The following is a 113570-nucleotide window of genomic DNA, read 5'->3' as shown; positions in this document are numbered from 1 at the left end:
GCGCGAGGTGCCGGCGCTCAGACTGGTGCTGGTCGGCGCGACCGAGGGCTGGACCGTGGCGCGGCAGATCGCCGCGGCGAAGGTGCCGGTGCTCGCATCGGCGCTGGCGGACCTGCCGGCCTCGTTCGAGCAGCTCGCCGCGACGCAATCGAACATCGGGCGGCTGCAGGCGGCAGGCGTGACCGTCGGCATCGGCATGATCAACGATGACGAGACGCGGCAGGCACGGCTGGTCAAGCAATATGCCGGCAATCTGGTGGCGCTGGGCAAGCTGCCGGGGGCGGCCGGGCTGGACTGGGGGCAGGCATTCGCCTCGATCAGCTCGAAGCCGGCCGAGGCGATGGGGATGGGCGGCGAGTTCGGCTCGCTGCGCCCCGGCCGTCGCGGCGACGTGGTGGTGTGGGACGGCGATCCGCTGGAGATCGGCACCGCCGCGGTGCGGGTATGGATCGATGGGGTCGAGCAGCCGCTGACGACGCGGCAGGACAGGCTCAAGCAGCGCTACTTCGATCCGAAGGAAGGCGCCCTGCCCAAGGCGTACGAGCGCTGAGCGCGGTCGAAAAAGCCGGCAGCTTCGCGGTCGAGCCGCGCCGCGCCGGCCGTCCGCGCGACCCGGCCAAATACGGCGCGATCATCGAGGCGGCGCGCGCGGCGTTCTTCGCACGTGGCTTCCAGGCCGCGACGATCGAGGACATCGCGCAGGCGGCAGGTGTGTCGAAGGTCACCGTCTATAGCCGCTTCGGCGACAAGGAGACCTTGTTCGAAGAGGTGATCCGCGCCGAGAGCGGGCGGATGGCGGCGACCTTCGAGGATACGCTGGCGCGCGGGCACACGCTGGAGGAACAGCTCAACGCGTTCGGCATCGCGCTTGCCGGGTTTAAATATAGCGAGGAGCATCAGGCGGTCGACCGCGTGCTGATGCATGAGATCGCACAGATCCCGGAACTCGCCCGGCGCTTCTACGCGGCGGGGCCGCAGCTTTGCTTCGACCGGCTGTCGCAGGTGCTGGGCGAGGCGGCGGCGCATGGCGAGATCGAGATCGACGATCCGCTGCTCGCGGCGGAGGATATTTGCGGGCTGTGGCTGGGGGCCGGGGACATGGGGATCAAGCTCGGGCTCGAACCGCTCCCGTCGCCGCAAGCGATCCGTGCCAAGGTAATGCGCGCGACGCGGCTGTTTCTCAAGATGGTCGGATCGAAGCCGTGACGATCGGCGTTATCGCCGCGAAGGAGATGCGAGACATGCTGAAAATGGGTATGGCGATGACTGCGGCGCTGCTGTTGAGCGCATGCGGTGGCGCCGAGAAGGCCGCCAATGACACCGCCGCCAATGCGGCCACAGCCAACACGGCGGACGCGACCAACTATCAGGAAGAGGTGCTGAAGCTGGTGCCGGCGCAGCGCGACGGCGTGTTCCTGCGCGCGGTGCGTGACGCCGGGTTGAACTGCCAGGAAGTGACCGAGACCGAGCGCATCGACCCGATGAACGGCAATCCCAGCTGGCGCGTCTATTGCGGCAAAACGCCGCACCTCATCTCGATCACGCGCGACGGGACCGCGAAGATCGTCAGCCGGACCGATGCAAGCTGACCCAAAAAAGGAGGGGAGGCGAGGCGAAGCCCGCCTCCCCGTCCAGTTCGGGGGTAAGTTCAGAGGCCGACCACGCCGCCGTCATTCTTGGTGATGACGACTGTGGCGGAGCGCGGGCGGACGGTCGCGCCGGCGGTGCCGGTGGCCTGGCTGTCCGGCCAGTGGCTGGTGGGCGCGGTGGAGGTGCCGCCTTCGCCGGGATGCTGGATGTTGACGAACAGCGCGCGGCCGTCGGGCGTCGAATCCACGCCGGTGATCTCGCACTCGACCGGGCCGACGAGGAAGCGGCGGAGCGTGGTTCCGGGCGCCTTGCCGACGATGGTCGCCTGCGTGGCGGTCGCGCCGCCTGCGCCCGTGTTGGTGATCGTGCGCGCGCCGCCGTCGCCGACGGTCCCCGGCATGGCCGCCAGCATCTGGTTGTTGGTCACATCGGTGAAGGCGCCGTCGTCGGTCTGCAGCCAGGCGATAGGCGTCACCAGGCCCGAAGCGTTAGTCGAGCGACCGAACCACAGGCCGTCGGGGCTGGAGAAGTCGTTGGTCGCATCGAGCCCGGAGATGTTGATGTTCGCGGCATTGAGGTCCGCGCCGGCGCCGAACAGCCAGATGTCCCAGGTGAAGGTCAGCGATTCGGTGTTGTCGCCGGCCTCGCGGATGCGGACGATATGGCCGTTGGGGTTGCCGAACTGGTTCGTCGTGCCCTTGGGGTCGTTATAGTGGCGCGGGTTGGCGGCGTTGGTGCCATTGAGCGGACGTAGGGCAGCGCTGTTGTTGGTGAGCGTCAGGTAGATCTCGCCCGTCACCGGATTGGCCGCGGTCCATTCGGGACGGTCCATCGGCGTCGCGCCGAGCGCGTCGGCGGCGAGGCGGGCGTTGACGAGGACGTCCGCCTGATCCGTGAACGGGTAGGTCGCGTTCGACGCGGTGAGCGGGCCGGTGCCGAACACCAGCGGCAGCCACGCGCCGGTACCGTTCGCATCGAAGCGCGCGACATAGAGCGTGCCGGCGTCGAGATATTTGTCACCGATCGCGAGGCGGTCGGTCACGTTCTCTGCGCCGTCGGCGGCGCTCCACGCGGTCGCCGAGACGAACTTGTACATATATTCGCCGCGCGAATCGTCGCCCATATACCAGGCGGGCTTGCGGCCGGCGGCGAATTTGCCGGGCCATGCGCCTTCGTGGCCGAGCCGGCCGAGCGCGGTGCGCTTGCGGGGTGCCTTGGTGCGGTCATAGGGATCGATCTCGACCACCCAGCCATATTGGTTCGGCTCGTTGCGATAGTCACCGAGCGGCCCGGCGGCGGTGGCGCGTGCGTCCCACTTGCGGAACAGCGTGTTGGAAGCGTCGGCCGGAACGACGGTGGACCAGCCATAATTGCCGCTGCTGCTGGTGACGCCATAGCGGCCCAGCGCAGTCAGCTCCTTGGCGGTGCGCAGCGCATTGTCGCCGCTGCGGCGGAAATAGCCCGCCCAATTCTCTTCGCAGGTGAGGTTGGTCGCCCAGGGGGTGGTGCCGTTGGCGCAGTTGTTGATCGTGCCGCGGCCCTGCGTGCCGTCGTTCGAGAAGGCGGTCTTGACCAGATCGTTGCCGCGCACCGGGCCGTTGATCTGCATCGGCGTGTTGGGCGTGATGCGGCGGTTGAAGCTGCTGTTCTGGACATAGGTCCAGGCGCGGTTCGCGCCCTCGACAACCTCGACTACGGCGACGCCGTGCGATTCGATCTCCTTGAGCGCTTCGGCCTCGGGACGGGCCCCGCCGACGGTGGTCGAGCCGTTGGGGTGGAGATACTGGGGATCGATATTCTCGTGGTTCATCACGAGCAGGCCGCGCGTGCTGCTGGCATCGGCGCGCGCACCCGCGGCGCTGAGGCCATACCAATGGAGGGCATCGTGATGATCACCGCCACGGTTCGCGAAGTCGCCGTCGGTGCCGTCATTCTTGTACGCGGCGACACCCGCGGCGAGCGGATCGCCCTTCCGGTAGAGGATCGTGACGGTGTAGCCTGCGGGGACGGTGACGATGTCATTCTTGTTCTTCGCGACGGCGGTGAAGCCGAGCGAGGCGGGCGATACGGTGACCGTCGTCGTGCCCTGTGCCGTCTGGCCCGCGCTGTCGGTCGCGCTGTACTGGAAGGTCAGCGTGGTGGCGGCGGAGACGCTGGGGGCGATGAAGCTGGCGTTTGCGGCGCTCGCGCCGATCAGCGTGACCGCCGGGCCGCCGGTCTGCACCCAGGCCGAGGTGACGGGGCCGTTGTCGGTCGCGGTAGCGGTCAGCGTGACGACCTGACCCGAGTTGGCGGAGCCCGAGGATCCGACCGAGGCGAGATTGGGATAGGGGTCGGCATCGGCATTGGCGCTGTCGCACGCGGCCAGCACGCCGCCGCCGAACACCGCGACCGCAGCCGCCGACGCGCCCGATCGCAGCGCCTGACGGCGCGAATAGCGCTGATCGATCAGCGTGCTCAACGAAGGCGCAGTGCTGGCGTTGGTGTCGACATCGCCGTCGCTGTAGCCAAAGGCCAGATCGGTGCTCTCGGTCATGTTCTGGGACCCCCTTTTGTGATCCGAATCCGGGACGGATGCGGTTGCCGGGGCTGTGGCTGGGCCGCTTTACGGCGTGATGGACGAGCGTTGACGAAGCCGTGTCGGTTTGGCGACTCTTCGATGACAGGCTGTTCGCGGCGGTGCGGGAGCGGTAGGGGGCAACGATGGACACGCCCGACAGGGAGATCGGCGACAGCCTTGCCGGCCGCATGGTGCAACGCCTTGCCGCGCGTCCGCCACAGGCCGCGCGCGCCGCAGGGCCGGTGGACTGGCGGCTTGCTGCGGGGCTGGCGGCGGTGATCGCGCTGGGCCCGCTGGCCACGATTGTCGGGGCCGGGATGCTGGAACGCTCCGCCGGGGCGGAGTCGGTGAGACTGGCCGCTGCGGCGGCGCCCCGGCTGAAAACGGAGGCGCGCGCCAGCGACGCGCGCAGGGCGCTGCGGCAGGCGGCGCGCGATCCCGGGGTTGCGGTGTGGCTCGACCGGCTGGCGGCGGCGATGCCGGCGGATGCCCGGATCGCGCGGATGAGCCGGGCGGGGGACGGCGCGATGGAGATCGAGATCGCCGCGCCCGATCCCGATCTTCTGCGCGCGGCATTGCGGCGCGATCCGGCGCTGGCGGGATTTCGCGAGACCGGGCAGCGGCGGGCGGGCGCGATGATCGCTGTGACGCTGAGGCGCGCGGCATGAACCGGGCCACGCTGATCGCCGGGATCGGGGGCGGGTTGGCCGTGGTGGCGCTGCTCGCGCCCGCGACAGGGACCGCGTTGGGCAAGCTGGCGCGGGCGCGGGAGGCTGTGGCGGCAATGCGGGCGGCGGCGAGCGCGCCCGCCCGCGCGCCGGTGCCGCTGACCGCGGCGGCGCTGCGCGCGCCGGGCGGGAGCGAGGCGGCGGCGGCCGGACTCCTTGCCGCGCGCGTGCGAAAGCTGGCGGCGGAGGGCGGCGTGCTCGTCGAGCAGGCGGCGGGCGTTCCGGGCGGCGCGGGGCTGGTACGGTTGCAGCTCCGTATGTCGGGGCCGGACAAGGCCGTGGTGGCGCTGACCGACCGGATCGAGCGCGAGGCGCCGCTGCTGCGCTTCGCGGCATGGCGCGCGAGCGCGCTGCCGGACGGAGGCTTGCGGGTCGAGGGGGAGGCGGTGGCGGCATGGCACTGACGCGGGAGAGCCGGATCGCGCTGGGCGCCGCTGCGGCATTTGCGGTGGCGATGCCGGTGGCGTTGCTATGGCCCGGAAGCGAAGCTGCGCCCCCGGCGCGAGCCGAAGCGGAGCGGGCGGTGATCCCGCCGCCCGTACCGGAGATTGCCGCGGTCTATGAGCGCCCGCTGTTCGCGGTGGCCGAGGGCGGCGAGGCACTGCCTGCCGATGCGCCTGCGCTGGTCGGCATCGCCGGGCGGCTCAACAAGGATGCGGTGGCGCTGGTCCGGCTCGCCGATGGCAGCGCACGCAGCCTCGCCGTCGGCGAGAGCGTCGACGGCTGGCGGCTGGAGAGCCTGGCGATCGACGCGGCGTTCTTCACTCGCGGGCGCGAGCGGGTGCGGGTGGCGATGACGACGCTCGAAGCCGAGCCTGACCCCGCTCCGGAGGCTCCCGCGGATCAGTAGATCCCGTCGATCTCCAGCGTCAGGCGCGGGCGCAGCGGCTTGAGCAGCAGGTTGCTGGGCGTGTTGAGGTCGAGTTCCTCGCTGCGCAGCCGGGCATATTTCGCCTTGGCCATCGCCGCGGCATCCTCGCCGTTGCGCAGGATGGTGGGCTTCAGGAAAATGAACAAGGTGCGCTTGTTGCGGCTCTCGCGCCGGCTCTTGAACAGCTCGCCCAGGATCGGGATGTCGCCGAGGATCGGCACCTGGCTCTTCACCTGGCCGTAATCGTCGGAGGTGAGGCCGCCGAGCACGATCGTCTGGCCGTTGTCGACGAGCACCGTGGTGTTGATCGCGCGGCGATTGGTGATGAGGTCGGCCGCCTGGGTGAGCTGGCTCGCGGCGATCGACGAGGCTTCCTGCACCACCTCGAGGCGGATCGTGTCGCCCGCGTTGATGCGCGGGAGCACCTTGAGCGTGATGCCGACGTCCTTTCGCTCGATCGACGTATAGGGATTCACGTCGCCGCCGCTGCTGGGCAGGATCGAGCCGGTGATGAACGGCACCTCCTGCGCCACGATGAACTCGCCGACCTTGTTGTCGAGCGTGGTGATCTGCGGCGTAGAGAGCAGGTTCGACTTGGACGAGGTGCCGAGCGCCTGCACCAGGATCGAGAATTCGTTGCCGATCGCGATATTGGCGGTGAGGCCCGGGCCGAGCGCAGCGGCCATCGGCACGTCGAGCGCATCGAGGATGGTGCCGAGCGACGGCTGCAACGGGCTGGTGCTGAACGAGGTGGCCGCGCCCTCGATCTGGTTGAGCACCGCACCGCTGGTGCCGAGCTGGACCGCGAGCGATTCCGCTTCCTCGCCGGTGATCTCGGCGATCGCGGCCTCGATCAGCACCTGCGGGCGGCGGACGTCGAGATCGGTGATCAGCGGCTCGATCGCGGCGATTGCGCTGGGCGTGCCACGGACCACCACGGCGTTGATGTCGGGCGAGGGCTGGACGGTGAGGTCCGGGGTGGAGAAGCCCTGCGGCGTCTCGCTGCCCTGCTGGCCGAGCTGGGTCTGCTGCGCCTGAAGCGCGGCGGTGGCGGCTGCGGTCGCAGTGTCGGTGGGATTGCTGCCGCCCGAACGGATCATGCCGCCGAGCACATTGGTTGGGCTGCGCGAGCGGTCGCGCTGGTTTGAGAGGCTGCGTGCGACCGGATTGCTGGTGACCGCCTCTTGCCCCAGCACCCCGCGCAGCACCTCGGTCACCGCCTCGGCATCGGCGTAGCTCAGGCGGAAGACGCGGGTGATCGGCGTGGCGCCGCCCGGCGTGTCGAGCGAGGCGAGCATGCGGCGCGCGTCGGCGACGGCCGTCGGCGTGCCGCGGACGATGATGGTGTTGCTGCGCGCATCCCCGGCGACGCGGGCGCCGCCCGCGCCGGGATCGCCGAGCACGGCCTGAAGCGCCTGCGCCACCTCGGGCGCGCTGCCGTGGCGCAGCGCGACAGTGGCGAAGGTGAGGCCCGACCCGTTGCCGTCGAGCGAGCGCAGGATGCCCTCGATCCGGCGGACATTGTCGGCATAGTCGGTGACGACCACGGCATTGGGCTGGGCGAGCGGCTCGACGCTGCCGAAGCTCGCCACCAGCGGGCGGGCGACGCGCGCCGCCTCGGCCGCGGGCACGTTGGACAGCCGGATCATGCGTGTGACCAGTTCCTGCCCCGAGGCGCCGCGCGAGGGAACGCCGCCGTCGCGCACCGCATTCCCTTGCGGCACGATCCGCCAGGCGCGGCCCGAGCGGACGGCCGCGAAGCCGTTGGCGCGCAGGACCGACTGGAACAGCTCCCACACCCCGCTGGGCGAGAGCGGCTGGGCCGAGGTGACGGTGACGGTGCCCTTGACCGCCGGGTCGAGGATCAGCGTGCGGCCGGTGAGGCGCGAGATCTGATCGGCGACGTCGGCGATCTCGACCCCGCGCATGTTGACGACGATGTCCGCCGCCTCGCTCTGCTGGGCGAGCACGGGCTGCGCGGTCATGGCAGCGAGCGCGAGGGCCATGACGAGCTTTGAGGCGGTGTTGCGGATCGGGTGCGGCACGGATGGAATACCTAGCGGGTCGGGACGGTAAGCGTAACGGGCTTTCCGTCGCGGATGATTTGAATCTGAACGGAGCCGAGCGACTGCGCGGTGGCGATGGCGTTAGCGGCCTGAGCCTGGGTGTTGATCGCCCGGCCGTTGACGGAGGTGACGATGTCGCCCTGCTGAAGCCCGGGGGGAGCGTCGGCGCCAACCTGCACGCCTCCGGGAACGGGGCTCAGGCCGGACACCAGCGCGGACGAGAGCGCCACTGCGTTGGGCGAACGCTGCGGAGGTGGCGCCGCGGGCTGAATCGCCTGTGCCTGCTGCGGCGCGGGCCGCGTGGCAGCGTCCGCCTGCTGATCGGCGGTAAGCGTGGGATCGGGGAAGGCGAGATATTCGATCCGGCCATTGACGCGCAGCAGCACGCGATCGCGCAGGATGCCCTCGACCGTGCCGCCGCCCGGCGCCTCGCCGATGCGGAACGGCTTGGCGGGCTCGCCGCCGACCTCGATATAGGCGACCGACAGATCCGCGGGGGAGGCGGCGAACACGCCGCGGAGCTTGAGCGGCAGCGCGGTCGATTGCGATGCATCGGTGATCGCGCCCTTGCCGAACGGCGCGAAGGCGAGCGCTGCGGTGACATCGGCGGGCGCCGCGGCGGGGCGGGCGCCCGATGGCACGGTGACGGCGCCGGTGCCGGCATGACCCGCGATCCGCCAGGTCAGGCCGGCGAGTGCGATCGCGACCGACACCACGACCGCCGCGGTCGCGATGTCGAGCGCGGTGCGCGCCTGGCGCGGCGAGAGATCGGGCAGGCGGATCATGCGCGCCTGCCCTCCACGAAGCCGTCCAGCGATGCAAGCGGAGACCGCTCGCCGGCGGCGAATACCTGGATGCGGACCTTGTCGATCCCTGAATCCTGGGTGCGGGTGCGCGCGATCTCGACCTTCCATTGCTGGTCCAGCAGGTCCGCCTCGGGCGCGTTGGCGGCGGGGTCGGCAAGCTGAAGCTCGGCGAGGCGATTCTCCGCCACCCACATCGCGGCGGCGCGGCGCTCCATCGCGCGGGTCGAATCGATATGGCTCTCGACCGCGCGGACGAGGCCGACGGTGGCGATGGCGAGCACCGCGAGGGCGACCAGCGCCTCGATCAGAGAGAAGCCTTCGTCCTTCACGACGCCGCTTCCGCCTTGGTCGCGGTGGCGGTCATGCCGTCGTAGCGGACGGTCCATTTCTGGCTTCCGTTCTCGATCGTGGCGGTCAGCGGCTTGCCGCCGCCATCGACGCCGAGCACCACCGGTGGGCGCGTGTCGAGCGTGACGACGATGCCGCCCGGAAGCTGGTGGAATGCGAGCGCGTCGCCGAGCGGGGCGAGCTTGCCGTCGCGGCCGATCGCCGCGAAGCCGTAGCCGTGCTGCTCGGCGGTGAAGACGATGATGCGATCGCCGATCATCGCATCGTCCGCTGCAGCCTGAAGCCGCAGCGCGAGGCGGCGTGCCTCGGTCTCGACCGAGGGCGCGCGAGTTGCTGCGCCCACGCCCAGCGCGACTCCGCCTGCGGCGATGCCGATGATGACGAGCACGATCAGCATCTCGATGAGCGTCATGCCGCACTCAGCTGCTGCTACCTCACGGGAATCCGCCATTCCCGCGAAGGCGGGAATCCATTGACGCTTCGGCTGCGGCTCCATCCGGCAGGCGAGTCGGAATGGCTCCCCGCCTGCGCGGGGAGGACGGAGCGGGAGAAAGGCAGGATCCCCCGGCACGAAGCTTATCCGCCCTTCGCGTCGAGATCGGCGTCGAGCCCTTCGCCGCCCGGCTTGCCATCCTTGCCGAGCGACCTGAGCTGGAAGCTGCTGCCCGTCGAGGAGTAGACATAGGGGTTGCCCCACGCATCCACCGGGGTCTCCGAGACATAGCCGCCATCGGGCCAGGTGGCCGGGACGGGCGGGGTGACCGGCTTCTCGGCCAGCGCCTTGAGGCCCTGTTCGGTGGTGGGGTACTGCCCGTTGTCGAGCCGGTAGAGCTTGAGCGCGCTCGACAGGCTGGCGAGGTTGGTCTGGGTGGTGGTTACCCGCGCCTGATCGGGGCGGCCCACCACGTTCATGGTGACGAGGCCGGCGACGATCGCGATGATGACGAGCACCACGATCATCTCGAGCAGGGTGAGGCCGGCTTCGCTGCTCGAAATGGCGCGGCGCTTGCCCTTGATTGGGGAGAGTGCCACGGTGTCACGGAACTGTTTTAAAACTATGCGCATCGCGGCCCTATGCGTTCCCATCGTGAAAGCAATGTTACACCTCATGTATCCGGCGGAGCACCCATGACCGGTCAATCCCAGGCCGCCGGGGAAGCCCGTGCCGGCGGCGTTTGGGCGCTGTCCGGCGGGCGGGCGATCATAGCTGAGCCGGATGGTCCTGCAACTGTGCTGGTGCCTGGCGAATCGGTATTAGTGCTGGCCGTCGACCTGCCGTTGGGAAGCCATGCCAAGAGACTGGCGGCGCTGCCCTTCGCGATCGAGGACCGGATCGCCGATCCGGTCGAATCGGTGCACCTGGCGCTGGGCAGCGAGATCGCGCCGAAGCGCTATCTGGTCGCGGTCGTCCGCCATGCGGTGATGCGCGACTGGGTCGAGGCCGCGGAGGCGCAAGGGCTGGCGCATGCGGCGATGGTTCCCGATGCGCTGGCATTGCCGGTGCCCGATGAGGGCTGGTCCGCCGAGAGCGGCGATGGCCGGGTGCTGGTCCGCGCCGCGGACGGCACCGGCTTCGCGATGCCGGCGGCGCTGATCGGGCAGGCATGGGAGGCGGCCGGGCGGCCGCGGATCTGGAATTGCGGCGCGGCACCGATCGGCGAGTTGCCGCAGGCGCCGCGGCCAGAGGGGGGCGGCGGGCTGGCCGAGCGGCTGGCCAAGCCACCGGTCGACCTGCGGCAGGGCGTCTATGCGCGGCGGACGGCAAGCGGGAGCAGCTGGGTCAAGCGGCTCGGCTGGATCGCGGCGGGGGGGATCGCGGCGCATGTCGTGATCGCAGGGGCGGACACGTTGATGCTGCGCGCGATCGCCGAGCGGCGTGCCGACGATACGCGCGCCGCAGTGGCGCAGGCCGCGCCGGGGGCTAATCTGGGTGATGACCTTAGGGTCAGTGTCGCCGACATGTTGCCGGCGCCGGGGCCGGCGGGGAGCCAGTTCGTGCCGCTGGTCACGCGCACGTCGAACGCGCTCGCGCCGCTGTCGAGCGCGGTGACGGCGCGATCGATTCGCTTCGAGGGGAACGCCCTGGTGATGGAGATCGAGCCGGGCGAGCCGGGGCTTGCAGGGCGAGTGCGCGATGCGATGCGCGCGGCGGGCGTGACCGCCGATGTCGCCGCCGGGCAAGACGGCGCGCTGCGCCTGACGGTGCGGGCATGAGCAATATCCGGATCACCCGCAGCCCGACGCTCGACGCATGGAGCGCGAAGATCGGCGCATGGTGGAGCGGCCTCAGTCCCCGCGAGCGCTGGATGGTCGGGTCGCTGGGCGTAGTCCTCGGCGTGCTGTTCCTGGTGTTCGCGGTGGTGCAGCCGCTGCAGGCGGCGCGCGCCGACGCGCTGGCGGATATCCGCACCTATGAGACGCTGACGGCGCGTGTCCGGGCGGCGGGGACGCTGGTGCCCAAGGGCAGCCAGCCGCAGCAGCGCGGCGGTTCCCCTGTCGAAGCGGCACAGGCTGCGGCGGGAGAGGCCGGGATCACGGCGAACATCGTGCCGGGCGGGGCCGGGCTGACCGCGCAGGTGGCCGAGGCGCCCTACGAGGCGGTGGTCGGCTGGATCGCCAATGTCGAGCGGACGACGCCGTTGCGCGCGCGCGCGGTGGAGCTGCGCAAGGGCAGCGCCGCAGGCCGGGTGAGCGCGCGCGTGGAGTTCGCGCAATGAGCGCCGAGGCGACATTGCCGTACAGCTATGCGCGGCGCGCGGGCGTGGTGCTGCGCAGCGGGGCAGCCGGGCTGGAGTGCGTGCACCGGCCCGATGCCGCGCTCGACGCGCTGCTCGAGGTGCAGCGGATCGCGCCGGCGGCGCGCTTCGTGGCGGTCGAGGATGCGGCGTTCGACCAGGCGCTGGCGGCGAGCTATTCGGGCAGCGCCGGGGCGGCGGCCGAGTTTGATCTGGGCGGGATGGACCTTGCGGCGCTGGCGGACAGCGCGGCGGCGGTCGACGACCTGCTCGACACGCGCGATGATTCGCCCGTGATCCGCCTGATCAACGCGCTGCTGCTGGAGGCGGTCAAGGAAGGCGCGTCGGACGTGCATGTCGAGACGCAGGAGAAGCGTGTCGTGGTGCGCTTCCGCATCGACGGCGTACTGCGCGACAAGCTCGAGCCGCGGCGCGAGCTGGCGCCGCTGCTGGTCAGCCGCATCAAGGTGATGGCCAAGCTCGATATCGCCGAGAAGCGCGTGCCGCAGGACGGGCGCGTGACGCTGCGCATCGGCGGGCATGACGTCGATGCGCGCGTCTCGACGCTGCCGACCCAGCATGGCGAGCGGGTGGTGATGCGCCTGCTCGAAAAAGGCTCGCTCAAGCTCGACCTCGAGCATCTCGGCATGAGCGAGCGCGACCGCACGGTGTTCGCGCGGCTGCTGGAGCGCCCGCACGGCATGCTGCTCGTCACCGGGCCGACCGGATCTGGCAAGACGACCAGCCTCTATGCGGCGCTCCAGCGTCTGAACGACCGCAAGCGCAACATCATGACGGTGGAAGATCCCATCGAATATGAGCTCGCCGGGATCGGCCAGACTCAGGTGAATGCGCGCACCGGCATGACCTTTGCCCGCGGGTTGCGCGCGATCCTGCGCCAGGATCCGGACGTGATCATGGTCGGCGAGATCCGCGACCAGGAGACCGCCGAAGTCGCGGTGCGATCGGCGATGACGGGGCATTTCGTGCTCTCGACGCTGCACACCAACAGCGCGGTCGGGTCGGTGACGCGGCTGATCGACATGGGGGTCGAGCGCTATCTGCTCGCGCCGATGCTGGTCGGGCTCGCGGCGCAGCGGCTGGTACGGCGGCTGTGCCCGAGTTGCCGCCGCGAGGACAAGGCGAGCGAGGGCGATGCGATGCTGCTCGGCGGTGCGCTCAAGGCCGGCGAGACGGTGTGGCGCGCGGTGGGGTGCGAGGATTGCGGCGGCGACGGCTATCGCGGGCGCGCCGGGCTGTACGAGGTCGTGCCGGTGGACGAGCGCTTCCAGGCGATGATCCATGACGGCGCGTCGGAAGCCGAGATCGAGGCGCATGCACGCAAGGATAGCCCCGCGCTGCTCGACGACGGCGTGGCCAAGGTCAGGGCGGGGGTGACCACGGTCGAGGAAGTGGCGCGGGTCGTGAGGGAAGAGGCGTGAATACCCTCCCCGGAACGGGGAGGGGGACCGCCGCGAAGCGGCGGTGGAGGGGGCTATCCGCTCTGGAATCCTTCGCCTTGCTCCCCCTCCACCAGCCTGCGGCTGGTTCCCCTCCCCGTGTCGGGGAGGAGTTTTAGATGCCCGCCTTTGCCTATCGTGCGGCGACGAGCGCGGGTGCCGAGAAGAAGGGGTTGATCGAGGCGGCGAGCCCGGCCGCCGCGCGCGCGATGCTGCGCGAGCAGGGGCTGTTGCCGCTGGCGGTGGATGCGGCGGCCGAGCGGCGATCGATCGGGAGCATCAAGCTCCCCTGGCTGAGCCGTTCGGGGATGAGCTCGCGCGAGCTGGCGACGGCGACGCGGCAGATCGCGACGCTTGTGGGATCGGACATCCCGGTCGAGGAAGCGTTGCGGCTGGCGGCGAGCCAGTCCGAAGCGCAGCGGGTGTCGAGCATCTTGCTGGAGGTGCGCGCGGCGATCCTCGACGGGCGCAGCTTCGCCAATGCGCTGGGGACGCATCCCAGGACCTTCCCGGAATTCTATCGGGCGTCTGTGGCGGCGGGAGAATCGTCGGGCAAGCTCACCCAGGTGCTCGAACATCTGGCGCATTTCGTCGAGAACCGGCAGGCGAACAGCCAGAAGCTGCAGCTGGCCTTGCTCTACCCCGGCCTGCTGGCGACGGTGTCGCTCGGCGTGATCGTGCTGCTGCTGGTCTATGTCATCCCCGATATCGTCAAGGTGTTCGTCTCACGCGGGACCGATCTGCCGCTGCTGACGCGGGTGCTGATCGCGATCTCCGGCTTTTTACAGGACTGGGGGCTGTACATCCTGCTCGCCGCGCTGATCGGCTTCGTGGTCTATGGCCGCTGGGTGGCGAACCCGGAGAACCGGTTGAAGGTGCACCGCGCCTTTACCGAGCGTTGGCCGTTCCGCCGCTTCAGCCGCCAGCACAATGCGGCGCGCTTCGCCGGGAGCCTCGCCACGCTGGTGTCGAGTGCCGTACCGCTGGTCGAGGCGCTGCATGCGGCGGCGGCGGTGACGCCCAACCGATGGGTGCGCGAGCGCGCGCTGCACGTCGCGGCGCGGGTGCGCGAGGGGATCAGCCTGCGCGCGGCGATGACCGAGGCGGGGGTATTTCCCCTGATGCTGACCGCGATCGTCGCCTCGGGCGAGGCGAGCGGGCAGCTCGGCCCGGCGCTGTCGCGCGCGGCGGACGAGCTCGATCGCGAGCTCGACGCGGTGACCAGCGCGATGGTGGCGCTGGTCGAGCCGCTGGTGCTGCTGCTGATGGGCGGGATCGTGCTGATGATGGTGCTGGCGATCCTGTTGCCGATCATCAACCTCAACGACCTGGTGACGTTGTAGGACTTCGCCACTACTGCTTCGTCATTCCCGCGAAGGCGGGAATCCATTGTCCCTAGCGGCGCGGCTCTTGCTGGAGATCAGCCAGAATGGATCCCCGCCTGCGCGGGGATGACTGTTATGGAAAGGTCGGAGAGGTCAAAGCGCCCCCTCGATCGCCACGCCCGCGGGCATGCCGGTGAAGGGGAGGATGCGGGCGCCGTCGGCCGTCATGCGGAAGCTGAGCTTGCCGTCCTCGCCGAGCGTCGCGTCCATCAGCGTCTGGCGTCGCTGGGTGGCGGGGGCGATGCGGATGCGGGTCGCGGTGCCGATCTTCTCGGCCGTGAGCAGGAGTGCGGGGACGGCGGTCGCCGCGCCGCCGCTCTTCGGGGTGCAGGTGCCGGGCTCGGTGGTGAGCTTGCCGTCGATCGCCTGGCCCGAGCCGCCGGTCGCGATGCGGGCGAACTGAAGCTGCATCACCAGATCGCAGGTGAAGGGCAGGTTGGGCTGGAGCGCCTGGAGGATCGAGCTGTGCGCGCTGCCGCTGACATCGTCGAGCACGGTGCGGCCGAAGCGGACGAGGCCGCGGCCGCCCATGTCGGTGTCGGGGCCGGTCGCCTTCCAGTCGGCAGCGAAGGCAAGGCTGGTGAGCGAGCGCAGCGGCGCCCAGCGCCAATCGAACTTGCTTCCGCCCGCGACGCCGACCTCGCCGTTCCACACGGTTCCGGCGACCCCGGTCCGCCAAGGACGGTTCTTGAGGAACACGCTGGCGGGCATCGTCGCGAGCATCGCCAGCGCATAAGCGGCTATGCCCAGCGCGACGAAGACGGTAAGACGCCGCCGTGCCGACCAAGACGCCAATCCGGACACCGGCGTTTCCCCGCCGCGATCTGTTGAAATCAGCCCTGTTGCTGCCGCCGGCATTGCTTGCGAGTCCCTCTGTTCTGGCGGCCGGTGACTTGCAGGACAAGAAGCCCAAGCGCGACAAACGGCCGGTGGCGATGCTGTTGCCGCTGAGCGGCCCGCGCGCCGCGCTGGGCCTTAGCATGCGGCAGGCGGCGTTGCTCGCGGATTCTGGGCCGGAGATCACGGCGTACGACACCGGCGGGACCGCTGCGGGCGCGGCGCTGGCGGCGCGCAATGCGCTGAAGGCCAAGGCGGCGATGATCCTGGGGCCGGTGACTGCCGAGGAGACGACTGCCGTGGCCCGCGAGGTCGCGGGGCGCGTGCCGGTGGTGGCGTTCAGCAACAATGCGGTGGTGCGTGCGCCGGGCAGCTGGGTGTTCGGGATCACGCCGAGCCAGGTGACCAGCGCGATCCTGCGCTATGCCCGCTCGCGTGGCATCAGGAATGTCGTGGTGATCGACGACACCTCGCCCTGGAGCGCCGCGGCGGCGCTGGCGGCGGGCAAGGTGCAGGGCGAGATCGGCATCGACGTCCGCGTGCTGACCGTGACGGACGGGCAGCCCCTGCCGGCAGCGGGCGATGCGCCCGACGCGGTGCTGCTGCCCGGCAGCGGCGAGGCGGTATTGGCGGCGGCACGCAATCTCAAGGAAACCGGTATCCAGCTGCTCGGCACGGTGCAAGCGCTGGACCATCGCCCGGCTTCGCTGGAGGTGCTGAGCGGCGCCTGGCTCGCCAGCCCCGATCCGGCGGCGTTCGGGCGGTTCGCGGGCGAGTATCGCGCGCGGCATGGCGGCGATCCCGGGGCGCTGGCGGCGCTGGCCTATGATGCGGGCGGGATCGTCAAGGTGCTGCGGGGCAAGGGCGAGATCAGCGAACGGGCGCTGCTCGCCGAGACGAGCTACCCTTGCGTCACCGGCAATGCCCGCTTTCGCAGCGACGGCAGCGTGGCGCGCGAACTGGCGATCCTCCTCGCCGGGTCGCAAGGCTATGAGCCGGTCGCGGTGAGCCTGGGCGCGTGAAACCGGAAGCGGGAGAGGAGGGGTTCACCCTTCTCGAGCTGATCATCTCGCTAGGCCTGTTCGCGCTGATCGCGGTGGCGGGGCTGGGGCTGCTCGACAGCGTGCTCAACGTGCAGGGCCGGACCGAGGCGCGGCTGAGCCGGCTGGCCGACCTGCAGCGTGCGATGTTCGTGGTGCAGAGCGACCTCGACCAGATCACCCGCGGCGAGATTTCGGGGGGCGGCAACGGCATCGCCTTTACCCGGATTGCCGGGGGACTTGGCGGGCCGCCGGTGCCGGTGCGCTATGACGCGGCGCAGGGCGCGCTGGTGCGATCGGCGCCGCAGCCGCAGATGCTGTTGCAGGGCGTGGCGGGGGCGAGGTGGCGCTTCCGCGACGGCAATGCCTGGGTCGATCGCTGGCCGGTGAGCGAGGCGCGCAAGGCGGAATGGCCGCGCGCGGTGTCGGTCGAGATGCAGGTGGGCGGCGTGCCGGGGCCGCAAGGGGTGCTGCGCCGCGTGGTGGTGCTGCCCGACCGGCCGAGGGACCGGTGATGCGCCGCCCAGAGGAAGAAACTGGGGACGAGCAGGGCATGATCCTGGTCAACGTGCTGATGTTCGTCGCGATCGCCAGCGGGCTGGTGCTGCTGATGATCAGCCGCGAGGAACTGGCGCTCGACCGCTCGCTGCGGGGGCGCGAGGCAGCGCGGGCGGCGGCGATCGTGCGCGGCGGCGAGCTTTCGGCGATCAGCGCGCTGCGCAAGGATATGCGGGAAGCGCCCGATGTGGACCATGCGGGCGAGGCCTGGGCGTCGATTGGGGCGAGCGGCGCGGAGATCGACGGCGGCAGCTTCGACCTGGCGGTGAGCGACGCCGAGGGGCGCTTCAACGTCAACGCGCTGCGCAGCGGCGAGGTCGCGCCGGTGCTGATCTTCCAGAAGCTGGCCACGATCGCCGGGCTGGACGAGGCGCAGATGACCCAGGCGATCGCCTATGTGCGCAGCCAGGGGCCGGTAACCGATGTGCGGCCGATCCGCCTGCTGCCCGGGGCGGATCAAGATGCGATCGCGCGGCTCGAGCGGATGGTGACGGCATTGCCGGGGACGACCGCGATCAACCTCAATGCCGCCGACCAGGAGCTGCTGGCGATCCTGTTCGACGATCCGGTGGTCGCCGAGCGGCTCGCCGCGATCCGCAAGCGCAACGGGCAGATCACGCTGCGCGACCTTTCCGACCAGAAGGTCAGCCAGCCGCCCGGGACCAGCTTCCGCTCCGATACCTTCTGGGTGCGGGTGCGGGCGACGATCGGCGGGACGGCGCAGGACGGCGCGACGCTGATCCAGCGCAAGCGGGCCGACGACGGGACGCTGGAGGTGCTTCCCGTAGCGCGCTGGCGCAACGCCGCCGTGCCGCCCGAGGCGCCCGCTATAGGCGGCTGAGCGCCCAAAGGCTTTGCCACGCGTGCGCGAGGCGCAATGGAAGTTGACACTGGGTTGACACTATCGCGCGGTTTCCTGGTGCGGTGTCAGGCACGCGTTCGACGAGTCAAAGATCGGACGGCGAGGATCGGACGGCGAGTTGTCGCCAGCGGGATTGGATCAGACGAAATCCAACATTGCAAGCGATCCGCCGCCTGCCTCTTGAAATTTATGATATACTATATCATCTGCGCCGTAGGCAGCTTGGAGTGGCGTGATGCGGGGATGGATAGGGAAGTGGTTCGACGGCTTTGCGGTAGGCGCATCGGCGCTTTGCCTGGTGCATTGCTTGGGGCTGCCGCTGCTGATCGCGGCGTTGCCGGCGATCGCCAATCGGATCGACCCGGGTGAGGGGTTCCATCTGGCGGTGCTGCTGTTCGCGATCCCGACAAGCGCATTCGCGCTGATCGAGGGGTGGCGGCGGCATCGCGGGGTGGCGCCGCTGTTCGTCGGCGGTGCAGGGCTGACGCTGATGGCGGCGGGGTTGGCGTTCGGGAACTGGGCGGCGGTCGAGACCGGCGTCACGGTAGCGGGAAGCCTGTTGCTGGCCGGGGCGCATGTGGCGAACTGGCGGGGGCGGACGGCGGCTAGCCAAACCTAGAAACCCAGCCCTCACGTTCGTTTTCGACACGATGAGCCAGGAGCCGCGAGTGGGACGAATAGATTGAGTGAATCTATTTCTCTTTACCGGGGTTCGTCGCACATATGACAAGTGAGTCGCCTGGCCGAGAAATGGATCCTGAAACAAGTTCAGGATGATGGGCACTTGGAATCCTGGACTCGCCCCTTACAGAATCCCCGGCAAATCCAGTCCCATCTCCTTCGCGCAATCGCGGGCGATCTCGTAGCCCGCGTCGGCATGGCGCATCACGCCGGTCGCCGGATCATTCCAGAGGACGCGCTCGAGGCGGCGGGCGGCTTCGGAGGTGCCGTCGGCGACGATGACCATGCCCGAATGCTGCGAATAGCCCATGCCGACGCCGCCGCCATGATGGAGCGACACCCAGGTCGCGCCCGATGCGGTGTTGAGCAGCGCGTTGAGCAGCGGCCAATCGGACACGGCGTCGGAGCCGTCGCGCATCGCCTCGGTCTCGCGGTTGGGGCTGGCGACCGAGCCGCTGTCCAAATGGTCGCGGCCGATCACGATGGGGGCTTCGAGCTCGCCCGACGCGACCATCTCGTTGAAGGCGAGGGCGAGGCGGTGGCGATCGCCGAGGCCGACCCAGCAGATGCGTGCGGGCAGGCCCTGAAAGGCGATGCGCTCCCTCGCCATGTCGAGCCAGTTGTGGAGGTGGTGGTTGGCCGGGAGGAGCTGCTTCACCTTGGCGTCGGTCTTGTAGATGTCCTCGGGATTGCCCGAGAGCGCGGCCCAGCGGAACGGACCGATGCCGCGGCAGAACAGCGGGCGGATATAGGCGGGGACGAAGCCGGGGAAGGCGAAGGCGTCCGCGACGCCCTCGTCCCTGGCGACCTGACGGATGTTGTTGCCGTAATCGAGGGTGGGGATGCCCATTTCGTGGAAGGCGAGCATCGCGCGGACATGGGTGGCCATCGAGGTGCGGGCGGCCGTTTCCACCTCGTGCGGGGAGGTCTCGCGTTTGGTGAACCACTCGTCGAGCGTCCAGCCGGCGGGGAGGTAGCCGTTGACCGGATCGTGGGCGCTGGTCTGGTCGGTGACGATGTCCGGGCGGACCCCGCGGCGGACGAGTTCGGGCAGGACTTCGGCGGCGTTGCCGAGCAGGCCGACCGAGACGGGCTTGTCCGACGTGTGAATGATTTCAAGCGCTTCGTCGATGCTATTGGCAGAACGATCGAGGTAGCGGGTGCGCAGGCGCATCTCGATCCGGCTCGGCTGGCATTCGACCGCGAGGCATGAGGCGCCCGCCATCGTCGCGGCGAGCGGCTGCGCGCCGCCCATGCCGCCGAGGCCGGCGGTGAGGATCCATCTGCCCGACAGGTCGCCGCCATAATGCTGGCGCCCGGCCTCGACGAAGGTCTCGTAGGTGCCCTGCACGATGCCCTGGGTGCCGATGTAGATCCACGAGCCGGCGGTCATCTGGCCGTACATCGCCAGCCCCTTGCGATCGAGCTCGTGGAAATGCTCCCAGGTCGCCCAATGGGGGACGAGGTTGGAGTTGGCGATGAGGACGCGCGGGGCGTCCGGATGGGTGCGGAATATGCCGACGGGCTTGCCCGACTGGACGAGCAGGGTCTGGTCGGCGTCGAGCCTGCGCAGCGCGTCGACGATGCGGTCGTAGCTCTCCCAGTCGCGCGCGGCGCGGCCGATGCCGCCATAGACCACCAGCGATTCCGGGGCCTCGGCGACATCGGCGTCGAGATTGTTCATCAGCATGCGCAGCGGGGCTTCGGTAAGCCAGCTCTTTGTGGACAGCTCGGTGCCGGTCGGGGCCTTGATGCGGCGGCTGTTGTCGGTGCGGGTCATTGGGCTCTCGCGAAGTCGATGCAGGCAGTGAGGATAGGGCGGAGGATCTGCTGGCAGGATGCCGCGGTCGCGCCATGCCAGGGCGGGGGCCAGTCTTGCGGGGTCTCGATCAGATAGGTGCGCATCGCCAGCTCCATCTGGATGGCGTGAACCCCTTCGTCCGGGCGGGCATAGTGGCGGGTGATCCAGCCGCCCTTGAAGCGGCCGTTGGTGACGCGGCTGTGCGGGCTGGCGTCGCAGATGCGTTCGATGGCGGCAGTGAGGGCGGGGCCGCAGGAGGCGCCGCCATTGGTGCCGATGTTGAAGTTGGGCAGCTCGCCCTCGAACAGCTTGGGGACGATGCTTCGGATCGAGTGCGCGTCGTAGAGGACGATGGCCGGGTGGAGCGCGCGCAGGCGCTCGATCTGGAGCGCGAGGGCGAGGTGGTAGGGATCGAACCACTCGGCGCGGCGGCGCTCGATCTCGTGCTGGTCGGGCAGCGCGCCGGGCTCGTAGAGGGACTCGCCGTCGAAAGTCTGGATCGGGCAGAGGCCGGTGGTGAACTGGCCGGGATAGAGGGTGTGGCCGCTGGGGTCGCGGTTCACGTCGATCACGGTGCGCGAGACGGTGGTGCGCACGATGGTGGCGTCGAGCTCGCGCGCGAAGGCGTAGAGATGGTCGACATAGAGGTCAGCGTCGTGGCGGGCGAGTTCCGGGGAAACGAGGCCGTGGATGTCCGGCGGGATGTCGGTGCCGGCATGGGGGATGCTGACGATCAGCGGGGCGCTGCCCTGTTCGACGCGGATCATGAGGCGGGGTTCCGGTCAGCTCGGAGATTTGATTCACGCGAAGACGCGAAGACGCGAAGAGAAGAAGGTTTTTCGCGCAGAGGCGCAGAGAGCGCAGAGGCGGCAGGTTCAGCCGCGCGCAGCACTCTCTCATCGCGCCGTTGCGGCAAGCATCGTCGCTGAGGCATGGAAAGCCGCTGACGCGGCGGGACCACATCTCTGCGTCCTCCGCGCCTCTGCGCGAAAAATCTTCTTCGACCTTCTTCTTCGCGTCTTCGCGTCTTCGCGTGAATCATCTTCTTCACTTCTCGATTCCCGGTAATCCGTCGCCGAGCGCGCCGCTGGCGACCAGCGCGGTGGCAGCGGCGATGTCGGGGGCGAAGTGGCGGTCGTCCTCGAGATGGGGGACTTGGGCGCGGAGCAGGGCTCTCGCGGCTTCGAGCGGCTCGCTCGAGGTGAGCGGGGCGTGGAAGTCGCAGCCCTGCGCGGCGGCGAGATATTCGATGCCGAGGATGCTGGCGAGGTTGGCGGTCATGTCGAGCAGGCGGCGCGCGCCGTGCGCGGCCATCGAGACATGGTCCTCCTGGTTCGCGGAGGTGGGGATCGAATCGACGCTGGCCGGGTAGGCGCGCTGCTTGTTCTCGCTGACCAGGGCGGCGGCGGTGACCTGCGGGATCATGAAGCCCGAGTTGAGGCCGGGGCGCGGGGTGAGGAAGGCAGGGAGGCCGGAGAGGGCGGGATCGACGAGCATCGCGATGCGGCGCTCGGCGAGGCTGCCGATCTCGCAGATCGCGAGCGCGAGCATGTCGGCGGCGAAGGCGACCGGCTCGGCATGGAAGTTGCCGCCGGAGAGGGCTTCGCCGGTGTCCGTGAAGATCAAAGGGTTGTCGGTGACGCCATTGGCCTCGATCGCAAGCGTGGCGGCCGCCTGGCGGATCAGGTCGAGACAGGCGCCCATCACCTGGGGCTGGCAGCGCAGGCAATAGGGGTCCTGCACGCGCTCATCGCCCTCGCGGTGCGAGGCGCGGATCGCGGAGCCGGACATGAGGCCGGCGAGGGCGTCGGCGACCTCGATCTGGCCCTTGTGGCCGCGGACCTGGTGGATGCGCGGGTCGAAGGGGGTGTCGGAACCCTTGGCGGCCTCGGTCGAGAGCGCGCCGGTGACCAGCGCGGCGCGGAACAGGCGCTCGGTCTCGAACAGCGCGGCGAGGGCATAGGCCGTAGAGAATTGGGTGCCGTTGAGGAGCGCGAGGCCTTCCTTGGGGCCGAGGGTGAGGCTGCCCAGCATCTGGCGCGCGGGGCGGGCGATGCCGTCGATCAGCACCTCGCCCGTGCCGATCATCGCCGCGGCGAGATGCGCGAGCGGGGCGAGGTCTCCGCTGGCGCCGACCGACCCTTGCGCAGGGATGATCGGCGTGATGCCGCGGTCGAGCATGTCCTGCAGCATCGCGATCGTCGCCGGTTTCACGCCGCTATGGCCTTGCGCGAGGCTGGCGAGCTTGAGCGCGATCATCAGCCGGACGACCGGGGCGGGCATGGGGTCGCCCACGCCGGCGGCGTGGCTGAGGACGATGTTGCGCTGGAGCGTCTCGAGATCCGCGTCGCCGATCTTGACCGAGGCGAGTTTCCCGAAGCCGGTGTTGATGCCGTAAACCGGTTCGTGCCGGGCGAGGATCGCCTGCACAGCATCGGCGCTGGCCTGGATCTTGTCGTGGCAGGACGGATCGAGTGGGGCCGCTTCGCCGCGATAGATTGCGTTCCAGGTGGCGAGCGACGTGTTGCCGGGCGTGATCATATGCCTGCGTGGATCCGGGCGTGGAGGGGGTTGGCGCCGATGCGGTAGACCAGCTCGGCAAGGTCGGTGACGTTCCAGATGGCGAGATCGGCGGCCTTGCCGGGTTCGAGGCTGCCGGTCTGGTGCTGGAGGCCGAGGGCTCTCGCGCCGTTGAGGGTGATGCCGCGCACGCATTCGGCGACGGTCAGGCGGAAGAAGGTCGCGCCCATGTTCGCGGCGAGCAGGATCGACGCCATCGGCGAGGTGCCCGGATTGCAGTCGGTGGCCAGCGCAATGGGGACGCCCGCGGCGCGCAGCGCGGCGATCGGCGGGCGGCGCTCCTCGCGAGTGAAGTAGAAGGCGCCGGGGAGGAGGGTGGCGACGGTGCCGGATGCGGCCATCGCGGCGATGCCGGCCTCGTCGAGATGCTCGAGATGGTCGGCGGAAAGGGCGTTGTGGCGCGCGGCGAGAGCGGCGCCGCGGAGGTTGGAGAGCTGCTCGGCGTGGAGCTTGACGGGAAGGCCGTGGGCGACGGCGGTCGTGAGGACGCGATCGGTTTGGGCGGGCGTGAAGCCGATGCCCTCGCAGAATGCGTCCACCGCATCGGCATGGCCGAGGGCGGCGGGGATGATCGTATTGCAGACGAGATCGACATAGCCGTCGGCGTCGCCCCTGTATTCGGGCGGGACGGCGTGGGCGGCGAGCAGGGTGGCGCGTATGCGGACGTCGCGCCCGGCGGCGAGGCGGCGGGCGGCGCGGAGCATCTTGAGCTCGTCGTCGAGGGTGAGGCCGTAGCCGGACTTGACCTCGACCGTGGTGACGCCTTCGGAGATGAGCTGGTCGAGGCGGGGCAGGGCTGAGGCGACCAGCTCGTCCTCGCTCGCGGCGCGGGTAGCGGCGACGGTGGAGAGGATGCCGCCGCCGGCACGGGCGATCTGCTCATAGGTCGTGCCTTCGAGGCGCGCCTCGAACTCACGGGCCCGGTTGCCGGCGTGGATCAGGTGGGTGTGGCAATCGATCAGGCCGGGGGTGATCCAACGGCCCTGGCAATCGATGATCTCGGCGGCGTCGGGCGCGCCGGATTCGGGGCCGGCATAGATGATCGTGCCGCCGGCCGCAGCGACCGCGCCATGCTCGACCACGCCCAGGCCGTCGCCCGTCATCGTCGCGAGACGGGCGTTGCGCCAGAGCTTGTCCGCGGGAGTCGCCATGCGCCTTATGGTTGGACATGGCGCTGAATATGTCTAGACATAATCGGCATGATGGAAGCGTGGCGATCGACATCATCACCAATCCTCCCCCGCCAGGGGGAGGATTGGTGATGAACTTGTGGTTCGAATCCGCGCTGCTGGAGGATGGCTGGGCCGACCGGGTGCGGCTGGTGCTGGCGGACGGGCGGATCGCGGCGGTCGAGGCCGGGGTTGATCCCGTAGTGGGCGATGATCGCCACTTTGTGGCGCTGCCGGGTCTGCCCAATGTCCACAGCCACGCCTTTCAGCGTGCGATGGCGGGGCTGGCCGAGGCGCGCGGGCGGACGGACGACGATTTCTGGTCGTGGCGTGACCTCATGTACCGCTTCGTCGGGCGGATCGGGCCGGAGGAGTGCGAGGCGATTGCGGCGCTGGCCTATGCCGAGATGCTCGAGGCCGGGTTCACGCGGGTTGGCGAGTTCCATTACCTGCATCATGCGCCGGACGGGTCGCGTTATGACGATGTGGCCGAGATGTCGGGGCGGATCGCGGCGGCTGCGGATGCTGCTGGGATCGGGCTGACGCTGCTGCCGGTCTTCTACGCGCATGGCGGGTTCGGCGGGCAGCCGGCGGGGGCGGCGCAGGGGCGGTTCCTGAACGATGTCGATGGCTTTGCCGCGCTGGTCGAGCGGGCCGCATCGAAGCTGGCGCCGGACGGGGTGATCGGGATCGCGCCGCACAGCCTGCGCGCGGTGACGCCGGAGGAGTTGCGCGAGCTGCTGCCGGTGGCGAATGGAGGCCCTGTGCATATCCATATCGCCGAGCAGATCAAAGAGGTCGCCGACTGCGTGGCCTGGAGCGGGAAGCGGCCGGTGCGCTGGCTGCTCGACGAAGTTTCGGTCGATGCGCGCTGGACGCTGGTGCATGCGACGCATGTCGAGCCGGACGAGGTGGCGGGGATCGTCGCCAGCGGCGCGGTGGCGGGGCTGTGCCCGATCACCGAGGCCAATCTGGGCGACGGGCTGTTTCCTGCGGCCGAGTTCATGGCATTGGGCGGCATGATCGGGGTGGGAAGCGATTCGAACGTGCGGATCGACGCGGCGGAGGAGCTGCGGCTGCTGGAATATGGCCAGCGGCTGACGCGGGGTGCGCGCAATGTGCTGGCGGGCGAGGACCGGGCCGCGACGGGCGCGCGGCTGTTCGCCGCGGCGGTTGCCGGGGGCGGGCGCTCGCTGGGCGTCGAGACCGGACTGGCGGTGGGGCGGCCTGCCGATATCGTGTCGCTCGACCGCACCGACCCGGCCTTTGCCGAACGCAAGGGCGATGCGCTGATCGACAGCTGGGTGTTTGCGAGCCGTCGCGCGGTGGACTGCGTGTGGCGCGGCGGGGTCAAGCAGGCCGAGGGCGGGCGCCATCGGGATCGCGATGCGATCGAGGCGCGCTATCGCGCGGCGCTGGCGAGGCTGACGGCATGAGCGTGGAGGCGCGCATCCGCAGCGATATCGAGACGCGCATCCGCTCGGGCGAATGGGCCCCGGGGATGCGCGTGCCGACCGAGCATGAGCTGGTCGAGGCCTATCGCTGCGCGCGGGCGACCGCGAACAAGGCGCTGAGCCGGCTGGCGCGCGAGGGGCTGATCGAGCGCAGGCGGCGCGCGGGGAGCTTCGTCGCGCGGCCGCAGATCCGCACCGCGGTGGTGGGCGTGCCCGATATCGGCGCGCTGATCGAAGCGCGGGGCGAAATGTATCGTTGGGAATTGCTGTCGGTCGAGCTGCAGCGCCGTGCGCCCGAGGGATTTCCCACGCGTGCCGGCGGGTGCTGGCTGGCGCTTTCCGGCGTGCATCATGCGGGCAGGACGCCGTTCGGCTGGGAGGAGCGCTGGCTCGACCTTGCCGTCGCGCCGGGGGCGGAGGACGCCGATTTCGCCGCCAACGCGCCGGGCGCGTGGCTGCTCGCCAATGTGCCCTGGACCGAGGCGCGGCACCGGATCGGCGCGGTGGGTGCGGAGCCGGTCGCGGCGAAGGAGCTGGGGATCGTGGCGGGCGCGCCGTGCCTTCAGATCGAGCGCTGGACATGGCGGGGGAAGGAGCCCGTCACGTCGGCGCGGCAGGTGTTTCCGGCGGATCATTACCAACTGGTCGAAGATTTCACCCCCGGAAGCTGACGGGATCGGCTAAGGTATCAGCTGAAACCAAGGAGCGCGTATGTTCGACAAGGTCTTCCTCAAACACCCGCGCGATGTGGGTGAGAGCTATGGCGAGCATTTCGCGACCGCGACCGGCTTTGGCGCGCGCATGGTGGTGGGCGGGCTTGCCTGCATCGTCCATGGCGTGATCCCGGCGCTGTTCGTGCGCACCGCCAGCGACACGGTGAAAGCGCTCTACGGCCGGATGAAAGCGCGCCAGCCAGCCTTTGCCGAGAAGCCGCCGGCCTTCACCGAGCCGGCGTGGCAGATGGAATACGAGATCTAGAGCCGGACGGGGGGACCAATGCCGGTCGAACATGTCGCGATCGTCGGCGCGGGCTTTTCAGGCACGCTTCAGGCGATCAACCTGCTCCGCCACGAGGGTCCGCGTGCGACGCTGATCGAGCGCGGCAGCCGCGCTGGCGAGGGGCTGGCCTATGGCGCGGCGCATCCGAGCCATGTGCTGAACGTGCGCGCGGGCAATATGAGCGCGCTGCCCGACGATCCCGGGCATTTCGCGCGCTGGCTGGAGGCGCGGGGTGTGGCGGATGCCGCCGGGTCGTTCGCCTCGCGCGTCACCTATGGCGTCTATCTGCGCGAGATGCTTGAGGCGGCGATCGCCGCTAGCGGCGGGCGGCTGACGGTGCGCTATGGCGAGGTCACGGATGCGGTGGAGACCGCGCGCGGGGTCGCGCTCAAGCTCGCCGATGACGGGACGATCGAAGCCGATGCAGCGGTGCTGGCGGTAGGCAATCTGCCGCCGCACGATCCGCCGGGGCTGAGCGACGGGGCGCTGCCGGACGATCTCTACAAGGGCGATCCCTGGGCGGGCGACGTCGCCGACGGGCTGACCGCGGACGATATTGTGCTGGTCGTCGGGACGGGGCTGACGATGATCGACGTCGCGCTCATGCTGGAGGCGCGCGGCTTTCAGGGAAGGATCGTAGCGCTGTCGCGGCGCGGGCTGCTGCCACGGCGGCACGAGGCCGCGAGCGACTGGGCGAAGATCGGCGAGCGGCCCGCGACGGTGGCGTCGGGGCTGGTGCGGCAGGTGAGGCAACGCGCCGCGGCGGTGGGCTGGCGCAATGCCGTGGACGAGTTGCGCCCCTTCACCCAGCCGATGTGGGCCAATGCCAGCGAGGCCGAGCGCGCGCGCTTCCTGCGACATCTGCGGCCGTGGTGGGACGTGCACCGGCACCGGCTGGCGCCCGAGGTGGCCGACCGGCTGGCGGCGATGCAGGACCGCGGGCAGCTGCAGGTGCTGGCGGGCAAGACAATCGCCTTCACTGCGGGGCATGGCGAGGTGGCGATGACCTGGCGGCCGCGGGGGAGCGACGCGAGCGAGACGATGCGCGTGCGGCGGATCGTCAACTGCACGGGGCCGCTGGGGGACTTGAACCGGACAGTCGACCCGCTGCTGGTGGCGCTGCGCGAGCGCGGGGCGATCCGGCCCGATGCGGCGCATTTGGGGATCGACGTCAATGGCGTGGGGCAGGTGATCGGGGCGAATGGCCGGCCAAGCGAGCGGCTCTATGCGCTGGGTCCGATGACGCGCGGCGCGTTCTGGGAGATCGTCGCCGTGCCCGACATCCGGCGGCAGACCTGGGATGTCGCGCGGCGGCTGTCCAACGCGCATTGGGTAGGTGGCGAGGGGCTTTAAGGAGAACGCTTAACCAACCCTCCCCCATCAGGGAGGTGGCAACGGAGGGAAGACTCCCAACGATCGTTCTGGAATCCGCCCCCTCCGTCATGCTCCGCATGCCACCTCCCCCTGGCGGGGGAGGATTGGAGGGGCAGCTAGCGCTCGCCGCGTAGGGCGAGGCCGCGCTCGATGTCGCGGGCGACGACGGAGGCCGTGAGGCGCCCGACCAGCCGCTGCGCGCTGCGCCAGGCGGAGGCCTCTGCGGGGCGGTGACGGCTGCCGGCGATCAGGCGGCTGCCCCAGCCTTGCGCGAAGGGCGCGAAATCGGTGGGGTCGCTTCCGGGCAGGCGGTCCGCGACGACCATCGACGGGAAAGGCAGCGCGGTGCGCGGCGACGCGAAGAGGTCGGGCTTGTCCGCCGCCTCGGGATCGAACAGCAGGGCGCCGGCGACTCGCTCGACATAATGCGACGGCGAAAGCCGCGCCCACCAGGATGCGGCGAAGCACCCCAGCCCTTCGGCCACCAGCAGCACCGCACGGTCGGCGCGCAGCACGGCACTGTCGATCTGCGCGGCGAGAATCGAGCGGTTGGTGCCGGTATTCAGCGCGAGATGGGCGTCGCCGAATGCGGGCCAGCCGAAGCGTTCGCTCCAGGCGGGCGTCTGCGATTCACTGATCGTGATCACCGAAAAGCGGTGCGGGGCCGGTGCGAGCGCGAGCGTCATGGCAATCTCCCTTGCGCGTAAAATGCCAAAGCGGAGGGCGTTCGCGCAAGATGCGAACGCGTGATCATCCTTTGGGGGTACGAAAGCAATGCTTCAGTGATGTGAAGCCCCGCTGCACGCGGCGGCGCGTGCAAGAAGGAAGGCGCGTTCCCGTTTGTTGCGGGTGAGCGCGGCGGCGGCTTCGAACTCGGCCTTTGCCTCAGGGAGACGCCCGGCGCGAAACAGGAAGTCCGCGCGGGCCGCAGGAAGCGGAGCGTAGTTGCGGAGCGCGGCGGCCTCGGCCAGTTCATCGACCAAGGCGAGGCCGGCCTCGGGGCCGAACGCCATGCTGTGCGCGACCGCGCGGTTGAGGTCGACCACGGGCGAGGGCATCACCTCGCGCAGCCGGTCGTAGAGCGCGGCGATGCGCGGCCAGTCCGTATCCTCGGCGCGGCGGGCGCGGGCGTGGCAGGCGGCGAGCGCGGCCTGGAGTGCGTAGGGCCCGTCGGCGCCGCCAAGGGCTTCGGCGCGGGTGAGGGCACCGAGGCCACGGCGGATCAGCAGCTGATCCCAGTGCGCGCGGTTCTGCTGCGTGATCGGGACGAAGGCGCCGTCGGGGCCGGTGCGGGCGCGCAGGCGCGAGGCCTGGATCTCCATCAGCGCAAGCAGGCCATGGACCTCGGGCTCGCCCGGCATCAGGCCGGCGAGGATGCGGCCGAGCCGCTGCGCCTCGGCGCACAGCGCGGGGCGGATCAGATCCTCGCCTGCGGTGGCGGCATAGCCTTCGTTGAAGATCAGGTAGACAACCTCGAGCACCGAGGCGAGGCGGGCGTCACGCTCGGCGCCGCGCGGCACCTCGAAGGCGAGCGCGGCGTTGCCGATCGTCTTCTTGGCGCGGACGATGCGCTGCGCGATCGTCGGCTCGTTCGATAGGAAGGCGCGCGCGATCTCGTCGGTGGTGAGCCCGCCGATCAGGCGCAGCGTGAGCGCCGCGCGCGCCTCTGCCGAGATGACCGGGTGGCAGGCGGTGAAGATCAGCCCAAGCAGCTCGTCGCCGATATCGTCGTCCATGGCGGCCTCCAGCGCCTCGACTTCGCTGCTGTCAGCTTCGTCGAGGTCGCGGGCGATCTCCGCATGCTTGGCGGTCTGCATCTTCGCGCGGCGCAGGCCATCGATCGCGCGGCGCTTCGCGGCGGCGGTGAGCCATGCGCCGGGATTTTGCGGGACGCCAGTCTCCGGCCATTGCGCGAGCGCGATCAGCAGCGCATCCTGCGCCAGCTCCTCGGCCCGGTCGACGTCGCGGGTCATGCGGGCGAGGCTCGCAATGAGCCGCGCCCGCTCGATCCGGAAGACCGCCTCGATCGCCCGATGGGTGGTTGCGTCCGCCGCCATGCCCAAGGGTTAGGGGAGCGCGGCGGCGGAACGCAAGCGGGTCAGCGGTTGGCGAGCTTCTCGCCCACGCCGTCGTGGATCGCCTGGGCTTCGGCGGGAATGAGGTCCGAAAAGTCCTCCATCTCGTAGAGCGGGCGAATCTCGATCTCGCTCGGGCCGAACATCGGGTTGGGGCAGCGCTTCACCCATTCGACCGCTTCGTCCATGTCCTTGACTTCCCACAGCCAATAGCCGGCGACCAGCTCGCGCGTCTCGGCGAAGGGGCCGTCGATCACGGTTCGGCTGGGGCCGTCGAACGCGACGCGCTTGCCGAAGGACGAGGGCTTGAGACCATCGCCGGCGACCATGATGCCGGCGTTGACCAGCTCCTCGTTGAACTTGCCCATATCCACGAACATCTGGCTGAGCTGGGGCGAGGGCTTCATGCCTTCTTCGCTGTCCTCGGTCGCCTTCACGAACACCATCACACGCATCGGAATTCTCCTTGGTTGGCGAGGGCCTTGAGTGGCCTCGTATCCTGACGACGAGCGAGCTTGCGCGGAATCGACACGGGCGACGAATTTTTTTCGACCAAGGGCGAGAAAATGCGGCGGGCAGCGAGGTATCGCGCGATTTCAGGTGCTTGGCGACGAAAATAATGGTCGGGGAGAGAGGATTCGAACCTCCGGCCCCTGCCTCCCGAAGGCAGTGCTCTACCAGGCTGAGCTACTCCCCGACGGAGTGCCGGATCCTTGAAATGCCCCGGGGCGGGCGGACCGGCTTTCGCTTGGAGCGGCGCCTATAACCAGCACTTTCGCGGTACGCAAGCGGGTGTTCGCAAGCTTTTTCAGGTGCCGCGCGCCGCGAGCATCGCCTCGACGCTGGTGAACTTCTCACGCGGCGCACCGTCGCGCGCGGCGGCGACTTCGGCCGCCTCGATCTTCTGCCAGTCGCGGAAGGTCACGACATCGACCTCGCGGGAGGCGAGCAGGGCGTCGAGGCCGGGGCGGCCGGCCTTGCGGCTGCCGGGCTGCGTGTCCGCAGCGATCTTCTCGATGATCGCGAAGCCGTCAGGCCGGTTGGTGCCGATCGTGCCGGTCGGACCGCGCCGCGCCCAGCCGACCGCGTAGAGGCCGGGCAGCACGCGCCCTTCGTCGTTCGCGAAGCGCCCGGCGCGATCGTCATAGGGGACGCCCTCGATCCGCGGGGTGCGATAGCCGATGCACGAGACGACGAGGCTTGCAGGCACGGCATAGGTCTCGCCCGTGCCGATTGCGGCGCCGCGTGCGTCGAGCGTGGTGCGCTCGACGATCACGCGCTCGACCTTGCCGTCGCCCTCGATCCTGACGGGCTTGGCGTAGAAGTCGAAGATGATGTGGACCGGCTTGTCGACATGCGCGGCGGCGAAATTGCGTAGGTGCGTGACCGATTTGCGATGGCCAGGCTCGAGCATCGCGTCCTCGATCTCGGGCGGGAAATCGGCGATGTCGACGACCGGGGCGGCGCGTTCGAGCTCGCCCAGCTCGCCCAGCTCCTTGGGCGTCATGTTGATCTGGTGCGGGCCACGGCGGCCGAGCAGGGTGATGGTGTCGATCGATGACTTGTCGAGTGAAGCGAGCGCGTGGCCGACGATGTCGGATCCGGCGAACTCGCTTTGCGTCTTGGCGAGGATGCGCGCGACGTCGAGCGCGACATTGCCGTTGCCGATCACCACCGCGCCGGGGCCGGACAGCGGCGGGTTGAGCGCGGCATAGTCGGGGTGGCCGTTATACCAGCCGACGAACGCGGCGGAGCCGGTGACGCCGGGGAGATCGGCGCCCGGAATCTCGAGCGGACGATCGTGCGGGGCGCCGGTGGCGAGGACCACGGCGTCATAGAGGTCGAGCAATTCGGGGATCGTCACCTGCTCGCCGATCGTGACATTGCCGACGAAGCGGACATTGTCGGTGAGCGCGGTCGCCTCGTAACGGCGCGAGACGCCCTTGATCGACTGGTGATCGGGCGCGACGCCGCTGCGGATCAGGCCGAAGGGTACGGGAAGGCGATCGATGATATCGACGCGGACCTGATCGCCGAACTGCTTCTGTGCAGCCTCGGCGGTATAGTAACCCGCCGGCCCTGAACCGATCACCGCGATATGCCGCATGCCCCGACCCTCGTTTCTTGAGGCGAGCCTTGCGGCTCGCGGAGGCGGCGCCGGCCCGCTCCCCCACCCGGCCACCCATAGGATGCTGGCGCCGTGTGGCCGGGTGGGGGAGCGGACCGGCGCCGCGTGGATACCGAGCCTAGCGGCGAATGCGCGCAGGGCAAGCACTCGACGCGGGCAATTTCCTGCGGCATGCCAAGGGCATGAACCCGTTAGAGGTCGCCGCATCGCTGCTGCTGCTCGTCAACATCGCGCTGGTCGCGCGGCGGAGCATCTGGAACTATCCTTTCGCCATCGCGGCGGTCTCGCTTTACGGCGTGCTATTCTACCGGAACAAGCTGTACAGCGACATGCTGCTGCAGCTCTTCTACGTCGCGCTCAATCTCTATGGCTGGATGAACTGGACGCGGTCGAAGACGGACGCGGGCGAGGTGGTGGTGCTCACGCTGGACTGGCCGGCGCGGATCGCGTGGCTGGCGGGATGCGTGGCGCTGACAGCGGGCTGGGGATGGCTGATGCACCGGCTGACCGATGCGGCATTGCCCTGGTGGGACGCGGGCGTGGCGATGACCAGCGTCGCGGCGCAGGTCCTGCTGGCGCGCCGCTATCTCGAGAACTGGGTGCTGTGGATCGTCGTCGACATCGTCGCGATCCCGCTGTTCGCGGTGCGTGGGCTGTGGCTGACCTCGGGCGTCTATGTGATCCTGCTCGGCCTCTCGATCTGGGGACTGATCGACTGGCATCGCGCGAACGCCCGGCGTAGGGCGGCGGCATGACGTTACGGACGATTTGCCTCCATGGCCCGGAAAGCACCGGGAAATCCACCCTCGCACCACGGCTCGCCGCGCATCTGGGGGGCGAGGTGGCCGAGGAATATGGCCGCGAATATGCCGAGACGCGCGGCATCGCCTTCACGATGCACGATCTGGTCGAGATCGCGCGGACGCACGATGCGGGCGTGCAGACGATGCTGGCGGCGGGGCTGACCCCGTTGATCCTCGACACCGACCCGCTGATGACCGCGGTGTGGGCCGACATGCTGTTCGGCAAGCGCGATCCGTGGTTCGATGCATGGGACGGCACGGCCGACCTCTATCTGCTGTTCGACATCGATCTGCCCTGGGTTGCCGATGGCACCCGGATGTTCGGCGAGCCAGAGCAGCGTCGACGCTTCTTCGACCTGTCGAAGGCGGAGCTGGAGCGCCGCGGCGTGCGCTGGGCGCTGGTCAGCGGCGACGGCGAGGCGCGGTGGCAGAGCGTGCTGCGCGCGGTGGAGGGCGCGAGCTAGCGGTCAATCCCGCGCCAGGGGGAGGTGTCAGCGAAGCTGACGGAGGGGGCGGGCGGTGGAACACTGGCGGCTCGAGTCCTCCCCCTCCGTCGCGCTTCGCGCGCCACCTCCCCCTGGCGGGGGAGGATTGACCTTAATCAGTCCACCTTCGTCACCGCGAGCCCGTCGCCATTCTTGCCCACGTCGATGCGGCGCAGCACCTTGCCGGTGTCCGCATCGATCTCGGCGATCTGGTTGCGCGCGGTTTCGGCGGCGTAGAGGCGCTTGCCGTCCGGCGACCAGATCAGCGTGACCTGCGCCGCCTGCGGATCGCCGGAGACGGGGAAGCTGCGCAGCACGCTGTGAGTCGTGGCGTCGACCAGCGTAACCGTGCCCTTGTCGACGTTGCTGGTCGCGACGGTCTTGCTGTCCGGACTGGCGATGACGCGGATCGCGTTGCCGTCGATCGCGAGCTCGCCGAGCTTCTCATAGGTTGCGGCGTCGAACACGCTGAGGCGCGGGGCGGTGAGATCGCCGACGAAGACCTTGCCGCCGGCGACCGCGACCCCCTCCGGCTTGCCGCCGACCGTCAGATCGCGCAGCTTGGCGTTGGCCTTGAGGTCGAGCACGCTGACCGTTCCCGATCCGATATTCGCGACGAACGCACGCTCTTCGCCCAGCAGCGCGACCATGTGCGAGCCCTGCTGCCCGGTGGCGATCGAGGTGATCTTGCCGTCCGGTTCGACGATCGCGACCGAATTGCTGCCCTCGGTCGTCGCGATCAGCCGCTCGCTCTTCGGCATCCAGAGCAGGCCGTGCGGACGCTTGTTGGGCGAAAGCTCGATCGTGGCGACCTTGCCGAGAGGATCGAGGTCGATGATGTCGATGGTGGTGCCGCCATAGTTGACGACCGCGGCCTGGGTGCCGTCGCCCATCACGGCGATCTCGTGCGGCTGACTGCCGGTGGGCAACTTCGCCAGCTGCTTGCCGTCGGCGAGGTCGTAGATGCCGAAGCTGTCCTCGCCCTTGTTGCCGACCAGCAGCAGGTCGCGAGCGGCGGCGGGGATGGCGGCGGTGGCGAGCAGGGCGGCGGTGAGGATCAGGCGGCGCATCTTTCTCTCCGGCTTGACGGCGGGAGACTGTGCGTTTCGGCTTGGCCCCGCAAGCAAAAAGGCCCGCTCCACCGCAGCGGAGCGGGCCTTCCTGGCGAACTGCGCGAGCGCCTTAATGCTGGGACGGCGCAAGCCCGGTGTTGAGCACCCAGCCGACATTGTCGTTCTCGTCGGCGACCTCCCACCACAGGCCGTTCTTGTTGCCGGTGGGATAGACCGTCGCGCCGGCCGGCAGCGTGCGGATCAGCTTGCCGCCCGCCGCAGCGGTGGCGCGCAGCGCGACCGGGCGCTGGGCGGTGAAAGTCTTGGCCGGCGCGGCCTGCGCCGTGCCCTCGTCGCCCGGGCGCACGAGACCGAGCTCGGTCACCAGCTTGGTATAGGCCTGGATGAACGACAGCGTGACGATCCGGCCGATGTCGGTGTTGTCATAGCCGCCGCCGACCGCACCGAGGCCGCCGCCGAAGATGCCGACCGCGCCGCCGCCGCCGAATGCGAGGTTGTTCTTGGCGGCATAGCCTTCGGTCGTCGCGATCGTCTCGGTCGTGCGGACGTTGGTGATCGAGAGGAGGGTGTTCGCCTCCATCTTCTTGCTGCGAAGACCCGCCGCGAGGCCGCCGAGACGGCCACCGACCAGCCCGCCGATCAGCCCGCCGGCGGCGCTGCCGCTGACATTGCTGTTGGCGCCCTGAATCTCCGCGACCATGACATAGTCCGCCGCCTTGATCTGGCCCTGGCCGACGTTCGAGCCGCGCTGCAGCCCGAGATGGCCGCCGATCTGGCGCTCACGCTCGGCCGCCTGCAGCCCGCTGCCGCGATCGACCAGGTTGAAGCAGCCCGAGCGCTGGACGAGAACCTTGAGCAGCTTCTGCGGCGAAGCCAGCGAATATTGGGTCCAGGGGCGCGGATCGTCGCCATCGACGACCGAGAGGGTGCCGAGCTTGCGGGTGCAGCGCGGCACGTCTGTCATGGTCGCTTCCTGCAGCTTCTGGCCGCTGCTGGGCTTCGCGAGTCGCTGGGCGGCCGCTGGGCCGGAAACGCACAGCGCGAGCGCGGTGAAAGCCACCGCGGGAGACTTCAACATCGATTTCTTCCCCTGTTACCAGTCGCGCCGAAATAGCCGATCCCGCAGACGGTGGAAATAGTTTCGAGTCCGCAATCGGCGGCTCAGATGGGGTAACGCTAACCCCTGTCCGGGGTCAGTTCTCGATCTTCGTGCGCTCGGTCGAGCCGCCCTCGATCGTCCAGAGATCGCCGAAATCCGCATGCTTGAGCTCGTCCGGCCGCTTCCCGCCGAGTCCGGCGACGAGATCGGGGACGGTGTTGCTGTGGCCCACGATGAGAACGGGGCCGCCGGCTGCCCGGGCGCGGGCGACGATCGCTGGGGTATCGCGCGGATCGTAGGTTTCGGGCGTGACGCCGACCACCGCCGCGAGCGGCGCAACGGTCTGGCGCGTGCGCTTGAAGTCGCTGACATAGATCGCCTTGAGCGTGCGGCCGTAGAACCATGAAGCGAGCTGGCTGGCGCGCGCCTTGCCCTGAGCGGTCAGGTCGGGATCGGCCTCGCCGGCGGGCGTGTCGTAGTGGCGCGTGACATAGATCGGCGCGTCTTGCGCGAAGGCGGGGAGGGCGATCAGGGCGGCGAGAGCGAGGATTAAATTGCGCATGCCGCTAGCTGTCCTACCGCAAGCCACTTCGCAAGACCCTTTACCCCTGCTAGGCGCGCGGAATCATGGCAACCGACCTTTCCCGTATCCGCAACTTTTCGATCATCGCGCACATCGACCATGGCAAGTCGACGCTGGCCGATCGCCTTATCCAGCGCACCGGCGGCCTGGCCGAGCGCGAGATGTCCGCCCAGGTGCTCGACAATATGGATATCGAGAAGGAGCGCGGCATCACCATCAAGGCGCAGACCGTGCGCCTCGACTGGAAGGGGCCGGACGGCAAGGATTACGTCCTCAACCTGATGGACACGCCCGGGCATGTCGATTTCGCCTATGAGGTGAGCCGCAGCCTCGCCGCGTGCGAGGGGGCACTGCTGGTGGTCGACGCGGCGCAGGGCGTGGAGGCGCAGACGCTCGCCAACGTCTACCAGTCGATCGAGCATGATCATGAGATCGTGCCGGTGATCAACAAGATCGACCTGCCCAGCGCCGAGCCGGAAAAGGTGCGGCACGAGATCGAGGAGGTCATCGGCATCGATGCCTCGAACGCGGTGCTGGCATCGGCCAAGTCCGGCATCGGCATCGACGAGATCCTGAATGCGGTGTGCGAGCGCATCCCGGCGCCCAAGGGCGATCCCGATGCACCGCTGAAGGCGATGCTGGTGGACAGCTGGTACGATCCGTATTTGGGCGTGGTGATCCTCGTTCGCGTCATGGACGGGACGCTCCGCAAGGGCCAGCAGGTCAAGTTCATGGCCAGCGGGACGACTCACCTGATCGACCGCGTCGGCTGTTTCCGGCCCAAGATCGAGAATTTGCCCGACCTGGGGCCGGGCGAGATCGGCTTCATCACCGCGCAGATCAAGGAAGTGGCGCAGGCGCGCGTGGGCGACACGCTGACCGACGCCCGGAAGCCGGCGTCCGAGCCGCTGCCGGGCTTCAAGGAAGTCCAACCGGTGGTGTTCTGTGGCCTGTTCCCGGTCGACGCCAACGACTTCGAGAAATTGCGCGAGAGCATTTCCAAGCTGCGGCTGAACGATGCCAGCTTCTCGTTCGAGATGGAGACTTCGGCGGCTTTGGGCTTCGGCTTCCGCTGCGGGTTCCTGGGCCTGCTGCATCTGGAGATCATCCAGGAGCGGCTGATGCGCGAATATGATCTAGACCTGATCACCACGGCGCCGTCCGTGGTGTACCAGATCGAGCTTACGCATGGCGGCGGGCATATCGAGCTGCACAATCCCGCCGACATGCCCGAGCCGAACAAGATCGAAAGCATCGCGGAGCCGTGGATCCAGGCGGTGATCTATGTGCCCGACGAGTATCTCGGCTCGATCCTGAAGCTGTGCCAGGACCGGCGTGGCATCCAGAAGAACCTGACCTATGTCGGCGGCCGTGCGCAGGTGACCTATGAGCTGCCGCTGAACGAGGTGGTGTTCGACTTCTATGACCGGCTGAAGTCCCTTTCCAAGGGCTATGCGAGCTTCGATTACGAGCAGATCGGCTATCGCGAGGGCGATCTGGTGAAGATGGGCATCCTCGTCAACGAGGAGCCGGTCGACGCGCTGAGCATGATCGTCCACCGCGCCACGGCCGAGGTGCGCGGACGCGGCATGGTCGAGCGGCTCAAGGAGCTGATTCCCCGCCATTTGTTCAAGATTCCGATCCAGGCGGCGATCGGCGGCAAGGTGATCGCGCGCGAGACGATCAGCGCGATGCGCAAGGACGTCACCGCGAAATGCTATGGCGGCGACGCCACCCGCAAGCGCAAGCTCCTGGAGAAGCAGAAGAAGGGCAAGGCGAAGATGCGCGAGTATGGATCGGTCAGCATCCCGCAGGAAGCCTTCATCGCCGCGCTGCGGATGGGCGAGGAATAAGCCTTAGCCAATCAGCGCGAGCAGCTCGGCGGGCTTGAGCTCGCGCACGAGCTGGTCGCGGGTGCATTGCTCGGGCGCCTTGTCGGGGCGCCAGCGGAGCAGGCGCGTGCCGTGGCGGAAGCGGCCGGCGGTGACCTGGTCGTAGCGGACCTCGGCGACCAGCTTGTGGCGCAGCTTCACGTAATCGCGCGCCTTGCCGCCGGTCCAGCGGCTGGGGCCGCCAGGGGCGTTGCCGGTGAAGCCGGGTTCGCCCTGATGCGGCGCGAGCTTGCGCTTGAGCGCGGCGCGCTCCCTGGCGGGGATCGCCGCGGTGAAGCCGACATGGTCTAGCTTGCCGTCATCATCGTAGAGGCCCAGCAGCAGCGAGACCACCAGACCCTTGGCATCGGTGCGATAGCCCCCGACGACGCAGTCCGCGGTGCGCAGCTGCTTGACCTTGACCATCGCGCGCTCGCCGGGCTGGTACGGCGCGTTGAGCGGCTTGGCGATCACCCCGTCGAGCGCGCCGCCGGTGCGGGCCAGCCAGGCTTCGGCAGCGGCGCGGTCGGGGGTGCAAGGGGACAGGATCAGCGCGGGCGATTCGATGCGCTTGTGGAGCGCCTCAAGCCGTTCGCGGCGCTGGGCGAGCGGTGTGTCGAGCAGCTCGTCGGGGCCAAGGCGCAGGCAATCGAACAGGATGAGTTGCGCGGGCGTCGCGACCGAGAGTTTCGCGATGCGCGAGGCTGCGGGATGCAGCCGCGCCTGCAATGCATCGAACGAGAGGCGGTCGCCGATCGGGATGACCAGTTCGCCGTCGAGGATGAAGCGCTTCTCAGGGATGGTCGCGAGCGCTTCGAGCATCTCGGGGAAGTAGCGGCCGAGCGGCTTGCCCGACTTGGACCAGATCGCGATGGCGTCGCTCTCACGCACCGCGATCGCGCGGAAGCCGTCCCATTTTGGCTCATACTGCCAGCCGGGCGGATCGGGCAGCGCCTCGGCGAGCCTGGCTTCCATCGGGGCGAAAGGCGCGGCGTCCATCCTGTCTCCTTTTGCGGGGGAGACGCACGTTTGCGGCGCGAGTTCCAATCCTCCCCCTGGCGGGGGGAGGTGGCGCCGAAGGCGACGGAGGGGGAGGAAGCGAGCCGCTCGTCGGTCGCCGTCCCTCCGTCAGGCTGCGCCTGCCACCTCCCCCTGGCGGGGGAGGATTTAGTTGGCTGGTCGATCCAGGTCGTTTCGTCAGAACGCGTAGGGCACCGGGGCGCGGACGTCGGGGTCGATGCGGATCTCGCTCGCCGCCGGCGGGAATGCGCGCTGGTCGCAGTCGGCGCGCGGGCAGATGCGGCAGCTGGTGCCGATCGGGGTGGCGATGCCGCCGGTGCGCAGGCCGTCGGCATAGACGAAGTCGGGCGCGTGGATCTCCTCGCACCCCAGCGCCACGGCGTAGCGGCGCGGCGGGCGGGCATAGCTGGCGGAGGGCTTGACCAGCCCCTTGGCCATCGAAACGTACCGCGCGCCGTCGGGCATCTCGGCCAGCTGGACGAGGACGCGGTCGGGGATCGCCACTGCTTCGTGCACCACCCAGAGCGGGCAGGCGCCGCCGAACCGCGCGAACTCCAGCCGCGTCGCCGAATGGCGCTTGGTGATATTGCCCGCCATGTCCACGCGGCAGAAGAAGAAGGGGATGCCCTGCGCGCCGGGCCGCTGGAGCGTGGAGAGGCGGTGGCAGGTCTGCTCGAAGCTGGTGCCGAAGCGCTGGCGCAGCCGGTCGATATCGTGCCGCACGGCGCGCGCCGCATCGCGGAAGCGGTTGTAGGGCATCAGCAGCGCGCCCGCGGCATAGTTGGCGAGGCCGAGCGACAGCAGTTCGCGCGCGGCGGGGGAGGCGAGGCCGCTCGTCTGGCTCACCGCGCGCATCTGCTCGCCGAACTCGAGCACCGCGAGCCGGTGCGCGAGCAGGAAGGCGCGGCTTTCGGGCGGGAGCACGCCGCTGATGACGAGGCGGCGGCTGTCGGCGGCGAAGCGTGAGAGGCGGGTGTCGTCGTCGCGCGCTTCCTCGATCTTCACGCCGTGCGTCGAGCGCAGGCGGCCCTCGATGCCGCGGGCGTCGTCGAGATTCTCCACCAGCGTTTCGGCGGCACGGTCGAGCACGTCGATATAGTTGCCCTCCGCCTGATACCAGTCACGGACCTCCTCCCAAGGCAGCGACCCGGCCGCGCCGGCGCCGCTTTCCACCTTGTCGTCGAGAACGCGAAGCTGGGCCTGGCTGCGGCGCCAGGCGTCGTGCAGCGCGACCATGCGGCGGGCGAGGGCCGGGTGCTTCTCGACCCCGCGCTGCACCGCGGCTTCGTCGAGCGCGCCGCCGGGGATGCTGGAATCGGTGCCGGCCTCGATCGCGCGGACCAGATCGGAAACGTGATGATCGTCGCCCACATCGCGCCACTCCTGCGGGAATTCGCGAGCGAGAGCGATCAGCACCGGCGGGGTGAGCGGGCGCTCCTCATTCTCGATCTGCGAGAGATAGCTGACCGAGACGCCGAGCCGCGTCGCCATCGCCGCCTGCGGCAAGGCGAGGCGCTTGCGCAGGTCGCGGACGCGGGCTCCGGCGAAAAGACGGCGGCGCGGCTGTTCCATGTCCCGCATCATATCTGCGGATATGAACGATGCAACTTCGCAACATTGCATTTGCGCCGGAGCCCGTGTCCTGTGAAGGCACCCGGCCAAGGAGCAGAATCATGTCTTCGACGATCGAGGAACTCGAGCGCCGCCGCGCCGCGGCACGGCTGGGCGGCGGGCAGAAGCGCATCGACGCGCAGCACGCCAAGGGCAAGCTCACCGCGCGCGAGCGGGTCGAGGTGCTGCTCGACGAGGGATCGTTCGAGGAGCTCGACATGTATGTCGAGCACAATTGCGTCGATTTCGGCATGCCCGATCAGGTCGTTCCGGGCGACGGCGTGGTCACCGGCAGCGGCACGATCAACGGGCGGCTGGTGTTCGTGTTCAGCCAGGACTTCACCGTGTTCGGCGGATCGCTGTCCGAGCGGCACGCGCAGAAGATCTGCAAGATCATGGACATGGCGATGAAGGTCGGCGCGCCCGTGATCGGCCTGAACGACAGCGGCGGCGCGCGCATCCAGGAGGGCGTCGCGAGCCTTGCCGGCTATGCCGAGGTGTTCCAGCGCAACGTGCTGGCGAGCGGCGTGGTGCCGCAGCTTTCCCTGATCATGGGGCCGTGCGCGGGTGGTGCCGTGTACAGCCCAGCGATGACCGACTTCATCTTCATGGTGAAGGACAGCTCATACATGTTCGTCACCGGACCCGATGTAGTGAAGACCGTTACCAACGAGATCGTCACGCAGGAGGATTTGGGTGGAGCGGTGACGCATACCACGAAGTCGGGGGTCGCCGACGTGGCCTTCGACAACGATATCGAGGCGCTGCTCGCGGCCCGCGACTTCGTGGACTTCCTTCCCGCCAGCAACCGCGATTCCGTGCCCGAGCGGCCGTGCGAGGACCCGTGGGACAGGCTTGAGGACAGCCTCGACACGTTGATCCCGCCCTCGGCCAACCAGCCTTATGACATGCACGAGCTGATCCGGAAGACGGTGGACGAGGGCGACTTCTTCGAGCTTCAGCCGAGCCATGCGGGCAACATCATCATCGGCTTCGGCCGGATCGAGGGGCGCACCGTCGGCATCGTCGCCAACCAGCCGATGGTGCTGGCGGGCGTGCTCGACATCAACTCGTCGAAGAAGGCGGCGCGGTTCGTGCGCTTCTGCGACGCGTTCGAGATCCCGATCGTGACCTTTGTCGACGTGCCGGGCTTTCTGCCGGGCGTCGGGCAGGAGCATAGCGGCATCATCAAGCATGGCGCGAAATTGCTGTTCGCCTATGCCGAGGCGACAGTGCCCAAGATCACGGTGATCACGCGCAAGGCCTATGGCGGGGCGTATGACGTGATGGCGTCGAAGCATCTGCGCGGGGACTTGAACTACGCCTGGCCGACAGCCGAGATCGCGGTGATGGGGGCCAAGGGCGCGGTCGAGATCATCTTCCGCGGCAAGACGCCTGAGGAAATCGCCGAGCGCACCGCGGAATATGAGGCACGCTTCGCCAACCCGTTCGTCGCGGCGAGCAAGGGCTTTGTCGATGAGGTGATCATGCCGCACTCGACCCGCCGCCGGATCGCGCTGGGGCTACGGAAACTGAGGAACAAGAGCCTCGAGAATCCGTGGAAGAAGCATGACAATATTCCGCTGTGATGGCCCAACCATCATCCCAGCGAAAGCTGGGATCTCGTGCGGCAAGCGATTGGTGCCAACCGTGAGAGACCCCAGCTTTCGCTGGGGTGACGAAGTCTTGTTCTTGTCGGGAGAAGGCCAATGAAACTCGGCCGGCTCAACCATATCGGTGTCGCGACGCCTTCGATCGAGGCGTCGGTCGCCTTCTATCGCGACGTGATGGGCGCGGAGACGATCCACACGCCGTTCGACCTGCCCGCGCAGGGGGTGAAGGTGTGCTTCGTCGACACGCCCAATACCCAGATCGAGCTGATCGAGCCGCTGGGCGAGAATTCGCCGATTCATGGCTTCCTCGCCAAGAACCCGGCGGGCGGGCAGCATCATGTCTGTTACGAGGTGCCCGATATTTACGAAGCCAAATCGTGGTTCGAGGCCAAGGGCGCGAAGGTGCTGGGCGAGCCGCGCATCGGGGCGCACGGGACGCTGATCTTCTTCGTCCACCCCAAGGACATGGGCGGCGTGCTCACCGAGATCATGGAGTCGCCGCGTGAGAGCCACTGACCGTCACCCCGGCCTTGTGCCGGGGGCCACCGGGCGTCACGCGATGGCGTCTATGGCGAGGGCATTGGGTGTGACGGCGTGGACCCCGGCACGAGGCCGGGGTGACGAAAGGGTTTTGGGATATGTCTGAAGACACGGTTCTCTACGAGCTGACCGACGGCGTCGCGACGATCCGGCTCAACCGGCCGGACAAGCTCAACGCAGTCACCCCGGACATGCTGATCCTGCTGCGCAATGCGCTGTGGCGCGCGGCGGACGAGGGCGCGCGCGCGGTGCTGCTGACCGGCGAGGGGCGTGCCTTCTGCTCGGGCGCCGACCTGGCCGCGCGGGGCGACGGGCCGAATGACGGTGGCGCCAATGTCGAGCGCTTCTACAATCCGGTGGCGGAGGCGCTGTCGAAGATCCCGGTGCCGGTCGTCACCGCGGTCAATGGTCCCGCGGCGGGCGCGGGCGCGGGGATGGCGCTGGGCGGCGACATCGTGGTGATGGCGAAATCGGCCTATATCCTGCTGTCCTTCTCCAACATCGGGCTGGTGCCCGATTGCGGCGTCACCTGGCTGGTCGCCAAGTCGGCGGGCCGCGCCAAGGCGCTGGAGATGGCGCTGCTCGGCGAGCGGCTGAGTGCGCAGGAAGCAAAGGACGCCGGCATGGTCGCGCGTGTCGTGGAGGACGACGAACTGATGGCGACCGCCCAAGGCATCGCCGCAACGCTCGCCGCCAAGCCGACCGTGGCGCTTGGCCTGATCCGCGATCAGGTGAAGGCCGCGCTCAACAGCACACTTTCCGAGACGCTGGGGATCGAGGCGAGGCACCAGCGCATTGCGGGCAAGACCGAGGATTTCCGGGAGGGAGTGACGGCATTCCTCCAGAAGCGCGCGCCGGAGTTCAAGGGGCGATGACTGGCTTTTCAACCGTTCGCCCTGAGCTTGTCGAAGGGCTGTCTTTCCCTTCGGCCGCAGTGAAGAAGTGCAGTGCTTCGACAAGCTCAGCACGAACGGACTTTGGGACGCATAATGACTGACCGGCCGACCCTGGATGCGTGGAAGGCGCTTTCCGACAAGGAAGTGAAGGGCCGTGACCTGACCTGGCACACACCCGAGGGGATCGACGTCAAGCCGCTCTATACCGCGGAGGACGTGACCGCCGATCCGGGCCTCCCGGGTTTCGCGCCGTTCACGCGCGGGGTGCGCGCGTCGATGTATGCGGGGCGGCCGTGGACGATCCGGCAATATGCCGGCTTCTCGACCGCCGAGGAATCCAACGCCTTCTATCGCCGCAACCTCGCCGCGGGGCAGAAGGGGCTCAGCGTCGCCTTCGATCTCGCCACGCACCGCGGCTATGACAGCGACCATCCGCGCGTGCCGGGCGATGTCGGCAAGGCGGGCGTGGCGATCGACAGCGTTGAGGACATGAAGATCCTGTTCGACGGCATCCCGCTCGGCGAGATGTCGGTGAGCATGACGATGAACGGCGCGGTGATCCCGGTGCTGGCCTTCTTCATCGTCGCGGGCGAGGAGCAGGGCGTGCCCCAGGCCCAGCTCGACGGGACCATCCAGAACGACATCCTGAAGGAGTTCATGGTCCGCAACACCTATATCTACCCGCCCGAGCCGAGCATGCGGATCATCTCGGACATCTTCGCATATACATCGGCCAACATGCCGAAATTCAACAGCATTTCGATCTCCGGCTATCATATGCAGGAGGCCGGAGCGACCCAGGTGCAGGAGCTCGCCTTCACCATCGCCGACGGCATGGAATATGTGAAATACGGGGTGGCCTCGGGCCTGGATATCGACAAGTTCGCCGGGCGGCTCTCCTTCTTCTTCGCGATCGGCATGAACTTCTTCATGGAAGTCGCCAAGCTGCGCGCGGCACGGGTGTTGTGGCATCGCGTGATGACGAAGCTGGGGGCGAAGGACGAGCGCAGCAAGATGCTGCGCACGCACTGCCAGACCAGCGGCGTGTCGCTGACTGAGCAGGATCCGTACAACAACGTCATCCGCACCACGATCGAGGCGATGGCGGCGATGCTGGGCGGGACGCAGAGCCTGCACACCAACGCGCTCGACGAGGCGATCGCGCTGCCCACCGACTTCTCCGCCCGGATCGCGCGCAACACGCAGATCGTGATCCAGGAAGAGACGGGGATGACCAAGGTCGTCGATCCGCTGGGCGGCTCTTACTATGTCGAGGCGCTGACTCGGGAGCTGGTCGACAAGGCGTGGGCGATCATCGAGCGGGTCGAGGCCGAGGGCGGGATGGCCAAGGCGGTCGCCGCGGGCTGGCCCAAGGCGATGATCGAGGAAGCCTCGGCCGCCACCGCCGCGCGGATCGACCGCGGCGAGCAGGTGATCGTCGGAGTCAACAAGTACCGCAAGGCCGAGGAAGACCCGATCGACATCCTCGATGTCGACAATCATGCGGTGCGCGAGGCGCAGATCGCGCGGATCCGCAAGGTGAAGGCGTCGCGCGACGAGGCCAAGTGCCAGGCCGCGCTCGATGCGCTGCGCGAGGGCGCGCGGGGCAGGGAGAATTTGCTGGCGCTGGCGGTCGAGGCGGCGCGGCATCGCGCGACGCTGGGCGAGATCAGCCTGGCGATGGAGGACGTGTTCGGCCGCCATGGCACCGTGCCGACGCCGGTACGGGGCATCTATGGCGGCGCCTATGCCGAGGACGTGCGCTGGGAGCGGCTGAAGGACGGCGTGGCGGCGACCGAGCGGCGGCTGGGGCGCAAGCCGCGCATGCTGGTCGCCAAGATGGGGCAGGACGGCCATGATCGCGGTGCCAATCTCGTCTCCTCAGCGTTCGGCGACCTCGGCTTCGACGTGGTGCCGGGGCCGCTGTTCCAGACGCCGAGGGAAGCCGCCGAGCTGGCGCTGGCGGAGAATGTCGATGTGGTCGGCGCCTCAAGCCTTGCCGCGGGGCACAAGACGCTGATCCCCGAGCTGATCGGGCATCTGCGCGACGCGGGCCGAGCGGATATCAAGGTGATCGCGGGCGGGGTGATCCCGGCGCAGGACTATCAGTTCCTGCGCGACGCGGGGGTGCAGGCAATCTTCGGGCCCGGAACGAACCTTGTAAATGCCGCCGCGGAGGTGTTGACGCTCCTCGGGCATAATTTGCCGCCCGAGGAGGAAGCAGCCGCATGATCGACGAAGACGAGCCGCAGCGGGGAGGCGAGATGCCGTTCGCCCGCGCCTATGACTATTTCAAGCATTTGGCCGGCATCTCGCTGGTGTCGATCGGCGGCGTGTTCGCATTTCTGGACGGTTCCGGCACGGCGCTCGATCCTCGCCGCGTCATCATCATCCTCGCCGCGATCGGCCTCGCCGGCGTGATCAGCCTGTTGATGGCGGGTTCGCTCGCCTCGATCGAGGTGAAACCCGTGCCGCATGCCAAGACGGCCCGAAGTGTGCGCTACGGCCTGATCGCCGCGACTTTCTTCCTCGCGCTCGGGCTCGGCGCGTTCATCCAAACCTTTTCATCGGCGATTCTAAAATGATCCGTACCGACTGGACCCGCGACGAGATCGCTGCGCTGTTCGACCTGCCTTTCCCCGAACTGCTGTTCCGCGCGGCGGAGGTGCATCGCGCGCAATTCGCGGCGGACGAGGTGCAGCTTTCGACATTGCTGTCGATCAAGACCGGCGGCTGTCCGGAGGATTGCGGGTACTGCAACCAGTCCACTCATGCCGAGACGGGCCTGAAAGCCACCAAGCTGATGGACGTGCGCGCGGTGCTTCAGGCGGCGGCACAGGCCAAGGACAACGGCTCGTCGCGCTTCTGCATGGGCGCGGCGTGGCGCAACCCCAAGGACCGCGACATGCCCGCCATCGTCGAGATGGTGAAGGGCGTGCGGGGCATGGGCATGGAGACCTGCATGACGCTGGGGATGCTCAGCGAAAAGCAGGCGGCGATGCTCGCCGAGGCGGGTCTGGATTATTACAACCACAATATCGACACCTCGCCCGAGCGCTATGGCGAGGTCATCACCACGCGGACGTTCGAGGACCGGCTCGAGACGCTCGATCATGTGCGCGAGGCGGGGATCAACGTGTGCTGCGGCGGCATCGTCGGCATGGGCGAGACGCGCGGTGACCGGGTGGGCTTCATCCACGCGCTGGCGACGCTGCCGAAGCATCCCGAGAGCGTGCCGGTGAACGCGCTGGTGCCGGTCAAGGGTACGGTGCTGGGCGACATGCTGGCCGATACGCCGTTGGCGAAGATCGACGAGATCGAGTTCGTTCGTACCGTCGCGGTGGCGCGGATCACGATGCCGCAGAGCATGGTGCGGTTGAGCGCAGGCCGCGAGAGCATGAGCGATTCGACCCAGGCCTTGTGCTTCATGGCGGGGGCGAATTCGATCTTCACCGGCGACAAGCTGCTGACCACCGACAATGCCGGCGACGACAAGGACGCGGCGCTGTTCGCGCGGCTGGGGATGCGGCCGATGCAAGGCGAGGTGAAGGTGGAGCTGGAGGCGGCGGAGTGAGCTACGCCGATGGGGTCGCCTCCAGGAACTGGCGCTATATCGGCTGCTTCCTGCTCGGCATGGTCCTGTCGCTGGTCACGCTCGCCGTCGCAGCGTTGTGGTATCTGAGTTTTTGGGATTCCAGCACTGGCACTTACCGAGCTGTAGTCATCGCCGATTTTTTGATCGTGCCGGGCACAGTGATCGGGTCAGGTCTCGTCCTCTGGCTCTACTTCCAAAAGTTCATGCGAGATCGAACCTGATGTTCAAAAAAATCCTGGTCGCCAATCGCGGGGAGATCGCCTGCCGCGTGTTCCGCACCGCCAAGCGGATGGGGATCGCGACGGTCGCGGTCTATTCGGACGCGGACGCGCACGCGCCGCATGTGCGGATGGCCGATGAGAGCGTGCGGCTGGGGCCGGCGCCGGCGGCGGAGAGCTATCTCAAGGCCGAGCTGATCCTTGCCGCGGCCAAGGCGACCGGGGCGGATGCGATCCATCCCGGCTATGGCTTTCTGTCGGAGCGCGAGAGCTTTGCCAAGGCCTGCGCCGAGGCGGGCATCGCGTTCGTCGGGCCTCCGCCCAATGCCATCGCGGCGATGGGCGACAAGATCGAGTCCAAGAAGCTCGCCAAGGAAGCGGGCGTCAACGTGGTGCCCGGCTTCGTCGGGGTGATCGACGATACCGAGCATGCGGTGAAGATCGCGGCCGAGATCGGCTATCCGGTGATGATGAAGGCATCGGCCGGCGGCGGCGGCAAGGGGATGCGGCTGGCCTATAGCGAGCAGGACGTGCGCGAGGGGTTCGAGGCGACCAAGCGCGAAGGATTGGCGAGCTTCGGCGACGACCGCGTGTTCATCGAGAAGTTCATCGAGAGCCCGCGCCATATCGAGATCCAGGTGCTGGGCGACCAGCATGGCAACATCGTCTATCTCGGCGAGCGGGAATGTTCGATCCAGCGGCGGCACCAGAAGGTGGTCGAGGAGGCGCCGTCACCCTTCGTCAGCCCCGAGATGCGCCGGAAAATGGGCGAGCAGGCGGTCGCGCTGTCGCGGGCGGTGGGCTATTATTCGGCGGGAACGGTCGAGCTGATCGTCAGCGGCGCCGACAAGACCGGCGACGGCTTCTACTTCCTCGAGATGAACACCCGGCTTCAGGTCGAGCATCCGGTGACCGAGGCGATCACGGGATTGGATCTGGTCGAGCAGATGATCCGCATCGCAGCGGGCGAGAAGCTCGCTTTTGGGCAGGATGACGTCAAGCTCACCGGCTGGGCGATCGAGAATCGCATCTATGCCGAGGACCCGTATCGCAGCTTCCTGCCCTCGACCGGGCGGCTAGTGCGCTATCGTCCGCCCGCGGCGCAGGACACGCCTTATGACGAGGTCGGTGGGGAAGGCTATGTTCGCGTCGACGACGGCGTGGCCGAGGGCGGTGAGGTCAGCATGTTCTACGACCCGATGATCGCCAAGCTGATCACCTGGGGGCAGACGCGCGACGCGGCCGCCGACCTGCAGGTCGCGGCGCTCGACCGGTTCGAGCTGGAGGGGCTGGGCAACAATATCGATTTCCTCTCGGCACTGATGCAGCATCCGCGCTTCCGCTCGGGCGAACTGACCACCGGGTTCATCGCCGAGGAATATCCCGAGGGCTTCGAGGGGGCACCGGCCGATGCGATGCTGACACGGCGGCTCGCCGCGCTGGCAGCGGTGCTGACCTGGCGCCAGGCCGAGCGCGCATCGATGATCTCGGGGCAGCTTGGCGCGATGCCGCTGGCGCGATGCGACTGGGTGGTCCGCATGGGCGCAATCGCCCATGAGGTGACGCTGGGCGATGGCGCGGTGGTAGATGGCGAACTGATCGAGGGCGGCGTCGAATGGAATCCCGGCGACCGGATCGCGGTGGTGCACGGCGATGGCGGCGAGCTGGCGGTGCGGGTTGCGAAGACACGGACCGGGTGGGTGCTGACGACGCGGGGGGCTGCACACCGGGTGGATGTCTATCGCCCGCGGGTCGCCGAGCTGGCGAAGCACATGATCGAGAAGATCCCGCCGGACATGAGCCGTTTCCTGCTCGCGCCGATGCCGGGGCTGCTGACGCGCGTCGAGGTGGCGGCGGGCGACAAGGTCGAGGCGGGGCAGCCGCTCGCGGTGGTCGAGGCGATGAAGATGGAGAACATCCTGCGCGCCGAGAAGGCGGGTGTGGTGAAGGCGGTGAATTTCGGAGCGGGCGAGAGCCTGGCGGTGGACGCGGCGATTTTGGAATTCGAGTGATGTGTGCTCCTGCGAAGGCAGGAGCACAGTACGGCAACCCGGCCGCTTGTGTCTCTGGGCTCCTGCTTTCGCAGGAGCACGGTGGCACCGCTATTCCAGCCCTGCGTCGAGCGAATCCAGGATCCGCGCGCCGGCCATGAACACGGCAATGGGGCAGGCCGCGAACAGCATCCAGCCGCCCATGCCTGGATATTGCTCGAGATAGTGGATGCCGCGATCGACTGCGCCGACGCCGAGCGCGTAGATCACCATGAACGCTTCGAAGCGGGTCTTGATCGTGAACAGCCGTTTGACGCGGGCGAACATGCTGATCGTTAAGCAAGAACCGGACCAGCCGCAGAAATCCGCGGTTTCACGTTAACGGATAGGGTTAGCTGTCAATTAATTCGACAGTTCCGAGCAGATCGAACAGAGCCGCCCGGGCGGCCTCGATGCGGGCGATGAGGGCAGGGTCCCCGATCTCGTCCTGCGCGATGGTTTCGGGCCAGCGCACCTGGACCAGTTCCGCGATGCGATCGAGCTTGTTGTCGTCGACCAGAAAGCGCGGGTCGATCGTCGCAGGATCGGCGACGACGCGCAGGCGCAGACAGGCGGGTCCGCCGCCATTGGCCATCGACTGGCGCACATCGACCACCTCGAGGTGCCGGATCGGCCCGTTGCCGGCGACATGGGCCTGGAGCCACTGCCACACGCTCGGCGTGTCGCGCGCCTCGGTCGGGAGGATCAGCGCTGTCTCGCCCGAGGGAAGCGTCACCAGCTGAGCGTTGAACAGATAGGAGGCGATGGCGTCGGCGAGGCTGACGGCGGACGCGGGCACCTCGACGATCTCGACCTCGGGCATCAGGCGGCGAAGGTCGCCGTAGAAGACGTCTCTTTCCGCAAAGGCCTGTTCGTGAGCGAAGAGGACGCGGCCATTGGCGACCGCGACTACGTCATTGTGGAAGGCGCCGGCGGCGATGGCCGCTTCGGACTGCTGGACGAACAGGGTGTGCGCCGGGTCGAGGCCGTGGCGGCGGGCCACGGCTTCGCTGGCCTCGCGGTGCTGGCGGGCCGGGAAGGGACCGCCGGAGACGCCGTAGACGAACACCTCGATGCCGGGCGCGTCATGCTCGGGGCAGAGGCGCATGTGATTGGCCGCACCCTCGTCGCCGAACGGGGCCGGGACCGGGCCGTGGACGCGGAAAGCGTCGTTGGCGAAGGCGATGCGGAGCTGCGCCAGCGTGCCGGGCCATTCATGGCTGCGGTGGGGCATCGTCACGAGGTTCGCCACCGAAAGGTGGCAGCGGCCATCGGCGGTGTCGGGTGCGGGCGAGACGGTGGCGGCGTTCGCCGCCCACATCGAGGATGCGGACAGCGCCTGCGCCTGAAGATGCGGGGCGGCATCGGCGTAACGGGTTGCGAGCGAATCCAGCCAGCGATGGTCAGGACGGGCATGGGGCAGGAGGATGCCCTGGGTGAGGCCAAGCGCGAGGTTGGCGCGCATCTTGGCGATGCCCTGCAGCGCGGCGGCGCGTGGTTGCGAGACAGCGCCGCTGTTGCGGGTCGCGGCGAGATTGCCGGGGCTGAGGCCCGCATAATTGTGGCTGGGGCCGATCAGCCCGTCGAAGTTGATCTCAACGCGGGGCATGACGGACTTCCTGCCCCGGCTCGACGCCGAGGATCGATGCGGAGGCGCCGTCCACCGTGACTCCCCCGTCGCTCAGCCCGATGCGCCCGTGGCAGGCGCGGAAGTCGCCGAGCCGGCCGCGGGCGATGATGCTTGCGCTACCGCCGTCGGCGACCTCGGCGACCTTGTCTGTTCGGGAATCGCGCACGGTCATCACCTGATCGGTGCGTGCAGTCATCGTCGGGCCGCCGTCGAAGATGTCGATATAGTTCTCGAAGGCGAAACCCTCATGCTCGAGCATCCGCATCGCGGCGCGGCCGGAGGGGTGGGGCAGGCCGATCACGCTGCGCGCGCCTTCGGTGAGCATCGCGGTGTAGATCGGGTGCTTGGGCATCAGATCGGCGATGAACTGGTTGCCGTGGATCGCGTTGAATTCGTCGGCCTGCTGGAAGTTCATCCCGAAGAAGCGGCCCGCGACACCGTCCCAGAAGGGCGAGCCGCCCGCCTCGTCGATCACGCCGCGCAGCTCCGCGAGGATGCGGTCGGCGAAGCGGGCGCGGTGCATCGCGATGAACAGATAGCGGCTGCGGGCGAGCAGCATACCGAGCCCCCCGGCGCGCTCGCCCGGATGGAGGAACAGGCCGCCGACTTCGCTGCAGCCTTCGAGATCGTTGGTCAGGCTCAGGATTTCGGCGCGGAAGGTGCGGGCGAGCGCCTCGCTGTGCTTGGTCTCGATGCCGAGGCGGTAGCTGTAGAAGGGCCAGCGCTGGCCGACCTGAGTGAAGATCTGACAGGTGCCGCGCACCTCGCCAGTCTCGACATTCTCGAGCACCAGCACGAACAGCTCGTCCTTGAGCGCATCGTCGGCGCGGCCGAAGGCGAGCGCGCTGCGTTCGAGCTTGGCGCGCAGCGCAGGTTTCTCAGGCGGCAGGTTGGTGAAGCCGCCGCCGGTGAGCTTGGCCATCTCATAGAGCGCCTGGAGATCGTCCTCGCGGGCGGGGCGGATCAGGAAGCTCATACGCTGCCTTTGTCAATGATGCGGAGGATAGTGAGGGCGGAGAGCGCGGCGCGCTCGGGCAGGCTTTCGGGGATCAGAAATTCCTCCGCACTGTGGATCGCGCCGCCCCGCGCGCCCATGGTGTCCACCACAGGCACGCCGCAGGCGGCGATGTTGTTGCCGTCGCACACCCCGCCGGTGGCTTTCCACGCGACGGGGATGTCGAGATCGGCGCCGGCTTGCTTGACCAGGCCGAACAGGCGCTCGGCGGCCGGGTCGAGCGGCTTGGGCGGGCGGTTGAAGCCGCCATGGACATGAACGTGCACATCGTGCGTGGCGGCGACCTCAGCGCTTGCTGTCTCAACCGTCGCGGCAGCGCGGGCGATGGCTTCGGCCGAGGCGGGACGGAAGTTGACGCGCAGGATGGCGAGGTCGGGCACGACATTGTTGGGACCTCCGCCCTCGATCCGGGCGGGATTGACTGCGAGCCCGTCGCCCTTCGCCGCGGCAAGCCGGAGAGCAAGGTCGGCGGCGGCGACAATGGCGTTGCGGCCTTCCTCTGGATTGCGGCCGGCATGGGCGCCGCGGCCGCGCACCACGATCGAGAAATTGCCGGTGCCGCCGCGGGCTCCGGCGAGCGTGCCGTCGGGCAGGGCAGGCTCGTAGGTGAGCGCGGCGGCCTTGCCCTTAGCGGCCTGTGCGATCAGCGCGGTGGAGGCGAAGGAGCCAGTCTCCTCGTCCGAGTTGATCACCACCTCATAGCCGAAGCGTTCAGCGGCGGGCGTCGCCTCCACTGCCCGGAGCGCGGCGAGCATCAGCGACAGGCCGCCCTTCATATCCGCGGCGCCGGGGGCGTTGAGGTGGCCATCGGGCATCCACGCGGCGGTCTGGAAGGGGTGATCGGTGGGGAAGACGGTGTCCATATGGCCGGTGAACAGCATTTGGACGGGCGCTTCGGGCCGTACGCGCAGATGCAGATGGCGGCCGTGCGCGAGGGCGAGGACGTCGCCCTTGCCGTCAACCGTCTCGACCGGAGCTGGCTCGACGAGGGTCAACTCACCGGGCAGCGCGGCGAAGGCGCTGGCGAGCATCTCCGCCATCGTCGCGAGGCCGGAAAGGTTGCGCGTGCCGCTGTTGACCGCGACCCAGCGCTCGACCTGGGCCAGCATCGGCGCCGCACGGGCATGCTCGATCGCGGCGGTTTCGATTGCGGTAAGGGCCATGCGCGGCAGGTGTATCGGGTGATCTGCGGCGGGTGAACCCCCGGCGACAGGAAAGTTTCCTGTGATACGGGTTCGGCGGTAGCGGTGCTGGAAAGTCCCAAAAGTCACACTGCCACGCGTGCGCGAGGTGGTGGACGAAGTTGACACGCCCCTGAGGGGAAGTTGACTCTTGCGGCATGTTTTCGCGCGCGGGCGTCAAGCGCAGGATCGACGGAGTCAAAGAGCGGCCGGGGATGCCGGACGCGCGGATTGGAGCAGGCGGAATCCAACATTGCAATGACCGGGAGCGGTGGCTGTGGCAGCCTTGGCTGCAACGTGAACGGGCCGCTCCACTCGACGCGCGAGGGGAGCGGCCCGACGCGGGATACGGCTGCGTTACGAGCCGGCGCGGCAGCGCGTCGGCCGGTCGATCCGGCAGTCGCCGCCGCTGAGGCAGCGCGCGAGCCCGGGCGTTGCCTTTGGCCAGATCGAATCGTCGATCTCGGCGAACAAGCCCTCTGCAAATTCGCGCGTGGAGACGTAGTTTTCGGGCGATTTCTCATCCGACGTTGGTTCGTGATGCAAGAAATATCCCTGCAAATATCTGTCGCAGAAATCCGCATATGATCGCGAGTGCAGCAGGAAGGTGTGCCACATATCATCGACCGTTCGCGAAACGGTCTTTCTCCCCTTCATGAAATGCGCGGTCACGGCAAATTGCTTCCAGGCGGTGAATACCCGCTCGGCTTCTTCCATCGAACATTTGTGATCTTCGGCATATCGCTTGAGAACGGCATCGTTCGTATAGGACATCAAAGGAGCGACCAGATCGTCGTACTGATCCTTTAGCTCATTCGTAGAAAAGAACTGCATCCTATCCCCCTCCTGTTAGAAGGAGGTTAGCAGATACTTGCGGAAGTAAGATGTCAAGCGGGCGAATTGTGGTGGCGCAGTATGCCTTTTGCAGGGAAAGATAGCGCGTAAGAAGCCGGACGCCGGATCAGGTACAGAAGGATAACGAGAAAGGGGCCGTTTCGGATCTTTCCTCAGAAATCCACCAGCAGCGACGCCCTGCTCGTCGTGTCCGTCGTCTTGCGCCCCGACGGCGGCATGCTTTCGTAGTTCACCGCGTAGGACATCTGCGCGGAGAAGGGGCCGAACAGCTTGGCGCGCAGCGCGGTCTTGCCCGTGATCGTGCTGTTGGAGCTCTGCACATAGGCCGCGGCATCCTGGCTGAAGGTGATGCTGCGCGACAGCTTCCAGTCGAAATCGAGCTTGCCGCGCGCGGCGAGCTGGCTTTCGACGCTGTCGTCGGTGAGCGCGGTGTGGCGGAAGGCGGGGCCGAGCTCGACGTCGAGCCGCATCGCGCCATTGTCGATCGCGGTGTAGCCCGCCCCCGCCGACAGCGAATAGCGCTGGTTGAAGCCGGCGAAGCGGTCGCTCTCGAACATCGCCGCGCCGTAGATATAGGCGCGGTCCTCGACCTTGTAGTTGAGGTCGTAGGCGGCGATGTAGCGTTCCTGCGTCGTCCGGCCGAGGCTCTCCTGATAATCGGCCTGGAGCCGCAGCTTCTGCCGCCAGAGAAAGCCGTCGCGCTTCACATCGACCACGCCGGTGAGGCCGACCGTCTCGGAGTTGCCGGTATTGACGAAGCCGCCCAGCTCGGCACGGCCCTTGACCAGATCGAGGAAGCGCGCCTCACGCAGGCGGCGCTGGGCGGCCTCGCGCCGCTCGTCCCGCCAGTTGCCCGCGGCCTTCTGGACGATCTCGGCGCTCGGCTTGTCGCCGGCCTTGGCATATTTGGCGATCGCATTGACCGCCGCTTCGTCGCCCGCGCGCATCGCGGCGTCGAGCATCGCCTGGATCGCAGGCGGAACCTCGGGCGGGGCGGTGTCTTCGGCCGCTTCCTTGCCGTCGCGCGCACCCTGCGCCTGTGCGGCGGCGGGCAGAAGGACGGCGATGGTCAGCGGGGCGAGCAGGGGGAGGATCGTCCGGCGCATATTTGTCTCATTAATTCTGCAATGCGGCAAAATCGAGATCGGGTTGCGGTTCAGGCGGGGTTTAATCCTCCCCCGCCAGGGGGAGGTGGCAGGCGTAGCCTGACGGAGGGGGCGGGCAGCGACCAGCGAGCGGCGGGAGTCCTCCCCCTCCGGCGCCTTCGGCGCCACCTCCCCCTTGCGGGGGAGGATTGAAGCTCTAGGCGGAACGCTCGGCGGACAGACCGAGCGGCCCGGCGAAGAGTTCCAGCAGCCGGGCGTAGAGCTCGCGCTTGAACGGCACGATGACGTGCGGCAGCTCGGCGGGGTCGATCCAGCGCCAGGCGCGGAACTCGGGCTCGGCGGTGGCGATGTCGATCGCCTCGTCCCCGGCGGTGAGGCGGAACAGGAACCAGCGCTGGCGCTGGCCGCGCCACTTGCCCTTCCACACCTTGCCCAGAAGATCGTCGGGCAAGTCGTATTGCAGCTCCTCGGGCGCCTCGGCGACGAACTCGACCGCGTCGCGGGGGACGCCGGTCTCCTCCCATAATTCGCGATAGGCGGCCTCGAGCGCGTCCTCGCCCGGATCGATCCCGCCCTGCGGCATCTGCCATGCCTCGAGCGTCGAATCGAGGCGCTGGCCGACGAACACCTGGCCGTCGCGGCTGAGCAGCATCACGCCTGCGCAAGGGCGATAGGGAAGCGCGTCGCGATCGATCATGCTGCGGCCTGCACCATCACGCGGTTGGCCTCGGCCTCGACCAGCACGTCCTTGAACGCGGCGAGCATGCCGGCGACGTCGCCCTGCGCGGAAGGGATCGCCTTGCGCAGCGTGAGGAAGCCGTGGATGTTGCCCGCGGCCTCGCGATAGACGACGGGCACGCCTGCGCCGATCAGCGCCCCGGCATAGGCACGGCCCTGATCGCGGATCGGATCGAGCCCGGCCGTGACGATCACCGCGGGCGGCAGCCCGGCGAGCGATTCATTGACCATCGGCGAGCAGCGCGGGTGCGCGACGTCGGCGGCATAGCATTCGGAAAACCAGTCCATGCCGCGCTTCGTCAGCAGATAGCCTTCGGCAAAGGCTTCGAGCGAGGCATGGTCGGTGCCGAGATCGGTGGCGGGATAGATCAGCAGTTGCGCGATCACCGGCACCGCCGCGGGCTTGTCGCGCAGGTCGATCGCGGCGACGGCCGACATCTGCCCGCCCGCGCTGTCGCCGGCAAGCGCGATCGAGGTGACCGCGCGGCCCAGCTCCGCGGGGCCGGAGGCCACCCAGCGCGCCGCGGCCTCGGCATCGTCGGACGCCGCGGGCCAGGGGTGTTCGGGGGCGAGCCGGTAATCGACCGAGACGATCGGCAGGTCGAGCGTGCGCGCCATCTCCGCGACGATCGAGGCGTGCGTATCGACATTGCCGATGACGAAGCCGCCGCCGTGGAAATAGATCAGCACCGGGCCGGGTTCGCGCCGTTCGCGCGCGTCGAACAGCCGGGCGGGGATGGTGCCGGCGGGGCCGGGGATGGCGAGATCGCGGACCACGGCGAGATCACCCGCGGGGAGATCGACCAGGTCCTTCATCGCCGCATATTGCGCGCGATAGACGGCGGGCTGGGGCGGCCATTCGGGCTGCGGCATTGCTGCCAGCATATCGAGAAAGGCGCGGACGTCTGGGCGGACAAAAGGTGAGGCCAAGGCATCGTCTCCAATCTGGTTGGCGCCGTTCTAAGGCCAATCGGTCTTCAGTTTCCATCCTCCCCCGCCAGGGGGAGGTGTCAGGCACAGCCTGACGGTGGGGGCGGATGCCAGAACGCGCGTTGGGCTTCCTTCCCCCTCCGTCGCCTTCGGCGCCACCTCCCCCTGGCGGGGGAGGATTGCGTGGGCCGTTCTAGGCGAGCCATCAACGCCGCGTCCACGGTGAACCCGCGCTTCGCCGCAAGGAAAGAAGAAATTCGCTACCCCGCGCGCAATTTGGCTGCTAGGGGCGCGGGCATGTTTCGAAAACGGCCCATTATCACCACCCGGAACGCGACCCGCTGAACCAGCCGGTCGTGGCATTCGGGTTTGCCGCGAAACATCTTCAACCGGCGGGCGGCAGGCCCGCTGACTTCTCACTGAAAAATGACTATGTCGCTGCCCGAAATCCGGGCGGCTCGACCGCATGAAAGGGTCTTATATGGGTTACCGCGTCGTCGTCGCAGGCGCCACCGGCAATGTCGGTCGCGAGATGCTCAACATCCTGGCCGAGCGGGAATTCCCGATCGACGAGCTGGCAGTCGTCGCCTCCTCGCGCTCGACCGGCGACATGGTCGATTTCGGCGAGACCGGGAAACAGTACAAGATCCAGAATATCGAGCATTTCGATCCCACCGGCTGGGACATGGCGCTGTTCGCGATCGGATCGGACGCGACCAAGGTGCACGCACCACGCTTCGCCGCGGCGGGCTGCACCGTGATCGACAACTCGTCGCTCTACCGCATGGACCCCGACGTGCCGCTGATCGTGCCCGAGGTGAACCCGGAGGCGATCGACGGCTACAAGGCGAAGAACATCATCGCCAACCCCAACTGCTCGACTGCCCAGATGGTGGTGGCGCTGAAGCCGCTGCACGATGCCGCGACGGTCAAGCGTGTGGTCGTCGCGACCTATCAGTCGGTATCGGGTGCGGGCAAGGCGGGGATGGACGAGCTGTTCGAACAGTCGCGCAACATCTTCGTCGGCGACCAGGCCGAGCCGAAGAAGTTCACCAAGCAGATCGCGTTCAACGTGATCCCGCACATCGACAGCTTCCTGGACGACGGATCGACCAAGGAAGAGTGGAAGATGGTGGTGGAGACCAAGAAGATCCTCGATCCCAAGGTCAAGGTGATCGCGACCTGCGTGCGCGTGCCGGTGTTCGTCGGCCACTCCGAGGCGGTCAATGTCGAGCTGGAGCGCGAGCTGTCGGCGCAGGACGCGCAGAAGATCCTGCGCGAGGCGCCGGGGATCATGCTGGTCGATAAGCGCGAGGATGGCGGCTACGTCACCCCCGTCGAATGCGTGGGCGACTATGCGACCTTCGTCAGCCGCGTGCGCGAGGACGTGACGGTCGAGAACGGCCTTGCCTTCTGGTGCGTGAGCGACAACCTCCGCAAGGGCGCGGCGCTCAACGCGGTGCAGATCGCCGAGCTGCTCGGCCGCCGGCACCTCAAGAAAGCGTGACGATCCGGCGGATGCGCCTTCCCGCCGCGCAGCGTTGGTGGCTGCTCGCATGCCTTGCGGGCGTGCCGCTGAGTGCGGTGGGGGCGGCGTATCCGCCCAATACCTGGTTGCAGGTCGGGCCGGTCGTTGTGGGCGCCGGCCTTGGCTGGTGGGCGCTGCGGCGCTGGCCGATGAGCAATGCGAGCGTGGCGTGGGTCGGCGCGTTCGTGCTGCTGCACCTGTTCGCGGCGCGCTGGACTTATAGCAGCGTGCCGTACGACGCCTGGGGGCAGGCGGCGTTCGGGTTCAGCATCGACAAGACGCTGGGGTTCGAGCGCAACATGTTCGACCGGCTGGTGCATTTCGCGTCGGGCCTGTGCTTCGCGCGGCCGCTGGTGGAGATCGGCATGCGCTATGGCGGGCTGGGGCGGCGCATGGCGATCCTCGTCATGGTGCTCGCGGTGTTGGCGATCGGCGCGCTCTACGAGATCTTCGAATGGACGCTGACGATCGGGATGAGCCCCGAGGCGGCGGATATGTACAACGGGCAGCAGGGCGACATGTTCGACGCGCCCAAGGATATGGCGCTGGCGCTGCTCGGGTGCCTGGTGCCGCTGGCGTGGCACCGGTGGTGGTTTGCCGGGATCAGTGCCCCGCCGCAGCCGGATCGTTCGCGACCGGACCCTTCGGTTTCTTGAGGAACAGCACCAGCGGGATCGCCAGCGCGGTGACGATCATCATCGCCTTGAAGTCATTGAGATAGGCGATCATCGCCGCCTGCCGCGTCACTTCGGCATTGGCCATCGCCAGCACGGTATCCGTCGTGGCGCCGAGATCGGCGAGCAGGCCGGGGTCGAGGGTCTGGAGGCGATCGGCGGTGATGTGCTGGCTCAGATCGGCATGGCTGGTCTGGGTGCTGCGCGCGAGCACAGTCGTGACCAGCGAGATGCCGATCGACGCGCCGATGTTGCGCGACAGGTTGAGCAGGCTCGCACCCTCGGTGCGCTGGTGCGGCGAGAGGGTGGCGAAGGCCATGCCGTTGAGCGGCATGAAGATCAGGCCCATGCCCAGCCCCTGGATGAAGCCGGAAATGATGAACGGCCAGCTGTCCATCTCGAGCGTCCACTGGGTCATGTCGTAGAGCGACCAGGCGGCGAGCGCGAAGCCGGTGCCGACCGCGATGCGCGGGTCGAGCCCGCGTGCGATCAGCCGCGCCGAGAGCGCCATCGTCACCAGCACGCCGATGCCGCGCGGCATCAGCAGCAGGCCGGTATCAACCACCGGATAGCCGTAGAGATTCTGCAGCATCGGTGGGAGCAGCGCCATCGTCGCCATCATCACCACGCCCACCACCTGCATGAAGGCGAGCGCGGTGACGAGGTTGCGGTTCTTCCACAAGCCGCGCTCGAACATCGGGTTCCTGCCCGTCGCCATATGGACGGCGAACATCCAGAGGGCGATCGCCGCGGCCAGCATCTCGATCCAGATCTCGATCGAGGCAAACCAGTCCTCGCCCTGGCCGCGGTCGAGCATCAGCTGGAGCGCGCCGATGCCGATCGCGAGCAGCGAGAAGCCGAACAGGTCGAAGCCGCGCTTGCGGATCGGGCGGCTGGGCAGCAGCCACCACAGGATCGCGAGACAGATCGCGCCGAGCGGCAGGTTGACGTAGAACACCCAGCGCCAGTTGAAATTCTCGGTCAGATAGCCGCCGAGCACCGGGCCGAGGATCGGGCCGATCATGATGCCCATGCCCCACACGGCCATGGCGCGCTGCTGGTCCTTGGGCTCGTTGATGTCGAGCATCACCGTCTGGCTGAGCGGGTTCATGAACGCCGCCGAGATGCCCTGGAGGATGCGGAAGGCGACCATCTCCTCGAGATTCTGCGCCATGCCACACAGCGCGGAGGAGACGACGAAGCCGACGATCGAGATGAGGAACAGGTTGCGCGAGCCGATCCGGTCGGAGACCCAGCCGGTGATCGGGATCGCGATCGCGGAGGCGACGATGTAGCTCGTCAGCACCCAGGTGATCGTGTCGGCGGTCGCGCCGAGCGAGGTCTGCATGTGCGGCAGCGCGACGTTGGCGATGGTGGTGTCGAGGATCTGGATGATCGTCGCCAGCATCACGCCGAAGGTGAGCAGCCCCTTGTTGCGCACCGGCAGCGCCGCGCCCGAGGGGGGCGAGGTAGGCGGGGCCGGGGAAGAAGCTGCTGCGGTGGCCATCGGACTGCTCAAGTTTGAAGACTATTTGCTCGTCATTCCCGCGCAGGCGGGAATCCATTGCCGCTGGCGTTGCGGCTCTATCGAGAGGCTAGCCAGAATGGATCCCCGCCTGCGCGGGGATGACGAAGGGGATTAACTGGCACCTGTTCAACGGCTCACATCCACCGTCACGTCGGCCGATAGGCCGGCAATGAGCTGGCGGGGGCTCTTCTCGTCGATCGCGATGCGCACGGGCACGCGCTGGGTGACCTTGACCCAGTTGCCGTTGGCGTTCTGCGCCGGAAGCACCGCGAACTCGCTGCCGGTGCCCGCGCCGATCGAGGCGACATGGCCCTTGAGCTTGAGGCCGGGATAGGCGTCGAAACTGACTTCGGCGGGCTGGCCGACGCGCATCTTGTCGAGATCGGTCTCCTTGAAGTTCGCCTCGACCCACGAGCCGCCCGAGCGGACGATGGTGACCGCGGGCAGGCCCGACATCATCATCTGCCCGATCTGCAGCCGGTCGGCCTGGCTCACCACGCCGTCGACCGGCGCGTAGCGCGCGGTGCGCGAGAGATCGAGCGCGGCCTTGTCGCGCTGCGCCCGCGCCGCGGCGATGCCGGGATTGACCCCAGGCACGGCGGCGCCATTGGCAAGCTTGGCCCGCGCTTCGGCGGCGCCGGCGATGGCGCTCTGGTAACTCGCCTTGGCCTGCTCGACCGAGTGAAGCGCCTGCTCGTAACGCGCGCGCGTGGTGAAGCCGCGGTCCATCAGGGCCTTCTGGCGATCATAGTCCTCCTGCGCGGAGGCGATGCGATCGCGTGCAGCCTCGATATCGGCGCCGGTGCCGACATAGCTCGCCTGGAGCGTGCCGACCTGGACCTGCGCGCTGGCGATCGCGGCGTCGGCCTGTTCGAGCGCGATGCGATAGGGATCGGGATCGATGCGGAACAGCAGGTCGCCGGCCTTGACGACCTGGTTCTCCTTGACCGCGACCTCGACGATCCGGCCGGCAACGTCGCTCGCGACCGAGACCTTGTCCTGCTGGACATAGGCATTGTCGGTCGAGACGGTGCCGCCGGATAACGTCCACCAGCTGCCCACCGCCGCGATCAGCAGCAGCGGCACGCCGAACATCAGCAGTGGGCGCAGCCAGCGGCGCTTACGTGGTTCGGGAGCGATCTCGATCGCCTCAACTGTGTCGAGCTTGGGATCTGCGTCAGCCATTGGCGGCCTCTTTGCTTTCGCTCGCCTTGATATCGTCATCGGCGAGAAGGTTGGTGCGCAGCGAAACCAGCGCAGCGTGCATCCGGGTCCGGTCCTGCGGATCGACGCCCTCCATCACCTCGTCGATCATCGCATCGGAGATGGCGCGCAGCTCGATCAGGATCGGTTGGGCCTTGTCGGTGAGGTGAATGCGCCAGACGCGGCGGTCAGCGGGGTCGCGCCGGCGTTCGGCCAGCCCCGCATCCTCGAGCCGGTCGATCATCCGGCCCACGGTGATCGGTTCGACCTCCAGCAGATCGGCGAGCATGCCCTGATTGCAGCCCTCGTTGCGCTTGAGCACGCTGAGCGTGTGCCACTGGGCGCGGGTGACGCCGATGCGGCGTGCGCGCTCGTCGAACCGCTTCCGCATGAGGCGGGCGATGTCGTTGAGAAGGAAGCCAAGGGAGTCGGGCATGGTACGCGATATAGTAAGCATGCTTATAGTTTTCGATAGGTGATCAGTTGCAATCTGAAATGCGACGATTGCAGATTGTGCAACTCTCCGGGGTTTCACCGGGCGGCAAAGTGCGGCATCCCGCCGCGATGCAGATTCAGTATTTCGAGAGCTTCGACGGGACGTCGATCGCGTGGCGGGAGGTGGGTGAGGGCAGGCCGGTGGTGCTGGTCCACGGCTATTTCTCCGATGCCGAGACCAACTGGATCAAGTACGGCACCGCGGCGAAGCTGGCGTCGGCGGGGTTCCGGGTGGTCATGCCCGACCTGCGCGCGCATGGCGAAAGCGGGAAGCCGCACGGCGCGGAGGCCTATCCGCCCGATGCGCTGGCGATGGATGCCGAGGCGTTCATCGCGCACCTCGGCCTCAGTGACTATGATCTGGGCGGCTATTCGCTCGGTGCGCGGACGACGGTGCGCGTGCTCGCGCGGGGGATCGCACCGAAGCCGCGACGCGTGGTGCTGTCGGGCCTTGGCGACGAGGGCGTGGTCGATACCGGACGGCGCGCGGGCTTCTTCCGCCGGGTGCTGACGCATTTCGGCAGCTTCAAGCATGGCGACAAGGAATTCATGTCGCAGGCCTTCCTCAAGACCACCGGCGGCGATCCTCAGGCGCTGCTCGGCGTGCTCGACACCTTCGTCGACACGCCTGAGGCCGAAGTGGCGACGTTCGACCTGCCGGTGCTCGTCCTGGGCGGCGCGGCGGACGACGAGGTCGGATCGTTCGAGGGGCTCGTCGCGATGCTGCCGCAGGGCCGCTTCGTCGAGATCCCCGGCAATCATATGAGCGCGGTCACGCGCGCCGAGCTGGGCGATGCGATCGTATCATTTCTGACTGCTTGACCCGTTCACAGGGCGGGAGCAGTGTCCGCCGCATCCACAGAACACGACTCTCGAGGGGCTCATGATCCGCACCGGAATTTCGACCATCGCGCTCGCGATGCTGCTGGCCGCACCCGCTGTCGCGCAGGAGCGGCAGGCGCCGGCTCCCACGGGTGCCGCGACCCCGGCGGCGGCCGACGCGTTCCTCAAGCGCGCGACCAAGGAATATGAGGAATTCTCGATCGACGACGCGCGGATCCAGTGGCTCTACGCGACCTATATCAACGACGACACCTCCGCGCTGGTCGCCAAGAGCCAGGCCGAGGGCACCGAGATGGCGGTGCGCTTCGCGTTGGAGGCGGCGAAGTACGACAAAGTGAGCGGCCTGTCGCCCGACACCAAGCGCCAGCTCGACATCCTGCGCAGCGGCATCACCTCGCCCGCGCCGACTCGGGCGGGCGCCGCGGCTGCGCTGTCCAAGCTGCAGACCGACATGCAGACCGTGTACGGCACCGGGAAGGGAACGCTGAAGGGCGAGCCGGTCAACGGCAGCGACATCGAGGCGGCGATGGGCACCAACCGCAACCCCGCCGAGCTCAAGGAGATGTGGACGAGCTGGCACGACAATGTCGGTGCGCCGCAGCGCGGTGACTATCAGCGTGCCGCGGGCCTGCTCAACGAAGGTGCGCGCGAGCTCGGCTTCAAGGATGTCGGCGCGATGTGGCGCTCCAACTACGATATGCCGCCCGAGGAGTTCGCCAAGCTCACCGACAAGCTGTGGAACGAGGTGAAGCCGCTCTACGAGTCGCTGCACACCTATGTCCGCTGGAAGCTCAACGAGAAGTATGGCGATGCCGTCCAGCCCAAGACCGGGCCGATCCGCGCCGACCTGCTCGGCAACATGTGGGCGCAGGAATGGGGCAACATCTACGACGTCGTCGCACCGCCGGGCGCCGGCGATCTCGGCTATGACGTCACCGAGCTGCTGACCGCCAAGAAATATGACGCGATCAAGATGGTGAAGACCGGCGAGGGCTTCTATTCCTCGCTCGGCTTCGCGCCGCTGCCCGACACCTTCTGGAAGCGCTCGCTGTTCGTGAAGCCCGCGGATCGCGAGGTACAGTGCCATGCATCGGCCTGGAACCTCGACAATGTCGACGACCTGCGCATCAAGATGTGCATCAAGGTGAATGGCGACGATTTCGTCGTGATCCACCACGAGCTGGGCCACAACTACTATCAGCGCGCCTACAACAAGCAGCCGTTGCTCTATCGCACTGGCGCGAATGACGGGTTCCACGAGGCGATCGGGGATTTCGTCGCGCTGTCGATCACGCCCGACTATCTCGTCTCGATCGGCCTGCTCGACGCCGCCAAGGTGCCGAGCGCGGACAAGGATACCGGGCTGCTGCTGCGCCAGGCGATGGACAAGGTGGCGTTCCTGCCGTTCGGCCTGCTGATCGACAAGTGGCGCTGGGGCGTGTTCTCGGGCGGGATCAAGCCCGCGGGCTATCAGGGCGCCTGGGATGCGCTGCGGCTGCAATATCAGGGCGTCACGCCGCCGGTGAAGCGCGACGAGACCAGGTTCGACCCGGGCGCCAAGTACCACATCCCGGCGAACGTGCCCTATACCCGCTATTTCCTCGCGCGACTGCTGCAGTTCCAGTTCTACAAGGCGGCGTGCGACCAGGCGGGCTGGAAGGGGCCGCTTCACCGCTGCTCCTTCTACGGCAACAAGGAAGTGGGCAAGAAGCTCGACGCGATGCTCGCGATGGGCGCGTCCAAGCCCTGGCCCGACGCGCTGGAGGCGTTCACCGGCAGCCGCGAGATGAGCGGCGCGGCGATGGTCGAGTATTTCGCACCGCTCAAGGCGTGGCTCGACGAGCAGAACAAGGGCAAGCCGACCGGCTGGTGAGCCGCCTTATTTCGGCAGCGTTTCGTCTCTAGCCTCTCCCGGTTCATAACGACCGGGAGAGGCTGGATGCGTGGATTGACCCTATTGGCTGGCGCAATGATGCTGGCCCTGCCTGCGAGCGCGCAGGTCGCGCTCGAATTGCGGCCGGGCGAGACGCTGCTGGAAGTTCAGGCGATCGGGCAGGCGACTGTGGCCCCCGACGTCGCCTATCTCAATATCGGCGTGATCAGCACCGGCGCGACCGCGAAGGAGGCGACCGACGCCAACGCCGTACAGATGACGAAGGTCATCGCGGCGATCCGCGCGGCGGGGATCGAACCGCGCCACATCCGCAGCCAGCAGATCAACGTCCAGCCGCGCTTCGCCCGAAGCAATCCGGCGGACTATGAGGGGCAGGCGCAGATCACGCACTATGTCGCCAACAACAGCGTCGCGGTGACGGTGACCAAGCTGGACCAGGCATCGGCGGTCGTGACCGCGGCGTTCGGCGCGGGCGCCAATTCGGTCAACGGCCCCAATCTTGGATTGATCGACGATGGCAAGGCGGTGGCGGAGGCGCGCAAGGACGCGCTTGCGCGTGCCCGCGGCGAGGCCGAGACCTATGCCGCCGGGCTTGGCATGCGGGTCGTCCGGCCGTTGCGGGTAAGCGAGCGCGGGCGAACGGCGGACAACGGCGGCGACAACGGGATACGCTATCGTGTCGAGCCGGCCGGGGGACGCATGATGGGAGGCACTGCGGAGACACCGATTTCGCCGGGTCAGGTGCGCCAGAGCGTGATGCTGTGGATCGACTACGCGCTCGCGCCCCAATGAGACGCGGCGCGGGTCGTTACTTCTTGGGCTTTCCGCCCTTGGCTGCCGGGGTGTCGGCGGGGCCTCCGCCGCCCTTCTTGACCGCGTAGAAGATTCCCGCGGCGGCCGCGCCGATCGCGGCGACGCCGCCGATCACCGAGGCGAAGAAGTTGCGGTCGCCCATCTGCTCGCGCTTGTCGGCGACGAATTGCGCGGGTGCGGATTCGCTGACGGTCTGAGCGGCCGAGTGCGCGGCGGCGCTGACCTTGGCTGCTGCCGCCTTGGCAGCAGCACGGGGCGCGCTCGGCGCCGCCTTGGGCTTGGCGGGCGCCTTTGGCTTCGCCGCAGCCGCGGGCTTGCGCGCCGCGGCCTTGCGGCGGGGCGGGGGCGCCTTGTCAGCCGCTGCGGTTGCCGTCTTGGGAGCCACCCCGGCCTTGGCCGGAGCCTTCGCGGGCGCTTCTGCCTTCGGCGCGGCCGCCGGCTTGGCAGCGGGCTTCTCTGCCGGGGTTTTCTTCGCCGCCGCCTTTTTCGGCGCGGTGGGCTTGGCTGCCTTGGGCGCGCCCTCCGCGGGGGCGTCGCCTGCCTTGGTCTTCGACGTGCTCGGGGCCTTGGCCATCACGATCCTCCACTGGTTTCGTGTCTGTAACCACCGTGAAGCAAATCGGTTTCCGCCGTCAATGCGCGATGGTTACCGGAAGGAGCGGCGCGTTGCCGCCACCGCTTAGCGGAAGGGCGGCTCGTTGAACGCGCGCAGCTTGCGGCTGTGCAGCTTGGCGCCCTCGCGGCGGAGCTGCTCGCACGCCTCGATCCCGATCTTCAGATGCTCGGCGATCGCGCGTTCGTAGAAGCGGTTGGCCTGGCCCGGCAGCTTGAGCTCGCCGTGCAGCGGCTTGTCCGAGACGCAGAGCAAGGTGCCGTAAGGGACGCGGAAGCGATATCCCTGCGCGGCGAGCGTCGCGCTCTCCATGTCCACGCCGACCGCGCGGCTCAAGGAGAAGCGCAGCGCCGAGCGCGAGAAGCGCAGCTCCCAGTTGCGGTCGTCGGTGGTGACGATCGTGCCGGTGCGCAGGCGGCGCTTGAGCTCGTCGCCCGACTGGCCTGATACCGTCTCGGCCGCACGGGCGAGCGCCTGCTGCACCTCGGCGATGGCCGGGACGGGGATCTCCGGCGGGAGCACGTCGTCGAGGACGTGATCGTCGCGCAGATAGGCGTGGGCGAGCACATAGTCGCCGATCCGCTGGCTGGGGCGCAGGCCGCCGCAATGGCCGATCATCATCCACGCCTCGGGCCGCAGCACGGCGAGGTGATCGGTGATCGTCTTGGCGTTGGAGGGGCCGACGCCGATGTTCACCAAAGTGATGCCAGTGCCGTCCTCCGCCATCAGATGCCAGGCCGGCATCTGGTGCCGGCGCCAGGCGCCGTCGGTGAGCAGGGTTTCGGGGTCGTCGCCCGCACGAATGACGATGCCGCCGGGGCCGGAAACGCCGGTGAAACGGCTTGCTTCTCCCGATTCATCCGCACCGAGCTGAGCACAGGCCCAGCGAACGAATTCATCGACATAGCGGTGATAGTTGGTGAACAATATGTACTGCTGGCTGTGCTCCGACGGGGTCCCGGTATAGTGGCGCAGCCGGGCCAGGCTGAAATCGGTGCGCAAGCCATCGAATAGTGCGAGCGGGCGGGTCTGGTCGAGGCTGATCCAGGTGCCGTCGGCGATCTCGTCCCCGATATGCGCGAGCTCGGTCGCGGGGAAGTGGCGGGCGAGCTCGAGCGCCGACACTTCGTCGAGCCGCAGGGCATGGCCGGGATCGAGCACATAAGGGAAGGGGATCTCCTGCCGGCCGGGGACCGCCGAGACCTCAACGTCGTAATCCTCGATCAGCAGGGTCAGCTGCTCGATGAGATAGTCGGCGAACATTGCCGGCTTGGTCACGCTGATGGCATAGTCGCCCGGGGTGACGAGGCGACCGAAGCTGCGCGCCGGAGTCGGGCGGTTGACCTCGTCGCGATAGCTCAGATGGATCTCGGGATAGGTGAAGCTGCCGTCCTTGCGGCGCTCCGGATCGGGCGCGATGCCCTTGGTGAGATAGAGGTCGAGAGCGTCCTGAAGGCGGGTCACGGACGCGGTGTAGAGCCGATCCAGTTCGGCGACGATATTTTCTGCTGTTGTCATCTTCCACGGCTAATGCGCCAAGATGACATCCGCAAGTCTTTTGGGGCAAGGCCGCGGAAGGTCCGAAATGTGACGCGCGGGAGGAACCCGCGCGCCCGGACGGCTTACTTCGCTTCTTCTTTCTCGCGCAACTTGCTGATGCCATAGGCGGCGCCCGCAACTGCGGCGGCGGCGCCCGCGGCAACCGCGGCGGTGGCTGCGGGATGCTTCTTCGCGGTCTCGATCGCGCTGTTCACGGCTTCGGTCACCGCTTCGCGGGCGTCGGCCAGCGCGTCCTTGGTGCGATCGCGCAGCGAATCCTGGGTGTCGATCTGAGGCGTCGTCGGGGTGGTCTCATCGATCATCACGCGTCTCCTTTCCAACGACAGAACCGCCTGCGGGCGCGGCGGTTCCCCTCAGCCGAGGTGGACCGTCGCGCCCGCGAAACGTTCGGACCGGTCAGAGATTCTCGAGCAGATGCTCGGCCGAGCTGACCTTGAACTCACCCGGCGCCTCGACGTGGAGCTGCTCGACCACGCCGTCATTGATCAGCATCGAGAAGCGCTGGCCGCGGGTGCCGAGGCCGAACTTGCTGCCGTCCATCTCGAGGCCCACCGCCTTGGCGAACTCGCCATTGCCGTCGGCGAGCATCGTCACGTCGCCGGCATCGGCGCTCTTGCTCCACGCGCCCAGGACGAAGGCGTCGTTGACCGCGGTGCAGGCGATCTCGTCCACGCCCTTGGCCTTGAGCTCGGCCGCCTTCTCGACATAGCCGGGCAGGTGGCGCGCCGAGCAGGTCGGGGTGAAGGCACCGGGCACTGAGAAGAGTGCGACCTTGCGGCCAGCGAAGAATTCGTCCGAGCTGACCTGTTCCGGGCCGTTTTCGGTGGGCTTGACGAAGGTGGTGCTGGGCACGCGATCGCCGACTTGGATGGTCATCTGGACTCTCCTTGCTGAATGAAACCGTTTGGCCTGAGCCTGTCGAAGGCCTGCCCTTCTTACTCGCGCACGTAGGGGCAGAAACCCCCTTCGACAAGCTCAGGGCGAACGGCTTTCTGCCGTTCGTTTTTCAAGCGTGGCGGAGCCGATCGGCTGCCGATATGTTGAGTCCGCATGGAGTCCTCAGCGTATCTCACCGGCCAGATCCTGCTCGCGCTGCCCGGGATCGGCGACCCGCGGTTCGAGCGCGCGGTGATCGCGATGTGCGCGCATGACGAGCATGGCGCGCTGGGCATCGGCATCGGCCAGACCGTGTCGGGGCTGGGGCTGCACGAGCTGCTCCAGCAATTCGAGATCGATCCGGGGCAGGCGCCCGACGCGCCGGTGCATTTCGGCGGGCCGGTCGAGCCGCGGCGCGGTTTCGTGCTCCACTCGACCGACTGGGGCGGGCAGGACACGGTGGACGTCGCCGGACGCTGGGCGCTGTCGGGGACGATCGACGTGCTGCGCGCGATCGCCGAGGGCAGCGGTCCAGCGCACTGGCTGGTCGCGCTGGGCTATGCCGGCTGGGGCGAGGGGCAGCTCGACGAGGAGATGACGCGCCACGGATGGTTCAACGTGCCGGGCGCGATCGAGCTGCTCTACGATATCGATGTCTATCAGCGCTGGGAGCAGGGCTTTGCGCGCGAAGGCATCGACCCGCGGCTGCTGGCGCCGAGCACGGGCACTGCGTAGGTGCTACTCCCCATCATATAAAGATATCTTTATGTTTCATTTGCGCTGGCGCGGCGAATTCGCTAGGGGCGCGGCGATGCCGCCGGGATTCCCGGCGCGAAGCTTCACAACTGGAGAACCCGTCGTGGCCACCGTGCTCGAAAAGACCGATTACGTCGTCAAGGACATCTCGCTCGCCGATTTCGGCCGCAAGGAGATCGAGATCGCCGAAACAGAGATGCCCGGCCTGATGGCGCTGCGCGCCGAGTTCGGCGCGAGCAAGCCGCTCAAGGGCGCGCGCATCACCGGCTCGCTGCACATGACGATCCAGACTGCGGTGCTGATCGAGACGCTCGCCGATCTCGGCGCCGAGATCCGCTGGGCCTCGTGCAACATCTTCTCGACCCAGGACCATGCCGCCGCCGCGATCGCCGCGCGCGGGATTCCCGTCTTCGCGGTCAAGGGCGAGACGCTCGAGGAATATTGGGACTATGTCGTCCGCATCTTCGACTGGGGCACCGACACAACCTGCAACATGATCCTCGACGATGGCGGCGACGCCACCATGTTCGCGCTGTGGGGCGCGCGCGTCGAGGCGGGTGAGGCGCTGTTCACCCCGTCGAACGAGGAAGAGGAGATCTTCGTCGCGACGCTCAAGCGCTTCCTGGCCGAGCGTCCGGGCTATCTCACCAAGACCGTCCAGACGATCAAGGGCGTGTCGGAGGAGACCACCACCGGCGTCCATCGCCTGTACGAGCTGGCCAAGAAGGGCAAGCTCCCGTTCCCGGCGATCAACGTCAACGACAGCGTCACCAAGTCGAAGTTCGACAACCTCTATGGCTGCAAGGAAAGCCTTGTCGATGCGATCCGCCGCGGCACCGACGTGATGCTGGCCGGCAAGATCGCCGTCGTCGCCGGCTTCGGCGATGTCGGCAAGGGCTCGGCCGCGTCGCTGCGCAACGGCGGCGCGCGCGTGCTGGTGACCGAGATCGACCCGATCTGCGCGCTGCAGGCGGCGATGGAGGGCTATGAGGTCGTGACGATGGAAGAGGCGGCGACCCGCGCCGACATCTTCGTCACCGCGACCGGCAATGCCGACGTCATCACCGTCGACCACATGCGCGCGATGAAGCCGATGGCGATCGTGTGCAACATCGGCCACTTCGACAGCGAGATCCAGATCGCCGGCCTCGCCAATATGAAGTGGACCGAGGTCAAGCCGCAGGTCGACCTGGTCGAGTTCCCCGACGGCAAGCAGATCATCATCCTGTCCAAGGGCCGCCTGGTGAACCTGGGCAACGCGACCGGCCACCCGTCCTTCGTGATGTCGTCGAGCTTCACCAACCAGGTGCTGGCGCAGATCGAGCTGTGGACCAAGGCGGACGAGTACAAGAACGAAGTCTATGTCCTGCCCAAGCACCTGGACGAGAAGGTCGCGGCGCTCCACCTCGAGAAGCTGGGCGTGAAGCTGTCGAAGCTCTCGCAGCAGCAGGCCGATTACATCGGCGTGCCGGTGGAAGGGCCGTTCAAGCCGGATCACTATCGCTACTGAGAAGTCGGCGCCGCCGACGAAGTGCGACTGTCGAAAATGAAAGGGCGCGTCCCGCAGCGGATGCGCCCTTTTGCATGGCCGTTGTTTACGTTTTGGGAAGGGTGCAGGCGGCAGGTGTGATACGGGCGCAACACTCGGGCGGAAAACTGCAACAGAGGGTTGCGCGATGAAACCCAAGAGGCGCATCCAAGCCCATTGAGGAAACCGCATAAAAGGGGACCAAGTATGCGTTCTGTTATCTCCCGCAAGGCCGGCTATCGGCTTGCGACTTCGTTCACCGCAATCATCTTCGCCGGCGCTGTACCTGCCTTCGCGCAGGATGCCGCGACGATGGAGCCCGATAGCGAAGAGACCGTCGTCGTCACCGGCTCGCGCATCGCGCGTCCGGAGCTTTCGCTGCCCAACCCGGTCCAGGTGATCACCTCCGAGACGGTCGAGCAGTCGGGCAAGACTAACCTCACCGAATTCCTGATCGATACGCCCGCGCTGCTCGGTTCGCAGAGCAACCAGGACGTGGCTGGCTCCAACCTCAGCAACGCGCAGAATGTCGGCGTGAACATGCTCGACCTGCGCAACCTCGGGACGCAGCGCACGCTCGTGCTGGTCGACGGCCGCCGCCACGTCGCCGGCTATCCCGGCATCGCCGCGGTCGACGTGAACACGATTCCGTCGGACCTGGTGAAGAGCATCGACATCCTGACCGGCGGCGCCTCGGCCATTTACGGTGCGGACGGCGTGACCGGGGTGGTCAACTTCATCCTCAAGGACGATTTCGAGGGCCTCCGCCTGCGCGCGCAGGCCAACATCTCGGAGCGTGGTGACGCCGGCTCGCGCTTCGCCGCGGTGACGTTCGGCAAGAACTTCGCGGATGGCCGCGGCAATGTGACCTTGGCATATGAATTCCAGGAGACCGACCGCTTCAGCCAGCGCGACCGCCTGAACTACGGCCTGACCGGTCCGTCCTATGCGTTCGGCCGCAACCCGAATGACGGCCCTCCGGGCAGCGCGACGGACGATCCGAACGTGCCCGACCGCATCCTCTACACCGACCTGCGCTGGGCCGACAGCTCGCCCGGCGGCGCGGTCGATCTGGATGGCGACTTCGTGCCGGATCGTACCGGCGAAGGCGGCATCTACGACCTCGGCACCTATGTTCCGGGCTCGGCCTTCACCGTGGGCGGTTCGAGCACTCCGCGCGAGACCTATTACGGCGACTATATGCCGTATACGCGGCGCCACATCGCCAATGTCATGGCAAAGTTCGAGTTCAGCCCGGCGCTCGAGATCTATGCGCAGGGCAAGTATGTGCGCTCGAAAGCCTATACCTTCTCGCAGCCGACCTACGACTTCTACACCGAGCTGGCGCCCGACAACGCCTATCTGATCCAGCGCTACGGCGCGGCGGCGATCAGTGGACCCGCGATCTTCAGCCGCGACCATTTCGATTTCGGCATCCGCCGCTACGAAATGGAGCGTGAGCTGTTCCGTACCGTCGTCGGCGCCCGGGGCGATATCGGTTCCGGTCTGAAGTACGATTTCTCGTACGTCTTCGGCCAGTCGACGCAGGAATCGACCAACCGCAACGACCGCATTGCCGACCGCTATTATGCGGCGCTCGATGCCGTGGTGAACCCGGCCAACGGCCAGATCACCTGTCGCATCAACCTGCCCGGCCAGACCAATGTCAACGGCGTGAGCTATGGCAACGGCGTCGTGTTCAACGGCGCGCCGGTGACCTTCACGCCCGGCCAGTGCGTCCCGCTCAACATCCTGGGTGAGGGTTCGCCCTCGCAGGCGGCGCTCGACTTCTTCACGGTCGATCACTCCGATTGGGCGCGGATCAAGCAGCATGTCGTCTCGGCTGTGCTCACCGGCAACACCGAATCCTACTTCAAGCTGCCCGGCGGCGGGATCGGCTTCGCGCTCGGCGCCGAATATCGCTCCGAAAGCAGCCATTACATTCCGTCGGATGTCAGCCTGCGCGGTGTGCTGATGGACAATGCGCCGGCCCGCGTCGACAAGGGCAGCTTCGACGTCAAGGAACTGTTCGCCGAAATCAACCTGCCGATCCTTGCGGATCTGCCGTTCGCGCATAACCTCTCGGTCGGCGGTGCCTATCGTCTGTCGGACTATTCGACGATCGGCCGGACCAACACCTGGAACGTCAACGGCAGCTTCTCGCCGGTCCGCGACATCACCTTCCGCGGCACCTATTCAGAAGCGGTTCGCGCGCCGAACATCACCGAACTGTTCGCGGGCGGCAGCGGCACCTATGAATTCATCATCGATCCGTGCGGTCCCGATCGCCTGGCGGAAGGCACGCAGTATCGCGCTGCCAACTGCACCGCGGCGCTGACCGCCGCCGGCCTGACGCCGGCGCAGCAGGCCGCGTTCGATCCGGCGAACGACTTCACCTCGCCGCAGAACAGCAGCTTGCTCGGCTTCCAGGGCGGCAACCGCACGCTGAACGAGGAAACGGCGAAGACTTGGACCGTGGGTACGGTGCTGCGTCCGCGCTTCATCCCCGGGCTTTCGATCACGGCGGACTGGTACAACATCAAGATCGAGCAGGCGATCAACTATTCGACGGCCCAGTCGGTGGTTGACCTCTGCGTCGACCAGCCCACGCTCGACAACATCTATTGCGAAGTGATCTCGCGTAGCGGCACCACCGGCTACATCAACTTCTTCACGATCATTCCGGAGAACGTTGCATCCTATGAGACCGCGGGCCTTGACGTGTCGCTGAGCTATCGTTTCCAGCCGTTCGCCAATGCCGGCACCTTCACCGTGCGGGCGCAGGGCAACTATCTGGACAAGCTTCAGTTCGTGCCGACCGCCGGCGCGGATCCGGAGAATGACCTGGAATCGTCTGCCTATCCGGCGCCGAAGTACAGCGCGACCTTCGACCTCACCTGGACGAAGGGGCCGCTGACGCTCAACTACGGCGTGAACTGGTGGTCGAAGACCCGTCGCGTCACTCCGGAGCAGGAGCGCGCGAACCCCGATTACGTCGCGCCCGAGTACATCTGGTACAAGGAGAGGTGGGAGCATGAACTGTATGTCGCATATAGCGTCGACGATAAGTACGACGTCTATGCCGGCATCAACAACCTGTTCGACATGAAGCCCGACGTCGCTGCGACGGGCTATCCGGTCAGCGCGGTCGGCCGCTCGTTCTTCCTGGGCGTGAAGGCCAAGCTGTTCTGATTTGAACGCAAAGACCAGATCGAAGGGGCCGGAGCGCAAGTTCCGGCCCCTTTTTCATGTCGGTCCGGCGCGTACGCCATTCTGTTTCGCGGTCCGGGTTTTCGCGCGCGAAAGCATGTCCTAAGAGCCGTTGGATGCAGGACGGCGCGACGCGGTGATCGAGGTTTCCAATGCTGCGGCGGTCGCCGCCGGCGCGGTGGTCGCGCTGCTCGTCGTGGCGGGCGCCGCGATGCTGTTTGCCGGGTTGCGCGCACGCGCGCATGCTGCCGCCCGGCTCGACGCGCACCGCCGTGCCGACGCGCTTGCGGCCAGCGCGCCGGCGCAGGCGATGGTGGTGCGCGCCGACGGCCGCGTCGAGCTGAGCGACAAGCTCGCCGACCTGCTGGGGCTGGAGACGGTTCCCACGCATCTGTCCGAGATCGTCGGCAACGAGGCGGTGTTCGCGCCTGCGGAGGCGGCAGCGCTGGAGCAGGACATCGCAACGGCGCAGAAGGCGGCGCGCCCGTTCCGCGCCACGGTGCGCGCGCGCGGATCCTCGCGCACGCTGCTGATGATCGGCCAGCGCGCGCCCGATGCCGTGCGCGCGCCGGGCGGGGTGGTTCTATGGGTGTTCGACGCCACCGAGGCGCAGGAGGAGGTGTCGCGCCTGTCCGGCGAGGCGGCGCGCTATCGCGAGGCATTCGAATCGCTCACCGGCCTGATCCAGTCGGCGCCGATGCCGATGTGGTATCGCGATCGCGAGCTCAAGCTGGCGATGGTCAACAACGCCTATGTCGCCGCGGTCAACGGCAAGGATGCCGAGACGGTGGTCAAGGCGGGGATCGAGCTGGTCGACGCCTCGGCGCCCGGCGGCCCGCTCGCCAGCGCCGCGACAGCGCGCGAGGCGGGGCGGCCCAAGATGGTCAAGCTGCCCGCGACGATCGCCGGCGCCCGGCGGATGCTGCACATCCACGATGTGCCGCTGCCTACCGGCGGAGTGGCGGGCTTCGCCGTCGACGTCGAGGAGCTCGAGCGCGCGCGCGCCGGGATCAAGCGCGCGGACGACGCGCAACGCGATACGTTCGACCGGCTTTCGGCGGGCGTCGCGCAGTTCGCGGCGGATCGCAGCCTGGTCTTCTGCAACCAGCCCTTCCGACGCCTCTTCGCCATGCGCAACGAATGGCTGGCCGACAAGCCCGAGTTCGAGCGCGTGCTCGAACGGATGCGCGAGGCCAACCGGCTGCCCGTGGTGCGCGACTTCCCCGGCTGGAAGGCCGAGCGGCGCGACTGGTTTCGCGCCGACGCGGCGCGCGAGGAGAATTGGGCGCTGCCCGGCGGCAGCCATCTGCGCGTCGTGGCGCAGCCGCTGCCCGAGGGCGGGCTGCTGCTGATCTTCGAGGATCTGACCGAGCAGGTGCAGCTCGCCAGCGCGCGCGACACGCTGCTGCGCGTGCGCACCGCGACCTTCGACAATCTGTTCGAGGCGCTGGGCGTGTTCACCGCCGATGGGCGGCTGCAGCTGTGGAACAACCGCTTCCGCCAGCTCTGGGGTTTCGACGAGGCCTATGTCGCGACCCACCCGCGCGTCGATGCGCTGGCCAAGCAGGCGGGCAATCTGCTCGCCAATCCGGGCCGCGCGGTGCTGATGGGCGAGCTGATCCGCGCCGCGACGATCGAGCGGCAGCAGCGCGGCGCGACGATCGAGTTCAAGGACGGGCGCTTCTTCGAGGTTGCAGCGGTGCCGCTGCCCGACGGCAACGCGCTGTTCACGATGCTCGACGTGTCGGATCGCCGCCGCGTCGAGAATGCGCTGCGCGAGCGCAACGAGGCGCTGGAGACCGCCGACCGCGTCAAGAACGCCTTCGTCGCCAATATGAGCTACGAGCTGCGCACGCCGCTCACGTCGATTCAGGGCTTCGCGGAGATGCTCCACGGGGGCTATGCTGGCGATCTCTCGCAGAGCGGAAGCGAATATACCGAGGCGATCCTATCGTCGGTCGAGCGGCTGGGCGCGCTGGTCGACGACGTGCTCGACCTGACGCGCGAGGATGACGGCGTCGCGCGCGGATCGGTCGATCTCGAGCTGACCGCGGGCGCAGCGGCGGAGGCGGTCGCGCCGGCCGCGCAGGCCAAGCGGATCGAGCTTGCGGTCGAGGTGCAGGGCAGCGCCGGCACGACCATGGGCGACGCGCGGCGCATCCGCCAGACGATCGAGCATCTGCTGCGCAATGCGATCGCCAACACCCCCGACAAGGGGCGCGTGCTGCTGCATATCGACGGCACGCCAAAGGGGGCGCGTATCGTCGTCTCGGACAACGGGCCGGGCATGGCGAAGAAGCTGGCGGACAAGGCGTTCGAGCGCTTCGCCCAGCCCGGGATCAGCCGCAGCGGCGATCGCGCGCTCGGCCTCGGCCTCCCGCTCGCCAAGCAGTTCGTCGAGGCGCATGGCGGCACGATCGAGCTGGTCTCCGAACCGGGGCAGGGGACGATGGTGATCGTGGAGTTGCCGCGCGGATGATGCGGCTGGACGATGCTGCCGCGAGCGAGGCGTTGGGCGCGCGGCTGGCGGAACTGGCGCGGCCGGGTGATGTGATCGCGCTGTCGGGCCAGCTTGGTGCCGGCAAGACCAGCATCGCGCGCGGGCTGCTCGCTGCGCTGGGGCTGGAGGAGGAAGCGCCCTCGCCCAGCTTCGCGATCGTGCAGCCCTATGCCCCGCCCGAGGTGCGGTTTCCGGTGCTGCACGTCGATCTCTATCGCATCGACGATCCGCGCGAGGCGGAGGAGCTGGGGCTCGACGACGCGCGCCATGATTCGCTGCTGGTGGTGGAGTGGCCCGAGCGGCTGCCGGCATCCGCGTGGAGCGATGCGCTGTGGCTCACCCTGGCGATTGAGCCGGATGGCGCGCGCAGCTTGACAGCGCAGGTGCCCGCGGCATGGAGGGAGCGATGGTCTCAGTAACTCCCGTTCCCGACATGAACCCGCCTGCCCGGGCACCCTATTTCCTGAAGGAGCTGGGTTGGGGGGATGGCGAGATCCTGCCGCTGGCCGGCGACGCCTCGTTCCGCCGCTATTTCCGCGTGCAGGCACCCGGGCGCACCGCGATCCTGATGGACGCGCCGCCGCCGCAGGAGGATCCACGGCCGTTCATCGACATCGCGCGCTGGCTCACCGGGCACGGATTCGCGGCGCCGCAAATCTATGGCGAGGATCTGGCCACGGGCCTCGTGCTGATCGAGGATTTCGGTGACGCGCGGCTGCGTGAGACCGCCGACGCCGCGCCCGAGAGCGAGCTGCGCCTCTACGAGGCCGCGATCGACGTGCTGGTGCGGCTGCGCGAGCACGAGGCCGCCGATGTCGGCCCCTATGACCGCGGCGTCTATCAGCGCGAGGCGGCGCTGTTGACGGAATGGTATTGCCCGGCGGTCGGGTTGGATGTCGACGCCGGGGGCTATGCCGCGGCATGGGACGCGGTGCTCGCGCCCGCGCTCGACGGCGCGCCGGTGACGGTGTTGCGCGACTATCATGCCGAGAATCTGATGCTGATCGAGGGCAGCGAGACCTTCGGCCTGCTCGACTTCCAGGACGCGCTGGCGGGCCATCCTGCCTATGATCTCGTCTCGCTGCTGCAGGACGCACGCCGCGACGTGCATCCCGATCTGGAGGCCGCCTTGCTCGACCGCTACCGGCGGATCACGGGGGCGGATGACCGCTTCTTCGACGCCTATCATGTGCTGGGCGCCCAGCGGAACGCGAAGATCATCGGCATCTTCACGCGCCTGTGGAAGCGGGACGGCAAGCCGCGCTATCCCGGGCTGTGCCCGCGCGTCTGGGGCTATCTCGAGCGCGACCTCAGGCATCCCGCGCTGGCGCCCGTCGCCGCCTGGTTCGACGCGAACATCCCTGCGCATCTGCGCGGCGACCCGATGGTGGTGGCGTGACAGCCAAGAAGACGCTCGCGCTGCGCCCGGCGCCGGCTGCGGCGGTTCCGGAAACGGCGATGGTGATGGCAGCGGGGCTGGGCAAGCGGATGCGCCCGCTCACCGCGACGCGGCCCAAGCCGCTGATCGAGGTGGCGGGTAAGCCGCTGATCGACCATGCGTTCGACCGGCTGCGCAGCGCGGGCGTCAAGCGCGCGGTGGTCAATGTCCACTATCTGGCCGATGCGCTCGAGGCGCATGTGACCCACCGGGTGAAGGATATCGACGTCGTCGTCTCCGACGAGCGTGGGCAGCTGATGGAGACCGGTGGCGGGCTGGTGCAGGCGCGTGACCTGCTGGGCGACGCGCCGTTCCTTTGCGTCAACAGCGACAATCTGTGGATCGACGGGCCGATCGACGCGATTCGCCAGCTCGCGGCGGCATGGGACGACGAGAAGATGGACGCGCTGCTGCTGCTTGTCCCGCTCGCCCGGGCGCATTGTCATCCGGGACAGGGCGATTTCCATATCGATGCGTTCGGCAAGATCACCCGCCGCCGCGCTCCGGGGCGGCTCGCGCCCTTCGTCTATACCGGCGTGCAAATCCTGTCCCCGCGCGTGATCCGCGACTGGCCGGAAGGGCCGTTCTCGACCAACCTCTTCTGGGAGCGCGCGATCGAAGCCGGCCGCGCCTATGGCGTGGTGCATCAGGGATTGTGGTTCGACGTCGGCTCGCCACCGGCCATCGCGGCGACCGAAGCGGTGCTGGCAGACGGCTAGGGTCGTTTTCAGTTGAGCGGGCCGGCGCCGGCTTAGCGAAGCTGAAAACGAGCCTAGGTCAAGCCGCGGCAACATACTCGCCGGACACCTGGATTCGTTCGATGTCGCGTCGTGGCGGGGCGCCGAACAGGCGGCGATACTCGCGGCTGAACTGCGACTGGCTTTCATAGCCCACCGCGAATCCCGCCGATCCCGCGCTCGCGCCTTCGGTCAGCATCAGGCGGCGTGCCTCCTGCAACCGCAGCTGTTTCTGATATTCCAGCGGCGTCATCCGCGTCACCGCCTTGAAATGCGCGTGAAACGACGAGGCGCTCATGCCTGCCGCCGCGGCGATCTCGCCGATGCGGAGCTGTTCGTGAAAGCCGCGGCGGATTCGGGTGATGGCGCGCTTGATCTGCCCCAGACGGCTGTCCGCCACCGCCATTTGCCGCAGCGTCGGCCCGTGCGGGCCGGTGAGCAATCGATAGAGGATCTCGCGCTCGATCAGCGGCATCAGCGCCGGAATGGTCTCTGGGCGGTCGAGCAGCCTCACGAGCCGGCAGGCGGCATCGACCAGATCGGGATCGCTGGGATAGACGGCCAACATCGGCGCATCGTCCCGCGGGCCTGTGCCGCCCTCCGCGAGGATGAGATCGGTGAGCGCCGCCTGATCGAGGTCGATCTTGCAACACAGATAGGGGGCTTGCGGACTCGCCTCCAGGACATGCCCCACCAGCGGCAGGTCGACCGACACCAGAAGGTAGCGCGCGGCGTCATAGACCACGCTGTGATCGCCCAGCGAGACGCGCTTCGACCCTTGGGCGATCAGGCAAAGCGATGCTTCATAGACCGATGGCGTAGCAACCGTCGGCCGATCGGCGCGGATCAGCGACAGGCGCGGCGCCGCAGTTCCGTTCATGCCGGGTTCCGGCATATGCCGCGTGATCAGCTCCGCCAGTTCCGCGATCCGTTCCATGCGCCTGTTTTCCACCCCGGGCGCCAAAGCCGCAAGCCCGTCCGCGGCGATTTTGGAGGATCGGGCAAATCCTTCGGGCGATCGGCCTAACGGCTGCAGCGGGTTCGGCCCCATTTGCGGCGCGCCAAATGAGAAAGGACCGATCATGACTGGACTGAGCAACAAGACCATCCTCATCACCGGCGCATCGAGCGGGATCGGCGAGGCGACCGCGCGTGAGCTTGCCGCGGCGGGCGCGAAGCTGCTGATCGGCGCGCGGCGGATCGACCGGCTGCGTGCACTCGCGGAGGAGCTGGGCCCGCATGTGGGTGCGCAGGAGCTCGACGTCACCGACCCACAGAGCTTCGAGGCGTTCGGCGCCGCGGCAGTCGAGCGGTTCGGACGGGTGGATGTGTTGATCAACAATGCCGGGGTGATGCCGCTGTCGCCGCTCGCCGCATTGAAGCGCGACGAATGGGCGCGGATGATCGACGTCAACATCCATGGCGTGCTTAACGGCCTCGCCGCGGTGCTGCCGCGCTTCGTGGCGCAGAAGGGCGGGCATGTCGTCAACGTCGCGTCGATCGGCGCGCATCTCGTGGTGCCGACCGGCGCGGTGTACTGCGCGACCAAATATGCCGTCTGGGCGATCACCGAGGGGCTTCGTCAGGAGCATGCGGAGGTTCGCGCGACGATCATCTCGCCGGGCGTGGTCGCCACCGAGCTGGGCCACGACATCTCCGATCCGGAGGTTGCGGCAGGCCTTCAGGTGTGGCGCGCCAACTCGCTCAGCCCCGACGCGATCGGCCGTGCGATCCGCTATGCGGTCGAACAGCCCGATGGCGTGGACGTCAACGAGGTGATCGTCCGTCCCAGCGGCTCGCCGATGTAGGCCGCTTCACAATCGCCTTGTCGAACTGCGCGTGGCCTCGCTACGGTTCCGGCTCAGCAACCTTCCCGGCCGGGAAGGGAATGAGACCGGAATGGCCGCACGCCTCAACCTCTACACGATCCCGCCGCACCGGGCGTTTGCAGACGCGCTTGCGCAGGGGCTGATCCGCCGTTTCGGCGGCGATCCGCTGCGGCTGGCGCGCGGGATCGTGCTGGTGCCGACCAACCGCGCGAAGAAGGCGATCACCGACGCCTTCGTCCGCGCGAGCGGCGGCGGCCTGCTGCTGCCGCGGCTGGTGGCGGTGGGCGATCCCGAGCTGGACGAGGCCGCGGGGCCGTTCCTCGACCCCGCCGATGACGAGGATCCGGTTCCACCCGCTGTCGATCCGCTTCAGCGGCGGCTGATCCTCGCCCGGCTGGTGCAGGCCGGGCAGCCGGGGATCGATGCGGCCGAAGCGGTGCGGCTGGCGGGGGAGCTGGCGCGGACGCTCGATCAGCTGCTGGTCGAGGAGATTGATCCGCGGCGCATGCGCGACGTGGCCGTGGGCGAGCTCTCCGAACATTGGCAACGCTCGCTCGACCTATTCGAGATCGTGTTGAGCAAATGGCCGCAACAGCTTGAAAGAATTTGCAGGATCGATCTGGCCGAGCGGCGCAACCGGCTGCTCGGCCGGGTCGCCGCCCGCTGGCGCAGCGATCCGCCCGACCGGTTCGTCTGCGCGGCGGGCATCACCACCTCGGCACCCGCGATCGCGCGCCTGCTGCGCGTTGTGGCGGGCTTGCCCGGCGGGATAGTGGTCTTCCCGGCGGTGGATCTGGCGATGGGTGAGGGGGAATGGGCGATGCTTGGCCCGTTCGAGGCGGATCCGGCGACGGGACGGCGCAAGCGGTCGCTGGAGACGCATCCACAATTCCACCTGAAGCTGCTGATCGACCGGATGGGCATCCAGCGCGGCGAGATCGAGCCGTGGCGCGTCGCGACTGAGCTCGATGCGCCGCCCGCGCGCAGCAAGGCGATCGCCAGCGCGATGATGCCGGCCGAGCTGACCAAGGGGTGGAGCGAACTGCCCGCAGCCGAACGGCGGCTGGCCGAGGTGCGCGCGCTGGAAGTCGCGACCCCGGCCGAGGAAGCGCAGGCGATCGCACTGGCACTGCGTGAGGCGCTGGAGACCGAGGAGCGCACGGCCGCCCTGGTGACGCCTGACCGTGCTCTCGCGAAGCGCGTCGCGGCGCTCTGTGCGCGCTGGGGGCTGGCGATCGACGATTCGGCGGGTACGGCGCTGGCAAGCCTTCCGCCGGGCACACTGCTGCTCGCGCTGGCCGAGGCGGGCGCGCAGGCATTTGCGCCGCTCGCGTTGCTGGCGCTGCTCAAGCACCCGCTGGTCGCGGCGGGGGAGGACCGGTTGGCCTGGCTGGAAGGCGCACGCGCGCTCGATCTGGCGCTGCGCGGGCCGCGGCCCGCCATGGGGCTGGCGGGCATCGAGGCGCATCTGGCGGACGAAGAGGGCCATGACGTGCACGTTCGCCGCAGGGCGCTGGGCTGGTGGCGCGAGATCGCGCCGTCGCTCGCGCCACTGGAAGCGCTCTATGCGGGCGGCGCCGCGCCGCTGACCGGGTTGCTCGCACAGCTGCGTGAGACCGCAACCGCACTGTGTGGCGAGGGCCTGTGGGCACGTTCGGACGGGCGCGCGGCTGCGGCGCTGCTCGACGACCTCGAGCGCGAGGCGGCGCATGGCCCGGCGCTGGTCGAGCCGGAGAGCCTTACGGCAATGCTGCGCACGCTGATGGACGAGATCGCGGTGCGGCCGCCGCAGGGCGGGCATCCGCGGCTCGCCATCTATGGCTTGATCGAGGCGCGGCTGCAGACCGCGGATTTGCTGGTGCTGGGCGGGCTGAACGAGGGCGTCTGGCCGGGGCTGCCCGCGCCCGACCCGTGGCTCGCGCCGCGCATCCGGTCCGAGCTGGGGCTGCCTGGGCTGGAGAGGCGGATCGGGCTGTCGGCGCACGATCTGGCGATGGGGCTGGGCGCGCGCGAGGTGCTGCTGACGCGGGCGAAGCGTGACGCCGGCGCGCCGACCATCGCCTCGCGCTTCTGGCTGCGGCTGGAGGCATTGGCAGAGCACGACGGGAAGCAAGGCATGCGGCGGGCAGAACATCTGCTTGCATGGGCCCGCGCGATCGACGATCCCGGCAAGCACGAGCCGGCAGCGCGGCCCGAGCCAAGCCCGCCTGCCGCGATCCGGCCCCGCGTGATCCCGGTGACCGATGTCGATCGGCTCAAGGCCGACCCCTACGCTTTCTACGCCAAGCGCATGCTGCGGCTGCGCCAGCTTGATCCGGTCGATGCCGATCCGAGTGCGGCATGGCGCGGCACGGCGGTGCATGACGTGCTGGAGAAATGGGCGAAGCTCGACGATTGCGCGCCCGACAAGCTCGAGCCGCGCGTGCTCGACATGCTCGCCAGCGCACACCCGATGATGCGCGCACTGTGGCAGCCGCGGCTGATCGAGGCGGTGCGCTGGATCGTGCGCGAGATCGCGGCACGGCCGGAGCGCCGCGTGCTCGCGGTCGAGCGGGAAGGATCGATCGACTTCGCCGGGGTGACGCTCAAGGGCAAGTTCGACCGCATCGACGCGATGGGCGACGGCACGCTCGGCATCATCGACTACAAGACCGGCCAGCCGCCGAGCACCAAGGCGGTGCGCGCGGGATACAGCCTGCAATTGGGCCTGCTGGGCCTGATCGCCGAGCGGGGCGGGTTCTCAGGGATCTCCGGGCGGGCCAGCTGTTTCGAATATTGGTCGCTGGCGCGCAAGGGTGGCGAGTTCGGCTATATCCAGTCGCCGGTCGACGTGGGCGGCAAATATGGGAAGATGCTGCCTGACGAGTTCGTGCCGGTCGCCGCGGAGAATTTCATGGAGACGGCGCGGGCCTATCTCACTGGCGACGCGCCGTTCACCGCCAAGCTGCATCCCGAATATGCGCCCTATGCGGATTACGATCAGCTGATGCGCCGCGACGAATGGTATGGCCGTGAGCGGCGCTAGTTCGGGCGCGCTGCCGCCGCTGGCGGGCAATCAGGCCGCGGCGTCGCATCCGGGCGCAAGCATATGGCTGTCTGCCTCGGCCGGCACCGGCAAGACTCAGGTGCTGGCGGCGCGCGTGTTCCGCCTGTTGCTGCGCGGGGTCGATCCCGGCGCGATCCTGTGCCTGACCTTCACCAAGGCCGGCGCGGCGGAGATGGCGGCGCGCGTCAGCGGGCGGTTGGCGCACTGGGTGCGTGCGAGGCGGGAAGATGTCGCCAACGACCTGGAGGCGCTGGGCGAGGATTTTGGCCCCGACCGCGTAGCCTTTGCCCGGACGCTGTTCGCCAAGGTGCTCGATGCGCCGGGCGGGGGGCTGCGGATCCAGACGATCCACAGCTTCTGCCAGACCCTGCTTTCCGCCTTTCCGGTCGAGGCTGGGCTGACCCCCGGCTTCCGCCCGCTCGAGGCGCGCGAGGAGACGGCGCTTGCCCGCGATACGCTGGCGGCGATGCTGGCCGATGCAGGGCGCGAGGGGCGGGACGCGCTGATCGACGCGGTCGGCGCGCTGAGCTTGCGGTTGGGCGAGGGCAAGGCCGAGGCGTTCCTGCACGCCTGCGCCAAATCGCCCGACGCGATGGCGGCGCTGCCCTCGGGCGTCCAGCCCTGGTTGCGGCGCGCGATGGGATTGCCGCTGGGCGACGTGCTGGAGGAAGCGGCGCGCTGGTGTGCCGACGACGCCTTCGACATCGAGGGGGTACGGCGGATCGCCGACGCCAATCACGCCTGGGGCACGGCGACCGGAACCGAGGCGGCGGCGGTCGCGGCGGCATGGCTTGCAGCGGAACCGGCTGACCGCGTGGCGAGGCTGGGCGAGCTGCGCAAGATCGTGCTGACCGCCAAGGACGAGCCCAAGAAGGTGTCGCCGAAGCTCGCGGCGATCGATCCGGACTATGAGACGCTGGCGGCGGAGCTGGGCGAGGCATGCATCGCGGTCGCGGGAATGATCGCGCGCGCGGGCTATGCCGATCTGCTTGCGCAGGGGCTGGCCGCGGGGCGCGAATATGCCGCGGCCTACCAGGCGGCAAAACGCCGTGCCGGTGCGGTCGATTTCGACGATCTGATCGGTCGCACCGTGGCGCTGCTCGACCAGCCCGGCATGGGCGACTGGATCCGCTTCAAGCTCGACCAGGCGACCAGCCATGTGCTGATCGACGAGGCGCAGGACACCAATACCGCGCAGTGGCGCATCGTGCGTGCGCTGGCCGATGAGTTCTTCGCGGGCGAGGGCGCGCATGGCGAGGAAGTGCGCACACTGTTCACTGTGGGCGATCACAAGCAGGCGATCTTCGGCTTCCAAGGTACCGACCCGATCAACTTCGTTGCGGCGGAGAAGCATTTCGCCGCGCGTTCCGATGGTACGCTCGAACGCCTATCGCTCACCCACTCGTTCCGCTCGACCGCACCGATCCTTGAGTTCGTCGATGCCGCGGTGGCGGCGCTGCCCGAGCCGGGAATGGGGACCGAGTCCGAAATCCATGCCAGCCGCGTCGCCGGCCCGGGCACCGTCACGCTGTGGCCCCCGGTCGTGGCAGGCGGCGATCCGGAGGATGAGGAAGGCTGGATCGACGATGCGACGCGCGAGCTTGCCAACCGTATCGCGCGCCAGATCAAGAGCTGGATCGGCACGCTCGAGCTGGAGAGCAAGGGGCGGACGCTGCGGCCCGAGGATGTGATGATCCTGGTCAAGCGCCGCGGCGAGCTCGCATCGCTGCTGGTCGCGCGGCTGCATGCCGAGGGGGTGCCGGTGGCGGGCGTCGATCGGCTGCGGCTCAATGCGCCGCTGGCGGTGCAGGATCTGCTGGCGGCGGTCCGGTTTGCGTTGCAGCCGGACGACGATCTTTCGCTCGCCGCGCTGCTGGTGTCGCCGCTGATCGGCTGGACGCAGGACGAGCTGATGCATGCGGCGCTGCGCGAGCGCGGCAGCCTGTGGCGGCACCTGCGCGCGACCCAGCCCGACGAACGGCTCGCGCCGCTCTATGGCCTGCTCGCGCGCGCCGACCTGATGACGCCGCACCGGTTCCTCGAGACGATCCTGTCGGGCGAGATGGACGGACGCCGCAAGCTGCTGAAACGGCTGGGCAAGGAAGCGCTCGATCCGGTCGAGGAGCTGGTGACTGCGGCGCTCGGTTTCGAGGGGCTGGCGACGCCGACGCTCCAGCGCTTCCTCGACTGGTTCGACCGGGGGGATGTCGAGATCGTGCGCGATGCCGCCCAGCCGCAGGATGCGGTGCGGGTGATGACCGCGCACGGCGCCAAGGGACTTCAGGCGCCTTTGGTGATCCTCGCCGATGCTACCGCCGATCCGCAGGGCGGCAATCGCGGCGATTTCGTGAAATGGGCGCCCGAGGGGCATGACGGAGCCGCTTTCCCGGTGTTCCGTCCGGGCAAGGCGGAGCGCGGCGGGCCGGTGGACGCCGCGGTCAGCCAAGCCGAGGCGCGCGAGCTGGAGGAGCATTGGCGGCTGTTCTACGTTGCCGCCACCCGTGCCGAGGAAAGGTTGGTGATCGCGGGCGCGCTGGGGCCGAAGGCGAAGGGTGAGGCTCCCGCCGCCAGCTGGTATGCTGCGTCGCGTGCGGCATTCGATGCGCTGGGGATTGCGGACGACGAAGGCGAACGCGCCTTCACCGGCCGCCGTCCGCAACCGCCGGTGGCGCGCAAGCCGCGCGGGGCTGGCGTGGCGGATGCGGTGGCGGAGTTGCCAGCCTGGGCGACGCTGCCTGCACCGGTCGAGGCGCGGCCCCCGCGGCCGCTTGCGCCCTCGTCATTGGGCGACGATCTGGTGGCCGATCCGCCGCCCGGACCGGCGCTTCGCGCGGCGGCGGAGCGAGGGCGGCTGATCCATGCGTTGCTGGAGCGCCTGCCCGCGGTCGTCGCGGAACGGCGCGCCGAAGCTGCGGAGCGCTGGCTGGCCGGAGCAGGGGGCGTTGCCGACGCCGGCGCGCGCGCCGAGCTGGCGTCGGCGGCGCTTGGCGTGCTCGCCGACCCGCGCTTTGCCGAGCTGTTCGGACCGGATGCGCTGGCCGAGGCGCCGATCGCGGCGGTGGTGGCGGACGGGCATGTCGTGTCGGGGACTGCCGACCGGCTGTTGGTCACCCCGGATCGCGTGCTCGTGGTCGATTTTAAGACCAGCCGCCGTGCGCCGGATTCGCTCCACGCGGTGCCGCCCTACCATATCCGCCAGATGGCCGCCTATGTCGCCGCGCTGGAGGTGGTGTTTCCGGGCCGGCGCGTGGAGGCGGGGCTGCTCTATACCGCCGGGCCGGTGCTGTTCGCGCTGCCGAACGCTCTGGTCGGGGCGCACAAGCCGGGCTTCGCGGCGGCGGAGCAAAGCTTGATCCGAAACGCTTGAGGGGGGCGGGCCGCCTCCCTAGGTTGGCGCCAACACAAAGGAGATTTTGAGATGGCCAAGGCCGTTACCGATGCAAGCTTCGAAGCCGACGTCCTTCAGTCGGACAAGCCCGTTCTCGTCGATTTCTGGGCGGAATGGTGCGGGCCGTGCAAGATCATCGGGCCGAGCCTGGAAGAGCTGGCCGAGGAGCTGGCCGACAAGGTGACGATCACCAAGCTCAATATCGAGGAGAATCCGGATACGCCCGGCAGCCTCGGCATCCGCGGCATTCCGACGTTGTTCGTCTACAAGGACGGACAGAAGATCGCGCAGCAGGTCGGCATTCAGGACATCTCGACCAAGTCCAAGCTCAAGGCGTGGATCGAGAGCGTCGTCTGATCCCACCACGATGCCGCGGATCGACTCCTCACGTGCGGTCGGCGCCTATGCGGCGGTGATGACGGCGATCGCGGGATGGTCCCTCCTGTCCGGCGTCGCCACCCCGCCGCAGCGGTTCGACACGATCGACGTCAGGCGCATCAACGTCCGCGAGAATGACGGCACGTTGCGCATGATCATCGCCGGCCGCGACAATATCGGCGGGCTGATCGTCGAGGACCGCGAGTATCCGCATCCCAACCGCACCGAAGCGGGGATGATCTTCTTCAACGACGAGGGGACCGAGAATGGCGGTCTCGTGTTCGACGGCGGGTTGAAGAACGGCAAGCCGATCAATGCCGGCAGCCTGACCTTCGACCGCTGGCGGCAGGATCAGACCGTGCAGCTTCGTTCGTACGAGGACGGAGCGGAGCGTTCCGCCGGTCTGGTGGTGAACGACCGGCCCGACAGGCCGATGGCGTTCGAGCAGATGGCCGCGATCCGGGCGATGCCCGACGGCCCGGCGCGGAACGCGGCCCATGAACGCGCCGGGTTCGGCAAGGCCGAGCGGGTCTATCTCGGCAGCCGGCCGGACCGCAGTTCCGAACTCGCGCTGCGCGATGCCGCGGGGCGGCCGCGGCTCGTGCTGCGGGTCGAGGGGGATGGCGCCGCCTCGATCCGGTTTCTCGACGAAGCGGGCAAGGTGGTTCGCACCACCACGCCGTAGAGGTGAAAGCGGGCGAGGTCGTTGCGGCCCCGCCCGTCCTCATTTCAGCCAATCAGTAGCGGCGGCCGTACCGGTCATAGCGATCGTACCGGTCATAGCGATCGTACCGGTCATAGCGGTCGCGCCAGTGACGATCGCGGCGGTCGCCCCAACGATCATGATCGCGATAACCGGCGCGGGCACGCGCGATCTCGCGGCGGCATTCGCGCTGCTCGCGGCGATATTCGTAGCGGTTCCGGGCGTGGCGCAGCTCGCGCGCGCATTCGCGCTGCTCCTGGCGCACTTCGCGGTGCCGGGAGCCATAATATTGCGCTTGGGCCGGCGCGGTCGTCGCGAGCACGCTGGCCCCCAGCGTTGCCGCAAGAATCAAGATTCGCATGTCTGCTCTCCATGATCATGCCCGTACCGGGACGGGCCAGACGACTCTGGATACGCGACCGCGCCTGAACCCGCAGCGACGGCGGGCTTATCCTGCGTTCAGCTGCGATAGTCGGCATTGATCGAGATGTAGCCGTGCGTCAGGTCGCAGGTCCACATCGTGGCGCGGCCGTCGCCAAGGCCCAGGTCGACCCCGATCTCGATCTCCTGGCCCTTGAGATGTTCGGCGACCGGAGCTTCGTCATAACCCTCCACCGCTAGACCAGCCTGCGCCACCTGCACGCCGCCGAAGGTGATGGCGAGGCGGTCGCGGTCGGCGGGCTCGCCGGCCTTGCCCACGGCCATGACGATGCGGCCCCAATTGGCGTCCTCGCCCGCGATGGCGGTCTTGACCAGCGGCGAGTTGGCGATGCTCAGCGCGATGCGGTGCGCGCTGCGGTCATTTTCGGCGCCATCGACATCGATGCGGATGAACTTCGACGCACCCTCACCGTCGCGCACGACGAGGTGGGCGAGCCGCAGGCACAGGTCTGACAGCGCCGCGCGAAAGGCGTCGGCGCCGTCGCTGTCATCGTCGATGAGCGGCGCGTTGCCCGCCTTGCCGGTGGCGAAAGCGAGCACGGTGTCGCTGGTCGAGGTGTCGCTGTCGACCGTGATGCACGAGAAGCTCTTGCCGTTCGCCTCCGACAGTGCGCGCTGGAGGAAGGCGGGATCGACCGCGGCGTCGGTGAAGACATAGCCGAGCATCGTCGCCATGTCGGGTGCGATCATGCCGCTGCCCTTGATGACGCCGACCAGGCTGACGGTCTTGCCGCCGACCACCGCGGTGGTGACGGCCCCCTTCTCGAAGGTGTCGGTGGTGCCGATGGTCCTGGCGACATCCTCCCAGCCGCATGGGCTCGCGGCGAAGGCGGCGTCGAGCCCCGCCTCGGCCTTGTCGATCGGCAGCGGCACGCCGATCACGCCGGTCGAGGAGACGAACACGTCAGAGGGTTGGCAATCCAGATGCCCCGCGACCCGCGCCGCGATCGCCTCGACCGCCGCGCGGCCGCGATTGCCGGTGAAGGCATTGCTATTGCCCGCGTTGACCACCAGCGCGCGCGCCTTGCCCAGCGCCAGCGCCTCGCGGCACCATTCGACTTCCGGCGAGGGGCATTTGCTGGTGGTGGTGACGCCGGCGACGCTCGTGCCCTCGTCGAGCGTGACGAAGGTCAGGTCGCAGCGGTCCCATGTCTTATAGTGCGCGCGGGCGACACGCAGCGTCACACCCGCGATCGGGGGGAGATAGGGGAAGCCGAGTGGGGCGAGGGGGGAGCGCTGCATGATCCTGTTCCTTACCGTTCGCCCTGAGCTTGTCGAAGGGCCGTTCTTCTAACCTCGAGGAAAGGGCGGTGCTTCGACAAGCTCAGTACGAACGGTTGCTTGAGTTATTCCGCCGCGCCAGCCGCGCCCGCGGCGCTCAGCACCGCGCGCACGCTCGCCGTGGCGACATCCTCGTCGATGCCGACACCCCAGACGGTTCGTCCGTCGGCGGTACGGCATTCGACATAGGCGGCGGCCTGCGCGCCCGAGCCATGGCCGATTGCGTGCTCGGCATAGTCGGCGATGTCGAGCTCGACACCGAAGCCCTCGCGCATCGCCGCGACGACGCTGGAGATCAGGCCGTTGCCGCGCCCGCTGACCGACTGCTGCACGCCGTCGACCTCGATCGCGCCCGCGAAGATGCGCTCGCCGTTCGCCGAGCGCGTCTCGTCATAGGCGCCCAGCGTGAAGCGTTGCGGATGCTCGAGGCGATAGGCCTCGACGAATGCCGCCCAGATATCCTGGGCATTGAGCTCCCGGCTGCTCTCGTCCGCCAGCCGCTGGACGTGGCGGCTGAAATCGGCCTGGAGGCGCTTGGGCAACTTCAGCCCCTTGTCCTGCTCCAGAACCCAGGCGACGCCACCCTTGCCCGACTGCGAGTTGACGCGGATCACCGCCTCGTAGCTGCGGCCGAGATCGGCGGGATCGATCGGCAGGTACGGCACCTCCCAGATCTCGTCGTTGCGCGCTTCCTGGGCGGCGAAACCCTTCTTGATCGCGTCCTGATGGCTGCCCGAGAAGGCGGTGAACACCAGGTCGCCGGCATAGGGCGTGCGCGGGTGGACCGGGATGTTGGTGCAATACTGCACCGTGTTCACGATCTCGTCGATATCGGAGAAATCGAGCCCAGGATCGATGCCCTGCGTGTACATATTGAGCGCGACGGTCACGAGGTCGCAATTGCCGGTGCGCTCGCCATTGCCGAGCAGGCAGCCCTCGACGCGGTCGGCACCGGCCATCAGCCCCAGCTCGGCCGCGGCGACGCCGGTGCCACGGTCGTTATGGGTGTGCAGCGACACCACCACCGCATCGCGGTTGGGGATGTTGCGACAGAACCACTCGATCTGGTCGGCATAGACGTTGGGCGTCGCGCATTCGACCGTCGCTGGCAGGTTGAAGATGATCGGCCGCTCCGCGGTCGGTTGCAGCACCTCCATCACCGCCGCGCACACCTCGACCGAGAAATCGAGCTCGGCGGTCGAGAAGGTCTCGGGGCTGTACTCGAACCGCCAGTCGGTGTTCGGCTGAGCTGCGGCGCAGTCGCGCAGCACCTTGGCGCCCTCGACCGCGATGCCCTTGATCTCCTCGCGGCTCATCCCGAACACGATCCGGCGCCATGCGGGCGAGACGGCGTTGTAGAGATGGACGATCGCCTTCGGCGCGCCGCGCAGGCTCTCGAAGCTGGTCTCGATGAGGTCGCGGCGCGACTGGGTCAGCACCTGCACCGTCACGTCATCAGGGATGCGATTCTCGCGGACGAGGCTCGATATGAAGTCGAACTCGGTCGCCCCGGCGGCGGGGAAGCCGACCTCGATCTCCTTGATGCCGACGCGGCAGATCAGGTCGAAGAAGCGGGTCTTCTTCTCCGCATCCATCGGATCGATCAGCGCCTGGTTGCCGTCGCGCATGTCGGTCGACAGCCAGCGCGGGGCGCGGGCGATCGTCTTCGACGGCCATTGCCGGTCGGGCAGGTCGATCTGAGGGAAGGGGCGGTACTTGACGCTCGGGTCGCGCAACATGTTCGGTCTCGCTTCGAAAAATCGTGGCGTTCGGGATTCGGTCTGCCCTTAGGCCGTGTGCGCCGGCATGCAGCCGCGCAGGTTCACGCGCCTAAGGGCGCGTAAGTCGAAGCAGGCGAAGGCGAAGCGTGCGCAACATCTGACGCCGCAGATAGACCGCCGGAGCAAGAAATGTCCAGAGCGACGGGCAAGTTTGATCTTGAGCGGTTGCAAGCGCCGCTTCCAACGTGCAAGCTCCTGCAAAGATGAAACAAATTCTCTATGCCAGCGTCAGCGCGCGTGCCGATGGGCAGCCGGCGGACGTGATCGCCATCCTTGAGGAGTCGCGGCACAACAACGCACTCGACGGGATCACCGGGCTGTTGTGGACCGATGGCTATCGCTTTCTGCAGGTAATCGAGGGCGGAGAGGAAGCCGTCGACGCCTGTTACGCGCGGATCTGCGCGGATACGCGGCACCGCGCGATCGTCACGATCGCCGAGCGGACCGTGGAGCGTCGCGCATTCGGCTATTGGGCGATGGCGCACAAGACCGCCGACGCGCTGTCCGATGTGCACGACCAGCGTGTCCGGCGGATGATGGAGCATGCCACAGAGGAGATTCGCGCGCCGTTCCTGGAGCTGGTGTCGGCGCGCGAAGCTGCCTGACCCGCTATTTGACGAAGGCGGCGGCGATCTTGAGCTCGACCGCGTCGCTCACCAGCGGGATGCCGAAGTTGATGCCGAAATCGCTGCGGCGGATCGTCGCCTCCGCCTCGAACCCGACATTCTCCTTGCCCCCCATCTGCGGCGGGTTCTTGCCCGCGCCATAGAAGTCGACGTCGAGCGTCACCGGCCTGGTCACGCCGTTGAGCGTCAGGTTGCCGGTGACCTTCGCCTCGTCGCCATCCTCGTCGATCACCACGCTGGTCGAGACGAAGCGCGCGTCGGCCGGGGCGGCGCCGAAGAAGTCGGGCTTGCCGCCGTCCTTGCCCGGCCGCAGCAGATGCGCAGTCAGGCCTTCGCTGGCCGTCGTGACCTTCGATACGGGGATGGTGATGTCCACTTTCGACGTCGCGGGATTTGCCTTGTCGAAGGTCGCGGTACCGGTGATGCCGCCGAACAGGCCCCAATAGGGGGTGAAACCGAAATGATCGACTTGCCAGCGGACCAGCGTGTGCCCCGGATCGACGGTGTAGCTGCCGCCGGTGATCGCTGCGGTGCTTTTCGAGCCCGGCTTCTGCATCTGCTGGGCGACGATCGGCGTGGCGATGGCGAGGGTGGCCGCGAAGGCGGCGAGGACGAGACGCATTGGCAATACTCCCCTGATCGAACCGCGCGGAGTGTCGGCGGGCCGGGCGCGGCGGTCAAACAACGATTGGCGAACGCAGGGTTTCCGTTTGCGGGTGTTCAGCCCGCGAGCGCGTCTTCCAGCGCCCTGGAGCGCTCAGCCTGCGCGCGCGCCTGACCGCCGATCTCGTCGATCGCGGCGTCGAGCGCGGGATAGGCAGGGGTGCCTGCCTGCGCACGCGCCGAGGCAGCCTCTTCCAGATCGGTGACCAGCGCGACCGTCTCGCCGCGGATCGCATCGAGATCGGCCAGCGCGGTCTGCGCCGCGACCCAGGATTCGCTGCCCATGGCAACGCCGCGAGCAACCGCTATGCGCGATTCGGCAATGATCGCGGCAGCCTGGAAGCGCTTCGCGGCAGCCATCGCAGCCTCGCGCCGTTGGGCGATGCGCGCGTCGAGCGCCGCATCGGGTGCCGCGACCGGGTCCGGTCGCACCGGCTCGGCATCGTCGCGGCTCTCGATCGGGCGCGGGAGCAGCGAGGGATAGCCGCCGTCCGGCGTGGTGCAGGCGGCCGGCAAGCCCAGGGGCAGGGCCAGCGCAGCGAGGAAAATGGGGCGTCGCATCGCGGGCTGGTCTATGCGGTGAAGAAACTGTGCGCAACGGGGTTGCCTTTCCCGAAAAGCGCTTCTATCTGCGCCCCTCCACTGCGCGCCCGTAGCTCAGCTGGATAGAGCATCAGACTACGAATCTGAGGGTCGGACGTTCGAATCGTTCCGGGCGCGCCATTCAAAGCCCCGCCAGGTCTTGGGACCCGGCGGGGCTTTGTCGTTTCTGGCGGCGCGCGAAGTTTACACTGAGTTGACGCCATCGCGCGTTCTTCCGGTGCGGTGCACGCGTTCGACGGGTCAAAGAGCGGACGGCGAGTTGCCGCCATCCGGATTGGATCAGACGAAATCCAACATTGCAAGCCTGCGAGCTCGCAGGGGATGAAAATGTCTGCGGGGTCCGTCCGGGCTTCTGCAAGCCTGACCTCCATTTATCCCGGAATTCGGCCGTGGAGCGGGCTGGACGCCCGTAGGCGCTGACGGGGGCTTCTACGGCTCCTGATGCTGGGGGCTCGCCATGCGCAGTGTGGCGCGTTGCCGGAGCTGTCCCACGCGCACAAGGAAAAGGGCGTGCGGGTGGGATACCCGGTCGCACGCCCTAAAGGGAGTGGGTGCTTAGAAGTTGAAGCCGGTCGATAGCTTCATGGTCCGCGGGGGGCGTCGATGTTGAAGTTGTTCGGATCGCGCAGGTCAGTCGTGGCATTGAAGTCGTTATAGTTGCGATCGTTGAACAGATTGATGATATCAGCACGCGCCGCCATTCGAGTCCGGCGCTGGAAAGTAATCATAACTCTGGCTTGGGTAAATACGGCCAACTTGAATCATTTGGCCGTCGCACGTAGTATAAATATACCCGACCACCGTAGTAGAATTCCCGCCGCTGGTCCATCCGCCGTGAGAAATGCCGTCTATCGGTACGGTATAAACGGTGGTCGGATTGTGATTGTACATATCGTGAAAGACTTTCATCATCCCAGGTGGTGGAAATGTCCACCACTCTGGATCCGAATGCTCCTGAGCATTGGCCGACGCGGTTGATCCGGAAATAAGAAGCGCTACGAAGACTCTTCGTAGATTTTTAAGGCTAATCATTTCTTACCTCCTCTTCTCATTTGAATTAAAAATTGAAGCCAGCCGATAGCTTGATCGTCCGCGGCGGCCCTTCCATGTTGTACGCAGTCAGATTGCGCTTCCCGGTCAGTGCGTTGAAGCTGGCGAAGTTATGATCGTTGAACAAGTTGATGATGTCGACGCGGAACCGCAGCCGCGCCTCGTCGCTCAGGAACCTGATCGGGACGTATTTGGTCGCCGACAGGTCCATCTGGCGATAGCCCCACAGGTCGCCATTGCCATCCGTCCGGGTCGAGACGATCGTCCGGCGCGGCGGCGTGCCCCCCGTGCCGGGCGTGTTGACGAACTCCGAGAGATATTTGGGGGAGGCGATCTGGAACTTGCCCGCCAGCGTGACGCCCATCGGGATGTCGGCCGTCGCCGCGATGACGAGGCGATGTTTGCGCGTGCCCGCCGCGGTCAGCCAAGGATAGTCCTTGATGCTCGGGAAATCGAGCGCGAAGACTTCACCCAGCTTCCGGTTCTCCTCGGCGTCGGTGAAGGTATAGGTCGCATCGACGCTCCACGGCGAAGCCTGGGTGTAGCGCTTGGTCAGCTTGAAATAGGCCGTGTTCGCCTTGGTCTCGATCCCATTGGTCCCCAGGATGATGCTGCCGAACGGCGCCGGCCCGAAGCCGAACGGCGAGTCCGGGTTGCCGGTCGGCGGGAAGAACGTCCCGTCGGGGCGGCGGTTGCCCAGGATATAGGCGAAGCCGTCCTTGCTGTGAACGTAGCTGTAGCCGACCTCGAGATCGAGCAGGTTGAAGTTGCCGCGCACGCCCAGGCTGAACTGGTCCGAATAGGGCGTCTTCAGATCGTTATTGATGAAGCGCAACTCGCGCCCGGCACCCGGCGGCAGCCCGGCGATCAGCGATGCGCGGCCCTCGGGCGTCAGATAGGCCGGATTCCAGGTGATGCAGGTGGCGCTGGGCGCGCAGACGTTGATCGTGTCGCCCGGGTTGTTGAAGTTGAAGGTCCGCCCGGCGAACACGCCCTGCGCCAGCTCCTGCTGGATGAAGTCGAACTGCGTCCGGTCGTAGGAGCGGCCATAGCCACCGAACACGGCGAAGCGCTTGTCCGCATCGAGCGCATAGGTGAAGCCGATTCGCGGCTGCCAGGCGCCGGTGAATGCCTTGCGCTCCTTGCCGGTCGAGATGAAGTCGTCGATGTTGAAATTGGCGTTCCGCAAGTTCGTGTACGGCGGCGTGACGGTGCCGTTCGGCGCCGTGTACGACGCGCGGCCGGCGACGAACTCGGCGATGGCCGGATCGTGCACATAGTCGAGGAACGCAGGGGTCCGCTCATAATCCCAGCGCAGGCCGAGGTTCACGGTCAGGCGATCGGTGACCTCCCAGTCATCCTGCGCATAGATGCCGAACTGGAAGTTGTCGGATACGATGTCGGGGTTGCCGTCCGCCACCGGCGCCGCGAACTCCATGCGGTACGGGATCGTGCTGTTGAACGCACCGCCCGGGGCGTAGTTGACATTGTAGGTGAAGATCGGGTTGACGCCGTTCTGGGTGTTGGTGTTCAGCGTGATCCACTTCGCCTTCACACCCACCTTGAACGTATGGTTCTCAAGGCCCGTATAGGTGAAGTCGTCCGACAGCTGCCAGCCCTTCTGGCCCTTGTCCTGGAAGTTCCGGCCGGCGCCGGTCACCAGGATATCGCCGCGACGGGTTCCGGTCAGCGGGGGAATCTGGGGGACGGTCGCGTTGAACCGGAACGCGTTGCCGAAATTCACCGGCCGCGGATTCCACGCCACATTCTCATAGGCGACCTTGAAGTCGTTGACCCAGGTGTCGGCGGTATGCTCCCACCGCGCCAGGCCGCGCCATTCGGTGACCTTGGCGAGGCCGCGGGTGCTGAATGCGTTGATGCCGGAGGTGAACTGCTCGCCGGTCTCGTCGCGATACTTGACCGAGAATTCGAACAGGTCGCGCGAAGTCGGCGTGAAGTTGATCTTCCCGAAATACAGATTCTCGTTGAACGTCTCGTTCCGCGGCCCGAACTCCTGCTGATATTCGGTCGGGAAGTAGCTCGGCGGCAGGTCGAGCCCGGGGAACACCTCACGGGCATTGATGCGCCGCTTGCCTTCGTAGGTCACGAAGAAATGCAGCATGTCCTTGACGATCGGCCCGCCGAGCGCGCCGCCGAACTGCATGTCCCTGGTCTTGACCTTGTCGATATGGCGCGGGAAATCCTCGCTCGGCATGCGATCGCGCAGGCTCTGGTTGGTGAAGTCGAAAAAGGCTTCGCCATGGAACTGGTTGGTGCCGGACTTGGTCACCGCGGTGATCGCGACCGAGCTGACCTGATCGAACTCGGCCTTGTAGTTTGAGCTGATCACGCGATACTCGCCGACCGCGAGCTGCGGGAAGGGGTTGCCCTGTGTCGAATCCTGGCCGGTGACGCCGCCCTTCAGCACATAGTCCTTCTGGCCGATGCCATCGATGAAGATGTTGACCGCATTGGCGCCCTGCGCGCCGCCGCGCAGGCTGGTCTGGTCGGTCTCGTTCGTGACGAACTGCACGCCCGGCGCCAGATCCGCGAACGACATGAAATTGCGGTTGTTCTGCGGCAGCTGCTCGATCAGGCGCTGCGAGATGTTGCGGCCGACTTCGCCGCCTTCCATCGTACGGATGCGGTTGCCGGTGACGATGATCTCGTCGCCGGCGGGGGTGCTGACGTCGGGCGTCGACAGATCGAAGTCGAACACCGCATTCTGCGCGACCGCGAGGCGGAACTCGTCGGTGCGGCGCACGCCGTTCGGGGTCGTCACCTCGAGCCGGTAGTTGCCGGGCGGGAGCGAGGCGAACTGGTAGCTGCCGTCTGCGGTGGGGGTGCTGGTGCGGGTGAAGCCGGTATCGACGTTGACAATCGTGACCTGGCTGACGCCGCCTTCGGCCGTCACCGTGCCGCGCAGCGACGAGTTGACCTGCGCCTGCGCGGGGGCGGCGGCGCCGATCGCGATGGCGGCTGCGCCGCTGGTCCAGGCAAGCGCGGCCGCGGCGGCGCGAATGCGCGAGCGGCGGACGAGATTGGTTTTGATGGTAAGTGCGGAATTCACAGCATCCCCCCTTGTTACACTAGCGTGACAACGTTTACCTTCGTCGGTCTCACAGTGGTTGAGAACGACTCGACGGCGGGCTCTTATGGCCTTTCTCTGAAAACTGTAACCGGTTTCATGCGCTCTGTGTACCCACCGCGCGTATGAGAACGTTCTCATTGGCCGATCATCGTACCAGTGTTGCCGGAAGGTAACGCCGGAGCGAGGGATCTGCGAAGCGCTGCATTCCCTCCTGTTAACCTTTTTACCCGGCCTTAACCCTGTGTGATTACCCCGTTGCAAGGTGACGAAGGGGGAGTCTGTCTTGCGCATTCTGATCGTGGACGACGAGCCGGGGATGCACGAATCCTATCGCCAGTGCTTCAGGCGGGCCGGCGGCGAGCAGGGAGCCGTGCTCGACGCGATGGCGGCCGAGCTGTTCGGCGGCGACGATCCTGCGGCAGTGCCGGCAGATGCGCCGCCCAGCTTCGACATCACCCATTGCATGCAGGGCGCCGAGGGCGTCGAGGCGGTCAACGCGGCGCTTGCGCGCGGCGAGCGGTTCGCCGTTGCGTTCATCGACGTGCGCATGCCCCCAGGGATCGACGGCAAGGAGACCGCCAGGCGAATCCGCGCGCTCGATCCCGACATCAATCTCGTCATCGTCACCGGCTTCTCCGACTTTTCGCCGCTCGAGATCAGCCGCGCCGCGGGGCCGGCCGACAAGATCTTCTACATCGCCAAGCCGTTCCAGGCCGAGGAGGTGGTGCAGACCGCGACCGCGCTCAGCCAGCGCTGGGAGGCCGATCGCGCGCTTGCCGCGGCGATGGCGCTGCTCGAGGAGCAGAAGGAAGAGCTTGCCGCGAACGAGAGCAAGGCGACGCATCTTGCCAATCACGACAGCCTGACCGACGCGCCCAACCGGCTCGCCTTCATGCGCGCGCTGACCGATCATGTGCGCGGGCCGGACGTCTTCGCGATGGCGATGATGGATCTCGACCGGTTCAAGCTGGTCAACGACACGTTCGGCCACCTCGCGGGCGACGAGCTGATCCGCATGGTGTGCGGCGTGGTGCGCGACGCGGTTCCCGAGGGCGGCTTCGTCGCGCGGCTGGGCGGCGACGAGTTTGCGGTCCTGCTCAAGGTGTCCGGCGAGGACGAGGCGGTGATGGCGATCGAGCGGCTGCTGCTCGCCTGCGCGACGACCTTCACGGTGTTCGGCCATTCGGTGCAGGGCTCGGCCTCGGCCGGCCTCGTCATCGTGCAGCCGGGGATGCAGCACGATCCGATCGACGTGATGCGCCGCGCCGACCTGGCGCTCAACGAGTCCAAGAAGGCCGGCCGCGGCATCGTCAAGCTGTTCGACGAGAGCATGGACGAATCGATCCGCTTCCGCCGTCAGATCGAGGGCGGGCTCAGCCAGGCGATCGCCAACGGCGAGCTGCGCCTAGTCTATCAGCCGATCGTCGCGCGCGACGAGATGGAGATCGTCGCGTTCGAGGCGCTGCTGCGCTGGAACAGCCCCGAATATGGAGCGATCCCGCCGGGCCTGTTCATCCCGATCGCCGAGGAATCGAACCTGATCCACGAGCTGGGCGACTGGGTGCTCGATGAGGCGCTCCGGACGCTCGGGCAATGGCCGGGGCAATATGTCTCGGTGAACTTCTCGCCGCGCCAGTTCCGCCGCCAGAATTTCGTCGGCCATGTCGTCGAGCGCGTGCAGCGTGCGGGGATCGAGCCGAACCGGCTGCAGATCGAGATCACCGAGACCGCGATCTTCGACAATGCCGAACGCGCGGCGGATACGCTCTATCGCCTGCGCCAGATGGGCTTCCGCATCGCGCTCGACGATTTCGGCACCGGCTATTCCTCGCTCTACAACATCCGCAAGTTCGCGCTCGATTGCCTCAAGATCGACCGCAGCTTCATCGACGGCATGGGCAAGGAGCGCGAGAGCGCGGCGATCGTGCATTCGATCATCCATCTCGGCCGTGCGCTGGGCCTGGAAGTGGTTGCTGAAGGCGTCGAGACCGAAGCGCATCTTCGCGCGCTCCAGCTTGCCGGGTGCAGCCATTATCAGGGCTATTATCTCGCCCGGCCGATCGAGGCGGGCCTTGCCGCCGAGCTCGCGCACGAGCGCTTCATGGCGCCGGCCGCGGCTGACACCGCGGAAGCCGGAGCGGCGATGCCGGGCAACGGCACCCAGGGCTGATGCCGCGCTGGCGCACCGCATTCGCGCGGCTGCGGCGGCGCATCCCCGTTTCGCTCGGCGCCAAGCTGGTCGCGATCCTGACCGGCATCGCGCTGCTCGGCGCGGGCGCGGTGACGCTGCTGCTCGCGCTGGTCATCACGCCGGGCTTCGAGCAGCTCGAGCAGGCGGCGGTGAACGGGCATGTCGAGCGGACCCGCGCCGCGCTCGCCGAATATGCGTCGAAGGTCGAGATCTCGGTCCGCGACTATGGCGACTGGAACGGAAGCTACGACTATATGGGCTCGCCGAACCGCGCGTTCGAGGAGGACAGCTTCGCCAGCTCGGCGATGACCAATCTGGGCATCAACGGCATGGCCTATGTGACGCCGCGGGGCCAGGTGGTGCTCGCCCGCTGGCTCGATATCGACAGCGGCCGCGACGCGCCGGACATGCGCGCGCGCATGCTCGAGACGATCGGGCGCATCGATTTCACCAGGGCGCTGGCGGGGAAGAATTCGACCAGCTTCTACGTGCGCCTGGGCGATCAGATCGCGGTGCTGGGAATCGCGCTGGTGCGGCGCACCGACGGCAGCGGGCCGGCGCGCGGCTATGTGACGATGGCGCGGCTGCTCACCTCGAAGCAGCTTTCGACCCTGTTGCAGGTCGAAGCCCGGCTCGACGTATCCCGGCCTGTGCCCGATGCGGTGGTGACGCAGCATGGAGAGAGCCTCGCGGTCGCGGTGCCGATCCGCGGCGCGGGCGGGGCGCCGGTGGCGAGCGCGACCTATCAGGTGCCGCGGGACCTGTCGGCGCTGGGCCGCGACATGCTGTTGTTCGCGGCCGGCGGCACGGTGCTGCTGCTGCTCGTCGTCATGGCGGTGCTCAGCCTGATGATCGCGCGGCTGGTGCTGCGACCGCTCCACCGCGTCGAGCGGCATATGGGGCTGGTGCGCCGATCCGGCGATCTGCTGCCGCTGACGGAGAAGGCGCGCGGCGACGAGATCGGCAGTCTGGTGAGTAGCTTCAACGGCATGCTCAGCCAGCTCAAGGATCTGCGCGAGCAGGTCGAGGCGCAGTCGTTCAAGCTCGGCCAGTCCGAAAGCGCCGTCGCGGTGATGCATAATGTGCGCAACGCACTGAACCCGGTCAGCACCGTGCTCAGCCAGAGGCTGGCGCAGCCGGCGGTGGCCGACCGCGCGCTGCTCGATCGCGCGCTCGCCGAGCTTGCGGACGAGGCGATTCCCGCCGCGCGCCGGCAAAAGCTGGCGGCCTTCCTCGCCGCGGCCTTCGAGAGCGAAGCGCGCGCGCGGGAGGAGCATGCGGCGCAGATGGCGATCGGCCGCGATGCGCTGCAGAATGTGCTCGAGATCATCGGCAAGCAGCAGGAGCAGGCGCACGAGCGCCCCCCGCTCGACAGCTGCGACGTCACCGATATCGTCGCGCGCAATGCGACGATCGCGCGCTATTCGGGCGGCAGCTCGATCGCCTTCCACTTCCCCTCGAAGCCGCATTGGGCGCTGGCCAATCGCGTGCTGGTGAGCCAGGTGATCGGCAACCTCTTCGCCAACGCGGCGGAGGCGATCGCTGCGACGGGGCGCGACAGCGGGAGCATCTCGGTCACGATCCGCGAGCAGGACGGCAAGATCGAGATCACGATCCGCGACGACGGCGAAGGCTTCGATCCCGAGACCGGCGCCAAGCTCTTTCAGCGCGGGTTCTCCACCCGCCAAGGCAAGATGGGCGGGCTTGGCCTGCACTGGTGCGCCAATTCGATGATCGCGATGGGCGGCAGCCTGGCGCTGCGCAGCGACGGCAAGGGAACCGGCGCGCGGGCGGTGCTCACGCTGCAGGCTGCCGACGGGCAGCGGACGGGGATCGCGGCCTAGCCCCAGCCGACATTTGTCCTTCCCCGCCAGGCGGAGGTGGCGCGCACGGCGCGACGGAGGGGGAGGAAACACGTCGCCAGCGTTCTGGCATCCGCCCCCTCCGTCACCCTTCGGCTGCCACCTCCCCCTGGCGGGGGAGGATTGAACACCAAATGTCGATTCGGCCTAGCCCCAGCCGACCCGTTTCGCCGCAACCACCGCGTCCTTGCGCCGCAGGTACGGCGCGACGAGATTGCGGGCGCGGAAATATTCCTGCGCATCCGGCGCAAGCGTCTCGAAATTACCGATCACCCGGCGGCAACGCGGCGATCGGCACTGGCAGATCATGTGCCAGTTCGATTGCGCGAGCGTGGTCGAATAGTCCCATGTGATCTCGTCGCCGCACGCGATGTCGCGGATCGCGACCAGGATCACGCCGTCCTCGGTGAAGCGCAGCCCGGCATTGGGGTCGCAGCTGTGATTGACCAGATCGTCGAGCTGACCGGACGGCCCCATATAGTGATCGGGCGTCACCTGCACGAACCGGTCCTCGCTGCCGCGCATCAGGCTCGGCACCTGCGTGACGTGGAATCGGCGGCCGGTGAAGCGCATCAGCTCGGCGCCCTCGGCGAAGCGGCAGATGGCGAACACCGCCTTCCCAAGATGGTTCTCGCTCACCGCGAACAGGTTGCGGTTGGGACGGTAGCGGTCGAGGATCAGGAAGCCGCCGCGCTTCCAGCCGAGCGAGCGCAGCGGATTGATGGTGCCCAGGCCGATCATGAACCAGATGCTCGCGTGGCAGGCCAGCTCGACGAAGATGTAGGCGAGCTCGTCGACGCCGGTGCCGCCCGCGCGCGCCGCGACCAGCAGCGTGGCGAGATCGCCCAGAGTCCATAGGCCCCATGCGGGCGAGCGCTCGCGGCTGCGGTCCTTCCATACGCTCGCCCAGGTCGGCCAGAAGCTGATCGGGACCGCGGCCACCACCAGCATGTGCGCCCAGAAGGTCTCGCGGAACGCGACCCACAGGATCAGCGCGACCAGGCATGCGGCCATGCACAGCGATTCGACGGTGTTGGGCTGCGCCCAGTTCGAGCGGCGCCACAAGGCGAGGGTGACGACGACGCAGCAGGCGGCCGAGAGCAGGAACACCCAGCTTTGCGGCGATCCGGGGTTCACCGCATGATAGGTGAGCGCCTCGACCGCAGCCGATGTGCTCCAGATCAGCCATGAGGCGCGGTTGGGCTGGAAGATCTCGCGCCGCAGCCCGAGCAGATAGGCCGCATAGGCAGCAAAGCTGAATCCCATCGCGGTCACGAACCAGAAATCGGCCGTCATTCTGCCCCCTTGCCAAGGGAGCGTTTACCTTATCCGCTAACCTTCGTCAAAGCGCGACTCGTGCTGAATCCACGAGTCGCGGCGAATCAAAGCTCGTGCCTGGCAACCTGTTCGAGCACGGATGCCGCCAGTTCGCGACGGCAGATCAGCACGTCGGGGATGCTCGATTCGCGCTGGTTGTAGATCAGCGGCGAGCCGTCGATCCGCGACGCGTGCAGGCCCGCGGCGAGCGCCACCGCGACGGGGGCGCAGTTGTCCCATTGATGCTGGCCACCCGAATGAAGGTAGATTTCCGCCTCCCCCAGCACCACCGCCATCGCCTTGGCGCCGGCCGATCCCATGCCGATCGTCTCGGCGCTCAGCCCTTGCGACACCGCGGCGCACAGCGCGCTCGGGCGCGTGCGGCTGACGAGCATCCGCGGCGGGCTCACGGCCGGGGCGAGGGGCGGGGGCGCATCGCTGCAAAGCGTGATCCCCCGGCGCGGCAGCGCGACCGCGCCCGCGGCGGCGGCGCCGTCGATCGCGAGCGCGACATGCACCGCCCAATCCTCGCGGCCTTCGGCGAACTCGCGCGTTCCGTCGAGCGGATCGACGATCCAGACGCGGCGCGAGGTAAGCCGGGCGGGGGCGTCCGCCGATTCCTCCGACAGGATCGGATCGCCAGGCCGCGCTTCGCGGAGCATGTCAAGGATCAGGCGGTTGGCCTCCCGGTCGCCGCGGGCGCCGTCCGCATCCTCCGACTGTATCTTCAGCAACAGCTTGCCTGCCGCATCGGCCACGGCATGAGCGAGTCCCGCGTCGCTCATGCGTGCGCCTTGCGCGCCGCCACGAGGGGAAATTTACCGGCGACGGCGAAGCTCGCGGCGTTTAGCTTCGGAACTGCCGGCCATGCGGAGCTTTCGCCAGTGCGCGCGCTGGCGGTAGACCATCGCCGCCACGGCAGCCCCAGTAAAGAGCGCAGCGAGGATCCCAAAAGCGATCCACTCGCGAACCTCCAAATCCCCCAAAACTCAACTCCACAAACAAACGCGCCAGCCGTGCATATCATAGCACTGGTGACCAGATACCCAGTATGGCTTCGATGATCAATTCCGCAGCTTCCTCGGGACTGGTCCGAGTAGTGTCGATACGAATCTCCGGGTTAACAGGAGCTTCATACGGGCTTGAAATACCGGTGAAGTTCGCGATCTCGCCGGCGCGCGCCTTTTTGTAGAGGCCCTTCACGTCGCGGCGCTCGGCCTCCTCGATCGGGGTGTCGATGAAGATCTCGAAGAACTCGCCCTCGGGGATCATGCTGCGCACCATTTCGCGCTCGGCGCGGAAGGGCGAGATGAACGCGGTGAGCACGATCAGCCCGGCATCGGTCATCAGCTTGGCGACCTGACCGACGCGGCGGATATTCTCGACGCGATCGGCATCGCTGAAGCCCAGATCGCGGTTGAGGCCGTGGCGGATATTGTCCCCGTCGAGCAGGAAGCTGTGCTTGCCCATCGCGTGCAGCTTCTTCTCGACCAGATTGGCGATGGTCGACTTGCCCGATCCCGAGAGGCCGGTGAACCACAGCAGCCGCGAATGCTGGCCTTTTTGCGCAGCATGCGCCTCGCGCGTGATCTCGACCGCCTGCCAGTGGACATTCTGCGCGCGGCGCAGCGCGCGGTCGATCATCCCGGCGGCGACGGTGGCGTTGGTGATCTTGTCGATGAGGATAAAGCCGCCCAGATCCTTGTTGGGGCTCTTGCGGCCATCGGCATAGGCTTCGAACACCACGCCGCGGTCGGTAGCGATCTCGGCGGCGCCGATGTCGTTCAGCCCCAGCGTCTTCGCGGAAAGCTTCGCCAGCGTATTGACGTCGATCGCGTGCTCGGGCTCGCGGATCGTCGCGCTCACCGTCTGCGTGCCAAGCTTCAGCCAGTAGCTGCGGCCGGGCAGCATCTCCTGCTGGTCCATCCATACGATCGTCGCACTGAACTGGTCGGCAACCTCGGGCGGGTCGCCCGCCGCGACGATCACGTCGCCGCGCGAGCAGTCGATCTCGTCGGCGAGAGTCAGTGTGACGGATTGGTCGCGGCCAGCCTCGTCCAGATCGCCGTCATAGCTGACGATGCGGGCCACGGTGCTGGTGCGGCCGGAGGGGAGGACGCGAACCTTGTCACCCGGCCTGACCGTGCCGCCGGCGATCGTCCCGGCAAAGCCGCGGAAGTCGAGATTGGGGCGGTTCACCCATTGCACCGGCATGCGGAACGGGGCCGCCTCGTCCTCACCGCCGACGGGCACATCTTCCAGATGCGCGATCAGCGCGGGGCCGGAATACCAGGGCGTGTTGGCGCTCGCCGCGGTGATGTTGTCGCCCTTGAAGCCCGAGATCGGGATGGCGGTGAAATCGTCGATGCCGATGCTGGTCGCGAATTCGTGATAATCGGCCACGATCTCGTCGAACACCTGCCGGTCGTAGCCGACCAGATCCATCTTGTTCACTGCGAGCACGATGTGGCGGATGCCGATCAGATGCGCGAGATACGAGTGCCGCCGGGTCTGGGTGAGCACGCCTTTGCGCGCGTCGATCAGAATCACCGCGAGGTCGGCGGTCGATGCGCCGGTCACCATGTTGCGCGTATATTGCTCGTGCCCCGGCGTATCGGCGACGATGAACTTGCGCTTCTCGGTCGCGAAGAAGCGGTAGGCGACGTCGATCGTAATGCCCTGCTCGCGCTCGGCGGCGAGGCCGTCGACCAGCAGCGCGAAGTCGATCTCCTGCCCCTGCGTGCCGACCCGCTTGCTGTCGGCCTCGAGCGCGGCGAGCTGATCCTCGAAGATCATCTTGCTGTCGTAGAGCAGCCGCCCGATCAGCGTGGACTTGCCGTCGTCCACCGATCCGCAGGTGATGAAGCGGAGCAGCGTCTTGGACTGATGCTGCGCCAGATAGGCGCCGATGTCGGATGCGATCAGCGCGTCGGGGCGGTAGCTGGAGGTCATCAGAAATACCCCTCCTGCTTCTTCTTCTCCATACTCGCGGCCTGATCATGGTCGATCGCGCGGCCCTGGCGCTCGCTGGTGGTGGTCAGCAGCATTTCCTGGATCACATCGTCGAGGCTCGCGGCATGGCTTTCGACCGCGCCGGTCAGCGGGTAGCAGCCCAGCGTGCGGAAGCGGATCGAGCGCTCGACCGGCGTCTCGCCCCTGAGCGGAAAGCGGTCGTCATCGACCATCAGGATCAGCCCGTCGCGCATCACGGTCGGGCGCGGGGCGGCGAAATAGAGCGGGACGATCTCGATCCCCTCGGCGCGGATATACTGCCAGATGTCGAGCTCGGTCCAGTTGGACAGCGGGAAGACGCGGATGCTCTCGCCCTTGGCCTTCTTCGCATTGTACAACCGCCACAGCTCGGGGCGCTGCGCCTTAGGATCCCAGCGGTGGCTGGCCGAGCGGAAGCTGAACACGCGCTCCTTGGCGCGGCTCTTCTCTTCGTCGCGCCGCGCGCCGCCGAACGCCGCGTCGAAGCCATATTTGTCGAGCGCCTGCTTCAAGCCCTCGGTCTTCCACATGTCGGTGTGCAGCCCGCCATGGTCGAACGGGTTGATCCCGCGCGCCTCGGCCTCGGGATTGCGGTGGACGAGCAGTTCCATCCCCGCCTCGCGCGCGGCGCGGTCGCGCAGCGCATACATGTCGCGGAACTTCCAGGTCGTATCGACATGGAGCAGCGGGAAGGGCGGCGGGGCGGGGTAGAAGGCCTTCTTGGCGAGGTGGAGCATCACCGCGCTGTCCTTGCCGATCGAGTAGAGCATCACGGGACGCTCCGCCTCGGCCACGACCTCGCGCAGGATATGGATGCTCTCGGCCTCGAGCCGGGCAAGATGGGTAAGCGACTGCATGGCCGCCGATCTAGTGATACGTGCCCGGCGCTGCGATCTAGATTAAGTTTAGTCCGCGTGAGGCGAGGGCGGGGCGATCAGCCGTTGCCGTTGCCATCCCGCCGCGGTTTCCCGACCCCGACCAGGGTAAAGCCGGCGCGCTCTGCTTCGGCGGCGGGATAGATGTTGCGCAGGTCGACCAGCAACGGCTGGTTGAGCAGCGATTTCATGCGATTGAGGTCCAGCGCGCGGAACGCGTCCCATTCGGTGACGATCACCAGTGCATCCGCACCCTCCGCTGCGGCATAGGGGCTGGCGGCGAACTCGACGTCCTTGATCACCAGCCTGGCTTGCTCGACGCCCTCGGGGTCGAACGCCTTCACGGTCGCACCGGCGTCCTGCAGCGTCTGGATGATTGCGATCGACGGCGCGTCGCGCATGTCGTCGGTATTGGGCTTGAAGGTGAGGCCGAGGATCGCGACGGTCTTGCCGCGCACCTCGCCGCCCATCGCCTTGATCACCTTGCGGCCCATCGCGCGCTTGCGCTGGTCGTTGACCTGCACCGTCGCCTCGACGATGCGCAGCGGCGTCTCGTTGTCGTCGGCGGTCTTGAGCAGCGCCAGCGTGTCCTTGGGGAAGCACGAGCCGCCATAGCCCGGCCCGGCATTCAGGAACTTGCGGCCGATGCGGTTGTCCATGCCGATGCCGCGGGACACCTCCTGTACGTCCGCGCCGACCTGCTCGCACAGGTCCGCAATCTCGTTGATGAAGGTGATCTTGACCGCCAGGAAGGCGTTGGCGGCATATTTGATCAGCTCGGCCGTCCGGCGGCCCGTGAACATCACCGGCGCCGACTGGTTGAGCGACAGCGGGCGATAAATCCCCCGCATCACCTCGCTCGCCCCCTCGTCCTCGCTGCCCACGACGACGCGGTCGGGGCGCTTGAAGTCCTCGATCGCCGCACCCTCGCGCAGGAACTCCGGGTTGGAGACCACCTTGATGCCCTTGTCCGGCGCAATCCGCGCCACGATCCGCTCGACCTCGTCGCCGGTGCCGACCGGGACGGTGGATTTGGTGACGATCACCGCCGGGCCGTCCAGCGCGGCGGCGATTTCCTCGGCCGCGGCGAAGACATAGGACAAGTCGGCGTGGCCGTCGCCACGGCGGCTCGGCGTGCCGACCGCGATGAAAACCGCATCCGCTCCCTTCACCCCCTCGACGAGGTCGGTAGTGAAGGACAGGCGTCCCGCCTCGACGTTCGAGGCGACCAGCTCGGCGAGGCCGGGCTCGTAGATCGGCATCACATTCTGATGAAGCAGCTCGATCTTGCGGGCGTCCTTGTCGACGCAAACCACGTCATGCCCGAAATCGGAGAAGCAGGCCCCGGAAACGAGGCCCACATAGCCAGTGCCGATCATCGCAATGCGCACGCAGGAAGCCCTTTCGCTGAACGTTCGTGCTCTTAGCGCAACAATAGATCACGGCAAGTGCTCGCCAATCGCTCACAAAGGTCACCCCACAAGGAGTAACGGCTGAACGGCCGGCACGAAAAAGCGCGCAACCCCACGGGATGCGCGCCTGCCACCGATGTCATCGACAGGAAGAGAGCCCGGACGGGTCGGGTGCCGCGGACCATCCGCGGCGCCGCCCACCCGGGCTATCCGGGGTTACCAGGGGCGAAGCGACTCGCCGTAGGTTTCCCGAAAAAGGAAATCGAACATTCATTTTCTCCCATCGTGCGCATTACACGCACGGTCGAATACTTAATTCAAAATTAACCGATAATCAAGAATTCATGGCGGGGGCGGCGACTTCGCTGCCCGCGCCGGTCGTTTCGTCCTTAAGAGTTCCTTCAAGAGTGTGAGGTTATCGCGGACATGATGTCCGAGCGTGTCGAACCTGCCGCTGCCACGACTCCGCCCGCAAAGGCGGAAGGAACGCTGGCGGCCGGGCTTCCGGCGACGCTGGACGCCCCGATGCCGCTCGTGCTTCCGCGTTCGCGTTCGGCCGTCTCGCGGCGCGACGCGGACGGCGCGCCCGCTAGCGGGGTGTGGCGGGCGCTATCGCTTTGTGAGATCTCGAACTTTCAGTCGCTTCGCCGGCATCTGGGGCGTCCCCGTGCGGACACGCTGGTGCGCGACCTTGCCGATCATATCGGGCGGATCGAGCCGGATGTCCGCCTCGCCGCGGCGGGCCGTTCGCTCCTCGAGCTCTCCTTTGAAGCGGATTCGGCCGAGTCGGCGACCGCGGTGGTCGAACGGTTGGCGCGCGAGTTCACGCGGACTGTCGATCTTGATGGCGAGCGTCATGTAATCCAGCTGCGCTGGGGTATCGCGGCGGCCCCCGCTGCCGATGATGACGAGGTGCGGCTGACCGAGGCTGCGGAATCGGCGCTGGCCCAGGCAAAGGCCGAATCGCGGATCGTGATGCTCGACCTGTCGCAGACCGACATCGCGTTCGACCGGCTCGCGCTGATCCGCGAGCTCCCGCGCGCGATCAATTCGGGCCAGCTGTTCCTGCAATATCAGCCGAAAGTGCATGTCCGGAAGGAAGCCGTGACCGGAGCTGAGGCGCTGGTGCGCTGGCGGCATCCGGTGCGCGGCCTGATCCTGCCCGGCGACTTCATTTCCGCCGCGGAAGAGGGCGGGGAGATCGCCGGCCTGACGCTGTGGACGCTGCGGCAGGTGATCGCCGACCAGCAGGTGCTGGCGGCGCACGGATATGACATGCCGGTGTTCATCAACATCTCCGGCGTGCTGCTTGCCGATGGCGCCTTCGTCAGCGAGGCGTGCCGCATCATTCGCGAAACGGGTGCCAAGATCGGGTTCGAGATCACCGAGACAGCGGTGATCCGCGACCCCGACAGCGCGATCCGCCACCTCCAGTCCTTCTCGGAAATCGGCATCCCGCTCGCGATCGACGACTATGGCGCCGGTCTTTCGTCGCTGGCCTATTTGAAGCAGCTCCCCGCGACCGAGCTCAAGATCGACAAGATGTTCGTGATGCAGCTCACCAGCAGCAATCGCGATCCGCTGATCGTCCGCTCGACCATCGACCTGGCGCACGCGCTGGAGATGGAGGTGACCGCGGAGGGTGTGGAGACGCCCGCGGCGCTGGCGCTGCTCAGCGTCATGGGCTGCGACATGGTGCAAGGCTTCCTGATCAGCCGTCCGGTGGCGCTCGACGCGTTCATCCGCTTCCTCGACGAGGAAGGGCACAAGGCCGCATCCGCGATCCGGCCTACCTTCGCCCGGCCGGAGGGCTTCTGGCGCAAGAGCGGCTGATGCGCTGGCTTCTCGTCCTCGCTGCGGCATTGGCGCTGTCCATGTCCGGGCCGGCGGTTGCGCAGCAGCGCGAAGCCGATGTGCTGATCGACCGTGCCAAGGCGGCGATGATCGCCGAGCCCGGCGAGGCGCTGAAGCTGGCCGGCGATGCCGAGCGCCGCGCTGCCGCGATCACCGATCCGCGTGCCCAGGCCATCGCGACCGCGACTGCGCTGTGGCTCCAGAGCGAAGCGATGATCCGGTCGCGCGATGCGGCCGGCGCGGCGCCCCGCATCGCCCGGGCGCTGCGGCTGGTCAGCGCGTATCCGGAGCCGAGCAAGCTACGTGGCGATCTGTTGCTCGCGCGCGCCGGCGTCCAGCAAGAGCAGCTTCGCCCAGCGGAGGCTTTGGCATCCTTGCAGGAAGCGTTCAGCATCTTCGGGGCGGTGGGCGAAAAGCGCAGTCAGTCGATCGCGCTGCAGACGATCGCGAATCTCTACACTGAGGCGAATGACTTCACGAGCGCCGACAAATATCTGCGCCAGGCGGTCGAAATCTATGAAGGCGATCCGCGGCTCTCGCTGTTCCTCTACAACAACCGCGGAAACGTGCTGCTTAGGCTGGAGCGCAACGCGGAGGCTTCGGCTCAGTATCGTCACGCGCTTGCGGTCGCCCGCAATTTGCGCAGCGAGCCCATCCTGCCCCCCATCCTGGCGAATCTGGCGCGGTCGCTGATTTCGGAGAACAAGCTCGACGAAGCCGATGCCGCGATTACGGAAGCGATCGCGATCGCGCGCCGGGCCGGCGAGAAGGCTCCGGCGCAATTTCTCGCGATCGAAGCCGATTCGGCATATCATCGTGGCGATCTTAAGCGCGCGCGCGCGTTGATCGAACGCAGCTTCGCGGGGGTCGAACTGGCGAACACCTCGATTGCTTATCGCGATGCGCACCTTACGGCCTATAATATCTACCGAAAGCTGAATGAAAACGGACTCGCGCTCCCGCATCTCGAGCGTGTCCGCAAGCTCGGTGACGAGGCCGCGCAGCTCGCCACCTCGACCAACATTGCGCTGATGGCCGCGCGGTTCGACTATGCGAACCAGGAACTGCGCATCGCCAACCTGAAGGCCGAGGAGGCGCGGCGCGAGGCCGAGTTCCAGCGTACCCTGTTGTTCGGGGTCGGCGGGGCGACGCTGATCATCATCACCTTGCTCAGCATCGGCCTGTTCACGATCCGCCGCAGCCGCAACCAGGTGCGCGCGGCGAACATCGAGCTGGGTGAAACCAACGTCGCGCTCGAAAAGGCGCTCAAGGCCAAGACCGAGTTCCTCGCGACGACCAGCCACGAGATCCGCACGCCATTGAACGGCATCCTCGGCATGACCCAGATCATGCTGCGCGATCCCTCGGTTCCCGCACAGACGCGCGACCGGCTCGGCATCGTCCATGGCGCGGGCATGACGATGCGCGCGCTGGTCGACGACATCCTCGACGTCGCCAAGATGGAGACCGGCAACCTGACGGTGGAGCTGGCGCCCACCGATCTCCACGCGATGCTGCGCGACGTCACGCGCATGTGGGAGGAGCAGGCGCGCGGCAAGGGGCTCGAGTTCAGCCTCGAGACCGACGGCGCGCCGCGTTGGGTCGAGACCGATGCCGGGCGGTTGCGGCAGATGCTGTTCAATCTGCTCTCCAACGCGCTCAAGTTCACCGAGAAGGGCAGTGTCGGGGTCAAGGCCGAGGCTGCGGACGGTCGTCTGCGCATCGCCGTGTCGGACAGCGGCATCGGCATCCCGGCCGAGAAGCACGAGGAGATCTTCGAATCCTTCCGTCAGGTCGATGCCGGCACGACGCGCAAGTTCGGTGGCACCGGCCTTGGCCTGGCGATCGTGCGGAACCTTGCGCGCGCGCTGGATGGTGAGGTCTCGGTCGCCAGCGTCGAAGGGGAGGGCACGACCTTCATCGTCGATCTGCCGCTGATCGAGGCCGCGGCGCCCGATGGTGCCGGGACAGCGGGCGGGCCGGGCGAGCCGGTGGTGGTGCTCGACCGCAACCCGATCGCGCGCGGCATGCTGCGCACCCTGCTCGAGCCGCATTTCGCCGCGGTCCAGTTCGCCGCGACTCCGGACGAGGCGGTCGGCATGCTGACCGGGGCGGGGCCGGTACTCGTGCTCGCCGAGGAAGCGACGCTGAGGGCGGCGGGGGAGGATGCGCTCGCCATTCTGTCCGCGCTGGCTGGCGCCGTGAAGGAAAAGGGCGCGCGGACGGCGGTGCTCTGGGTCAAGCCCGACGAGGCGATGCTCGCGTCGCTTGCGGAGGCCGGGGCGGATACGGTTGTAGCCAAGCCGGTCGCGGGCGCGGCGCTGGTCGAAGCGCTGCTAGCCGGCCGCAAAGAAAATTATGGGGCGGTCACCGCAACCCGGCTTGTGTCGGAAGCGGCTTAAGACGATAGCACACATATGATATCCTCCCCTCGCGACGCCAACGAGATGGGCACGGCCCGTACATGAACATCCTGTTTATCGAAGATGACCCGATGAACCGGCGTGTCGTTCGCGACATGCTCGACGTGGCTGGCGCGTCGATGGCGGAGGCCGAGCATGCCGAGGAAGGGCTGCGCAAGATCGGTGCGGAGGATTTCGATGTCGTGCTGGTCGACCTGCGCATGCCCGGCATGGATGGGATCGAGGCGATCGAGCGGATCCGCGCGCGCGGTGACGCCAAGGCCGAACTGCCGATCATCGTCGTCACCGCGGACACCGCGATCGACCTGCGCGAGCGCTGCATGACCGCCGGCGCGGACGAGGTGCTATTCAAGCCGGTGGCGATGGACGCGCTGTTCGACACGATCGGCCGCGTGCTCGCGCTGCGCAGTGGCGGCGACGGGATGGTGCTCTAGAGTCTGTCCTGTTTAGATTGAGGCATATCCGCTGTTTCTGAGATAGTTGGCGCATTCGTGGGGCGGGAAGGCGTCGAGGAGTTGGCCGATGCGTTTCCATGTTGCCTCGACGGTGCGCTCTGCGGCCTTGCGCAGG

99 protein-coding genes, 2 tRNA genes and 2 pseudogenes (1 of these 103 running past the window's edge) are annotated in these 113570 nt (G+C 67.8%); 53 read left to right on the top strand and 50 right to left on the bottom strand.

All coding sequences use genetic code 11. The features are described from left to right. The 3 genes in view from VGD28_RS10400 to VGD28_RS10390 are tightly spaced (at most 35 nt apart) and all read left to right on the top strand, a layout consistent with a single transcriptional unit that may run on beyond the window. Positions 1-550, top strand: the final stretch of a protein-coding gene (locus tag VGD28_RS10400; protein WP_331028270.1) for an amidohydrolase family protein. The gene continues 761 nt to the left of window position 1, outside the view; only the last 550 of its 1311 coding nucleotides appear in the window; its start codon lies off the left edge, out of view; it ends in the stop codon at positions 548-550. Then, positions 445-1206 carry a TetR/AcrR family transcriptional regulator gene (locus VGD28_RS10395; RefSeq protein WP_331028269.1) on the top strand — a complete coding sequence of 254 codons (762 nt, stop codon included), beginning with the start codon at positions 445-447 and terminating at the stop codon, positions 1204-1206. The genes VGD28_RS10400 and VGD28_RS10395 overlap by 106 nt, the downstream gene beginning before the upstream one ends. Before the next feature lie 35 nt (positions 1207-1241). Further along, positions 1242-1589, top strand: a complete 348-nt coding sequence (locus VGD28_RS10390) for a hypothetical protein (protein ID WP_331028268.1) — start codon at positions 1242-1244, stop codon at positions 1587-1589. Between the two features lie 59 nt (positions 1590-1648). Here the strand turns inward: VGD28_RS10390 and VGD28_RS10385 are convergent, their stop codons facing one another. Continuing rightward, positions 1649-4126 (bottom strand): PhoX family protein, encoded by a 2478-nt coding sequence (locus VGD28_RS10385; RefSeq protein WP_331028267.1) that lies wholly within the window; start codon positions 4124-4126, stop codon positions 1649-1651. A gap of 167 nt (positions 4127-4293) precedes the next feature. Between VGD28_RS10385 and VGD28_RS10380 the strand changes: the two genes are divergently transcribed. The 3 genes from VGD28_RS10380 to VGD28_RS10370 are packed head-to-tail and all read left to right on the top strand — an operon-like array spanning position 4294 to position 5728. Next, positions 4294-4818 (top strand): hypothetical protein, encoded by a 525-nt coding sequence (locus VGD28_RS10380; protein WP_331028266.1) that lies wholly within the window; start codon positions 4294-4296, stop codon positions 4816-4818. Further along, the gene (locus tag VGD28_RS10375) at positions 4815-5282 is read left to right on the top strand and encodes a hypothetical protein (protein WP_331028265.1); all 468 of its coding nucleotides are present in this window, start codon (positions 4815-4817) and stop codon (positions 5280-5282) included. Before VGD28_RS10380 ends, VGD28_RS10375 begins: the two co-directional genes overlap by 4 nt. Continuing rightward, positions 5273-5728: a hypothetical protein gene (locus VGD28_RS10370; RefSeq protein WP_331028264.1), complete on the top strand. Its 456-nt coding sequence runs from the start codon at positions 5273-5275 to the stop codon at positions 5726-5728. Before VGD28_RS10375 ends, VGD28_RS10370 begins: the two co-directional genes overlap by 10 nt. On the opposite strand, the gene gspD is transcribed toward VGD28_RS10370, so the two are convergent. The 5 genes from gspD to gspG all read right to left on the bottom strand — a co-directional run bounded on the left by gspD (position 5722) and on the right by gspG (position 10001). Then, a complete protein-coding gene (gene gspD, locus VGD28_RS10365) occupies positions 5722-7794 on the bottom strand; it encodes a type II secretion system secretin GspD (RefSeq protein ID WP_331028263.1) in 2073 nt (690 codons plus the stop codon). The two genes, VGD28_RS10370 and gspD, sit on opposite strands and share 7 nt — an antisense overlap. A gap of 11 nt (positions 7795-7805) precedes the next feature. Next, on the bottom strand, positions 7806-8600 hold the full coding sequence (locus VGD28_RS10360) for a type II secretion system protein N (protein ID WP_331028262.1): 795 nt from the start codon (positions 8598-8600) through the stop codon (positions 7806-7808). Next, positions 8597-8950: a type II secretion system minor pseudopilin GspI gene (gene gspI / locus VGD28_RS10355; RefSeq protein WP_331028261.1), complete on the bottom strand. Its 354-nt coding sequence runs from the start codon at positions 8948-8950 to the stop codon at positions 8597-8599. Before gspI ends, VGD28_RS10360 begins: the two co-directional genes overlap by 4 nt. Continuing rightward, entirely contained in the window at positions 8947-9420 is a 474-nt protein-coding gene (locus tag VGD28_RS10350; RefSeq protein WP_331028260.1) for a GspH/FimT family pseudopilin, read from the bottom strand. Before VGD28_RS10350 ends, gspI begins: the two co-directional genes overlap by 4 nt. A gap of 125 nt (positions 9421-9545) precedes the next feature. Next, a complete protein-coding gene (gene gspG / locus VGD28_RS10345; protein WP_331028259.1) occupies positions 9546-10001 on the bottom strand; it encodes a type II secretion system major pseudopilin GspG in 456 nt (151 codons plus the stop codon). Between the two features lie 96 nt (positions 10002-10097). Between gspG and gspL the strand changes: the two genes are divergently transcribed. From gspL to VGD28_RS10325, 4 genes are all read left to right on the top strand, one after another. Then, on the top strand, positions 10098-11183 hold the full coding sequence (gspL, locus tag VGD28_RS10340; protein ID WP_331028258.1) for a type II secretion system protein GspL: 1086 nt from the start codon (positions 10098-10100) through the stop codon (positions 11181-11183). Then, positions 11180-11686 carry a type II secretion system protein GspM gene (gene gspM, locus VGD28_RS10335; protein WP_331028257.1) on the top strand — a complete coding sequence of 169 codons (507 nt, stop codon included), beginning with the start codon at positions 11180-11182 and terminating at the stop codon, positions 11684-11686. The genes gspL and gspM overlap by 4 nt, the downstream gene beginning before the upstream one ends. Further along, positions 11683-13146 (top strand): type II secretion system ATPase GspE, encoded by a 1464-nt coding sequence (gspE, locus tag VGD28_RS10330; RefSeq protein ID WP_331028256.1) that lies wholly within the window; start codon positions 11683-11685, stop codon positions 13144-13146. The genes gspM and gspE overlap by 4 nt, the downstream gene beginning before the upstream one ends. 137 nt (positions 13147-13283) lie before the next feature. Beyond that, a complete protein-coding gene (locus VGD28_RS10325) occupies positions 13284-14507 on the top strand; it encodes a type II secretion system F family protein (RefSeq protein WP_331028255.1) in 1224 nt (407 codons plus the stop codon). A gap of 135 nt (positions 14508-14642) precedes the next feature. Here the strand turns inward: VGD28_RS10325 and gspN are convergent, their stop codons facing one another. Next, positions 14643-15353: a type II secretion system protein N gene (gene gspN / locus VGD28_RS10320; RefSeq protein WP_331028254.1), complete on the bottom strand. Its 711-nt coding sequence runs from the start codon at positions 15351-15353 to the stop codon at positions 14643-14645. 89 nt (positions 15354-15442) lie between these two features. Between gspN and VGD28_RS10315 the strand changes: the two genes are divergently transcribed. The 4 genes from VGD28_RS10315 (at position 15443) to VGD28_RS10300 (ending at position 18465) form a co-directional block, all read left to right on the top strand. Then, positions 15443-16408 carry a penicillin-binding protein activator gene (locus tag VGD28_RS10315; protein ID WP_331028253.1) on the top strand — a complete coding sequence of 322 codons (966 nt, stop codon included), beginning with the start codon at positions 15443-15445 and terminating at the stop codon, positions 16406-16408. Continuing rightward, entirely contained in the window at positions 16405-16941 is a 537-nt protein-coding gene (locus tag VGD28_RS10310; protein ID WP_331028252.1) for a type II secretion system protein GspJ, read from the top strand. The genes VGD28_RS10315 and VGD28_RS10310 overlap by 4 nt, the downstream gene beginning before the upstream one ends. Next, positions 16941-17825 (top strand): Type II secretory pathway component PulK-like protein, encoded by an 885-nt coding sequence (locus VGD28_RS10305; RefSeq protein ID WP_331028251.1) that lies wholly within the window; start codon positions 16941-16943, stop codon positions 17823-17825. Before VGD28_RS10310 ends, VGD28_RS10305 begins: the two co-directional genes overlap by 1 nt. A 256-nt stretch (positions 17826-18081) precedes the next feature. After that, entirely contained in the window at positions 18082-18465 is a 384-nt protein-coding gene (locus tag VGD28_RS10300; protein WP_331028250.1) for a MerC domain-containing protein, read from the top strand. 186 nt (positions 18466-18651) lie between these two features. Here VGD28_RS10300 and hutU read toward each other — a convergent pair whose 3' ends face one another. The 4 genes from hutU to hutI form a co-directional block, all read right to left on the bottom strand. Then, positions 18652-20307 (bottom strand): urocanate hydratase, encoded by a 1656-nt coding sequence (gene hutU, locus VGD28_RS10295; protein WP_331028249.1) that lies wholly within the window; start codon positions 20305-20307, stop codon positions 18652-18654. Continuing rightward, positions 20304-21095: an N-formylglutamate deformylase gene (gene hutG / locus VGD28_RS10290; RefSeq protein ID WP_331028248.1), complete on the bottom strand. Its 792-nt coding sequence runs from the start codon at positions 21093-21095 to the stop codon at positions 20304-20306. Before hutG ends, hutU begins: the two co-directional genes overlap by 4 nt. Positions 21096-21375: 280 nt before the next feature. Beyond that, positions 21376-22869 (bottom strand): histidine ammonia-lyase, encoded by a 1494-nt coding sequence (gene hutH / locus VGD28_RS10285; RefSeq protein WP_331028247.1) that lies wholly within the window; start codon positions 22867-22869, stop codon positions 21376-21378. Beyond that, positions 22866-24059: an imidazolonepropionase gene (gene hutI, locus VGD28_RS10280; RefSeq protein ID WP_331028246.1), complete on the bottom strand. Its 1194-nt coding sequence runs from the start codon at positions 24057-24059 to the stop codon at positions 22866-22868. The genes hutH and hutI overlap by 4 nt, the downstream gene beginning before the upstream one ends. 110 nt (positions 24060-24169) lie before the next feature. Between hutI and VGD28_RS10275 the strand changes: the two genes are divergently transcribed. From VGD28_RS10275 to VGD28_RS10260, 4 genes are read left to right on the top strand one after another with little or no spacing between them, the layout of a single operon-like run. Further along, complete coding sequence (locus VGD28_RS10275) at positions 24170-25513, top strand: formimidoylglutamate deiminase (protein ID WP_331028245.1); 1344 nt, start codon at positions 24170-24172, stop codon at positions 25511-25513. Continuing rightward, positions 25510-26202, top strand: coding sequence for a UTRA domain-containing protein (locus VGD28_RS10270; protein WP_331028244.1), 693 nt, complete (start codon positions 25510-25512; stop codon positions 26200-26202). Before VGD28_RS10275 ends, VGD28_RS10270 begins: the two co-directional genes overlap by 4 nt. A gap of 40 nt (positions 26203-26242) precedes the next feature. Next, positions 26243-26509, top strand: a complete 267-nt coding sequence (locus VGD28_RS10265) for a DUF6356 family protein (protein WP_331028243.1) — start codon at positions 26243-26245, stop codon at positions 26507-26509. Between the two features lie 18 nt (positions 26510-26527). Beyond that, the gene (locus tag VGD28_RS10260; protein WP_331028242.1) at positions 26528-27883 is read left to right on the top strand and encodes an FAD/NAD(P)-binding protein; all 1356 of its coding nucleotides are present in this window, start codon (positions 26528-26530) and stop codon (positions 27881-27883) included. Positions 27884-28020: 137 nt separating this feature from the next. Here the strand turns inward: VGD28_RS10260 and VGD28_RS10255 are convergent, their stop codons facing one another. The 5 genes and pseudogenes from VGD28_RS10255 to VGD28_RS10235 all read right to left on the bottom strand — a co-directional run bounded on the left by VGD28_RS10255 (position 28021) and on the right by VGD28_RS10235 (position 32086). After that, positions 28021-28590, bottom strand: a complete 570-nt coding sequence (locus tag VGD28_RS10255) for an alpha/beta hydrolase (RefSeq protein ID WP_331028241.1) — start codon at positions 28588-28590, stop codon at positions 28021-28023. 93 nt (positions 28591-28683) lie between these two features. Continuing rightward, positions 28684-29961: an RNA polymerase sigma factor gene (locus VGD28_RS10250; protein ID WP_331028240.1), complete on the bottom strand. Its 1278-nt coding sequence runs from the start codon at positions 29959-29961 to the stop codon at positions 28684-28686. A gap of 113 nt (positions 29962-30074) precedes the next feature. Further along, a pseudogene (locus VGD28_RS10245) lies at positions 30075-30434 on the bottom strand (YciI family protein); the annotation flags it as partial. 165 nt (positions 30435-30599) lie between these two features. Beyond that, a tRNA-Pro gene (locus VGD28_RS10240) sits at positions 30600-30676 on the bottom strand. 111 nt (positions 30677-30787) lie between these two features. After that, positions 30788-32086, bottom strand: coding sequence for an FAD-dependent oxidoreductase (locus tag VGD28_RS10235; protein WP_331028239.1), 1299 nt, complete (start codon positions 32084-32086; stop codon positions 30788-30790). 149 nt (positions 32087-32235) lie between these two features. Here VGD28_RS10235 and pnuC point away from each other — a divergent pair, with 149 nt between their 5' ends. Together pnuC and VGD28_RS10225 are read left to right on the top strand one after the other, a co-directional pair. Next, positions 32236-32862, top strand: coding sequence for a nicotinamide riboside transporter PnuC (pnuC, locus tag VGD28_RS10230; protein ID WP_331028238.1), 627 nt, complete (start codon positions 32236-32238; stop codon positions 32860-32862). Continuing rightward, positions 32859-33374: an AAA family ATPase gene (locus VGD28_RS10225; RefSeq protein WP_331028237.1), complete on the top strand. Its 516-nt coding sequence runs from the start codon at positions 32859-32861 to the stop codon at positions 33372-33374. Before pnuC ends, VGD28_RS10225 begins: the two co-directional genes overlap by 4 nt. A 137-nt stretch (positions 33375-33511) precedes the next feature. Here the strand turns inward: VGD28_RS10225 and VGD28_RS10220 are convergent, their stop codons facing one another. The 3 genes from VGD28_RS10220 to VGD28_RS10210 all read right to left on the bottom strand — a co-directional run bounded on the left by VGD28_RS10220 (position 33512) and on the right by VGD28_RS10210 (position 36129). After that, complete coding sequence (locus tag VGD28_RS10220; protein WP_331028236.1) at positions 33512-34465, bottom strand: YncE family protein; 954 nt, start codon at positions 34463-34465, stop codon at positions 33512-33514. 112 nt (positions 34466-34577) lie between these two features. Then, positions 34578-35546: a CsgG/HfaB family protein gene (locus tag VGD28_RS10215; protein WP_331028235.1), complete on the bottom strand. Its 969-nt coding sequence runs from the start codon at positions 35544-35546 to the stop codon at positions 34578-34580. Between the two features lie 115 nt (positions 35547-35661). After that, complete coding sequence (locus VGD28_RS10210; protein WP_331028234.1) at positions 35662-36129, bottom strand: phosphoglycerate mutase family protein; 468 nt, start codon at positions 36127-36129, stop codon at positions 35662-35664. A 65-nt stretch (positions 36130-36194) separates the two neighbouring features. Between VGD28_RS10210 and lepA the strand changes: the two genes are divergently transcribed. After that, positions 36195-38003 (top strand): translation elongation factor 4, encoded by a 1809-nt coding sequence (gene lepA, locus VGD28_RS10205; protein ID WP_331028233.1) that lies wholly within the window; start codon positions 36195-36197, stop codon positions 38001-38003. A gap of 3 nt (positions 38004-38006) precedes the next feature. Here lepA and VGD28_RS10200 read toward each other — a convergent pair whose 3' ends face one another. After that, positions 38007-39020 (bottom strand): ATP-dependent DNA ligase, encoded by a 1014-nt coding sequence (locus VGD28_RS10200; RefSeq protein ID WP_331028232.1) that lies wholly within the window; start codon positions 39018-39020, stop codon positions 38007-38009. A 198-nt stretch (positions 39021-39218) separates the two neighbouring features. Next, a complete protein-coding gene (locus tag VGD28_RS10195) occupies positions 39219-40613 on the bottom strand; it encodes a helix-turn-helix domain-containing protein (RefSeq protein ID WP_331028231.1) in 1395 nt (464 codons plus the stop codon). A gap of 101 nt (positions 40614-40714) precedes the next feature. Between VGD28_RS10195 and VGD28_RS10190 the strand changes: the two genes are divergently transcribed. From VGD28_RS10190 to VGD28_RS10155, 8 genes are all read left to right on the top strand, one after another. Next, positions 40715-42241 (top strand): acyl-CoA carboxylase subunit beta, encoded by a 1527-nt coding sequence (locus tag VGD28_RS10190; protein ID WP_331028230.1) that lies wholly within the window; start codon positions 40715-40717, stop codon positions 42239-42241. 120 nt (positions 42242-42361) lie between these two features. Continuing rightward, positions 42362-42781 carry a methylmalonyl-CoA epimerase gene (mce, locus tag VGD28_RS10185; protein ID WP_331028229.1) on the top strand — a complete coding sequence of 140 codons (420 nt, stop codon included), beginning with the start codon at positions 42362-42364 and terminating at the stop codon, positions 42779-42781. 122 nt (positions 42782-42903) lie between these two features. Further along, positions 42904-43680 carry an enoyl-CoA hydratase-related protein gene (locus VGD28_RS10180; RefSeq protein WP_331028228.1) on the top strand — a complete coding sequence of 259 codons (777 nt, stop codon included), beginning with the start codon at positions 42904-42906 and terminating at the stop codon, positions 43678-43680. A gap of 114 nt (positions 43681-43794) precedes the next feature. Next, on the top strand, positions 43795-45933 hold the full coding sequence (scpA, locus tag VGD28_RS10175) for a methylmalonyl-CoA mutase (RefSeq protein ID WP_331028227.1): 2139 nt from the start codon (positions 43795-43797) through the stop codon (positions 45931-45933). Next, a complete protein-coding gene (locus tag VGD28_RS10170; protein ID WP_331028226.1) occupies positions 45930-46286 on the top strand; it encodes a hypothetical protein in 357 nt (118 codons plus the stop codon). Before scpA ends, VGD28_RS10170 begins: the two co-directional genes overlap by 4 nt. Continuing rightward, entirely contained in the window at positions 46283-47275 is a 993-nt protein-coding gene (bioB, locus tag VGD28_RS10165; RefSeq protein ID WP_331028225.1) for a biotin synthase BioB, read from the top strand. The genes VGD28_RS10170 and bioB overlap by 4 nt, the downstream gene beginning before the upstream one ends. Next, positions 47272-47517 carry a hypothetical protein gene (locus VGD28_RS10160; protein WP_331028224.1) on the top strand — a complete coding sequence of 82 codons (246 nt, stop codon included), beginning with the start codon at positions 47272-47274 and terminating at the stop codon, positions 47515-47517. The genes bioB and VGD28_RS10160 overlap by 4 nt, the downstream gene beginning before the upstream one ends. Continuing rightward, entirely contained in the window at positions 47517-49526 is a 2010-nt protein-coding gene (locus VGD28_RS10155; RefSeq protein WP_331028223.1) for an acetyl/propionyl/methylcrotonyl-CoA carboxylase subunit alpha, read from the top strand. The genes VGD28_RS10160 and VGD28_RS10155 overlap by 1 nt, the downstream gene beginning before the upstream one ends. Positions 49527-49616: 90 nt before the next feature. Here the strand turns inward: VGD28_RS10155 and VGD28_RS10150 are convergent, their stop codons facing one another. From VGD28_RS10150 to VGD28_RS10115, 8 genes are all read right to left on the bottom strand, one after another. After that, positions 49617-49832, bottom strand: a complete 216-nt coding sequence (locus VGD28_RS10150) for a hypothetical protein (RefSeq protein WP_331028222.1) — start codon at positions 49830-49832, stop codon at positions 49617-49619. A 64-nt stretch (positions 49833-49896) separates the two neighbouring features. Then, positions 49897-51153 carry an N-succinylarginine dihydrolase gene (locus tag VGD28_RS10145; protein ID WP_331028221.1) on the bottom strand — a complete coding sequence of 419 codons (1257 nt, stop codon included), beginning with the start codon at positions 51151-51153 and terminating at the stop codon, positions 49897-49899. Further along, positions 51140-52150, bottom strand: a complete 1011-nt coding sequence (locus VGD28_RS10140) for an arginine N-succinyltransferase (RefSeq protein WP_331028220.1) — start codon at positions 52148-52150, stop codon at positions 51140-51142. The genes VGD28_RS10145 and VGD28_RS10140 overlap by 14 nt, the downstream gene beginning before the upstream one ends. After that, entirely contained in the window at positions 52147-53352 is a 1206-nt protein-coding gene (locus tag VGD28_RS10135) for a hydrolase (RefSeq protein WP_331028219.1), read from the bottom strand. Before VGD28_RS10135 ends, VGD28_RS10140 begins: the two co-directional genes overlap by 4 nt. Positions 53353-53727: 375 nt before the next feature. After that, positions 53728-54204 (bottom strand): hypothetical protein, encoded by a 477-nt coding sequence (locus VGD28_RS10130; protein ID WP_331028218.1) that lies wholly within the window; start codon positions 54202-54204, stop codon positions 53728-53730. Positions 54205-54377: 173 nt separating this feature from the next. Next, the gene (locus VGD28_RS10125) at positions 54378-55331 is read right to left on the bottom strand and encodes a DUF481 domain-containing protein (RefSeq protein WP_331028217.1); all 954 of its coding nucleotides are present in this window, start codon (positions 55329-55331) and stop codon (positions 54378-54380) included. A 196-nt stretch (positions 55332-55527) separates the two neighbouring features. Then, positions 55528-56028, bottom strand: coding sequence for an RNA pyrophosphohydrolase (locus VGD28_RS10120; RefSeq protein WP_331028216.1), 501 nt, complete (start codon positions 56026-56028; stop codon positions 55528-55530). Continuing rightward, the gene (locus tag VGD28_RS10115; protein ID WP_331028215.1) at positions 56025-56999 is read right to left on the bottom strand and encodes an alpha/beta hydrolase; all 975 of its coding nucleotides are present in this window, start codon (positions 56997-56999) and stop codon (positions 56025-56027) included. Before VGD28_RS10115 ends, VGD28_RS10120 begins: the two co-directional genes overlap by 4 nt. A gap of 481 nt (positions 57000-57480) precedes the next feature. Between VGD28_RS10115 and VGD28_RS10110 the strand changes: the two genes are divergently transcribed. Both VGD28_RS10110 and VGD28_RS10105 read left to right on the top strand, forming a co-directional pair. After that, on the top strand, positions 57481-58506 hold the full coding sequence (locus tag VGD28_RS10110; RefSeq protein WP_331028214.1) for an aspartate-semialdehyde dehydrogenase: 1026 nt from the start codon (positions 57481-57483) through the stop codon (positions 58504-58506). Next, positions 58503-59183, top strand: coding sequence for a DUF2238 domain-containing protein (locus VGD28_RS10105; protein WP_331028213.1), 681 nt, complete (start codon positions 58503-58505; stop codon positions 59181-59183). The genes VGD28_RS10110 and VGD28_RS10105 overlap by 4 nt, the downstream gene beginning before the upstream one ends. Here the strand turns inward: VGD28_RS10105 and VGD28_RS10100 are convergent. From VGD28_RS10100 to VGD28_RS10090, 3 genes are all read right to left on the bottom strand, one after another. After that, a complete protein-coding gene (locus VGD28_RS10100) occupies positions 59131-60708 on the bottom strand; it encodes a DHA2 family efflux MFS transporter permease subunit (RefSeq protein ID WP_331028212.1) in 1578 nt (525 codons plus the stop codon). The two genes, VGD28_RS10105 and VGD28_RS10100, sit on opposite strands and share 53 nt — an antisense overlap. A 147-nt stretch (positions 60709-60855) precedes the next feature. After that, on the bottom strand, positions 60856-61914 hold the full coding sequence (locus tag VGD28_RS10095) for an HlyD family secretion protein (RefSeq protein WP_331028211.1): 1059 nt from the start codon (positions 61912-61914) through the stop codon (positions 60856-60858). After that, complete coding sequence (locus tag VGD28_RS10090) at positions 61907-62368, bottom strand: MarR family transcriptional regulator (protein ID WP_331028210.1); 462 nt, start codon at positions 62366-62368, stop codon at positions 61907-61909. The genes VGD28_RS10095 and VGD28_RS10090 overlap by 8 nt, the downstream gene beginning before the upstream one ends. Positions 62369-62496: 128 nt before the next feature. Between VGD28_RS10090 and VGD28_RS10085 the strand changes: the two genes are divergently transcribed. The 3 genes from VGD28_RS10085 (at position 62497) to VGD28_RS10075 (ending at position 65956) form a co-directional block, all read left to right on the top strand. Then, complete coding sequence (locus VGD28_RS10085; RefSeq protein WP_331028277.1) at positions 62497-63249, top strand: alpha/beta fold hydrolase; 753 nt, start codon at positions 62497-62499, stop codon at positions 63247-63249. A 61-nt stretch (positions 63250-63310) separates the two neighbouring features. Continuing rightward, a complete protein-coding gene (locus VGD28_RS10080; protein ID WP_331028209.1) occupies positions 63311-65143 on the top strand; it encodes a M2 family metallopeptidase in 1833 nt (610 codons plus the stop codon). Positions 65144-65239: 96 nt separating this feature from the next. Then, the gene (locus VGD28_RS10075; RefSeq protein ID WP_331028208.1) at positions 65240-65956 is read left to right on the top strand and encodes an SIMPL domain-containing protein; all 717 of its coding nucleotides are present in this window, start codon (positions 65240-65242) and stop codon (positions 65954-65956) included. A gap of 16 nt (positions 65957-65972) precedes the next feature. On the opposite strand, the gene VGD28_RS10070 is transcribed toward VGD28_RS10075, so the two are convergent. The 4 genes from VGD28_RS10070 to VGD28_RS10055 all read right to left on the bottom strand — a co-directional run bounded on the left by VGD28_RS10070 (position 65973) and on the right by VGD28_RS10055 (position 69026). Next, entirely contained in the window at positions 65973-66551 is a 579-nt protein-coding gene (locus VGD28_RS10070; RefSeq protein ID WP_331028207.1) for a hypothetical protein, read from the bottom strand. A 105-nt stretch (positions 66552-66656) separates the two neighbouring features. Further along, positions 66657-68108 (bottom strand): AMP nucleosidase, encoded by a 1452-nt coding sequence (locus VGD28_RS10065; RefSeq protein ID WP_331028206.1) that lies wholly within the window; start codon positions 68106-68108, stop codon positions 66657-66659. 104 nt (positions 68109-68212) lie between these two features. Then, positions 68213-68452 carry a hypothetical protein gene (locus VGD28_RS10060; RefSeq protein ID WP_331028205.1) on the bottom strand — a complete coding sequence of 80 codons (240 nt, stop codon included), beginning with the start codon at positions 68450-68452 and terminating at the stop codon, positions 68213-68215. Positions 68453-68546: 94 nt separating this feature from the next. Further along, the gene (locus VGD28_RS10055; RefSeq protein ID WP_331028204.1) at positions 68547-69026 is read right to left on the bottom strand and encodes a peroxiredoxin; all 480 of its coding nucleotides are present in this window, start codon (positions 69024-69026) and stop codon (positions 68547-68549) included. 174 nt (positions 69027-69200) lie between these two features. On the opposite strand from VGD28_RS10055, the gene VGD28_RS10050 reads away from it, so the two are divergent. The 7 genes from VGD28_RS10050 to VGD28_RS10020 all read left to right on the top strand — a co-directional run bounded on the left by VGD28_RS10050 (position 69201) and on the right by VGD28_RS10020 (position 79177). Next, positions 69201-69761 (top strand): YqgE/AlgH family protein, encoded by a 561-nt coding sequence (locus VGD28_RS10050; RefSeq protein ID WP_331028203.1) that lies wholly within the window; start codon positions 69201-69203, stop codon positions 69759-69761. A gap of 124 nt (positions 69762-69885) precedes the next feature. Then, complete coding sequence (gene ahcY / locus VGD28_RS10045; protein ID WP_331028202.1) at positions 69886-71292, top strand: adenosylhomocysteinase; 1407 nt, start codon at positions 69886-69888, stop codon at positions 71290-71292. Between the two features lie 225 nt (positions 71293-71517). Next, positions 71518-74502, top strand: coding sequence for a TonB-dependent receptor plug domain-containing protein (locus tag VGD28_RS10040; protein ID WP_331028201.1), 2985 nt, complete (start codon positions 71518-71520; stop codon positions 74500-74502). A gap of 154 nt (positions 74503-74656) precedes the next feature. Continuing rightward, positions 74657-76999 carry a sensor histidine kinase gene (locus VGD28_RS10035; protein ID WP_331028200.1) on the top strand — a complete coding sequence of 781 codons (2343 nt, stop codon included), beginning with the start codon at positions 74657-74659 and terminating at the stop codon, positions 76997-76999. Then, complete coding sequence (gene tsaE, locus VGD28_RS10030; RefSeq protein ID WP_331028276.1) at positions 76999-77439, top strand: tRNA (adenosine(37)-N6)-threonylcarbamoyltransferase complex ATPase subunit type 1 TsaE; 441 nt, start codon at positions 76999-77001, stop codon at positions 77437-77439. Before VGD28_RS10035 ends, tsaE begins: the two co-directional genes overlap by 1 nt. Positions 77440-77453: 14 nt before the next feature. Further along, complete coding sequence (locus VGD28_RS10025; RefSeq protein WP_331028275.1) at positions 77454-78419, top strand: aminoglycoside phosphotransferase family protein; 966 nt, start codon at positions 77454-77456, stop codon at positions 78417-78419. Between the two features lie 59 nt (positions 78420-78478). After that, the gene (locus VGD28_RS10020) at positions 78479-79177 is read left to right on the top strand and encodes a nucleotidyltransferase family protein (protein WP_331028274.1); all 699 of its coding nucleotides are present in this window, start codon (positions 78479-78481) and stop codon (positions 79175-79177) included. Positions 79178-79235: 58 nt separating this feature from the next. Here the strand turns inward: VGD28_RS10020 and VGD28_RS10015 are convergent, their stop codons facing one another. After that, complete coding sequence (locus VGD28_RS10015) at positions 79236-80132, bottom strand: AraC family transcriptional regulator (protein WP_331028199.1); 897 nt, start codon at positions 80130-80132, stop codon at positions 79236-79238. Between the two features lie 145 nt (positions 80133-80277). Between VGD28_RS10015 and VGD28_RS10010 the strand changes: the two genes are divergently transcribed. The 5 genes from VGD28_RS10010 (at position 80278) to VGD28_RS09990 (ending at position 88521) form a co-directional block, all read left to right on the top strand. Then, positions 80278-81003, top strand: coding sequence for an SDR family oxidoreductase (locus VGD28_RS10010; protein ID WP_331028198.1), 726 nt, complete (start codon positions 80278-80280; stop codon positions 81001-81003). Positions 81004-81094: 91 nt separating this feature from the next. Further along, positions 81095-84049: a double-strand break repair protein AddB gene (addB, locus tag VGD28_RS10005; RefSeq protein WP_331028197.1), complete on the top strand. Its 2955-nt coding sequence runs from the start codon at positions 81095-81097 to the stop codon at positions 84047-84049. Then, positions 84030-87437 carry a double-strand break repair helicase AddA gene (addA, locus tag VGD28_RS10000; RefSeq protein WP_331028196.1) on the top strand — a complete coding sequence of 1136 codons (3408 nt, stop codon included), beginning with the start codon at positions 84030-84032 and terminating at the stop codon, positions 87435-87437. Before addB ends, addA begins: the two co-directional genes overlap by 20 nt. A gap of 51 nt (positions 87438-87488) precedes the next feature. Further along, entirely contained in the window at positions 87489-87815 is a 327-nt protein-coding gene (gene trxA, locus VGD28_RS09995; protein ID WP_066581138.1) for a thioredoxin, read from the top strand. 10 nt (positions 87816-87825) lie between these two features. Continuing rightward, positions 87826-88521 (top strand): hypothetical protein, encoded by a 696-nt coding sequence (locus VGD28_RS09990; RefSeq protein WP_331028195.1) that lies wholly within the window; start codon positions 87826-87828, stop codon positions 88519-88521. Between the two features lie 52 nt (positions 88522-88573). On the opposite strand, the gene VGD28_RS09985 is transcribed toward VGD28_RS09990, so the two are convergent. The 3 genes from VGD28_RS09985 to leuA all read right to left on the bottom strand — a co-directional run bounded on the left by VGD28_RS09985 (position 88574) and on the right by leuA (position 92000). Beyond that, positions 88574-88900, bottom strand: a complete 327-nt coding sequence (locus VGD28_RS09985) for a hypothetical protein (RefSeq protein ID WP_331028194.1) — start codon at positions 88898-88900, stop codon at positions 88574-88576. Positions 88901-88998: 98 nt separating this feature from the next. Then, the gene (argJ, locus tag VGD28_RS09980; RefSeq protein WP_331028193.1) at positions 88999-90222 is read right to left on the bottom strand and encodes a bifunctional glutamate N-acetyltransferase/amino-acid acetyltransferase ArgJ; all 1224 of its coding nucleotides are present in this window, start codon (positions 90220-90222) and stop codon (positions 88999-89001) included. Positions 90223-90326: 104 nt separating this feature from the next. Continuing rightward, positions 90327-92000, bottom strand: coding sequence for a 2-isopropylmalate synthase (leuA, locus tag VGD28_RS09975; protein WP_331028192.1), 1674 nt, complete (start codon positions 91998-92000; stop codon positions 90327-90329). A 245-nt stretch (positions 92001-92245) separates the two neighbouring features. Between leuA and VGD28_RS09970 the strand changes: the two genes are divergently transcribed. Continuing rightward, positions 92246-92647: a BLUF domain-containing protein gene (locus VGD28_RS09970; protein WP_331028191.1), complete on the top strand. Its 402-nt coding sequence runs from the start codon at positions 92246-92248 to the stop codon at positions 92645-92647. Positions 92648-92651: 4 nt separating this feature from the next. On the opposite strand, the gene VGD28_RS09965 is transcribed toward VGD28_RS09970, so the two are convergent. Beyond that, positions 92652-93290 carry a YceI family protein gene (locus VGD28_RS09965; RefSeq protein WP_331028190.1) on the bottom strand — a complete coding sequence of 213 codons (639 nt, stop codon included), beginning with the start codon at positions 93288-93290 and terminating at the stop codon, positions 92652-92654. A gap of 98 nt (positions 93291-93388) precedes the next feature. Next, positions 93389-93892 carry a hypothetical protein gene (locus tag VGD28_RS09960; RefSeq protein WP_331028189.1) on the bottom strand — a complete coding sequence of 168 codons (504 nt, stop codon included), beginning with the start codon at positions 93890-93892 and terminating at the stop codon, positions 93389-93391. A gap of 85 nt (positions 93893-93977) precedes the next feature. On the opposite strand from VGD28_RS09960, the gene VGD28_RS09955 reads away from it, so the two are divergent. Continuing rightward, positions 93978-94054: transfer RNA gene (locus VGD28_RS09955), tRNA-Arg, on the top strand. Between the two features lie 461 nt (positions 94055-94515). Here the strand turns inward: VGD28_RS09955 and VGD28_RS09950 are convergent. Further along, positions 94516-94689, bottom strand: coding sequence for a hypothetical protein (locus tag VGD28_RS09950; protein ID WP_331028188.1), 174 nt, complete (start codon positions 94687-94689; stop codon positions 94516-94518). Between the two features lie 302 nt (positions 94690-94991). Next, positions 94992-98054, bottom strand: coding sequence for a TonB-dependent receptor (locus tag VGD28_RS09945; RefSeq protein WP_331028187.1), 3063 nt, complete (start codon positions 98052-98054; stop codon positions 94992-94994). 337 nt (positions 98055-98391) lie between these two features. Between VGD28_RS09945 and VGD28_RS09940 the strand changes: the two genes are divergently transcribed. Both VGD28_RS09940 and VGD28_RS09935 read left to right on the top strand, forming a co-directional pair. Next, on the top strand, positions 98392-100245 hold the full coding sequence (locus VGD28_RS09940; RefSeq protein ID WP_414714489.1) for a putative bifunctional diguanylate cyclase/phosphodiesterase: 1854 nt from the start codon (positions 98392-98394) through the stop codon (positions 100243-100245). Further along, positions 100245-102110 (top strand): CHASE4 domain-containing protein, encoded by a 1866-nt coding sequence (locus VGD28_RS09935; protein ID WP_331028185.1) that lies wholly within the window; start codon positions 100245-100247, stop codon positions 102108-102110. Before VGD28_RS09940 ends, VGD28_RS09935 begins: the two co-directional genes overlap by 1 nt. A gap of 165 nt (positions 102111-102275) precedes the next feature. On the opposite strand, the gene VGD28_RS09930 is transcribed toward VGD28_RS09935, so the two are convergent. The 5 genes from VGD28_RS09930 to VGD28_RS09910 form a co-directional block, all read right to left on the bottom strand. Beyond that, positions 102276-103424 carry an SET domain-containing protein gene (locus VGD28_RS09930; protein ID WP_331028184.1) on the bottom strand — a complete coding sequence of 383 codons (1149 nt, stop codon included), beginning with the start codon at positions 103422-103424 and terminating at the stop codon, positions 102276-102278. 86 nt (positions 103425-103510) lie between these two features. Beyond that, positions 103511-104230: a 3'(2'),5'-bisphosphate nucleotidase CysQ gene (locus VGD28_RS09925; protein WP_331028183.1), complete on the bottom strand. Its 720-nt coding sequence runs from the start codon at positions 104228-104230 to the stop codon at positions 103511-103513. A 238-nt stretch (positions 104231-104468) separates the two neighbouring features. Beyond that, positions 104469-106397, bottom strand: coding sequence for a sulfate adenylyltransferase subunit CysN (cysN, locus tag VGD28_RS09920; RefSeq protein ID WP_331028182.1), 1929 nt, complete (start codon positions 106395-106397; stop codon positions 104469-104471). After that, positions 106397-107293: a sulfate adenylyltransferase subunit CysD gene (cysD, locus tag VGD28_RS09915; protein WP_331028181.1), complete on the bottom strand. Its 897-nt coding sequence runs from the start codon at positions 107291-107293 to the stop codon at positions 106397-106399. Before cysD ends, cysN begins: the two co-directional genes overlap by 1 nt. A 77-nt stretch (positions 107294-107370) precedes the next feature. After that, positions 107371-108702: a UDP-glucose/GDP-mannose dehydrogenase family protein gene (locus VGD28_RS09910; protein ID WP_331028180.1), complete on the bottom strand. Its 1332-nt coding sequence runs from the start codon at positions 108700-108702 to the stop codon at positions 107371-107373. Positions 108703-109149: 447 nt separating this feature from the next. On the opposite strand from VGD28_RS09910, the gene VGD28_RS09905 reads away from it, so the two are divergent. The 3 genes from VGD28_RS09905 (at position 109150) to VGD28_RS09895 (ending at position 113434) form a co-directional block, all read left to right on the top strand. Further along, positions 109150-110556, top strand: coding sequence for an EAL domain-containing protein (locus VGD28_RS09905; protein ID WP_331028179.1), 1407 nt, complete (start codon positions 109150-109152; stop codon positions 110554-110556). Beyond that, positions 110556-112979 (top strand): ATP-binding response regulator, encoded by a 2424-nt coding sequence (locus tag VGD28_RS09900; RefSeq protein WP_331028178.1) that lies wholly within the window; start codon positions 110556-110558, stop codon positions 112977-112979. The genes VGD28_RS09905 and VGD28_RS09900 overlap by 1 nt, the downstream gene beginning before the upstream one ends. 62 nt (positions 112980-113041) lie before the next feature. Beyond that, a complete protein-coding gene (locus VGD28_RS09895) occupies positions 113042-113434 on the top strand; it encodes a response regulator (protein WP_331028177.1) in 393 nt (130 codons plus the stop codon). Positions 113435-113446: 12 nt separating this feature from the next. Here VGD28_RS09895 and VGD28_RS09890 read toward each other — a convergent pair. Further along, a pseudogene (locus VGD28_RS09890) lies at positions 113447-113570 on the bottom strand (IS630 family transposase); the annotation flags it as partial.

The sequence above is a fragment of the Sphingomonas sp. genome (assembly GCF_036402235.1).
Classification (GTDB): Bacteria; Pseudomonadota; Alphaproteobacteria; order Sphingomonadales; family Sphingomonadaceae; genus Sphingomonas.
This window is presented reverse-complemented; position numbering and strand designations above follow the sequence as displayed.

What these genes read in the sequence shown, in the direction of transcription:
- VGD28_RS10395 (WP_331028269.1), top strand. Translation starts at nt 445, where the DNA reads ATGGATCGATGGGGTCGAGCAGCCGCTGACGACGCGGCAGGACAGGCT.
- VGD28_RS10390 (WP_331028268.1), top strand. Translation starts at nt 1,242, where the DNA reads ATGCTGAAAATGGGTATGGCGATGACTGCGGCGCTGCTGTTGAGCGCA.
- VGD28_RS10385 (WP_331028267.1), bottom strand. Translation starts at nt 4,126, where the DNA reads ATGACCGAGAGCACCGATCTGGCCTTTGGCTACAGCGACGGCGATGTC.
- VGD28_RS10380 (WP_331028266.1), top strand. Translation starts at nt 4,294, where the DNA reads ATGGACACGCCCGACAGGGAGATCGGCGACAGCCTTGCCGGCCGCATG.
- VGD28_RS10375 (WP_331028265.1), top strand. Translation starts at nt 4,815, where the DNA reads ATGAACCGGGCCACGCTGATCGCCGGGATCGGGGGCGGGTTGGCCGTG.
- VGD28_RS10370 (WP_331028264.1), top strand. Translation starts at nt 5,273, where the DNA reads ATGGCACTGACGCGGGAGAGCCGGATCGCGCTGGGCGCCGCTGCGGCA.
- VGD28_RS10360 (WP_331028262.1), bottom strand. Translation starts at nt 8,600, where the DNA reads ATGATCCGCCTGCCCGATCTCTCGCCGCGCCAGGCGCGCACCGCGCTC.
- VGD28_RS10350 (WP_331028260.1), bottom strand. Translation starts at nt 9,420, where the DNA reads ATGGCGGATTCCCGTGAGGTAGCAGCAGCTGAGTGCGGCATGACGCTC.
- gspL (WP_331028258.1), top strand. Translation starts at nt 10,098, where the DNA reads ATGACCGGTCAATCCCAGGCCGCCGGGGAAGCCCGTGCCGGCGGCGTT.
- gspM (WP_331028257.1), top strand. Translation starts at nt 11,180, where the DNA reads ATGAGCAATATCCGGATCACCCGCAGCCCGACGCTCGACGCATGGAGC.
- gspE (WP_331028256.1), top strand. Translation starts at nt 11,683, where the DNA reads ATGAGCGCCGAGGCGACATTGCCGTACAGCTATGCGCGGCGCGCGGGC.
- VGD28_RS10325 (WP_331028255.1), top strand. Translation starts at nt 13,284, where the DNA reads ATGCCCGCCTTTGCCTATCGTGCGGCGACGAGCGCGGGTGCCGAGAAG.
- VGD28_RS10305 (WP_331028251.1), top strand. Translation starts at nt 16,941, where the DNA reads ATGCGCCGCCCAGAGGAAGAAACTGGGGACGAGCAGGGCATGATCCTG.
- VGD28_RS10300 (WP_331028250.1), top strand. Translation starts at nt 18,082, where the DNA reads ATGCGGGGATGGATAGGGAAGTGGTTCGACGGCTTTGCGGTAGGCGCA.
- hutU (WP_331028249.1), bottom strand. Translation starts at nt 20,307, where the DNA reads ATGACCCGCACCGACAACAGCCGCCGCATCAAGGCCCCGACCGGCACC.
- hutG (WP_331028248.1), bottom strand. Translation starts at nt 21,095, where the DNA reads ATGATCCGCGTCGAACAGGGCAGCGCCCCGCTGATCGTCAGCATCCCC.
- hutH (WP_331028247.1), bottom strand. Translation starts at nt 22,869, where the DNA reads ATGATCACGCCCGGCAACACGTCGCTCGCCACCTGGAACGCAATCTAT.
- hutI (WP_331028246.1), bottom strand. Translation starts at nt 24,059, where the DNA reads ATGGCGACTCCCGCGGACAAGCTCTGGCGCAACGCCCGTCTCGCGACG.
- VGD28_RS10275 (WP_331028245.1), top strand. Translation starts at nt 24,170, where the DNA reads ATGAACTTGTGGTTCGAATCCGCGCTGCTGGAGGATGGCTGGGCCGAC.
- VGD28_RS10270 (WP_331028244.1), top strand. Translation starts at nt 25,510, where the DNA reads ATGAGCGTGGAGGCGCGCATCCGCAGCGATATCGAGACGCGCATCCGC.
- VGD28_RS10265 (WP_331028243.1), top strand. Translation starts at nt 26,243, where the DNA reads ATGTTCGACAAGGTCTTCCTCAAACACCCGCGCGATGTGGGTGAGAGC.
- VGD28_RS10260 (WP_331028242.1), top strand. Translation starts at nt 26,528, where the DNA reads ATGCCGGTCGAACATGTCGCGATCGTCGGCGCGGGCTTTTCAGGCACG.
- VGD28_RS10255 (WP_331028241.1), bottom strand. Translation starts at nt 28,590, where the DNA reads ATGACGCTCGCGCTCGCACCGGCCCCGCACCGCTTTTCGGTGATCACG.
- VGD28_RS10250 (WP_331028240.1), bottom strand. Translation starts at nt 29,961, where the DNA reads ATGGCGGCGGACGCAACCACCCATCGGGCGATCGAGGCGGTCTTCCGG.
- VGD28_RS10235 (WP_331028239.1), bottom strand. Translation starts at nt 32,086, where the DNA reads ATGCGGCATATCGCGGTGATCGGTTCAGGGCCGGCGGGTTACTATACC.
- pnuC (WP_331028238.1), top strand. Translation starts at nt 32,236, where the DNA reads ATGCGCGCAGGGCAAGCACTCGACGCGGGCAATTTCCTGCGGCATGCC.
- VGD28_RS10225 (WP_331028237.1), top strand. Translation starts at nt 32,859, where the DNA reads ATGACGTTACGGACGATTTGCCTCCATGGCCCGGAAAGCACCGGGAAA.
- VGD28_RS10220 (WP_331028236.1), bottom strand. Translation starts at nt 34,465, where the DNA reads ATGCGCCGCCTGATCCTCACCGCCGCCCTGCTCGCCACCGCCGCCATC.
- VGD28_RS10215 (WP_331028235.1), bottom strand. Translation starts at nt 35,546, where the DNA reads ATGTTGAAGTCTCCCGCGGTGGCTTTCACCGCGCTCGCGCTGTGCGTT.
- VGD28_RS10210 (WP_331028234.1), bottom strand. Translation starts at nt 36,129, where the DNA reads ATGCGCAATTTAATCCTCGCTCTCGCCGCCCTGATCGCCCTCCCCGCC.
- lepA (WP_331028233.1), top strand. Translation starts at nt 36,195, where the DNA reads ATGGCAACCGACCTTTCCCGTATCCGCAACTTTTCGATCATCGCGCAC.
- VGD28_RS10200 (WP_331028232.1), bottom strand. Translation starts at nt 39,020, where the DNA reads ATGGACGCCGCGCCTTTCGCCCCGATGGAAGCCAGGCTCGCCGAGGCG.
- VGD28_RS10195 (WP_331028231.1), bottom strand. Translation starts at nt 40,613, where the DNA reads ATGGAACAGCCGCGCCGCCGTCTTTTCGCCGGAGCCCGCGTCCGCGAC.
- VGD28_RS10190 (WP_331028230.1), top strand. Translation starts at nt 40,715, where the DNA reads ATGTCTTCGACGATCGAGGAACTCGAGCGCCGCCGCGCCGCGGCACGG.
- mce (WP_331028229.1), top strand. Translation starts at nt 42,362, where the DNA reads ATGAAACTCGGCCGGCTCAACCATATCGGTGTCGCGACGCCTTCGATC.
- VGD28_RS10180 (WP_331028228.1), top strand. Translation starts at nt 42,904, where the DNA reads ATGTCTGAAGACACGGTTCTCTACGAGCTGACCGACGGCGTCGCGACG.
- scpA (WP_331028227.1), top strand. Translation starts at nt 43,795, where the DNA reads ATGACTGACCGGCCGACCCTGGATGCGTGGAAGGCGCTTTCCGACAAG.
- VGD28_RS10170 (WP_331028226.1), top strand. Translation starts at nt 45,930, where the DNA reads ATGATCGACGAAGACGAGCCGCAGCGGGGAGGCGAGATGCCGTTCGCC.
- bioB (WP_331028225.1), top strand. Translation starts at nt 46,283, where the DNA reads ATGATCCGTACCGACTGGACCCGCGACGAGATCGCTGCGCTGTTCGAC.
- VGD28_RS10155 (WP_331028223.1), top strand. Translation starts at nt 47,517, where the DNA reads ATGTTCAAAAAAATCCTGGTCGCCAATCGCGGGGAGATCGCCTGCCGC.
- VGD28_RS10150 (WP_331028222.1), bottom strand. Translation starts at nt 49,832, where the DNA reads ATGTTCGCCCGCGTCAAACGGCTGTTCACGATCAAGACCCGCTTCGAA.
- VGD28_RS10145 (WP_331028221.1), bottom strand. Translation starts at nt 51,153, where the DNA reads ATGCCCCGCGTTGAGATCAACTTCGACGGGCTGATCGGCCCCAGCCAC.
- VGD28_RS10140 (WP_331028220.1), bottom strand. Translation starts at nt 52,150, where the DNA reads ATGAGCTTCCTGATCCGCCCCGCCCGCGAGGACGATCTCCAGGCGCTC.
- VGD28_RS10135 (WP_331028219.1), bottom strand. Translation starts at nt 53,352, where the DNA reads ATGGCCCTTACCGCAATCGAAACCGCCGCGATCGAGCATGCCCGTGCG.
- VGD28_RS10130 (WP_331028218.1), bottom strand. Translation starts at nt 54,204, where the DNA reads ATGCAGTTCTTTTCTACGAATGAGCTAAAGGATCAGTACGACGATCTG.
- VGD28_RS10125 (WP_331028217.1), bottom strand. Translation starts at nt 55,331, where the DNA reads ATGCGCCGGACGATCCTCCCCCTGCTCGCCCCGCTGACCATCGCCGTC.
- VGD28_RS10120 (WP_331028216.1), bottom strand. Translation starts at nt 56,028, where the DNA reads ATGATCGATCGCGACGCGCTTCCCTATCGCCCTTGCGCAGGCGTGATG.
- VGD28_RS10110 (WP_331028214.1), top strand. Translation starts at nt 57,481, where the DNA reads ATGGGTTACCGCGTCGTCGTCGCAGGCGCCACCGGCAATGTCGGTCGC.
- VGD28_RS10100 (WP_331028212.1), bottom strand. Translation starts at nt 60,708, where the DNA reads ATGGCCACCGCAGCAGCTTCTTCCCCGGCCCCGCCTACCTCGCCCCCC.
- VGD28_RS10095 (WP_331028211.1), bottom strand. Translation starts at nt 61,914, where the DNA reads ATGGCTGACGCAGATCCCAAGCTCGACACAGTTGAGGCGATCGAGATC.
- VGD28_RS10090 (WP_331028210.1), bottom strand. Translation starts at nt 62,368, where the DNA reads ATGCCCGACTCCCTTGGCTTCCTTCTCAACGACATCGCCCGCCTCATG.
- VGD28_RS10085 (WP_331028277.1), top strand. Translation starts at nt 62,497, where the DNA reads ATGCAGATTCAGTATTTCGAGAGCTTCGACGGGACGTCGATCGCGTGG.
- VGD28_RS10080 (WP_331028209.1), top strand. Translation starts at nt 63,311, where the DNA reads ATGATCCGCACCGGAATTTCGACCATCGCGCTCGCGATGCTGCTGGCC.
- VGD28_RS10075 (WP_331028208.1), top strand. Translation starts at nt 65,240, where the DNA reads ATGATGCTGGCCCTGCCTGCGAGCGCGCAGGTCGCGCTCGAATTGCGG.
- VGD28_RS10070 (WP_331028207.1), bottom strand. Translation starts at nt 66,551, where the DNA reads ATGGCCAAGGCCCCGAGCACGTCGAAGACCAAGGCAGGCGACGCCCCC.
- VGD28_RS10065 (WP_331028206.1), bottom strand. Translation starts at nt 68,108, where the DNA reads ATGACAACAGCAGAAAATATCGTCGCCGAACTGGATCGGCTCTACACC.
- VGD28_RS10060 (WP_331028205.1), bottom strand. Translation starts at nt 68,452, where the DNA reads ATGATCGATGAGACCACCCCGACGACGCCTCAGATCGACACCCAGGAT.
- VGD28_RS10055 (WP_331028204.1), bottom strand. Translation starts at nt 69,026, where the DNA reads ATGACCATCCAAGTCGGCGATCGCGTGCCCAGCACCACCTTCGTCAAG.
- VGD28_RS10050 (WP_331028203.1), top strand. Translation starts at nt 69,201, where the DNA reads ATGGAGTCCTCAGCGTATCTCACCGGCCAGATCCTGCTCGCGCTGCCC.
- VGD28_RS10040 (WP_331028201.1), top strand. Translation starts at nt 71,518, where the DNA reads ATGCGTTCTGTTATCTCCCGCAAGGCCGGCTATCGGCTTGCGACTTCG.
- tsaE (WP_331028276.1), top strand. Translation starts at nt 76,999, where the DNA reads ATGCGGCTGGACGATGCTGCCGCGAGCGAGGCGTTGGGCGCGCGGCTG.
- VGD28_RS10025 (WP_331028275.1), top strand. Translation starts at nt 77,454, where the DNA reads ATGAACCCGCCTGCCCGGGCACCCTATTTCCTGAAGGAGCTGGGTTGG.
- VGD28_RS10020 (WP_331028274.1), top strand. Translation starts at nt 78,479, where the DNA reads ATGGTGATGGCAGCGGGGCTGGGCAAGCGGATGCGCCCGCTCACCGCG.
- VGD28_RS10015 (WP_331028199.1), bottom strand. Translation starts at nt 80,132, where the DNA reads ATGGAACGGATCGCGGAACTGGCGGAGCTGATCACGCGGCATATGCCG.
- VGD28_RS10010 (WP_331028198.1), top strand. Translation starts at nt 80,278, where the DNA reads ATGACTGGACTGAGCAACAAGACCATCCTCATCACCGGCGCATCGAGC.
- addB (WP_331028197.1), top strand. Translation starts at nt 81,095, where the DNA reads ATGGCCGCACGCCTCAACCTCTACACGATCCCGCCGCACCGGGCGTTT.
- addA (WP_331028196.1), top strand. Translation starts at nt 84,030, where the DNA reads ATGGCCGTGAGCGGCGCTAGTTCGGGCGCGCTGCCGCCGCTGGCGGGC.
- trxA (WP_066581138.1), top strand. Translation starts at nt 87,489, where the DNA reads ATGGCCAAGGCCGTTACCGATGCAAGCTTCGAAGCCGACGTCCTTCAG.
- VGD28_RS09990 (WP_331028195.1), top strand. Translation starts at nt 87,826, where the DNA reads ATGCCGCGGATCGACTCCTCACGTGCGGTCGGCGCCTATGCGGCGGTG.
- VGD28_RS09985 (WP_331028194.1), bottom strand. Translation starts at nt 88,900, where the DNA reads ATGCGAATCTTGATTCTTGCGGCAACGCTGGGGGCCAGCGTGCTCGCG.
- argJ (WP_331028193.1), bottom strand. Translation starts at nt 90,222, where the DNA reads ATGCAGCGCTCCCCCCTCGCCCCACTCGGCTTCCCCTATCTCCCCCCG.
- leuA (WP_331028192.1), bottom strand. Translation starts at nt 92,000, where the DNA reads ATGTTGCGCGACCCGAGCGTCAAGTACCGCCCCTTCCCTCAGATCGAC.
- VGD28_RS09970 (WP_331028191.1), top strand. Translation starts at nt 92,246, where the DNA reads ATGAAACAAATTCTCTATGCCAGCGTCAGCGCGCGTGCCGATGGGCAG.
- VGD28_RS09965 (WP_331028190.1), bottom strand. Translation starts at nt 93,290, where the DNA reads ATGCGTCTCGTCCTCGCCGCCTTCGCGGCCACCCTCGCCATCGCCACG.
- VGD28_RS09960 (WP_331028189.1), bottom strand. Translation starts at nt 93,892, where the DNA reads ATGCGACGCCCCATTTTCCTCGCTGCGCTGGCCCTGCCCCTGGGCTTG.
- VGD28_RS09940 (WP_414714489.1), top strand. Translation starts at nt 98,392, where the DNA reads ATGCACGAATCCTATCGCCAGTGCTTCAGGCGGGCCGGCGGCGAGCAG.
- VGD28_RS09935 (WP_331028185.1), top strand. Translation starts at nt 100,245, where the DNA reads ATGCCGCGCTGGCGCACCGCATTCGCGCGGCTGCGGCGGCGCATCCCC.
- VGD28_RS09930 (WP_331028184.1), bottom strand. Translation starts at nt 103,424, where the DNA reads ATGACGGCCGATTTCTGGTTCGTGACCGCGATGGGATTCAGCTTTGCT.
- VGD28_RS09925 (WP_331028183.1), bottom strand. Translation starts at nt 104,230, where the DNA reads ATGAGCGACGCGGGACTCGCTCATGCCGTGGCCGATGCGGCAGGCAAG.
- cysN (WP_331028182.1), bottom strand. Translation starts at nt 106,397, where the DNA reads ATGACCTCCAGCTACCGCCCCGACGCGCTGATCGCATCCGACATCGGC.
- cysD (WP_331028181.1), bottom strand. Translation starts at nt 107,293, where the DNA reads ATGCAGTCGCTTACCCATCTTGCCCGGCTCGAGGCCGAGAGCATCCAT.
- VGD28_RS09905 (WP_331028179.1), top strand. Translation starts at nt 109,150, where the DNA reads ATGATGTCCGAGCGTGTCGAACCTGCCGCTGCCACGACTCCGCCCGCA.
- VGD28_RS09900 (WP_331028178.1), top strand. Translation starts at nt 110,556, where the DNA reads ATGCGCTGGCTTCTCGTCCTCGCTGCGGCATTGGCGCTGTCCATGTCC.
- VGD28_RS09895 (WP_331028177.1), top strand. Translation starts at nt 113,042, where the DNA reads ATGAACATCCTGTTTATCGAAGATGACCCGATGAACCGGCGTGTCGTT.